103 protein-coding genes, 4 tRNA genes and 1 pseudogene (1 of these 108 cut by a window edge) are annotated in these 114641 nt (G+C 58.7%); 55 read left to right on the top strand and 53 right to left on the bottom strand.

Annotated elements, in window-relative coordinates; translation table 11 throughout:
- Both glyA and K5K95_RS04530 read right to left on the bottom strand, forming a co-directional pair.
- Positions 1–111, bottom strand: partial view of a serine hydroxymethyltransferase gene (gene glyA, locus K5K95_RS04535; protein ID WP_222588531.1) — the 5' portion only. It extends 1143 nt beyond the left edge of the window; the window shows 111 of its 1254 coding nt (coding positions 1–111); it begins with the start codon at positions 109–111; its stop codon lies beyond the left edge, outside the window.
- A gap of 217 nt (positions 112–328) precedes the next feature.
- Entirely contained in the window at positions 329–4177 is a 3849-nt protein-coding gene (locus K5K95_RS04530) for a bifunctional diguanylate cyclase/phosphodiesterase (RefSeq protein WP_222588530.1), read from the bottom strand.
- Between the two features lie 282 nt (positions 4178–4459).
- Here K5K95_RS04530 and ettA point away from each other — a divergent pair, with 282 nt between their 5' ends.
- The gene (ettA, locus tag K5K95_RS04525) at positions 4460–6124 is read left to right on the top strand and encodes an energy-dependent translational throttle protein EttA (RefSeq protein WP_222588529.1); all 1665 of its coding nucleotides are present in this window, start codon (positions 4460–4462) and stop codon (positions 6122–6124) included.
- Between the two features lie 188 nt (positions 6125–6312).
- Here ettA and K5K95_RS04520 read toward each other — a convergent pair whose 3' ends face one another.
- The 4 genes from K5K95_RS04520 to K5K95_RS04505 form a co-directional block, all read right to left on the bottom strand.
- Positions 6313–6807, bottom strand: a complete 495-nt coding sequence (locus K5K95_RS04520) for a GreA/GreB family elongation factor (RefSeq protein WP_222588528.1) — start codon at positions 6805–6807, stop codon at positions 6313–6315.
- A 70-nt stretch (positions 6808–6877) separates the two neighbouring features.
- A complete protein-coding gene (locus tag K5K95_RS04515; protein WP_222588527.1) occupies positions 6878–7234 on the bottom strand; it encodes a hypothetical protein in 357 nt (118 codons plus the stop codon).
- A gap of 219 nt (positions 7235–7453) precedes the next feature.
- The gene (locus K5K95_RS04510; protein WP_222588526.1) at positions 7454–9307 is read right to left on the bottom strand and encodes a DUF4105 domain-containing protein; all 1854 of its coding nucleotides are present in this window, start codon (positions 9305–9307) and stop codon (positions 7454–7456) included.
- Positions 9308–9401: 94 nt separating this feature from the next.
- A complete protein-coding gene (locus tag K5K95_RS04505) occupies positions 9402–9890 on the bottom strand; it encodes a DUF3015 domain-containing protein (protein ID WP_222588525.1) in 489 nt (162 codons plus the stop codon).
- A 277-nt stretch (positions 9891–10167) separates the two neighbouring features.
- Here K5K95_RS04505 and K5K95_RS04500 point away from each other — a divergent pair, with 277 nt between their 5' ends.
- On the top strand, positions 10168–12606 hold the full coding sequence (locus tag K5K95_RS04500) for a Lon protease family protein (RefSeq protein WP_222588524.1): 2439 nt from the start codon (positions 10168–10170) through the stop codon (positions 12604–12606).
- Positions 12607–12860: 254 nt separating this feature from the next.
- The gene (locus K5K95_RS04495; RefSeq protein ID WP_090179723.1) at positions 12861–13202 is read left to right on the top strand and encodes a hypothetical protein; all 342 of its coding nucleotides are present in this window, start codon (positions 12861–12863) and stop codon (positions 13200–13202) included.
- Positions 13203–13207: 5 nt separating this feature from the next.
- Here K5K95_RS04495 and K5K95_RS04490 read toward each other — a convergent pair whose 3' ends face one another.
- Positions 13208–15037, bottom strand: a complete 1830-nt coding sequence (locus K5K95_RS04490) for a hypothetical protein (protein ID WP_222588523.1) — start codon at positions 15035–15037, stop codon at positions 13208–13210.
- 170 nt (positions 15038–15207) lie between these two features.
- Here K5K95_RS04490 and K5K95_RS04485 point away from each other — a divergent pair, with 170 nt between their 5' ends.
- From K5K95_RS04485 to K5K95_RS04475, 3 genes are all read left to right on the top strand, one after another.
- Positions 15208–15696 (top strand): TIGR00645 family protein, encoded by a 489-nt coding sequence (locus K5K95_RS04485; RefSeq protein ID WP_149418392.1) that lies wholly within the window; start codon positions 15208–15210, stop codon positions 15694–15696.
- Between the two features lie 134 nt (positions 15697–15830).
- The gene (locus K5K95_RS04480) at positions 15831–16142 is read left to right on the top strand and encodes a DUF6482 family protein (RefSeq protein ID WP_222588522.1); all 312 of its coding nucleotides are present in this window, start codon (positions 15831–15833) and stop codon (positions 16140–16142) included.
- Between the two features lie 120 nt (positions 16143–16262).
- Positions 16263–16880 carry an FKBP-type peptidyl-prolyl cis-trans isomerase gene (locus tag K5K95_RS04475; protein ID WP_222588521.1) on the top strand — a complete coding sequence of 206 codons (618 nt, stop codon included), beginning with the start codon at positions 16263–16265 and terminating at the stop codon, positions 16878–16880.
- 72 nt (positions 16881–16952) lie between these two features.
- Here the strand turns inward: K5K95_RS04475 and K5K95_RS04470 are convergent, their stop codons facing one another.
- The 3 genes from K5K95_RS04470 to K5K95_RS04460 all read right to left on the bottom strand — a co-directional run bounded on the left by K5K95_RS04470 (position 16953) and on the right by K5K95_RS04460 (position 18915).
- The gene (locus tag K5K95_RS04470) at positions 16953–17210 is read right to left on the bottom strand and encodes a hypothetical protein (RefSeq protein WP_222588520.1); all 258 of its coding nucleotides are present in this window, start codon (positions 17208–17210) and stop codon (positions 16953–16955) included.
- 206 nt (positions 17211–17416) lie between these two features.
- Positions 17417–17758 (bottom strand): zinc ribbon domain-containing protein YjdM, encoded by a 342-nt coding sequence (locus tag K5K95_RS04465; RefSeq protein WP_222588519.1) that lies wholly within the window; start codon positions 17756–17758, stop codon positions 17417–17419.
- A gap of 188 nt (positions 17759–17946) precedes the next feature.
- Complete coding sequence (locus tag K5K95_RS04460) at positions 17947–18915, bottom strand: polyprenyl synthetase family protein (RefSeq protein WP_208671383.1); 969 nt, start codon at positions 18913–18915, stop codon at positions 17947–17949.
- Between the two features lie 240 nt (positions 18916–19155).
- Here K5K95_RS04460 and rplU point away from each other — a divergent pair, with 240 nt between their 5' ends.
- The 5 genes from rplU to K5K95_RS04435 all read left to right on the top strand — a co-directional run bounded on the left by rplU (position 19156) and on the right by K5K95_RS04435 (position 22930).
- The gene (rplU, locus tag K5K95_RS04455; protein ID WP_003176051.1) at positions 19156–19470 is read left to right on the top strand and encodes a 50S ribosomal protein L21; all 315 of its coding nucleotides are present in this window, start codon (positions 19156–19158) and stop codon (positions 19468–19470) included.
- A 34-nt stretch (positions 19471–19504) separates the two neighbouring features.
- A complete protein-coding gene (rpmA, locus tag K5K95_RS04450) occupies positions 19505–19780 on the top strand; it encodes a 50S ribosomal protein L27 (RefSeq protein ID WP_017340859.1) in 276 nt (91 codons plus the stop codon).
- Between the two features lie 193 nt (positions 19781–19973).
- Positions 19974–21197 (top strand): Obg family GTPase CgtA, encoded by a 1224-nt coding sequence (gene cgtA / locus K5K95_RS04445; RefSeq protein ID WP_008037904.1) that lies wholly within the window; start codon positions 19974–19976, stop codon positions 21195–21197.
- Between the two features lie 137 nt (positions 21198–21334).
- Positions 21335–22453: a glutamate 5-kinase gene (gene proB / locus K5K95_RS04440; RefSeq protein WP_169374291.1), complete on the top strand. Its 1119-nt coding sequence runs from the start codon at positions 21335–21337 to the stop codon at positions 22451–22453.
- 12 nt (positions 22454–22465) lie between these two features.
- Positions 22466–22930 (top strand): CreA family protein, encoded by a 465-nt coding sequence (locus K5K95_RS04435; protein WP_090179747.1) that lies wholly within the window; start codon positions 22466–22468, stop codon positions 22928–22930.
- A gap of 185 nt (positions 22931–23115) precedes the next feature.
- On the opposite strand, the gene rpsT is transcribed toward K5K95_RS04435, so the two are convergent.
- On the bottom strand, positions 23116–23394 hold the full coding sequence (gene rpsT / locus K5K95_RS04430) for a 30S ribosomal protein S20 (RefSeq protein WP_008154937.1): 279 nt from the start codon (positions 23392–23394) through the stop codon (positions 23116–23118).
- A gap of 252 nt (positions 23395–23646) precedes the next feature.
- Here rpsT and murJ point away from each other — a divergent pair, with 252 nt between their 5' ends.
- From murJ to ispH, 6 genes are all read left to right on the top strand, one after another.
- Positions 23647–25185: a murein biosynthesis integral membrane protein MurJ gene (gene murJ / locus K5K95_RS04425; RefSeq protein WP_222588518.1), complete on the top strand. Its 1539-nt coding sequence runs from the start codon at positions 23647–23649 to the stop codon at positions 25183–25185.
- Positions 25186–25314: 129 nt separating this feature from the next.
- The gene (gene ribF, locus K5K95_RS04420; RefSeq protein WP_222588517.1) at positions 25315–26265 is read left to right on the top strand and encodes a bifunctional riboflavin kinase/FAD synthetase; all 951 of its coding nucleotides are present in this window, start codon (positions 25315–25317) and stop codon (positions 26263–26265) included.
- Entirely contained in the window at positions 26266–29097 is a 2832-nt protein-coding gene (ileS, locus tag K5K95_RS04415; protein WP_222588516.1) for an isoleucine--tRNA ligase, read from the top strand.
- Positions 29090–29602, top strand: a complete 513-nt coding sequence (lspA, locus tag K5K95_RS04410) for a signal peptidase II (protein WP_090179761.1) — start codon at positions 29090–29092, stop codon at positions 29600–29602. Before ileS ends, lspA begins: the two co-directional genes overlap by 8 nt.
- Before the next feature lie 7 nt (positions 29603–29609).
- Complete coding sequence (fkpB, locus tag K5K95_RS04405; protein WP_193393009.1) at positions 29610–30047, top strand: FKBP-type peptidyl-prolyl cis-trans isomerase; 438 nt, start codon at positions 29610–29612, stop codon at positions 30045–30047.
- A gap of 193 nt (positions 30048–30240) precedes the next feature.
- Positions 30241–31188, top strand: a complete 948-nt coding sequence (gene ispH / locus K5K95_RS04400; protein ID WP_222588515.1) for a 4-hydroxy-3-methylbut-2-enyl diphosphate reductase — start codon at positions 30241–30243, stop codon at positions 31186–31188.
- 3 nt (positions 31189–31191) lie between these two features.
- On the opposite strand, the gene K5K95_RS04395 is transcribed toward ispH, so the two are convergent.
- The gene (locus K5K95_RS04395) at positions 31192–31707 is read right to left on the bottom strand and encodes a GspH/FimT family pseudopilin (protein ID WP_222590290.1); all 516 of its coding nucleotides are present in this window, start codon (positions 31705–31707) and stop codon (positions 31192–31194) included.
- Between the two features lie 131 nt (positions 31708–31838).
- Between K5K95_RS04395 and K5K95_RS04390 the strand changes: the two genes are divergently transcribed.
- From K5K95_RS04390 to thiO, 7 genes are read left to right on the top strand one after another with little or no spacing between them, the layout of a single operon-like run.
- Positions 31839–32312, top strand: coding sequence for a GspH/FimT family pseudopilin (locus tag K5K95_RS04390; protein ID WP_222588514.1), 474 nt, complete (start codon positions 31839–31841; stop codon positions 32310–32312).
- Positions 32309–32758, top strand: a complete 450-nt coding sequence (gene pilV, locus K5K95_RS04385) for a type IV pilus modification protein PilV (RefSeq protein WP_222588513.1) — start codon at positions 32309–32311, stop codon at positions 32756–32758. The genes K5K95_RS04390 and pilV overlap by 4 nt, the downstream gene beginning before the upstream one ends.
- Positions 32755–33468 (top strand): PilW family protein, encoded by a 714-nt coding sequence (locus K5K95_RS04380; RefSeq protein WP_222588512.1) that lies wholly within the window; start codon positions 32755–32757, stop codon positions 33466–33468. Before pilV ends, K5K95_RS04380 begins: the two co-directional genes overlap by 4 nt.
- 14 nt (positions 33469–33482) lie before the next feature.
- Complete coding sequence (locus K5K95_RS04375; RefSeq protein ID WP_259155866.1) at positions 33483–33947, top strand: PilX N-terminal domain-containing pilus assembly protein; 465 nt, start codon at positions 33483–33485, stop codon at positions 33945–33947.
- A complete protein-coding gene (locus tag K5K95_RS04370; RefSeq protein ID WP_222588510.1) occupies positions 33934–37026 on the top strand; it encodes a pilus assembly protein in 3093 nt (1030 codons plus the stop codon). Before K5K95_RS04375 ends, K5K95_RS04370 begins: the two co-directional genes overlap by 14 nt.
- Positions 37027–37040: 14 nt before the next feature.
- The gene (locus K5K95_RS04365) at positions 37041–37442 is read left to right on the top strand and encodes a type IV pilin protein (protein WP_222588509.1); all 402 of its coding nucleotides are present in this window, start codon (positions 37041–37043) and stop codon (positions 37440–37442) included.
- 53 nt (positions 37443–37495) lie between these two features.
- The gene (gene thiO, locus K5K95_RS04360; RefSeq protein WP_222588508.1) at positions 37496–38596 is read left to right on the top strand and encodes a glycine oxidase ThiO; all 1101 of its coding nucleotides are present in this window, start codon (positions 37496–37498) and stop codon (positions 38594–38596) included.
- A 58-nt stretch (positions 38597–38654) separates the two neighbouring features.
- On the opposite strand, the gene K5K95_RS04355 is transcribed toward thiO, so the two are convergent.
- From K5K95_RS04355 to K5K95_RS04340, 4 genes are all read right to left on the bottom strand, one after another.
- Positions 38655–40001: a sigma-54-dependent transcriptional regulator gene (locus tag K5K95_RS04355; RefSeq protein ID WP_222588507.1), complete on the bottom strand. Its 1347-nt coding sequence runs from the start codon at positions 39999–40001 to the stop codon at positions 38655–38657.
- Positions 39998–41587, bottom strand: coding sequence for a sensor histidine kinase (locus tag K5K95_RS04350; protein ID WP_222588506.1), 1590 nt, complete (start codon positions 41585–41587; stop codon positions 39998–40000). The genes K5K95_RS04355 and K5K95_RS04350 overlap by 4 nt, the downstream gene beginning before the upstream one ends.
- On the bottom strand, positions 41577–41810 hold the full coding sequence (locus K5K95_RS04345; protein WP_208671394.1) for a PP0621 family protein: 234 nt from the start codon (positions 41808–41810) through the stop codon (positions 41577–41579). The genes K5K95_RS04350 and K5K95_RS04345 overlap by 11 nt, the downstream gene beginning before the upstream one ends.
- A gap of 112 nt (positions 41811–41922) precedes the next feature.
- Positions 41923–42945 (bottom strand): outer membrane protein assembly factor BamD, encoded by a 1023-nt coding sequence (locus K5K95_RS04340; RefSeq protein WP_222588505.1) that lies wholly within the window; start codon positions 42943–42945, stop codon positions 41923–41925.
- Positions 42946–43096: 151 nt separating this feature from the next.
- On the opposite strand from K5K95_RS04340, the gene rluD reads away from it, so the two are divergent.
- The 9 genes and pseudogenes from rluD to K5K95_RS33510 all read left to right on the top strand — a co-directional run bounded on the left by rluD (position 43097) and on the right by K5K95_RS33510 (position 49968).
- Complete coding sequence (gene rluD, locus K5K95_RS04335; RefSeq protein ID WP_007942311.1) at positions 43097–44059, top strand: 23S rRNA pseudouridine(1911/1915/1917) synthase RluD; 963 nt, start codon at positions 43097–43099, stop codon at positions 44057–44059.
- The gene (gene pgeF / locus K5K95_RS04330) at positions 44056–44781 is read left to right on the top strand and encodes a peptidoglycan editing factor PgeF (RefSeq protein WP_222588504.1); all 726 of its coding nucleotides are present in this window, start codon (positions 44056–44058) and stop codon (positions 44779–44781) included. Before rluD ends, pgeF begins: the two co-directional genes overlap by 4 nt.
- Before the next feature lie 131 nt (positions 44782–44912).
- The gene (gene clpB, locus K5K95_RS04325; protein WP_222588503.1) at positions 44913–47477 is read left to right on the top strand and encodes an ATP-dependent chaperone ClpB; all 2565 of its coding nucleotides are present in this window, start codon (positions 44913–44915) and stop codon (positions 47475–47477) included.
- 298 nt (positions 47478–47775) lie between these two features.
- Positions 47776–47851: transfer RNA gene (locus K5K95_RS04320), tRNA-Asn, on the top strand.
- A 9-nt stretch (positions 47852–47860) separates the two neighbouring features.
- Positions 47861–47937, top strand: a tRNA-Pro gene (locus tag K5K95_RS04315).
- 5 nt (positions 47938–47942) lie between these two features.
- Positions 47943–48018: transfer RNA gene (locus K5K95_RS04310), tRNA-Lys, on the top strand.
- Between the two features lie 94 nt (positions 48019–48112).
- A tRNA-Pro gene (locus K5K95_RS04305) sits at positions 48113–48189 on the top strand.
- Positions 48190–48342: 153 nt separating this feature from the next.
- Positions 48343–49065, top strand: a pseudogene (locus tag K5K95_RS33515) (MCP four helix bundle domain-containing protein); the annotation flags it as partial.
- Between the two features lie 39 nt (positions 49066–49104).
- Positions 49105–49968 carry a methyl-accepting chemotaxis protein gene (locus K5K95_RS33510; protein ID WP_409999721.1) on the top strand — a complete coding sequence of 288 codons (864 nt, stop codon included), beginning with the start codon at positions 49105–49107 and terminating at the stop codon, positions 49966–49968.
- Between the two features lie 61 nt (positions 49969–50029).
- On the opposite strand, the gene K5K95_RS04295 is transcribed toward K5K95_RS33510, so the two are convergent.
- The 5 genes from K5K95_RS04295 to K5K95_RS04275 form a co-directional block, all read right to left on the bottom strand.
- Positions 50030–50428, bottom strand: a complete 399-nt coding sequence (locus K5K95_RS04295) for an EF-hand domain-containing protein (protein WP_222588501.1) — start codon at positions 50426–50428, stop codon at positions 50030–50032.
- Between the two features lie 319 nt (positions 50429–50747).
- Positions 50748–52046 (bottom strand): NAD(P)/FAD-dependent oxidoreductase, encoded by a 1299-nt coding sequence (locus tag K5K95_RS04290; RefSeq protein ID WP_222588500.1) that lies wholly within the window; start codon positions 52044–52046, stop codon positions 50748–50750.
- Between the two features lie 60 nt (positions 52047–52106).
- Positions 52107–52280, bottom strand: a complete 174-nt coding sequence (locus tag K5K95_RS04285) for a DUF3094 family protein (RefSeq protein WP_090179818.1) — start codon at positions 52278–52280, stop codon at positions 52107–52109.
- 51 nt (positions 52281–52331) lie between these two features.
- Positions 52332–52859: an MOSC domain-containing protein gene (locus K5K95_RS04280; protein WP_222588499.1), complete on the bottom strand. Its 528-nt coding sequence runs from the start codon at positions 52857–52859 to the stop codon at positions 52332–52334.
- Entirely contained in the window at positions 52856–53482 is a 627-nt protein-coding gene (locus K5K95_RS04275; RefSeq protein ID WP_003228301.1) for a DUF1780 domain-containing protein, read from the bottom strand. The genes K5K95_RS04280 and K5K95_RS04275 overlap by 4 nt, the downstream gene beginning before the upstream one ends.
- Before the next feature lie 708 nt (positions 53483–54190).
- Between K5K95_RS04275 and potE the strand changes: the two genes are divergently transcribed.
- Together potE and K5K95_RS04265 are read left to right on the top strand one after the other, a co-directional pair.
- Positions 54191–55531, top strand: coding sequence for a putrescine-ornithine antiporter (potE, locus tag K5K95_RS04270; RefSeq protein ID WP_222588498.1), 1341 nt, complete (start codon positions 54191–54193; stop codon positions 55529–55531).
- 48 nt (positions 55532–55579) lie between these two features.
- Positions 55580–56485 (top strand): amino acid ABC transporter substrate-binding protein, encoded by a 906-nt coding sequence (locus K5K95_RS04265; RefSeq protein WP_222588497.1) that lies wholly within the window; start codon positions 55580–55582, stop codon positions 56483–56485.
- Positions 56486–56523: 38 nt separating this feature from the next.
- Here the strand turns inward: K5K95_RS04265 and K5K95_RS04260 are convergent, their stop codons facing one another.
- From K5K95_RS04260 to K5K95_RS04245, 4 genes are all read right to left on the bottom strand, one after another.
- Complete coding sequence (locus K5K95_RS04260; RefSeq protein WP_315903124.1) at positions 56524–57696, bottom strand: DUF2252 domain-containing protein; 1173 nt, start codon at positions 57694–57696, stop codon at positions 56524–56526.
- 333 nt (positions 57697–58029) lie between these two features.
- The gene (locus K5K95_RS04255; RefSeq protein WP_222588495.1) at positions 58030–59463 is read right to left on the bottom strand and encodes an efflux transporter outer membrane subunit; all 1434 of its coding nucleotides are present in this window, start codon (positions 59461–59463) and stop codon (positions 58030–58032) included.
- 1 nt (position 59464) lies between these two features.
- Positions 59465–62674 carry an efflux RND transporter permease subunit gene (locus K5K95_RS04250; RefSeq protein WP_222588494.1) on the bottom strand — a complete coding sequence of 1070 codons (3210 nt, stop codon included), beginning with the start codon at positions 62672–62674 and terminating at the stop codon, positions 59465–59467.
- Positions 62671–63747: an efflux RND transporter periplasmic adaptor subunit gene (locus K5K95_RS04245; protein WP_222590289.1), complete on the bottom strand. Its 1077-nt coding sequence runs from the start codon at positions 63745–63747 to the stop codon at positions 62671–62673. The genes K5K95_RS04250 and K5K95_RS04245 overlap by 4 nt, the downstream gene beginning before the upstream one ends.
- Positions 63748–64394: 647 nt before the next feature.
- On the opposite strand from K5K95_RS04245, the gene K5K95_RS04240 reads away from it, so the two are divergent.
- The 4 genes from K5K95_RS04240 to K5K95_RS04225 all read left to right on the top strand — a co-directional run bounded on the left by K5K95_RS04240 (position 64395) and on the right by K5K95_RS04225 (position 67914).
- The gene (locus K5K95_RS04240; RefSeq protein WP_409999720.1) at positions 64395–66029 is read left to right on the top strand and encodes a SulP family inorganic anion transporter; all 1635 of its coding nucleotides are present in this window, start codon (positions 64395–64397) and stop codon (positions 66027–66029) included.
- A gap of 65 nt (positions 66030–66094) precedes the next feature.
- Entirely contained in the window at positions 66095–66757 is a 663-nt protein-coding gene (locus tag K5K95_RS04235) for a VIT1/CCC1 transporter family protein (RefSeq protein ID WP_222588492.1), read from the top strand.
- A 188-nt stretch (positions 66758–66945) separates the two neighbouring features.
- Positions 66946–67635 carry an energy-coupling factor ABC transporter permease gene (locus K5K95_RS04230; RefSeq protein WP_222588491.1) on the top strand — a complete coding sequence of 230 codons (690 nt, stop codon included), beginning with the start codon at positions 66946–66948 and terminating at the stop codon, positions 67633–67635.
- 63 nt (positions 67636–67698) lie between these two features.
- Positions 67699–67914, top strand: coding sequence for a hypothetical protein (locus K5K95_RS04225; protein WP_222588490.1), 216 nt, complete (start codon positions 67699–67701; stop codon positions 67912–67914).
- Between the two features lie 4 nt (positions 67915–67918).
- Here K5K95_RS04225 and yacG read toward each other — a convergent pair whose 3' ends face one another.
- Genes yacG through pilB form a run of 5 tightly spaced genes read right to left on the bottom strand, consistent with a single transcriptional unit; the run spans position 67919 to position 72530 of the window.
- Positions 67919–68119, bottom strand: a complete 201-nt coding sequence (yacG, locus tag K5K95_RS04220; RefSeq protein ID WP_222588489.1) for a DNA gyrase inhibitor YacG — start codon at positions 68117–68119, stop codon at positions 67919–67921.
- Entirely contained in the window at positions 68116–68739 is a 624-nt protein-coding gene (coaE, locus tag K5K95_RS04215) for a dephospho-CoA kinase (protein ID WP_222588488.1), read from the bottom strand. Before coaE ends, yacG begins: the two co-directional genes overlap by 4 nt.
- Positions 68736–69608 (bottom strand): prepilin peptidase, encoded by an 873-nt coding sequence (locus K5K95_RS04210; protein WP_222588487.1) that lies wholly within the window; start codon positions 69606–69608, stop codon positions 68736–68738. Before K5K95_RS04210 ends, coaE begins: the two co-directional genes overlap by 4 nt.
- A 1-nt stretch (position 69609) precedes the next feature.
- The gene (locus tag K5K95_RS04205) at positions 69610–70827 is read right to left on the bottom strand and encodes a type II secretion system F family protein (protein WP_222588486.1); all 1218 of its coding nucleotides are present in this window, start codon (positions 70825–70827) and stop codon (positions 69610–69612) included.
- A 2-nt stretch (positions 70828–70829) separates the two neighbouring features.
- Positions 70830–72530 (bottom strand): type IV-A pilus assembly ATPase PilB, encoded by a 1701-nt coding sequence (gene pilB / locus K5K95_RS04200; RefSeq protein ID WP_222588485.1) that lies wholly within the window; start codon positions 72528–72530, stop codon positions 70830–70832.
- A 224-nt stretch (positions 72531–72754) separates the two neighbouring features.
- On the opposite strand from pilB, the gene K5K95_RS04195 reads away from it, so the two are divergent.
- Positions 72755–73171: a pilin gene (locus K5K95_RS04195; RefSeq protein ID WP_090179862.1), complete on the top strand. Its 417-nt coding sequence runs from the start codon at positions 72755–72757 to the stop codon at positions 73169–73171.
- Positions 73172–73330: 159 nt separating this feature from the next.
- Here the strand turns inward: K5K95_RS04195 and K5K95_RS04190 are convergent, their stop codons facing one another.
- Together K5K95_RS04190 and K5K95_RS04185 are read right to left on the bottom strand one after the other, a co-directional pair.
- Positions 73331–73477 carry a hypothetical protein gene (locus tag K5K95_RS04190; protein ID WP_222588484.1) on the bottom strand — a complete coding sequence of 49 codons (147 nt, stop codon included), beginning with the start codon at positions 73475–73477 and terminating at the stop codon, positions 73331–73333.
- Between the two features lie 81 nt (positions 73478–73558).
- Positions 73559–73711 (bottom strand): hypothetical protein, encoded by a 153-nt coding sequence (locus K5K95_RS04185; protein WP_222588483.1) that lies wholly within the window; start codon positions 73709–73711, stop codon positions 73559–73561.
- Between the two features lie 655 nt (positions 73712–74366).
- Here K5K95_RS04185 and K5K95_RS04180 point away from each other — a divergent pair.
- Positions 74367–74720 carry a BON domain-containing protein gene (locus K5K95_RS04180; RefSeq protein WP_090179867.1) on the top strand — a complete coding sequence of 118 codons (354 nt, stop codon included), beginning with the start codon at positions 74367–74369 and terminating at the stop codon, positions 74718–74720.
- 267 nt (positions 74721–74987) lie between these two features.
- Here the strand turns inward: K5K95_RS04180 and K5K95_RS04175 are convergent, their stop codons facing one another.
- The 16 genes from K5K95_RS04175 to dksA all read right to left on the bottom strand — a co-directional run bounded on the left by K5K95_RS04175 (position 74988) and on the right by dksA (position 95889).
- Positions 74988–75290, bottom strand: a complete 303-nt coding sequence (locus tag K5K95_RS04175) for a DUF2845 domain-containing protein (protein WP_409999719.1) — start codon at positions 75288–75290, stop codon at positions 74988–74990.
- The gene (locus tag K5K95_RS04170) at positions 75290–78241 is read right to left on the bottom strand and encodes a DUF748 domain-containing protein (RefSeq protein WP_222588482.1); all 2952 of its coding nucleotides are present in this window, start codon (positions 78239–78241) and stop codon (positions 75290–75292) included. Before K5K95_RS04170 ends, K5K95_RS04175 begins: the two co-directional genes overlap by 1 nt.
- A gap of 104 nt (positions 78242–78345) precedes the next feature.
- Positions 78346–79362 carry a class I SAM-dependent rRNA methyltransferase gene (locus tag K5K95_RS04165; protein ID WP_222588481.1) on the bottom strand — a complete coding sequence of 339 codons (1017 nt, stop codon included), beginning with the start codon at positions 79360–79362 and terminating at the stop codon, positions 78346–78348.
- Between the two features lie 138 nt (positions 79363–79500).
- Entirely contained in the window at positions 79501–80373 is an 873-nt protein-coding gene (locus K5K95_RS04160) for an oxygenase MpaB family protein (RefSeq protein ID WP_222588480.1), read from the bottom strand.
- A gap of 50 nt (positions 80374–80423) precedes the next feature.
- The gene (acs, locus tag K5K95_RS04155) at positions 80424–82361 is read right to left on the bottom strand and encodes an acetate--CoA ligase (protein WP_222588479.1); all 1938 of its coding nucleotides are present in this window, start codon (positions 82359–82361) and stop codon (positions 80424–80426) included.
- A gap of 246 nt (positions 82362–82607) precedes the next feature.
- The gene (pgi, locus tag K5K95_RS04150; RefSeq protein ID WP_222588478.1) at positions 82608–84272 is read right to left on the bottom strand and encodes a glucose-6-phosphate isomerase; all 1665 of its coding nucleotides are present in this window, start codon (positions 84270–84272) and stop codon (positions 82608–82610) included.
- Positions 84273–84503: 231 nt separating this feature from the next.
- Positions 84504–84884 carry an aspartate 1-decarboxylase gene (gene panD / locus K5K95_RS04145; protein ID WP_222588477.1) on the bottom strand — a complete coding sequence of 127 codons (381 nt, stop codon included), beginning with the start codon at positions 84882–84884 and terminating at the stop codon, positions 84504–84506.
- Positions 84885–85078: 194 nt separating this feature from the next.
- Positions 85079–85939, bottom strand: a complete 861-nt coding sequence (panC, locus tag K5K95_RS04140) for a pantoate--beta-alanine ligase (RefSeq protein WP_222588476.1) — start codon at positions 85937–85939, stop codon at positions 85079–85081.
- Positions 85936–86736 carry a 3-methyl-2-oxobutanoate hydroxymethyltransferase gene (gene panB / locus K5K95_RS04135; protein ID WP_208671416.1) on the bottom strand — a complete coding sequence of 267 codons (801 nt, stop codon included), beginning with the start codon at positions 86734–86736 and terminating at the stop codon, positions 85936–85938. The genes panC and panB overlap by 4 nt, the downstream gene beginning before the upstream one ends.
- 366 nt (positions 86737–87102) lie before the next feature.
- On the bottom strand, positions 87103–87588 hold the full coding sequence (folK, locus tag K5K95_RS04130) for a 2-amino-4-hydroxy-6-hydroxymethyldihydropteridine diphosphokinase (RefSeq protein ID WP_222588475.1): 486 nt from the start codon (positions 87586–87588) through the stop codon (positions 87103–87105).
- Positions 87589–87591: 3 nt separating this feature from the next.
- Entirely contained in the window at positions 87592–88992 is a 1401-nt protein-coding gene (locus tag K5K95_RS04125; protein ID WP_222588474.1) for a polynucleotide adenylyltransferase PcnB, read from the bottom strand.
- Between the two features lie 709 nt (positions 88993–89701).
- Entirely contained in the window at positions 89702–91138 is a 1437-nt protein-coding gene (locus K5K95_RS04120; protein ID WP_222588473.1) for a sigma-54-dependent transcriptional regulator, read from the bottom strand.
- A 22-nt stretch (positions 91139–91160) separates the two neighbouring features.
- Positions 91161–94115, bottom strand: coding sequence for a sensor histidine kinase (locus K5K95_RS04115; RefSeq protein WP_167360475.1), 2955 nt, complete (start codon positions 94113–94115; stop codon positions 91161–91163).
- Positions 94099–94275: a hypothetical protein gene (locus tag K5K95_RS04110; RefSeq protein ID WP_003176118.1), complete on the bottom strand. Its 177-nt coding sequence runs from the start codon at positions 94273–94275 to the stop codon at positions 94099–94101. The genes K5K95_RS04115 and K5K95_RS04110 overlap by 17 nt, the downstream gene beginning before the upstream one ends.
- 77 nt (positions 94276–94352) lie before the next feature.
- Positions 94353–95246, bottom strand: a complete 894-nt coding sequence (gluQRS, locus tag K5K95_RS04105) for a tRNA glutamyl-Q(34) synthetase GluQRS (protein WP_222588472.1) — start codon at positions 95244–95246, stop codon at positions 94353–94355.
- Positions 95247–95448: 202 nt separating this feature from the next.
- Positions 95449–95889: an RNA polymerase-binding protein DksA gene (gene dksA, locus K5K95_RS04100; protein WP_090179905.1), complete on the bottom strand. Its 441-nt coding sequence runs from the start codon at positions 95887–95889 to the stop codon at positions 95449–95451.
- Between the two features lie 332 nt (positions 95890–96221).
- On the opposite strand from dksA, the gene K5K95_RS04095 reads away from it, so the two are divergent.
- Both K5K95_RS04095 and sfsA read left to right on the top strand, forming a co-directional pair.
- Complete coding sequence (locus K5K95_RS04095; RefSeq protein ID WP_222588471.1) at positions 96222–97394, top strand: pyridoxal phosphate-dependent aminotransferase; 1173 nt, start codon at positions 96222–96224, stop codon at positions 97392–97394.
- Positions 97394–98107, top strand: coding sequence for a DNA/RNA nuclease SfsA (gene sfsA / locus K5K95_RS04090; protein WP_222588470.1), 714 nt, complete (start codon positions 97394–97396; stop codon positions 98105–98107). Before K5K95_RS04095 ends, sfsA begins: the two co-directional genes overlap by 1 nt.
- Here sfsA and K5K95_RS04085 read toward each other — a convergent pair.
- Positions 98104–98421 carry a Rieske (2Fe-2S) protein gene (locus K5K95_RS04085; protein WP_222588469.1) on the bottom strand — a complete coding sequence of 106 codons (318 nt, stop codon included), beginning with the start codon at positions 98419–98421 and terminating at the stop codon, positions 98104–98106. The genes sfsA and K5K95_RS04085 overlap by 4 nt on opposite strands.
- A 304-nt stretch (positions 98422–98725) precedes the next feature.
- On the opposite strand from K5K95_RS04085, the gene K5K95_RS04080 reads away from it, so the two are divergent.
- From K5K95_RS04080 to K5K95_RS04070, 3 genes are read left to right on the top strand one after another with little or no spacing between them, the layout of a single operon-like run.
- Complete coding sequence (locus K5K95_RS04080; RefSeq protein WP_222590287.1) at positions 98726–99709, top strand: FecCD family ABC transporter permease; 984 nt, start codon at positions 98726–98728, stop codon at positions 99707–99709.
- Positions 99709–100476, top strand: coding sequence for a heme ABC transporter ATP-binding protein (locus K5K95_RS04075; protein WP_222588468.1), 768 nt, complete (start codon positions 99709–99711; stop codon positions 100474–100476). Before K5K95_RS04080 ends, K5K95_RS04075 begins: the two co-directional genes overlap by 1 nt.
- Before the next feature lie 21 nt (positions 100477–100497).
- On the top strand, positions 100498–101352 hold the full coding sequence (locus K5K95_RS04070; protein ID WP_222588467.1) for a ChaN family lipoprotein: 855 nt from the start codon (positions 100498–100500) through the stop codon (positions 101350–101352).
- Positions 101353–101611: 259 nt separating this feature from the next.
- Here the strand turns inward: K5K95_RS04070 and K5K95_RS04065 are convergent, their stop codons facing one another.
- The 3 genes from K5K95_RS04065 to K5K95_RS04055 all read right to left on the bottom strand — a co-directional run bounded on the left by K5K95_RS04065 (position 101612) and on the right by K5K95_RS04055 (position 104118).
- Positions 101612–101884 carry a TfoX/Sxy family protein gene (locus tag K5K95_RS04065; RefSeq protein WP_003228231.1) on the bottom strand — a complete coding sequence of 91 codons (273 nt, stop codon included), beginning with the start codon at positions 101882–101884 and terminating at the stop codon, positions 101612–101614.
- A 242-nt stretch (positions 101885–102126) separates the two neighbouring features.
- Positions 102127–102471 (bottom strand): pentapeptide repeat-containing protein, encoded by a 345-nt coding sequence (locus tag K5K95_RS04060; RefSeq protein ID WP_222588466.1) that lies wholly within the window; start codon positions 102469–102471, stop codon positions 102127–102129.
- 90 nt (positions 102472–102561) lie between these two features.
- Positions 102562–104118, bottom strand: coding sequence for an AAA family ATPase (locus K5K95_RS04055; protein WP_222588465.1), 1557 nt, complete (start codon positions 104116–104118; stop codon positions 102562–102564).
- A gap of 118 nt (positions 104119–104236) precedes the next feature.
- Between K5K95_RS04055 and mrcB the strand changes: the two genes are divergently transcribed.
- Genes mrcB through K5K95_RS04040 form a run of 3 tightly spaced genes read left to right on the top strand, consistent with a single transcriptional unit; the run spans position 104237 to position 107635 of the window.
- Positions 104237–106561, top strand: coding sequence for a penicillin-binding protein 1B (mrcB, locus tag K5K95_RS04050; protein WP_222588464.1), 2325 nt, complete (start codon positions 104237–104239; stop codon positions 106559–106561).
- A 16-nt stretch (positions 106562–106577) separates the two neighbouring features.
- Positions 106578–107300, top strand: a complete 723-nt coding sequence (locus tag K5K95_RS04045; RefSeq protein ID WP_222588463.1) for a tetratricopeptide repeat protein — start codon at positions 106578–106580, stop codon at positions 107298–107300.
- A complete protein-coding gene (locus K5K95_RS04040; protein ID WP_149418325.1) occupies positions 107300–107635 on the top strand; it encodes a YqcC family protein in 336 nt (111 codons plus the stop codon). The genes K5K95_RS04045 and K5K95_RS04040 overlap by 1 nt, the downstream gene beginning before the upstream one ends.
- 119 nt (positions 107636–107754) lie before the next feature.
- On the opposite strand, the gene K5K95_RS04035 is transcribed toward K5K95_RS04040, so the two are convergent.
- Positions 107755–108168, bottom strand: coding sequence for a DUF4124 domain-containing protein (locus tag K5K95_RS04035; protein ID WP_222588462.1), 414 nt, complete (start codon positions 108166–108168; stop codon positions 107755–107757).
- Positions 108169–108566: 398 nt separating this feature from the next.
- Between K5K95_RS04035 and K5K95_RS04030 the strand changes: the two genes are divergently transcribed.
- The 6 genes from K5K95_RS04030 (at position 108567) to msrQ (ending at position 114550) form a co-directional block, all read left to right on the top strand.
- On the top strand, positions 108567–110291 hold the full coding sequence (locus K5K95_RS04030; protein ID WP_222588461.1) for an acetolactate synthase 3 large subunit: 1725 nt from the start codon (positions 108567–108569) through the stop codon (positions 110289–110291).
- Between the two features lie 2 nt (positions 110292–110293).
- Complete coding sequence (gene ilvN, locus K5K95_RS04025) at positions 110294–110785, top strand: acetolactate synthase small subunit (protein WP_003176102.1); 492 nt, start codon at positions 110294–110296, stop codon at positions 110783–110785.
- A gap of 48 nt (positions 110786–110833) precedes the next feature.
- Entirely contained in the window at positions 110834–111850 is a 1017-nt protein-coding gene (gene ilvC, locus K5K95_RS04020) for a ketol-acid reductoisomerase (RefSeq protein WP_003212125.1), read from the top strand.
- 145 nt (positions 111851–111995) lie between these two features.
- Positions 111996–112853 (top strand): CDP-diacylglycerol--serine O-phosphatidyltransferase, encoded by an 858-nt coding sequence (gene pssA, locus K5K95_RS04015; protein ID WP_222588460.1) that lies wholly within the window; start codon positions 111996–111998, stop codon positions 112851–112853.
- Between the two features lie 63 nt (positions 112854–112916).
- Positions 112917–113930, top strand: coding sequence for a protein-methionine-sulfoxide reductase catalytic subunit MsrP (gene msrP / locus K5K95_RS04010; protein ID WP_222588459.1), 1014 nt, complete (start codon positions 112917–112919; stop codon positions 113928–113930).
- Positions 113930–114550 carry a protein-methionine-sulfoxide reductase heme-binding subunit MsrQ gene (msrQ, locus tag K5K95_RS04005; protein WP_222588458.1) on the top strand — a complete coding sequence of 207 codons (621 nt, stop codon included), beginning with the start codon at positions 113930–113932 and terminating at the stop codon, positions 114548–114550. The genes msrP and msrQ overlap by 1 nt, the downstream gene beginning before the upstream one ends.
- Positions 114551–114641: the final 91 nt, after the last annotated feature.

Raw genomic sequence — 114641 nt, 5'->3', positions numbered from 1 at the left:
GTTTTCCGAAGCGATCAGCTCGATGTGTTCTTCCTGGCGCTGAGCTTCTTGCTCCATGGCGGCAAAAAGATCGGCGTCGTACTTGGCAATAGTCAAATCACGGCTGAACATGGCGGTCCTCAAGGATCGGGGCAGAAAAGGGGGGCATTCTAACCCAACCGCTTTTAGATGGCATATGAAAGGACATCATGTCGCAGACGAAAGGAATTCAGCTTCTAGCTGCAAGCCTCAAACGGCAAGTCAAAAGCGGACTGGCCGTTGCTTGAAGCTTGCCACTTGAAGCTTCCAACTTTCTTCATGTTTGATTGATTGGAGCTGTTGGCTCCAATCAATCAAACATGAAGAGCGCATCATTGCTGAACTGCGCCTCGAACCGGTTGGCCGGCATCGGTCGTCCGAACAGATACCCCTGAACCTCATCGCACCCATGCTCGCGCAGGAAGTCGAGTTGCTCATGGGTTTCCACGCCTTCGGCGATCACCGCCAGGTTCAGGCTGTGGGCCATGGCGATGATCGCCCGGGCAATCTGTGCATCCTGTTCGCCCGACGGCAGCCCATCGACGAAGGTGCGGTCGATTTTCAGCACATCGATCGGGAATTGCTTGAGGTAGTTGAGCGATGAGTAACCGGTACCGAAGTCGTCGACTGCAATGCTCAGGCCGAGGTTTTTCAGCCCGGCGAGTATCTGCATCGCTTCGCTGACTTCGCGCATCAGGATACTTTCGGTCAGTTCCAGCTCCAGGCACGCCGGCGGCAGGCCGGTTTCCCTGAGAATCGTGGCGATCCGTGTGCCGAGCTGGCCGTCGGAGAACTGCCGGGCCGAAATGTTCACCGAGACCTTCGGCACCCGCACCTTGGCCTGATGCCAGGTCTTGAGTTGGCGGCAGGCTTCGCTGATCACCCAGTCGCCGACATCCACCACCAGCCCGAGCTCTTCGAGCACCGGAATGAAATCCCCCGGCGGCACCAGGCCACGGCGCGGATGACGCCAGCGCAACAACGCTTCGGCGCCGGTCAGGCGTTTGCCGTCGCCACTGAACTGCGGCTGGTAGTACAGAACGAATTCGTCCTGTTCCAAGGCATGACGCAAGTCGCTTTCCAGTTCCAGACGCTCCAGGGCGCTGGCGTTCATGTCCGCCTGATAGAACTGGAAGTTGTTCTTGCCGCGCTCCTTGGCGTGATACATCGCGGTGTCGGCGTTCTTCATCAGCTGACTGAGTTCGTTGCCATCCTGCGGGCTCAGCGCGATACCGATACTGGCGGTGACGAAAAACTCGCGGCCTTCGAGCACGAACGGCTTCACCAGGCTGGCGAGGATCTGTTCGGCAACATGAATCGCCCGGTTCAACGCCACTTCCCGGTTGGCCCGCGGTTGCAGCAGCAGGGTGAACTCGTCACCGCCCATGCGCGCCACGGTGTCGTCATCATCGACGCAACCGAGCAGGCGCGTGGCCATTTCCTTGAGCATGCGATCGCCGGCGGCGTGGCCGAGGGAGTCGTTGATCGGCTTGAAGCGGTCGAGGTCGAGGAACATCAGCACCACCCACGACTTCTGCCGCTCGGCCGATTGCAGCGCCGTGTGCAGACGGTCCTGGAACAACGTGCGGTTGGGCAGGTGGGTCAAGGCGTCGTAATAGGCGAGGCGGTGGATCCGCTGTTCGCTGGCCTTGCGCTCGCTGATGTCGCTGAAGAAGCACACGTAGCTGGCCAGATCGCCTTCATCGTCGAGCACGGCGGTGATGCCGACCCAGGCCGGATAGTGTTCGCCATTGCGCCGCTTGAGCCAGACTTCACCTTCCCAGGTGCTGTTCTGATGCAGCTGCTTGAGCACGTAGCGCAGGTGGGCTTCCTGCTGTTCGTCGACGGTCAGCATGTTCGGCAACTGGTCCAGCACCTGCTCCACGGCATAACCGCTGACGCGGCTGAACGCTTCGTTGGCCTGGACAATGTAGCCAGCCGGGTCGGTGATCAGGATCGCCGACGTGGAGTGTTCAAATACAGTGGCCGCCATGCGCAGGTCTTTCTCCGCGCGGCGCTGCTGGCTAATGTCGCGACCGACGCCCAGCACGCCTTCGAAGGCGCCGTGTTCGTCCCAGACCAGCACCAGCCGCAGTTCGATCGGGATCTTGCGGCCGTCAGCCCGCAGGCAATCGAACAGGAACAGTTGGGTCTGCACCTGACTGCGCAGCAGCGCCAGTTGGTCGGGTTTGTTCAGCGCTTTGCTGACCCGGTCCATCAGACTGTAGATGCCGGTCAATTGTTGCGGGTTGGCGATGGTCGACTGCCAGCCGTTCTGGAAGATCCAGTCGGCGTCGAAACCCAGCACCGCCTGCACCGAAGGACTGACGTAGTTGAGCGCCAGCTTGCTGTCGGTGGAGAAAATCACGTCGCTGATGCTTTCGGCGAGCATCCGGTAACGCTGTTCGCTGTCACGCAGGGATTCACTGGCTTCAATCTGATCGGTGATGTCCTTGGCCACGCCGATGATTCGTGTGACTTGATCGTGTTTATCCCGCGCCAGCGCCTGTTCGCGAATATCGAACCGTCGCCATTTGCCGTCGCGATGACGGAAACGCAGCTGGCATTGCAGCAGCTGGGTGTATCCCCCTTGGCGCTGGGTCTGGCGCGAGCGGTGGTACTCATCGGCGTCTTCGGGATGCAGGAGGATTTCCCAGAAATACTCGCCCATCTGGTGCAGCTCGGTGCGGTTGTAGCCGAGCGTCTGCCCCAGGTGATGGTTACTGAAGATCATCCGTTGGCTGATCACGTCCTGCACATACAGGTGATCCGGTACGGTGCGCACCACGTCGGACCAAAAGCCTTCGCGCTCCAGCAGCGACAGCTCGATGAGTTTGCGGCTGGTGATGTCGGTGATGCTCAGGATGACCGCTTTATAGTCCTCCTGGTTTTCCGGCAGGCGCAGCACCAGCCACAGATGCTGGTCGCGGCCGCTGGCATCCTGAAGCTTGATTTCCAGCTCAAGCTGTTTCTGCTGGTTGAGGACCGTTTCAAGCACTTGATGGCCGATGGCGGTGCCATCCAGCGCAGAGCCGTCAATCAGCAGTTTCCAGGCTTGGGCGCAGGAATTGACGTTAAGCAGTTGCAGGGCGACCTGATTGACCTCGGTAACGCGCAGCTCCGACAGCAGTTGCTGGCGTTGCTCCGGGTTCTTGAGCCATGCAGCGAGTTGTTCGCTGCTGTGCAGTTGGGCCTTGTCAAAGAAGCTCTTTAGCCCTGAGACGTCCAGCACACAAAGGGCCACGCCGGTGCCTTCGAAAATATCGTGATAGCGTCGGCGGCCTTCATGCAGTTGGCGTTGTCGGCGGCGCATGTTCAGCAGCGCGATGAACGGCAGCAGGGAAAACGCCAGGCCCAACAGGCATTTGCCAATGAATGCCGGCAACAATTGCTCGAGCACTTGCTGACGGTCGAACAGCCCGCGCAATTGCCAGTCGCTGTTGCTCAGCGGCACTGTCAGGACACTGTTGGTCAGGTCGTCCGGGGACAACACGCCCTGACGGGTTGAAGGCGACGCTTCATCACGGCTGATGATTTGGTGATTGACGCGGTTCTCCACCAGCCACAACGGGCGGATACCGGCCTCATTCTGTTGGGTCAGTGACGAAAAAAAGCCCGGTGTCAGGCGTAGGGCCCAATAGCCACGGGTGCTGCCGCTGGCTTGATGCAGCAGCAGATGCACGACTGAACCGTCGTCGGCATTGCTGAAATAATGGGCCTGGGCGCGGCTGCGCCGGACCAGGTCGCTCAGGTAGTCGGCGTCATCGCTGTCGGCGGCGCTGTCGCTGAGTATTTTTCCGGAAGGGCTGAGCAACGCCAGGCTGCGCAGTCCAGGCAGCGACTGTTGCAGCTTGCGCAGCAACGCCTGCTGTTCGTCGTCACTTTGCGGTTGTTCGACGATCGGTAGCAGATTCAGGGCGATCTGCGCGTTCAGCGCCATGTTCAGGCTGACTTGCGAGGCCAGGTCGGCGGTGTAATCGATGGTGTATTGGCGCTGGCTTTTCTGGGTTTCGCGAAGCTGATCCAGCAGCTGCCAGAACAGCAGCGCGAGCAGCAACAGCACGAGTGTCGCCAACGCGCCCTTCAAGGATCCGCGCAGGGGCGAGCCGGGCGCAGGCTGCGGTGCGCTCACGGACGATGGCGGAGAGACGTTAGACAAACTGTAATCCTGCGGTTTGGCTGGACTGGCGCGACGTGCACTATAAGCCGGACGCCCGAAGGGCGGCTAGCATGCCTTGTGTTGTGGCGAAGTGCCAGCCCCTACTGGCTGGACTGCCATCTGTCATTCAGGTAGCTTTGCCGGTTACGCGGGAGCGTTCCAGCTCCTAAACTCAGACTTTTTCAGCGCGCACGCATTGATACCCGTCAAGCGGACGACGCGCACGGTCTGGCCGGGCAACGCCTGCGCTCCAAATCATCTGTCACTGACCCAAGGTTCTCCATGGCTCAATATGTATTCACCATGCATCGGCTGGGCAAAGTTGTTCCGCCGAAGCGGGAAATCCTGAAAAACATTTCGCTGTCATTTTTCCCCGGCGCCAAGATCGGCGTACTCGGCCTCAACGGTTCGGGTAAGTCCACGCTGCTGAAAATCATGGCCGGCGTCGACACCGAGTTCGAAGGCGAAGCCCGCCCGATGCCGGAGCTGAACATCGGTTACCTGCCGCAAGAACCGATCCTGGACCCGACCAAGACCGTGCGTGAAGTGGTCGAGGAAGCCGTCAGCGTGATCAAGAACGCCCAGGCTCGCCTGGACGAGGTCTACGCCGCTTACGCGGATGAAGACGCCGACTTCGACAAACTGGCCGCTGAACAGGCCAAACTCGAAGCCATCCTGCAAGCGAGCGACGGTCACAACCTGGATCGCCAACTGGAAGTCGCCGCCGATGCGCTGCGTCTGCCGGCGTGGGATGCCAAGATCGAATTCCTGTCCGGTGGTGAAAAGCGTCGTGTGGCCCTGTGCCGTCTGCTGCTGTCCGCCCCTGACATGCTGCTGCTCGACGAACCGACCAACCACCTGGACGCCGATTCCGTCGCGTGGCTGGAGCATTTCCTGCACGATTTCCCGGGCACCGTGGTTGCGATCACGCACGACCGTTACTTCCTGGACAACGTTGCCGGCTGGATCCTCGAGCTCGACCGTGGCGCCGGTATCCCTTACGAGGGCAACTATTCGGGTTGGCTCGAAGCCAAGTCCGATCGTCTGGCCGCCGAATCCAAGCAACAGTCGGCCCACGAAAAAGCCATGAAGGAAGAACTGGAGTGGGTGCGCAAAGGCGCCAAGGCCCGCCAGTCCAAATCCAAGGCTCGTCTGCAACGCTTCGAAGAAATGCAATCGCAGGAATTCCAGAAGCGCAGCGAAACCAACGAGATCTACATCCCGGCCGGTCCGCGCCTGGGCGACAAGGTCATCGAGTTCAAGAACGTTTCCAAGGGTTATGGCGATCGCGTGTTGATCGACAACCTTTCGTTCTCCATGCCTAAAGGCGCCATCGTTGGCGTGATCGGCGGTAACGGTGCCGGTAAATCGACCCTGTTCCGCATGCTGATGGGCAAGGAACAACCGGATTCGGGCACCATCGAAGTCGGCGAAACCGTGCAGCTTGCTTGTGTGGATCAGAGCCGCGAAGACCTGGACGGCAGCAAGACTGTGTTCCAGCAAATCTCCGACGGTTCGGACCAGATCCGCATCGGCAACTACGAGATTCCGTCGCGTACCTACGTCGGTCGCTTCAACTTCAAGGGTGGCGATCAACAGAAGTTCGTCAAGGACCTGTCCGGTGGTGAGCGTGGTCGCTTGCACCTGGCCCTGACCCTGAAAGAGGGCGGCAACGTCCTGCTGCTCGACGAACCGTCCAACGACCTCGACGTTGAAACCCTGCGTTCCCTGGAAGAAGCCCTGTTGGACTTCCCGGGCGCTGCGATTGTGATCTCTCACGATCGGTGGTTCCTTGACCGCGTCGCGACACACATCCTGGCGTACGAAGACGATTCGCAAGCGGTGTTCTTCGAAGGTAACTACACCGAGTACGAAGCCGATCGCAAGAAACGCCTCGGCGAAGCGGCTTCCCAGCCGCATCGTGTACGGCACAAGAAACTGGCCTGATATCGGGTCGGTTGCATGAAAAAACGGAGCCTTCTAGGCTCCGTTTTTTTGTGGGTGTCATTCAGGTAAATCGCGGCGCGACTATCGCGAGCAGGCTCGCTCCCACAGGGATTCGGGTTGGCTTCAAATCTGAAGCCCACTGCTAATCCACTGTGGGAGCGAGCTTGCTCGCGATGGCGGCCTTAAGGTCACCCAACCTCTATGCCCAGAACCTCAATCACCAAATCCCCCACCGGCCGCTTCCACACCACCTCATCCCCAACCTGCGCACCCAACAGCGCCCGTCCCAGTGGCGAACCCCAATTGATCAATCCGCTGGCGGCATCCGCCTGATCCTCGCCGACCAACTGCACACGCTGTTCGTTGCCCTGTTCATCGGCAAACGTCACCCAGGCGCCCATCTGCACCTTCTCGGTCGAGGAGGCCGGTACGACTAACTGGGCGCTTTGCAGGCGTTGGTTGAAATATCGCCAGTCACGCTCGAGGTCGGCCTGGCGCTGTTTGTCGGCCAGGTCTCCTTTCGCGCTCTGTTCATTGAGCAGGTTTTGCACCTCGGCAACTTTCGCCTGAAGCTGCGCAAGCCCGGCGGGCGTGACGTAATTGGGCTGCGCGCTGACTTGCCGTTCGACTGGCTGATCGGCTTGCGCGGCGGCGTTATCTTCATTGACGAAGGCGCGACTCATGGTTTTCTCCCGTTATAGGGTTTGGGCCATGGTTGCAGTCTTTTAGTTTCGATGGATGTCTGTCAGCGACTCATGGCGAGCGATAGGCCCGGGCAGCGCCCTGGTCTTTCTGTTGCTGCCAGGCTTTGTCCCGATCGTCCCAATGGCGGCTGTGATAGTCCGCGCGATCTTCACTTTCGCGCATGGCCTGGCACTGCCGGAAACCGTCGCTCCAGCCTTCGGCGTATTGCTTGTCCTTGAGGTAGCGCGGGACGTTCTTGCGAAACTCGCCGGTGATGGCCCCGGCGGCCTGCCGGCCACTGCTGCAACCATCATCGAAACCATCGGCGAAGGCCGGTGGATAGCCTTTGGCAATCAGATCCTCGTGGGTCGTCTGGCAACCCGCAATTAACATCAACAACCCCAGCACCGCTGCGCAACGCCACATCCCTGACTCCCGGACCGTTTCAACGGCCTACAAGTGAAGTCTAGGAGTGAATGCGTCAGGCGTATGTGAAAGGCCTGTGATTAATCCGTTTGACCACGCAAATCCCTTGTGGGAGCGGGCTTGCTCGCGAAGGCGGAGTGTCAGCCAACATTGATGGCGACTGACACTCCGCCTTCGCGAGCAAGCCCGCTCCCACAGGGAAATCGCGGCATTTCTGGGTCAATAGTGATACCACTTCACCTCAAGCATCACTTCGTTCTCGGGACTGGAGAGGTGGCTGAATTCGCGCTGGGCGCTCAGGCGCAGCCCAAGGTTGCGCGACAATTCCCACTGCTGGTTCAGGCTCATGCTGCGGCGCACTTCGCCATTGGTGAAGAAATCGCCCTTGGCTTCCAGGCTGAAGTTGCCGAGCGGGTTTTTCCACAGCAAGCCGCTGTTGAAGCCGGCCGCGGGGGCAACGAACCCGGCGAAGTCGCTGTTGTGTTCGATGCGCACCGTGCCTAGCGCAAAGCCGAGCATGTCTTCGCTCAGTTGCCAGGTACCGCCGGCACCGCCGTTGACGTGGCTGACCAATGTTTCGTCGTCATGCTTGCCCGGCACTCGCTCCAGGCCGCCAGTGACTTGCCACGACAACGGCTGCAACAGCTCATTGCGCGGCGTCAGGGAGCGGATGGTCGCCAGGTCGAGTTGCTGCAACTGCCAGTGATTGCCTTCGTATTGGCGCAGTTTCATCTGCAGGATTTCGATCTGTGCGCCGAGCGGGAAGCTCTCGGCGTTATCGTTGAGGTCGTGATAAGCCATGCGCAGGCCATATTCGCCAAAGGCCTTGTCGCCCCGGGTGCCGATGCCGGCCTGCCAGGTGCGCGATTCATGACCGTTCTCGGGCAGGCCGGGGCGCGGGATGTCCAGCTCTGGCGGCGGGTTCTGGTTGATCGCCCGCAGCAGTTCGAAACTGCGTTGCGCCCGTTCCGGATCGCGTTCCTGACCATTGGCGCGATAACGTTCAAGTCGGTAAGCCGCATCGATGATCAGCGCCTGACGCTCGCGTGGTTGCGCCTTGAACGCCGGTGCCTGCAGCTGCTTCTGGTCGGCGCTGACTTTCAGCACCCACTGCTGTTCTTCATCGTTCAACGGCTGCGCGCGGCTCAACAGCTCCCGCTCGCGTGATGGACGATATTGGATGGACTGCACCAACCCGGCTTCTTTCACGGCCTTGACGGTGTCGGTCGGAATCGCCGTGAGCGGGAATTGCTCGGTCAGGCGCAGACTCGGCCGCGCCACTTGCAGCAACTCCAGCAGGCGATAAGAGCAGTTTTCGTCGAAGAAGAAATAGTCGAACTGGATCTGCTTCAACTCCCAGACGTGCTCGACCATGCGCTCGGTTTCGGCCTGCGTCAGGTTCAGCCGGTACTCCCACAGATCACGATTTTCGAGGCTGCGGTATTCCGAGAGTTTTTCCTGATAGGGCACCAGTGCGAACAGCCCCGGATAACCGCCCATCAAGCCTTTCCAGGCGTAAAGGATGCTGTTGTCCGAACCTTCGATATAGGCGCCGAAGTTAATCGCGTAACTGAGCAGTGAGGTCTTGTCGCTCTCTACATCGGCCTGGTCGATGCGCAGCAAGGTATGGCCGAACATTGATGAAGGGCTGTTCAGATAAGCCGCCGGGAAAATCATCACCGCGCTGTGGGGCGAGACATCCTTGAACCACTGCTTGAATTCAGCACAATCGAGTGCCGGAAGATCCGTCAGGTTGAGCTGTGCCTTCAGCCAGCGGGTACGGGCCGGGTAGACGCATTGGGCATGCCGTTCGCCAGCGCTGGCCGGTGCGTACAGCGCCTGCACGGTGGCGGCCAGTTCGCGGTCGGGATGTTCATTGCCGTCGGGCGCCAGAAAGAACTTCTTGTCGCTGACATAGCTGCGCCAGCCGCCGAGCTTGCCGGTTTCGTAATGGCCCAGGGAAATCCAGAAAGGGTCATTGGCCAGTTGCTGCAAACGTTGATCATCAATGTGTGGCGCGGCGGACAGCGGGGCGCAGACACAGAGCGCCAGCCAGGCAAGGCGTTTGAGCATAGTGGGCAACTTAAGTCGAAAAAAACGAAGACCCAAAGAGGGACGGGTCCAAAAAATAAAACCCGCGCCTCGAGAGGAGCGGGCAGAGCCGAGCTTAAGCTTGAGTAGCGTACTTGGCCAGACGTGGATCGGACTTCAGGATAGCGAGGGTGTTGGTATGCACGTCTTCAGCGGTCACGTCAGCCTTGCTGAAGATCTGCTGGAAGTGCTCGTGAGTCACAGTGGCGAAGTGCGCACGGTCTTCCGGCGCCACGCCCAGTACCACGGCATAGGTCGTCAGCGCTTCGCCATTGCCTTTAGCCATGTCTTCGGACAACTCGTTCATCATGCCATTCATGGCAAGCCAGGATTTGCCGCCATAGGTCAGCGACGCGTTAGTCGAGCAACCGTTGGTACCGGAAGTCATACCAAATGTTGCGTTGCCGGACGTGCCGTTAGTGGTGGATGCCAGGAAGTGAGCCGGAGTGCCACGCTGACCTTCGAACAGCATGTTGCCCCAACCGCAATCCGGGCCGCCTGGCGCCTGTGCCATGGCGTTGAGGGATACAACGGTGAAGAGAGTACCGAGAAGAATCCGTTTCATAGCTATGTTCTCTTTGTGTGCATACCAATAGACAAGGGGTCTGGCCCGATCTGGCGCCAGTGGGCCGGTTATTAGTTCCAGCCGCGCAGTTTGGAGTTTAGGCACGTTCCAAGGGTTCCGTCTTTTTTTACGAAACATTCGCACTAAACATTGATTTGGCCCCGCCGCACCCGGGGATGACGGCTTGTCTATGCTTTGGCAAGAGGCGCGCCTTGCAAGTGAGGTAGGGGCAGCGCCAGAATGCCGCTATCTGCCCCGCCTGATGTAAGGAAGCCCGATGCCTGATCCTGTTGCTGCCAGCTTGCGTCTAGCGCCTGAAGCGCTGACCCGTCCGTTTTCCGCTGAACAGTTCAGCTTCTCTACCACCAATGATCTGGAGCCCTTCCGCGGTGTGCTTGGCCAGGAACGTGCGGTCGAAGCCTTGCAGTTTGGCGTGGCCATGCCACGCCCCGGTTACAACGTATTCGTCATGGGTGAGCCCGGCACCGGCCGGTTTTCGTTCGTCAAACGCTACCTGAAAGCCGAAGGCAAACGCCTGCAGACCCCGGCGGACTGGGTCTACGTCAACAATTTCGACGAGCCTCGCGAGCCTCGCGCGCTGGAGCTGCCCTCTGGCACGGCCGGTGCCTTCATTGCAGACATCAACGGCCTGATCGACAACCTGCTGGCAACCTTTCCGGCGGTCTTCGAACACCCGTCCTACCAGCAGAAAAAAAGTGCCATCGACCGTGCCTTCAACCAGCGCTACGACAAGGCTCTGGATGTGATCGAGCGCCTGGCGCTGGAAAAAGAGGTCGCGCTGTATCGCGATGCCAGCAACATCGCGTTCACTCCGATGGCCGAGGGAAAGGCGCTGGACGAGGCCGAATTTTCGCAGTTGCCGGAAGCCGATCGCGACCGTTTCCACGACGATATCTCGTGGCTGGAAGAACGCCTCAACGAAGAACTCGCGAGCCTGCCGCAATGGAAGCGCGAGTCGAGCAATCAACTGCGCCACCTCAACGAAGAAACCATCACCCTGGCCTTGCAGCCGCTGTTGTCCCCGCTCTCGGAGAAGTACGCCGAAAACGCTGCGGTGTGCGGTTATCTGCAAGCGGTGCAGGTTTACCTGCTCAAGACCGTGGTCGAGCAATTGGTCGACGACAGTAAAGTCGATGCGGTAGCCCGCAAGATGCTGGAAGAACAATACGCGCCGAGCCTGGTGGTCGGTCATTCCGCCAGTGGCGGTGCGCCGGTGGTGTTCGAGCCGCACCCGACTTACGAAAACCTGTTTGGCCGCATCGAATACAGCACCGACCAAGGGGCGATGTACACGACCTATCGGCAGCTGCGCCCGGGTGCATTGCACCGCGCCAACGGCGGATTCCTGATCCTTGAAGCGGAAAAAATGCTCAGCGAGCCGTTCGTGTGGGACGCGCTGAAACGCGCCCTGCAATCGCGCAAACTGAAAATGGAGTCGCCGCTCGGTGAGCTGGGCCGTCTGGCCACCGTGACGCTGACCCCACAAAACATCCCATTGCAGGTCAAGGTCGTCATTATTGGCGCGCGGCAGCTGTATTACACGCTGCAAGACCTCGATCCGGACTTCCAGGAAATGTTCCGCGTCCTGGTGGACTTCGATGAAGACATCCCGATGGTCGACGAAAGCCTGGAGCAGTTCGCCCAGTTGCTCAAGACCCGTACTTCGGAAGAAGGCATGGCACCGCTGACCGCCGACGCGGTGGCGCGCCTGGCGACCTACAGTGCGCGCCTGGCCGAGCATCAGGGACGCTTGTCGGCGCGCATCGGTGATCTGTTCCAGCTGGTCAGCGAGGCGGATTTCATTCGCAACCTGGCGAGCGATGAAATGACCGATGCAGGGCACATCGAACGAGCTCTGAAGGCCAAGGCGACCCGTACCGGGCGCGTCTCGGCACGGATTCTCGATGACATGCTCGCCGGGATCATCCTGATCGATACCGATGGCGCGGCGGTTGGCAAATGCAATGGTCTGACGGTGCTGGAAGTCGGCGACTCGGCCTTCGGCGTGCCGGCGCGGATTTCCGCCACGGTGTATCCGGGTGGCAGCGGCATTGTCGACATCGAGCGCGAGGTCAACCTTGGCCAGCCGATTCACTCCAAAGGGGTGATGATCCTCACCGGGTATCTGGGCAGCCGTTACGCCCAGGAATTCCCGCTGGCGATCTCGGCGAGTATCGCGCTGGAGCAGTCCTACGGTTACGTCGACGGCGACAGTGCGTCGCTGGGCGAGGCATGCACGCTGATCTCGGCCTTGTCGAAAACACCGCTCAAGCAATGCTTTGCAATCACGGGCTCAATCAACCAGTTTGGTGAAGTGCAGGCCGTGGGCGGGGTCAACGAGAAAATCGAAGGCTTCTTCCGGCTCTGCGAAGCCCGCGGTTTGACCGGTGAGCAGGGGGCGATCATTCCACACGCCAACGTTGCCACGTTGATGCTCGATGAGAAGGTGTTGTCGGCGGTGCGTGCGGGCCTATTCCACGTCTATGCGGTGCGCCAGGCCGATGAGGCGCTGAGCCTGCTGGTGGGCGAGCCGGCCGGTGCGCCGGACGAGAATGGCGCGTTTCCCGAGGGCAGCGTGAATGCGCGGGTGGTGGAGCGCTTGCGGGTGATCGCCGAAATGATCAGCGAAGACGACCTCAAGGAAGCCGAGAAAGAGGCGGCGCTGGAGGCGTTGGTCGAAGCCAAGCCGGCCTGACCCATCCGAGATCACAACGATCCACTGTGGGAGCGAGCCTGCTCGCTCCCACATTTGTATTGGGTAAACACCGAAAAAGTGCCATCACTCTGGCGCCAATATTCACGCAATGACCATTCGGCGCCTTCTGGTTTCGCTTGACGTACTGGTCAGACTTTTCTTCTATTCTCAGCTCAAGGATATCGACAGTAATCACTGGATCGAGACAGCCTTCCCGTGGGGGCTGAATACCGGATCTATCGAGGGTCGCCGCCATGTCGCGCAACCTCTGCCTTACCCGTCAATGTTTGGGCCTTGTGACCCGTATCGAATGTGCCATCCGCCCATTGGCGGGGGATACGGGCATGTGGACCTTGCTCTTTGCCGCCGGAATGGCCGGCGAACAACCTTCAGCCATCAAGGCACAGGGCCCGTTCCACGGCCCTTTCGTGGCTGAATCAATTCTCGACACGATTGTTGAGAGCTTGACCTTGCATGGCTACGAGCTGGCCGATGACCCGCAGATCTGGTGCCTGCACCTGCAAGCCCAGCTTCGGGAAATCAACGGTGGCCGGTGCCGCAATCTCGGTGGCTTCGAGTTCCGACCCGATCACTGAGCCGGCTATTGCTCAAGGTGCGTCAAGTCCGCTTGGGCCAGTTTGACTTCGAAGCCGTATTGCACGGTGGTGAGGTCGGTTCGCTGGTAAGTTTCCAGACGTGTTGGCTGGCCGTAGAAGTAATGCACGGCAAATAACGCCGGGCCTTCCGTGCTCGCGTCGTGGGTCACCGAAAGAATCTCTTTGAGGTAGTTTCCAGTGTCGTCCTGGGCAAAAAAACGCCAGTCCTGAGCTGGAAACAGCTTCAGATCAACCACCAACGCATTGCCTTTGAGTTCCAGGCCTTTGGGCAACGGGTGGGCGTTGAGCGTCTGTTTGTCGACTATCGCCAAGAACAGCGGCATCGAGCCCACTGCATAGGCCGGCGTCTCCGGAAACAGGTTCAGGTCATAGGAGATGGTGCCGTGAAGCGGGTCGACCTGGTAAGCCTCCGATGGCAGTTCGATGGGGCCATCGCGTTTGCCATTTCTGTCTGCCGTAAAAAAAGTGACCGGGCTATCGCCGGGACTGAACGAGGTGCCGAGCAGTTCATCGTTGAAGCTTCGGGGGTGATCGAATTCAATGCGTGCGGCACTCGGGTCGTCCACCGATTGGGTGACGGTGACGCTCTTCTTCAATTGTTCCTCGCCGAGTGTCGCGCCCTTGAGCCAGCGCGGGGCCTGATCGTCATATACCACGACGGGCAGGCTCAGTGGCTGGATGGTTTTTGCCGTGGTGTGTGAATCGAAGCGGCGCACCGGCAGGTTGAGGTCTTTGCGTGTCACCGTGACGGCTGAAAAGTCCAATACGCTGACGTCGAGGGTGTCGATCGAGCCGTTGAAATACACCTTGGTGTAATGATGACTCTGCTGCTTCTCGAAGTTGCGCTGTTCTTCATCGATCTGCTTTTCGAACGCCTCGCTCCAGGCCTTTTGTTCTTGCATCTTCGCCAGCTGTTTTTGATAGAAGGCAATTTGCGCGGCGGTTTCATTGATTGAACCCGAGCGCGACAGGAATTGCCCGGTGGTGTCCCTGGCCTGGACGATCAAAGGGTTCAATGGCGTATCGCCGACTTCGGCGGCCGGTGGTGCGCTGTTGTTGAATTCGATTTCAGCGTAGTTGTTGGCAAGGCGCAGCAAGGTGACGCTGAGATTGTCATCGGTGCGGGTCTGGCCCACGTCTTTTTTCGTCAGTTCAAAAGTGTAGAGGCGGCGTGGCGCAATCACTTCCACCTTGCCCTGCAGGCTTACCGGTTGAGGCTGGTGCTTGATGTCCACGTCCAGGCCTTCGATGAATGGATAGGTCACCGTCAAATCATCGGGGTTGTTCAGGTTGGAACTCGAAGGGCTCAGCTGAATGCCAGGATCGGTTTCCGACCATTCCGGCTGAAACGCGATGACGCGCTTGTTGCTCAGGGTCACCGATTGCCATTCCAAGCCATGGGGAAAGAGGAATGATGCCGGGATGCTGAAATTGAAGGGGAACACCGGTTGCAAGTCGGTCAGGTAATCGGAGCTGGAATCCTTGTGCAGCACGAACAGACCGTTGATGTAGGTATCGACCAGTGCCTGTGGCGTGGGGTAATGCTTGAGCGCGGCGAGGACGTCTTCGCCGTACTCGGTTTCGACCGGCTTGCTGTCGAGTTTCAGCTGCGCACGTTCGAGCAGCAACAGTGAGCCGCCCAGTTCGGCCACGGCATCCTTGAGCTTGGGATCCTGAATGGCATCCAGAGACTTTTCGAACTGCGCGGTCTTTTCCTCGAGGCTGACCTGGCGTTTCTCGTCACTTGGCGAGCAGGCACTCAACAGCAAAGCCAGGCAAATGCCGGCACTCTTTAGAGGCAATCGCACATCCATTTCCAGTTTCCTGTCCGATGTCGCTAAGCTTTCGATAGTCTGGACACTAGCAGAAAAACTTTGTAACACACGCGCAGGTAAAGGATTTCCCAACGGTTTCCGGTTGCTTCTGGGGACAGACAGGCGGCTGGTATACTCGCGGCCATTTTCAACCCTACGTGCGAGATTCAATGGAACGCTTTATCGAAAATGCGATGTACGCATCCCGCTGGCTGCTGGCGCCGATCTACTTCGGTCTGTCCCTGGGGCTGCTGGCACTGGCGCTGAAATTCTTCCAGGAAGTCTTCCACGTCATCCCCAATGTGTTCTCGATGGCCGAGTCGGATCTGATCCTGGTGCTGCTGTCGTTGATCGACATGGCTCTGGTGGGCGGTCTGCTGGTGATGGTGATGATTTCCGGTTACGAGAACTTCGTCTCCCAACTGGACATCGACGACGACAAGGAAAAGCTCAACTGGTTGGGCACCATGGATTCGTCTTCGTTGAAGATGAAAGTGGCGGCTTCCATCGTGGCGATTTCCTCCATCCACTTGCTGCGGATTTTCATGGACGCCAAGAACGTCGATCCCGAGCATTTGAAGTGGTATGTGATCATCCACATGACGTTTGTGGTATCGGCGTTTGCCATGGGGTATCTGGACAAGCTGACCAAGCACTGATTGCTGTCTTTTTGCAGGCTCAAGCCGCCCGTCTGTTGCGAAACAGACGGGCGGTGCCGTTTTTGACTTGTGCTTTGAGGTGCCGAGGCCTATCCATGTATTGATATTGACTCGCCACTGCGTGAGGTGCCTCCATGAATGTTGAAGAGTTGCGTGCGTATGCCATCGCCGGAAAAATCGATGAGCTGAACCTGATTTCCATGGAGGGCGGGATCTATCTGCTGGAGGCCCGGATGCACGGTGCGGCGTATCCATTGAGCGATACTCGCGGGCGTATGTTTAATTTACGCTCGGTTGAGCATGCACGTAGTTTGATCAAGTCCTTCCCGGCCTTGCCATTCAATCTTGTGCACACCTCTGTTCATGACGAAATGTGCGGATTGAGTGCAGCTTCCGAAGAAAGTCTGAAGGTCCCGATCGCCTTCCGTTCGTTCTGGGCACACTGACTGCGCTCATCAGCACCGCGACATCTGTGCTAGTCTGCTGGCCCTTTTGATTCCGGGCGCTCCGGGATGCGCTGTGCAAGCACGGCAAGTTCCGGGCCGTCCGCACAGCGGAGCAGTGTCATGTCCGAAGTAAATCTGTCCACCGACGAAACCCGCGTCAGCTACGGTATTGGCCGTCAGCTGGGCGATCAACTGCGCGACAACCCGCCACCGGGCGTTAACCTGGACGCGATCCTGGCTGGCCTGACTGACGCATTCGCCGGCAAGCCTAGCCGTGTGGGCCAGGAAGAAATGTCTGCAAGCTTTAAGGTGATCCGCGAAATCATGCAGGCAGAAGCAGCGGCAAAAGCTGAAGCAGCTGCCGGCGAAGGTCTGGCGTTCCTGGCTGAAAATGCCAAGCGCGAAGGCATCACCACCCTGGCTTCCGGCCTGCAATTTGAAGTGCTGACTCAAGGTGAAGGCGCCAAGCCAACCCGTGAAGATCAAGTGCGCACCCATTACCACGGCACCCTGATCGACGGCACTGTGTTTGACAGCTCCTACGATCGTGGTCAGCCAGCGGAATTCCCGGTTGGCGGCGTGATCCCTGGCTGGACCGAAGCCCTGCAACTGATGAACGCCGGTAGCAAATGGCGTCTGTACGTGCCGAGCGAACTGGCTTACGGCGCTCAAGGCGTTGGCGGCATTCCACCGCACAGCGTTCTGGTATTCGACGTCGAGCTGCTCGACGTTCTGTAAGACCTGGCCCGATCTAACGTCGGGCTGATGTGGGAGCGACACACTGTCGCTCCCACAGTGTTTTACGGCTTCTCATAGTTCGATCTTATGGTTCACATCGCTGGCCGGACGCAACGCCCGGGCATAGCAGAACAAAAACAGATTACGCACCAGTTCCTTGAGCACCACCGGCTCGCTGGAGCTCAAGCTGTTGACGTCCAGGTCTCCCTGGTCCTGCAATTCGTTCAAGGCTTCCTCTTCAAGCACCGCACAGACTTCTCCGGTTTCCCGATGCAGGATCCTGAGGTAAGGGTGTGGGCGGTCCAGCCAGGCATCGATCAAATAAGTCATGGGTCTCATCTCCTTTAATGGGTTTCAATGAGAATAATTCTTATTAGTCGAATAGCAAGGGGCTATTGGCGATTTGTGATTTTTTACGGATGAAGATTGCGTAAGGTCAAAGCAGCTGGCGTTTGGCTACTGCGAGGAATGGCTGGGCGAGGCGGGGGAGGGTGAAGCGCCATCCCACGCAGGGCGCGGGATGGAAGACAGCAATATCAGACTTTTCTGACGAACTCGGATTTGAGCTTCATCGGGCCAATGCCGTCGATCTTGCAGTCGATGTCGTGATCGCCGTCGCACAGGCGGATGTTCTTGACCTTGGTGCCGACCTTGACCACCAGCGATGTGCCCTTGACCTTGAGGTCCTTGATCACGGTGATGGTATCGCCGTCTTGCAGAACATTACCGACCGAATCTTTTTTAACCGAGTCATCGGACGCCGCTTCGGCTTCTCCGTTGGCGGACCATTCGTGGGCGCACTCCGGGCAGATCAACTGCGCACCGTCTTCATAGGTGTATTCGGAATTGCATTTCGGGCAGGGTGGCAACGTGCTCACTAAAGCTCCTTGGATTGAGGATCGCTAAAAGTCGCACATTATATAGGGTTTTAGGCAGGAGCGGGCTGGGCCCTGATAAACCTGTGGGAGCGAGCCTGCTCGCGATTGCGGTGTGTCCGCCGGCAAACATGTCGACTGGCGGATTGCAATCGCGAGCAGGCTCGCTCCCACAGGGTATTGCGGTGCAGTTAGTGCGTACGGGCGACCGCAAACTCACTCAACTCAACCAGCGCATCGCGGTATTCGCTGGCAGGCAGGGCGTCGAGGCACTTGATCGCACGGGCCACGTAATCACGGGCCAGTGTTGCGGTGTATTCCAGCGAGCCGGAAGCTTCAACGGCCTCGCGGATGCTTTCCAGGTCTTCGATCCCGCCTTTCTGGATCGCCTTGCGCACCAGTGCAGCCTGCTCCGGCGTGCCTTCGCGCATGGTGTAGATCAGCGGTAAAGTCGGTTTCCCTTCGGCCAGATCGTCACCGACGTTCTTGCCCAGGGTTTCTGCGTCGCCTTTGTAGTCCAGCAAGTCGTCGACCAGTTGGAAAGCCACGCCCAGATGATCGCCGAACGTACGCAGGGCTTCGGCCTGTTCCGCCGTGGCTTCGCACAGGGCTGCGGCGCTGTGGGTCGACGCCTCGAAGAGCATCGCGGTCTTGCCGCGGATGACTTCCATGTAGGTTTCTTCCGTGGTGCTGGCGTCACGAACCTTCGACAGCTGCAACACTTCGCCTTCAGCGATGATGCGCGTGGCTTGCGAAAGAATCTTCATCACTGGCATGGAGCCCAGCTCGACCATCATTTCGAAGGAGCGCGAGTACAGGAAGTCGCCGACCAGTACGCTGGGAGCGTTGCCCCACATGGCGTTGGCGGTCGAACGGCCACGGCGCATGCCCGACATGTCGACCACGTCGTCATGCAGCAGCGTGGCGGTGTGCAGAAATTCGATGGTCGCGGCCAGCAGGCGCAAGTCATCGCCTTCGCGACCCAGGGCCTTGCCACACAACAACACTAATAATGGGCGCAGGCGTTTACCGCCGGCCGAGGTAATGTAATCGCCGATTTTCGATACCAGCGGCACGCGTGAAGTCAGCTGCTTCTTGATGATGCCGTCGACGGCGCTAAAATCGTCCGCCACCGCGCGGTAGAAAGCTTGGGGTTGCATCAGCGACAGTCGCTCCAGAAGGGTTGCGCGGCATGCTAGGACCCACGTCGGCGGGTGTCAAGGCGCGATGGACGGCCTCTTGCATCGTCTTGGCAGCTTGCGTACAATCGCGCACCCTGAACTTCCTGGGCAGCACCTGCCTTACGCAATTGCAAACAGGCCTTCCAGCCTTATGCAGCCATGCCAGCCAATACCTCTTCTTATAAAGAGCTGGGTGAGCAGGATTATCGGAGAAATACCATGTCGTACGCAGTAATTGTTACTGGTGGCAAGCAATACAAGGTCGCCCCAGGTGAATACCTGAAGATCGAAAAACTGGAAATCGCTACCGGCGAATCCGTTACTTTTGATCGCGTTCTGTTGGTCGCCAATGGCGATGACGTGAACATCGGCGCTCCAGTTGTTGCCGGCGCTACCGTTGTGGCTGAAGTGATCTCCCAAGGTCGTCACGATAAAGTCCGCATCATCAAGTTCCGTCGTCGTAAGCACCACATGAAGCGTATGGGCCACCGCCAGTGGTACACCGAGATCAAAATCACCGGTATTCAGGCTTAATTTCAGCCTAATTCCTCACTAGGAGAATTGACTCATGGCACACAAAAAAGCTGGTGGTAGTACCCGTAACGGTCGCGACTCAGAAGCCAAACGCCTTGGCGTGAAGATGTATGGCGGCCAGGTTATTATTCCGGGCAACATCATCGTGCGTCAGCGCGGCACCCAATTCCACGCCGGTTACGGTGTTGGCATGGGTAAAGATCACACTCTGTTCGCTAAAATCGACGGCGTGATCAAGTTCGAAGTAAAAGGCGCCTTCGGTCGTCGTTACGTAAGCATTGTCCCGAAGACTGAAGTCGTCGCGGCATAATTACGTGGTTGCTGGAAAAGCCCTGTCTTGCGACGGGGCTTTTTCGTTTGTGGGGTGAGTCTCTTGCAAAGCTGTTTGTAATGGGCTCCAGCGCTGGATTTGCGGTCGTTGATTGAGGTCGCTGCGCTCATTTTTGCAAGAGTCTTATGTCTAGATTTTTTCGGCTCGTCCGTATGGCGAGAGGCGTTTTGTTATGAAGTTTGTTGATGAAGTATCGATTCGAGTAAAGGCCGGTGACGGCGGCAACGGTTGCATGAGCTTCCGTCGCGAAAAGTTTATCGAAAACGGCGGCCCGAACGGCGGTGATGGTGGTGATGGCGGCTCGGTCTACATGATCGCCGACGAAAACCTCAACACCCTGGTGGACTACCGTTACACCCGGCACTTCGATGCCGAGCGCGGTTCCAACGGCGGCAGCACTGACTGCACCGGCAAGAAAGGTGAGGAGTTGGTGCTGCGCGTGCCGGTCGGCACCACGGTTATCGATGCTGCCACCCAGGAAGTCATTGGCGACCTGACCAAGGCCGGCCAGAAATTGTTGGTAGCTCACGGTGGCTGGCACGGCCTGGGCAACACGCGTTTCAAATCCAGTACCAACCGGGCTCCGCGTCAGACCACTCCGGGCAAGCCGGGTGAGGCGCGTGATCTCAAGCTGGAAATGAAAGTGTTGGCTGACGTTGGTCTGTTGGGCTTGCCCAATGCTGGCAAAAGTACCTTCATTCGTTCGGTATCGGCCGCCAAGCCGAAAGTCGCCGACTACCCGTTCACCACGCTGGTGCCAAACCTGGGTGTGGTCAGTGTCGATCGCTGGAAAAGCTTCGTGGTCGCGGACATTCCGGGGCTGATCGAAGGGGCTTCCGACGGCGCAGGCCTGGGGATTCGTTTCCTCAAGCACTTGTCGCGTACCCGTTTGCTGCTGCACCTCGTGGACATGGCGCCGCTGGATGACACCAGTGCTCCGGACGCTGCTGAAGTGATCGTCAGTGAGCTGACCAAGTTCAGCCCGTCCCTGGCGGAGCGTGATCGCTGGCTGGTGCTGAACAAATGCGATCAGATCCTTGAAGAAGAGCACGACGCTCGCGTCAAGGAAATCGTCGATCGTCTGGAATGGACCGGTCCTGTTTACGTGATTTCGGCCATCTCCAAGCTTGGTACCGAGCGTCTGTGTCACGACATCATGCGTTACATGGAAGACCGTGCCGATCGTCTGGCTAACGACCCGGCCTACAAGGAAGAGCTGGCCGAGCTCGATCAGCGCATCGAAGACGAAGCCCGTGCTCAGCTGCAGGCGCTGGATGACCAGCGTGCCCTGCGTCGCAGCGGCGTGAAGTCGGTCCACGACATCGGCGACGATGATTGGGACGAAGAAGATGTGGATGATGAAGACGGTCCGGAAATCATTTACGTGCGTGACTGATTCGTTGCGATAAACTTAAACGCCGCTTACTAGAGCGGCGTTTTAGTATCTGGAAATCGATTGTTGGTCACAAATAACCACGAATAACGTTACGGGCAGTGCTACGTCGCGCTGTCCTCAAGCTAAGGTTGAAGATGATGCGGAGCAAGGTGACAGGTGCGCAGCGTTGGGTCGTGAAAATCGGCAGCGCTTTGCTGACGGCGGACGGCAAGGGCCTGGATCGCGCGGCAATGGGTGTCTGGGTCGAGCAGATGGTGGCTCTGCATGAAGCTGGTGTCGAGCTGGTGCTGGTGTCCTCCGGGGCCGTGGCGGCGGGGATGAGCCGCTTGGGCTGGACGGTACGACCCAGTGCGATGCACGAGCTGCAGGCCGCTGCTGCCATCGGTCAGATGGGGTTGGTGCAGGCCTGGGAGTCGAGCTTCGCCGAGCATGGCCGGCACACCGCGCAGATTCTCCTGACGCACGATGACTTGTCCGACCGCAAGCGCTACCTGAATGCGCGCAGTACGCTGCGAGCGTTGGTCGAGCTGAAAGTGATCCCGGTCATCAACGAAAACGACACTGTGGTCACCGACGAGATCCGTTTCGGCGACAACGACACCTTGGCGGCGCTGGTGGCGAACCTGGTTGAGGCTGATCTGCTGGTCATTCTCACCGATCGCGATGGCATGTTCGACGCTGACCCTCGCAACAACCCCGACGCAAACCTGATTTACGAAGCGCGCGCCGATGATCCGGCGCTGGATGCTGTCGCGGGCGGCACCGGTGGTGCATTGGGTCGTGGCGGCATGCAGACCAAATTGCGTGCTGCGCGTCTGGCGGCGCGTTCCGGTGCGCATACCATCATTGTGGGTGGGCGCATTGATCGCGTGCTGGATCGCCTGAAGGCGGGCGAGCGCATTGGCACCTTGTTGTCGCCGGAGCGCGGCATGCTGGCGGCACGCAAGCAATGGCTGGCAGGGCATCTACAGACTCGTGGCACCCTGGTGCTGGATGCGGGTGCGGTGACGGCGTTGTCCAAGGGCAACAAAAGTCTGCTGCCGGTAGGCGTCAAGCTGGTCCAGGGCAGTTTTCGGCGTGGCGAAATGGTCGTTTGCGTGGCTCCCGATGGTCGTGAGATTGCTCGCGGCCTGGCCAACTACAGTGCGCTTGAAGCACAAAAAATCATCGGTCAGTCGTCTGAGGCGATTGTCGGTCTGTTGGGTTACATGGCTGAACCGGAGCTGGTTCACCGCGATAACCTGATTCTGGTCTGAAGGAATACCTGAATGCGCATGGCAAAAGGATTATTGGGTCTGCTGTTGGCGATGCCGCTGCTGGCCTCGGCCGAGGAAATTGGCCAGGTGTCGACGGTGTTCAAATTCGTCGGCCCGAACGACCGTATCGTCGTCGAGGCCTTTGATGACCCCAAGGTAGAGGGTGTGACCTGCTACCTGTCGCGAGCCAAGACGGGCGGCGTGAAGGGTGGTCTGGGGTTGGCGGAAGATCGTGCAGAGGCGTCTATCGCGTGTCGTCAGGTCGGTCCGATCAGCTTCAAGGGCGAGCTCAAGGACGGGGATGAAGTGTTCAAGGAGCGCACATCACTGGTGTTCAAGACCATGCAGGTGGTGCGGTTCCTCGACAAGAAGCGCAATACGCTGGTGTACCTGGTTTATAGCGATCGCCTGATCGAAGGCAGCCCGCAGAATGCGGTGACGGCCATCCCGATCCTGCCGTGGACACACGCTCAGTAATCAGGCGAAGATCCAAATTGTGGGAGCGAGCTTGCTCGCGATGGCTGCTTAACATTCAACATCCATGTCGACTGTTATGCCGTCATCGCGAGCAAGTTCACTCCCACATTTTTTTGTGGTGCTTTTGCTAAATCGCAGGCAATAAAAAACCGACCCTGAGGTCGGTTTTTTAACAAGCTTATCGCTTATGCGGCAACAGCAAGGTTCAGAGCCTTGACGTGACCGTTCAGGCGGCTCTTATGACGAGCTGCCTTGTTCTTGTGGATGATGCCTTTATCGGCCATACGGTCGATAACTGGCACAGCCAGAACGTAAGCTGCTTGAGCTTTTTCAGCGTCTTTTGCGTCGATGGCTTTAACTACATTCTTGATGTAGGTACGAACCATGGAACGCAGGCTGGCGTTGTGGCTGCGACGCTTCTCAGCCTGTTTTGCACGTTTTTTGGCGGAAGGTGTGTTGGCCACCGTCGAGCTCCTCGAAAGACTTTTTAGGAAATAGCAAACAAAATAGGCCGCGAATCATGCCGATGAGTTGATGTCTTGTCAAGGGCGGTTGAGACGTTCCGCTAAGTGGTAGGTATAAAGAGGCGGGATATTTATTTCCGGCGCTTGACCTGTAAACTCGCGAGCTTTGGCTCTGTGCTGCTGCGGCGCGGAGTATCGCATAAGTAGGCGCTTTGTTCGCCTGCTGTTTATCGACAGGCACAAACTCTTTCAATGAATCTGCTCAAATCGTTGGCCGCCGTCAGCTCTATCACGATGCTTTCCCGGGTTCTGGGGTTCGTTCGTGACACTCTCATCGCGCGCACATTTGGCGCCGGAATGGCGACTGACGCCTTCTTCATCGCCTTCAAACTGCCCAATTTGCTGCGGCGAATCTTTGCCGAAGGGGCATTTTCCCAGGCGTTTGTGCCGATTCTTGCCGAATACAAAAGCCAGAAGGGCGAAGAGGCGACGCGAACCTTCATTGCTTACGTCAGCGGCCTGCTGACTTTGGTGCTGGCCCTGGTCACCGCGCTGGGCATGCTCGCCGCGCCGTGGGTTATCTGGGTCACGGCGCCGGGTTTCACCGATACCCCGGAAAAATTCGAGCTGACCTCCAGCCTGTTGCGGGTGACCTTCCCTTATATATTGCTGATTTCCCTGTCCTCATTGGCGGGCGCGATCCTCAATACCTACAACCGCTTTTCCGTGCCGGCCTTCGTGCCGACTTTGCTCAACGTCAGCATGATTGTCTTTTCGGTGTTCCTGACGCCGTATTTCAATCCGCCGGTGATGGCGCTGGGCTGGGCGGTGCTGGTGGGTGGGCTGGCGCAATTGCTCTATCAGCTGCCACACCTGAAAAAGATCGGCATGCTCGTGCTTCCGCGCCTGAACCTGCGTGATACTGGTGTCTGGCGCGTCATGAAGCAGATGTTGCCGGCGATTCTCGGCGTCTCCGTGAGCCAGATTTCGCTGATCATCAACACGATTTTCGCCTCGTTCCTGGTGGCCGGCTCCGTGTCGTGGATGTATTACGCCGACCGTTTGATGGAATTGCCCTCCGGTGTACTGGGGGTCGCGCTCGGAACGATTCTGCTGCCGACCCTGGCCAAGACCTACGCCAGCAAGGATCGCCATGAGTACTCACGCATTCTCGATTGGGGTCTGCGCCTGTGCTTCGTGCTGGTGTTGCCATGTTCGCTGGCGCTGGGGATTCTGGCCGAGCCGCTGACGGTTTCGTTGTTCCAGTACGGCCAGTTCAGTGCATTTGACGCGTCCATGACCCAGCGGGCGTTGATTGCCTATTCTGTCGGTCTGCTCGGGATTATTGTGATCAAAGTGTTGGCGCCGGGCTTTTATGCGCAACAAAACATCCGGACTCCGGTAAAAATCGCGATTTTCACCCTGGTCGTTACCCAGTTGTTCAACCTGGTGCTGATCGGCCCGCTGGCTCACGCCGGTCTGGCCCTGGCGATCAGCGCCGGTGCCTGCATCAATGCCGGGCTATTGTTCTATCAATTGCGTAAGCAGCAGATGTATCAGCCGCAACCGGGCTGGGCGAAGTTTGGTCTTAAACTGGTGATTGCCGTATTAGTCATGTCCGCGGTGCTACTGGTCGGGATGCACTTTATGCCCGCCTGGGATCAGGGGCAGATGCTGCAGCGGTTCCTGCGCCTGGGCGCATTGGTCGCGGCCGGTGTCGTCAGTTATTTTAGCATGTTGCTGTTGATGGGCTTCCGTTTGCGCGACTTCAATCGCAAGGCGCTGAGCTGAGGCTTTTGCCTCGATAGACATGGGCGAACCGGCAGTTTTGTCGGCTCGATTACTTTGGGTTACGGTGTTGCCTGTCGTCGGCCGCCGGGTGTGGTTATAATCGACCACTTTATGAGCAAGAAGCGCGTTATGCAGCTGGTTCGAGGCCTCCACAATCTGCGCCCCCAGCATCGGGGCTGTGTCGCCACTATTGGCAACTTTGACGGTGTTCACCGTGGCCACCAGGCTATCCTGGCGCGCCTGCGTGAACGCGCCATCGAGTTGGGCGTGCCCAGCTGCGTGGTGATTTTCGAGCCGCAGCCACGGGAATTCTTTGCCCCGGACACGGCTCCGGCCCGTCTGGCCCGGCTGCGGGACAAACTGCAGCTGCTGGCCGAGGAAGGCGTCGACCGCGTCCTGTGCCTGGCCTTCAATCAGCGCCTGAGCAAGCTCAGCGCCAATGAATTCGTCGATACGATTCTGGTCGACGGCCTGGGCGTGCAGCACCTGGAGGTCGGTGACGACTTCCGGTTCGGTTGTGATCGGGTCGGGGATTTCGATTTCCTGCAGCACGCCGGTGTTCTTCAGGGCTTTACCGTCGAAGCGGCGCAAACAGTCGAGCTGGACGGTATTCGCGTCAGCAGCACCCAGGTCCGCAATGCCCTGGCCGCTGCCGATTTTGCCTTGGCCGAGCGGCTGCTCGGGCGTCCGTTCCGGATTGCCGGGCGCGTGTTGCATGGCCAGAAGCTGGCGCGTCAGTTGGGTACGCCGACTGCCAACATTCAACTCAAGCGTCGTCGCGTGCCGTTGACCGGGGTTTACCTGGTCAATGTCGACATCGACGGCAAGACCTGGCCAGGCGTTGCCAATATTGGCGTGCGGCCAACTGTTCAAGGTGATGGCAAAGCCCACCTTGAAGTGCATCTTTTAGATTTTGCCGGCGATCTGTATGACCGGCGTTTGACGGTGGTTTTCCACCACAAGCTGCGTGAAGAGCAGCGTTTCGCCTCTCTGGAGGCGCTTAAGACGGCGATCAATGCGGATGTTGCCGCCGCCCGTGCCCTGTCGCACCTAGCGCCAATCGCTAATGAAGAGCCTTAAATGACCGACTATAAAGCCACGCTAAACCTTCCGGACACCGCCTTCCCAATGAAGGCCGGCCTGCCTCAGCGCGAACCGCAGATTCTGCAGCGCTGGGACAGCATTGGCCTGTACGGTAAGTTGCGCGAGATTGGCAAGGATCGTCCGAAGTTCGTACTGCACGACGGTCCTCCGTACGCCAACGGCACGATTCACATCGGTCATGCGCTGAACAAGATTCTCAAGGACATGATCATCCGCTCGAAAACCCTGTCGGGTTTCGACGCGCCTTATGTTCCGGGCTGGGACTGCCACGGCCTGCCGATCGAACACAAAGTCGAAGTGACCCACGGTAAAAACCTGGGCGCGGACAAGACCCGCGAACTGTGCCGTGCCTACGCCACCGAGCAGATCGAAGGCCAGAAATCCGAATTCATCCGTCTGGGCGTGTTGGGCGACTTTGCCAACCCGTACAAGACCATGGACTTCAAAAACGAGGCCGGCGAAATCCGTGCCCTGGCTGAAATCGTCAAGGGCGGTTTCGTGTTCAAGGGCCTCAAGCCTGTGAACTGGTGCTTCGACTGCGGTTCGGCCCTGGCGGAAGCAGAAGTCGAGTACGAAAACAAAAAGTCCTCGACCATCGACGTAGCGTTCCCGATTGCTGATGAAGCCGAACTGGCTGCCGCTTTCGGTCTGGCGTCGTTGGCCAAACCGGCTTCGATCGTGATCTGGACCACCACCCCGTGGACCATTCCGGCCAACCAGGCACTGAACGTTCACCCTGAATTCAACTACGCCCTGGTCGATGTCGGCGACAAGCTGCTGATACTGGCTGAAGAGCTGGTCGAGTCGTGCCTGGCGCGTTACAGCCTGGAAGGCTCGGTCATCGCGACCACCACCGGTAAAGCGCTGGAGCTGATCAACTTCCGCCACCCGTTCTACGATCGCCTGTCGCCGGTTTACCTGGCCGAGTACGTTGAACTGGGCGCCGGTACTGGCGTGGTTCACTCCTCGCCAGCCTACGGCGTGGACGACTTCGTGACCTGCAAGAAGTACGGCATGGTCAACGACGACATCATCAATCCGGTGCAAAGCAACGGCGTTTACGTGCCATCGCTGGAGTTCTTCGGCGGCCAGTTCATCTGGAAAGCCAACCCGGCCATCGTCGACAAACTGACCGAAGTCGGTGCGTTGCTGCACACCAGCATCATCGAACACAGCTACATGCACTGCTGGCGTCACAAGACTCCGCTGATCTACCGCGCCACCGCGCAGTGGTTCATCGGCATGGACAAAGAGCCGGTGACCGGCGACACCCTGCGCAAGCGGGCGATCAAAGCGATCGAAGAGACCAAGTTCGTTCCGGCCTGGGGCCAGGCGCGCCTGCACTCGATGATCGCCAATCGTCCCGACTGGTGCATCTCCCGTCAGCGCAACTGGGGCGTGCCGATCCCGTTCTTCCTGAACAAGGAAAGCGGCGAACTGCACCCGCGTACCGCTGAACTGATGGAAGAAGTGGCCAAGCGCGTCGAAGTCGAAGGCATCGAAGCCTGGTTCAAGATGGACGCCGCCGAGTTGCTCGGTGATGAAGCGCCGCAATACGACAAGATCAGCGACACCCTCGACGTCTGGTTCGATTCGGGCACCACGCATTGGCACGTCCTGCGCGGTTCGCACCCGATGGGCCACGAGAGCGGTCCACGTGCCGACCTGTACCTGGAAGGCTCGGATCAGCACCGCGGCTGGTTCCATTCGTCGCTGCTGACCGGTTGCGCCATCGATAACCACGCGCCGTACCGCGAGCTGCTGACCCACGGCTTCACCGTCGACGAGTCCGGCCGCAAAATGTCCAAGTCCCTGGGCAACGTGATCGCGCCGCAAAAGGTCAACGACACCCTGGGCGCCGACATCATGCGTCTGTGGGTGGCATCGACCGATTACTCGGGCGAAATGGCAGTTTCCGAGCAAATCCTGCAGCGCAGCGCGGACGCCTACCGGCGGATCCGTAACACCGCACGCTTCCTGCTTTCGAACCTGACCGGTTTCAACCCGGCCACCGACATCCTGCCCGCCGAGGAAATGCTGGCGCTGGACCGTTGGGCCGTGGACCGTACCCTGCTGCTGCAACGCGAGTTGCAAGAGCACTACGGCGAGTACCGCTTCTGGAACGTCTACTCCAAGATCCACAACTTCTGCGTGCAGGAGCTGGGTGGTTTCTACCTCGACATCATCAAGGACCGTCAGTACACCACTGGCGCCAACAGCAAGGCTCGCCGTTCGGCGCAAACCGCGCTGTACCACATCTCTGAAGCGTTGGTGCGCTGGATCGCTCCGATCCTTGCGTTCACCGCCGACGAACTGTGGGAATACCTGCCGGGCGAGCGTAACGAATCGGTGATGCTCAACACCTGGTACGAAGGCCTGACCGAACTGCCCGCAGACGTCGAACTGGGCCGCGCCTATTGGGAGCGGATCATGGAAGTCAAGGTCGCGGTCAACAAGGAAATGGAAATCCAGCGCGCGGCCAAGGCCGTCGGTGGCAACCTGCAAGCCGAAGTGACGCTGTTCGCCGAAGAGGCGCTGAGCGCCGACCTGGCCAAGCTGAGCAACGAACTGCGCTTCGTGCTGATCACCTCGACCGCCACTGTTGCACCGTTCGTGCAGGCGCCGGCCGATGCCGTGGTCACTGAAGTCAGCGGTTTGAAACTGCAAGTGGTCAAGTCGAGCCACGCCAAGTGCGCCCGTTGCTGGCACTGCCGTGAAGACGTCGGCGTGAACCCGGAACATCCGGAAATCTGCGGTCGTTGCGTCGACAACATCAGCGGCGCTGGCGAGGTTCGTCACTATGCCTAATGCGGCTGGCCGTTTCGGACGGCTGAGCTGGCTCTGGTTGAGTTTGCTGGTCCTGGTCATCGACCAGGCCAGCAAGTTCTACTTCGAAGGCAAGCTCGAGATGTACCAGCAAATCGTGGTGATCCCCGATTTGTTCAGCTGGACCCTTGCCTACAACACCGGCGCGGCGTTCAGCTTCCTGGCTGACAGCTCCGGATGGCAGCGCTGGTTGTTCGCCCTGATTGCCGTCGTGGTCAGTGCGGTGCTGGTGGTGTGGCTCAAGCGCCTGGGGCGCAACGAAACCTGGCTGGCGATTGCGCTGGCCCTGGTACTCGGTGGCGCGCTGGGCAATCTGTACGACCGCATTGCCCTGGGCCATGTGATCGACTTCATTCTGGTGCATTGGCAGAACCGCTGGTATTTCCCGGCGTTCAACTTTGCCGACAGTGCAATTACTGTCGGTGCCGTGATGCTGGCACTGGATATGTTCAAAAGTAAGAAAACCGGAGAAGCCGTTCATGACTGAACAGGTATTGGCTGAGCAACGCATCCGCCAGAACACGGAAGTCACCTTGCACTTTGCACTGCGCCTGGAGAACGGCGACACGGTCGACAGCACCTTCGACAAAGCACCGGCGACCTTCAAGGTCGGTGACGGCAACCTGTTGCCAGGTTTCGAAGCAGCGCTGTTCGGCTTCAAGGCAGGCGACAAGCGTACTCTGACGATTCAGCCGGAAAACGCTTTCGGTCAGCCCAACCCGCAGAACGTGCAGATCATTCCCCGTTCGCAGTTCAAGGACATGGAACTGTCGCCCGGTTTGCTGGTGATCTTCAACGATGCAGCGAATACCGAACTGCCCGGTGTGGTGAAGGAATTCGATGACGAGCAAGTGACCATCGACTTCAACCATCCGCTGGCCGGTAAAACCTTGACCTTTGACGTCGAGATCATCAGCGTAAAATCGCTGTAACTGACCGAATGCGGTCTCATTGTGGGAGCGGGCTTGCTCGCGAAAGCGGTGTATCAGTCAACATTTTTGTTGAATGTGAAGCAACCTTCGCGAGCAAGCCCGCTCCCACATTAAGATTTTCACTGTTTTCGAACCTGGTGTTCGTATGACAGGTGGCACTACTATTTCTTGCGCGCAAGACACGAGGCACAGCATGCAAATCAAACTCGCCAACCCCCGTGGCTTCTGCGCCGGTGTGGACCGCGCGATCGAAATCGTCAATCGCGCCCTGGAAGTCTTCGGGCCGCCGATCTATGTGCGCCATGAAGTGGTTCACAACAAATTCGTCGTCGAAGACCTGCGTGCGCGCGGGGCGATCTTCGTCGAAGAGCTGGATCAGGTGCCGGACGATGTCATCGTTATCTTCAGTGCCCACGGCGTTTCCCAGGCCGTACGTACCGAAGCTGCCGGCCGTGGCTTGAAAGTATTCGACGCGACCTGTCCATTGGTGACCAAGGTGCACATCGAAGTTGCGCGCTACAGCCGCGACGGTCGTGAATGCATTCTCATCGGTCATGCCGGGCATCCGGAAGTCGAAGGCACCATGGGCCAGTACGATGGCAGCAATGGTGGTGCGATCTATCTGGTCGAAGACGAGAAAGACGTCGCCTCATTGCAAGTCAACAACCCTGAAAAACTGGCGTTCGTGACTCAGACCACCCTGTCCATGGACGACACCAGTCGCGTGATCGACGCGCTGCGTACACGTTTCCCTGCGATCGGTGGCCCGCGCAAGGACGACATCTGCTATGCCACGCAAAACCGTCAGGATGCGGTCAAGCAATTGGCCGAAGAGTGCGACGTGGTACTGGTGGTCGGCAGCCCGAACAGCTCCAACTCCAACCGCTTGCGTGAACTCGCCGAGCGCATGGCCACCCCGGCCTATCTGATCGACGGTGCCGAAGACTTGCAAAAGAGCTGGTTCGAAGGTGTCGAACGCATCGGCATTACCGCTGGCGCCTCTGCGCCAGAAGTTCTGGTGCGTGGTGTGATCCAGCAGCTGCAGGCCTGGGGTGCAACCGGTGCCGATGAGCTGGCGGGTCGCGAGGAGAACATCACGTTCTCCATGCCTAAAGAGCTACGGGTCCGCTCGCTTCTCTGAGTTTTATCCTCGTTCGCATAATGCCTGTGCAGTCTGTTTGCTGCGCAGGCTGACGCGACCACTCGAGGCCAGCACTACCTGGTACTGACTCACCGGTTCGCGGGCTGCACAAACGTGCAGCGTTCCCGATTGAAATCCACCGTACAGCGGTTCTCCCAGATGACTGAAGCGTACGGAAGTCTGGACATGCTGATTGCCGAAAATCGATACCTGAGTGCTGCCCTGGTGCTCAACCAACAGCGGATTGCTGCTGTCCTCCTGGCCTCTGCCGCTTATATCCACAATGATCCGCCAACCCTGACCCCAGTCGTCGTTTATTCCGTGGATGATGACGGTCTGATTACGCGTGATCGCCGCGCTCCTGGCGTTGCGAATACCACTGGCGAGAGACTTCGCCGCCTCCTCGCGTTGGTTCGCTTGCGTAAGCGCTGCAAACGCCGGACTGACCAATAACAGAACAATCCCGACAATCGTCAGTCCCATAAGCAGTTCGATCAGGCTGAAGCCTCGCTGATGCATGTCATCTCCCTCCATGGAGTGCGGCGGCCCGTGCATTCCCTGCACGAGTAATGGCAAATCAACCGTACGCCTGCCGGTCGAATGTTCTAGCGTGTAGAAGCAGGTATAGCCGACGGCAACGGAGGGCACTGATGGATCTTCGTACAAAAGGTTTCACGCTGATCGAGCTGCTGGTCTCGCTCGCGGTTTTTCTGATCCTGATCACCCTGGCTGTGCCAATGTTTACCCGGTCGGTGCAAAACAGCAGGGCCGATACGGAAGTCGGTGATCTGCAACGCGGACTCAATTTCGCGCGGCTTGAAGCTATCGACCGGGGCATCACCACCCGTTTGCGCCCCACGGCCGGTGGCAGCATCTGGACCGGCGAGTTGACGGTCTACGACGGTACTGGCACGCCGGCCAATGTATTGCGGGTTGTTCCAGCGATGAGCAGCGGCGCGACTCTGACGCTAACCTCAGGAGTGACCGCTATCGATTTCAACAATCTGGGCGGTTTATCAGCGCCATCCACACCCGTGGTGATCAGCTATGTGCTGGGGGCGCAAAGCAGGACGCTGAATGTGTGTTTGAACGGACGAATTCTATTGGGTGGAAGTTGCGGATGAGGGAGCGGAGCCAGCATGCACAGGGAGGCATGACGCTGATCGAAGTCTTGGTCGCGTTGGTGATTCTGACCGTGGGGTTGTTAGGTGCGGCGGCGATTCAGCTCAACGCGCTGAAGTACACCGACAGCTCACGGATGACCAGCCAGGCGAGCTTTATCGCCTACGACATCATGGATCGTATCCGTGCCAACTCCGGCGCCGATTACACCGTGACGCCACCGACGTCGGGCAACCTGAGCGTCGCCCGGGACCAGGACCTTTACGATTTCACCACCAACATCGTTAGCTTCGGCGGCGCCACTGCTACTGGCACCATTGCGTTGAACCAGCGCGTGTACACCATCACCATCACGTGGGATGACTCGCGTGCGGATAATATCGCCAACTCGCGTCGCAGCTTTGTCCTGACCAGTCGTGCCACCGTCGATCCGGTGGCGACTCCATGAGCCGCTCCAGCCGAGGTTTTGGACTGATCGAGTTGTTGATCGCCCTCGCATTGAGCCTGATCGTGGTGTTGGGCGTGGCACAGATTTTCATCGCGGCGAAGAACACCTACGTCAGCCAGAACACCGCCGCCGCCATGCAGGAAGACGCGCGGTTCGTGCTGAGCAAGCTGACCCAGGAAATCCGCATGGTGGGCATGTTTGGCTGCCTGGGGGGGATCACAGACTCAAGTACCGCCGGTGACTTCAATGCCAGTCAGCTCGCGCCGATTAGTTGGGACAACGCCAACCTCAAGCTGACCCTGGTAACAGCCGATGTCGGCGCTAACGGCGGGATACCAACCTGGACGGTGATCTCCGACTGTCGAAACACGGCAACGGCCTACACCGGGCTGCGCGTGCCGGCGTCGGGTTTTCTGGCGTTTCCGGTTCGGCGTCTGATCTACAGCTTCAGCAACAACAAAATAATGCTGGGCTCCGGCGCGGGCACGCCGACGCAGTTCGTGTTGGTAGACAATGTCAGTGCCTTCAGCGTGAGCTTCGGCCTCGCCAGTTCAGCCACGGATGTGGCCGCCTCCAGTTACAGCAGCAACCCGGCCGATCCCGCACGAATTCGCAGCGTACGCCTGAGCCTGACCCTCACCGACCCCAACAACCGGGTGCACGACCAGACATTCAACGTGGTTGCCGCCTTGCGCAACAGGTTGCCATGAGGGTGACCACCGGCATGACTTCTCACACACAACGCGGCATGGCGCTGCTGGTCAGCCTGGTGTTTCTGCTGTTGCTGACATTGATAGGGCTTTCGTCGATGCAAAACGCGACGCTGCAGGAAAAAATGGCCGGCAGCGTGAGTCTGCGCAACCAGTCATTCCAGGGAGCTGAAGCAGCCTTGCGGGTCGGGGAGAGCGCGGTGCAACTGGACACGTACTCTTTGCCGATTTGCAGTGGCACCACCCAATGCGCACCCCCGGCCGAGTCGACTACGGTTTCCGCGGCAGGGCTCAATTCCACTTCCGGGGTGACATGGATTGCTTACGGCCAGGGCTTTTATGGCGTGCAGAACATTGGCACCACTCTCACCGCCGTCAATGTGCCGAGCAATACCTCGGCGACGCTTTACCGGGTGACCGCTGTCGGCATCGCGGGCAGCTCACGCAGCGTCGTGGAGAGTATTTATGCGAAGTATTAAAAGGCGCGGAGGGCTGTGGCAGCTGTTTTGCGGCGCGGTGCTGGGGCTGTACCTGTCGGCTCCGGCGTACGCGTTCACGCCTTCTGATTCACCGCTGTTAAGTGCGGCGGCGGTGGTACCCAACGTGATGTTGCTGATCGACGATTCGGGCAGCATGAACAGCATCATTTATGCCGCCGGGTTCGATCCGACGGTCACCGGGCGAACGCCCGCCAGACAATGCAATTACTTCTTTGGACTGTGTTATGGCGGAAGCGACATCGTCGGGGACACGATCTTCCTTTCCAGCCTGCCGCAGTCCGGGTGTTCCGGGGGCGCCTACGCGTTTTACAACAACGGCCCTGCGCCTTTGTGCCTGAAGCTCCCGGACCCGGTCGGCAATGAAAATACCCGCTATACCGACGATTATCTGTCGTACTTGGTGGGCCTTGCCAACGGCAGCAATCGGGATTTCACCAATGGCTCGATCCCCAACGACTACCGCATGAACGTGGCGCGAAACGTGTCCACGACATTGGTCAGCAGTAATCGCGCACTGCGCATAGGCCTTGCAACCTTCAATCCGGCCACCAGCAATAACCCCGGCAATGGCGGCTTCATCGCCCGATCAATCAGTGACCTGTCGCCGGTGAGCGGCAGCGTTACCCAGTCGCAGGCCGATACCAACTACAACAACCTGCTCTCCTCCATTAACGGATTGAGTGCGGTGGCCAACACGCCACTGGCGGAAACCTACTACGAAATCACCCGGTATTTTCGTGGGATGGCGCCTTACTACAACTCGACACCGACGACTTACACCAGCCCGATTCAATACCGTTGCCAGAAGAACTACGGGGTGGTCATCACTGATGGCCTGCCGACGTACGACCGGACTTTTCCCAGCAATGATCCGTTGGGGCTCACCCGCCTTCCGAACTGGGACGGTGTGAACAATGACGGCAACAACCTCAACGGTGACGGTGAAGGCGATACGTTGTATCTGGACGATATCGCCAAGTTCGCCTTCGACATCGACATGCGCTCCACCGGCACTGACGCGGCGGGTAAAAGCTGGAATGCGGTGGATTTCCCGAAACAGAACATGAACACCTACACCGTCGGCTTTACCGCTGCGAACCAGATGTTGTCGGACGCGGCCAACTATGGGCAGGGCAAGTATTACCAGGCGACCGACAGCGCGGGGCTCAACAGCGCATTGTCCTCGGCGCTGAGCGACATTACGTCCAAGGCCGGCTCCGGAGGCGGTGGCGTCGCCAGCGGCGCCACCCTGGCCAGCAATTCGAGTTACTTCCAGACCAGTTACGACCCCAAGGACTGGCGCGGAACGATCAAATCCTTCGGTTTCACATCGGCCGGTACGGTAAATACCGCCGCAACGCAATGGACCACTGATACCACGATCGTTCCCGGTGCCACCGCGCCCACCTACCAGTCCTGGAACACCTTGACCAACGCGCCTGTCACGCTGGCCTACACGAGCTTTTCTGCGGCGCAGCAGACCTCTCTCAGCCAGAGTCTGCCGACGGGCATCAACGGCAACGATCTGGTGGAATGGAGCAAGGGCACCAATAAAACCGGGCTCAAGGTACGCAGCGTGCTGCTTGGCGACATCGTCAATTCCCCCCTTGTGCTGGCTTCACCCACGGACAAAACAGCGTCTGACCTGGTGGGCGACAGCACCTACAGCACTTACCTGTCCACCAAATCCACCAACATGAGCGCCAGTCTGGTGGTGAACGCCAACGACGGCTTTGTGAATGTCATCAACTCGACTAATGGTGTCCGGCGTTATGCCTATATGCCATCCAGCGTGTTGTCATCGTTGCGTTATATCGCCGACCCGACCTACATCAATGGTGTGAGCCACAAGTTTTTGGTCGATGGTCAGGTCGGTGTGTTCGATGCTCAATTCAGCAGCGCCTGGAAAACCCTGGCCATTGGCGGAACCGGGGCGGGCGGCAGGACCTTCTATGCGTTGCAGCTGTTCGACGCCTCAGTAGGGAACGTGTTCAAGGCGCTGTGGGAGATCAGTGCGCCTGCTACTGCCACTCCCGCGAACGTATTCAATGACCTGGGTTATGCCTACGCACGACCGGAAGTGGCACGCTTGGCCGACGGTCGATGGGCGGCATTCATCTCCAACGGTTATGGCAGCAACACCGGGGTGGCTGCTTTGTATGTGGTGGACGTTCGTGACGGCTCATTGATCAAGAAAATCGTGGTCGACAGCGCGGATACAAACGATGGCCTGTCGTCGGTGAAGCTCAGGGTCAATTCGCAGAATGTGGTGCAGGCGGCCTATGGCGGCGACTTGAAAGGGCGGTTATGGAAATTCGACCTGAGCGCGACGGCTCCTGACACCTGGGGCGTGGCATTTTCCGGCAAGCCGCTATTCACCACCGCTGGCGGCGCGACCCAGCCGATTACCGTACAACCTTTGCTGGCGGACAATTCATTGGGCGGCAAGGAAGTGTTTTTCGGCACCGGTAAATTCAATGAGACAGCCGACAAGACCAACAAGGATCTACAGGCGTTCTACGCCGTGTGGGACGCGGAAGGCGGGTCTGGTCAAATCACCGTGTCCAGTTTGCAGGCTCAAGCCGTGACGGGCGTTTTCTCGGGCAGCTCAGGGCAGTTCATCACCACCAGCCAGAACGACGTGACCTATCCGGCCGAAAAGGGCTGGTACTTGCCACTGGTGTACAACAACGTGCTGACGGGGGAGCGGGTGATCAATCAGGCCAATCTGGTGTTGGGGCGGATCGTCTTTACCACGGCCAGTGTCGACACCACCGATCCGTGTGCCAGCTTCGGCACCGGCAAACTGATCGAACTGGATGCGTTCAGCGGTAAGATGCTCAACTACGCGGTGCTCGACACCAATAACGATTTGACGGTCGACAGCAACGACATAGTATCCAGCGGGGTGATTATCAACAGTGGTAATCCGACCCTGAACGCCGTCGTCAATGGCGGGACCCGCAAGGTCGTGAGCAATTCCGGTGGCGGTGTTGACACGCTGGTGGAAAAATCCGGCGGCGGCAGCCGTCGCATCATGTGGCGACAAATACAGTAAGTGAGAGTTGAGGAATGCGCAGATCCAACCGAGGTTTTACCTTGATCGAAATCATGATCGTGATTGCGATCATCGGTATCGTCATGACCATTGCCGCCCCGAGCCTCACCGAGTACGTGAAAAAAGGCCGCCGCACCGAAGTGGCCGGTTTGCTTTCCGAACAGGCGCAGATCCTTGAGCGTTTCTACTCGAAGAACAATGTCTACACCGGTATCAGCGGGCTGAGTACCGGCAATGACTTCTACACCGTCACCCCGACGCTGACCGATCAGACCTTCCTGCTGACGGCTGCGCGCAAGACGGGCACTGCAATGGCGACCGACAAGTGTGGGGATTTCACTCTCACCAACACCGGCGTCAGAAGCATGGTCAATGCAACTGCAGGGCTGACCACCAAGGATTGCTGGGGCCGCTGAGTTTTTCAGGGCGTCTTTTGCGCCCTCTGTCTTTTTAATGGTTGGATCAGAACATGAGCAGGCAACAGCAAGTGGTGATTGTCGGCGGCGGCGTGATCGGGCTGCTGACGGCGTTCAATCTCGCGTCCGAAGTGCAACATGTCGTGCTGCTGGATCGTTCGAACGTGGGGCAAGAGTCTTCATGGGCCGGTGGCGGAATTGTTTCGCCACTCTATCCATGGCGCTACAGCCCGGCAGTCACCGCGCTGGCGCATTGGTCGCAGGATTTTTATCCACAGCTCGGTGAGCGGTTGTTTGCAGCGACCGGGGTTGATCCTGAAGTCCATACCACCGGCCTGTACTGGCTGGATCTGGATGACGAGGCCGAGGCGTTGGCGTGGGCCCAGCGGGAAAACCGTCCGCTGCGGGCTGTGGATATCTCGGCAGCCCATGATGCCGTGCCGGTATTGGGCCCCGGTTTTTCTCGGGCGATCTACATGGCCGACGTGGCCAACGTGCGCAATCCCCGGTTGGTGAAGTCGCTGAAGGCCGCCTTGCTGGCGCTGCCGAACGTGACCATTCATGAGCAGTGCGAAGTCAGCGGGTTCATTCGTGAAGGCGATAAAGTCGTTGGCGTGCAGACCTCGGCGGGGGCTGTTCATGGCGACGAGGTGGTTCTGACCGCCGGCGCCTGGAGCGGTGACCTTCTCAAGAAACTGGGCCTGGAGCTTCCGGTTGAACCGGTAAAAGGGCAGATGATTCTGTACAAATGCGCGGTGGATTTCCTGCCAAGTATGGTCCTGGCCAAGGGCCGTTATGCGATTCCGCGTCGCGATGGGCACATTTTGATTGGCAGTACGCTGGAACATGAAGGCTTCGACAAAACCCCGACCGACGTTGCGCTGGAAAGCTTGAAGGCGTCGGCGGTGGAGTTGATTCCCGCGCTGGCGCAGGCCGAAGTGGTGGGGCACTGGGCCGGGTTGCGGCCGGGTTCGCCGGAGGGCATTCCGTACATTGGCCGAGTGCCAGGGTTCGACGGGCTGTGGCTCAATTGCGGGCATTACCGTAACGGGTTGGTGCTGGCACCGGCATCGTGTCAGTTGTTTGCCGATGTGATGCTGGGCAGGGCGCCGATCATTGATCCGGCGCCGTATGCTCCCGCGGGTCGGATCTAATCGCTGAATCTTCGCCTGTCAGATAGCGTTTGTCGGATCGCCGCCCGGAGCAGGGCCCTTAATCCAGGCCCAGTTTTTTCAGTCGGTAACGCATCGACCGGAATGACAAATTCAACCGCTGAGCCGCCGCCGTGCGGTTCCAGCGGGTTTCCTCCAGCGCCTGGAGGATGAGTTTACGTTCGACATTTTCCAGATAGTCTTCCAGGTTATCGATCTGGGTCAGGTCCGGCACACCGCTCTCTGCGGTGCAATTACCGTCGGCCAGGCGCAGGTCGCTGGCTTCGATCTGCTGGTTCTCGCACAGGGTGTGAGCCCGCTCCAGCACGTTCTCCAGCTCTCGCACGTTGCCCGGAAAACGGTAGCCTTTCAGCGCGTCGAGGGCGAGCGAGTGGAGTTTTACGGCAGGTTGACCGCTGCCGGCGGCCAGACGCTTGAGCACATGGCTGGCCAACAGTTCGATATCGTCACGGCGTTCACGCAAAGGCGGTACGCGTAGCTCGATCACGTTCAACCGGTAGTACAAGTCCTGGCGAAAGCGTTCAGCGGCGACTTCGGCATCGAGGTCTTTGTGGGTGGCGCACAGGATGCGCACATCGACGACGGTTTCCTGTTGCCCGCCGACGCTGCGAACGGCTTTTTCCTGTATGGCTCGAAGCAGTTTGACCTGCATGGCCAACGGCAAATCAGCCACTTCATCAAGGAACAGAGTGCCGCTATTGGCGGCCTGAAATAACCCGGGTTTGTCCTCGATAGCGCCGCTGAAGCTGCCTTTGCGATGGCCGAAGAATTCGCTTTCCATCAGCTCCGAAGGAATGGCCCCGCAGTTCACCGCAATGAACGGCTGATTGGCTCGCGGGCCTTGTTCATGAATCAGCCGTGCGACCAGTTCCTTGCCGCTGCCGGATTCACCGCTGATGTACACGGGGGCCTGGCTGCGAGCGAGTTTGTCGATTTGTTTGCGCAGGTTGCGCATGGGCAATGAATCACCCAGGAGTCGGCGATCGATGGCTGTGCTGACGCCGCCCGCCGCTGACAATCGCAAGGCACTGCTGACCAGTTCGCGCAGGCGAGTGAGGTCGACCGGCTTGGTCAGAAAGTCGAACGCACCGGCCTTGAGCGCGTTGATCGCCGTTTCCAGGCTGCCATAGGCGGTGATCATCGCCACCGGTACGTGCGGATAACGCTGCTGGATGAAATGCACCAGCTCAAGGCCGGTGCCATCGGGCAGGCGCATGTCGGTCAGGCACAGATCGAATGCTTCCCGGCCCAGCAAGGCTTGGGCTTCGCCAAGGTTACGGGCACTGAAGGTGTCGAGTTTCATCCGTCCCAGGGTGATTTCCAGGAGTTCGCGGATATCCGGTTCGTCGTCGACGATCAGGACTTTCGGCCGTGGGCTGATATTCAACTTTGTTTCCGTCCGTGAGCAAAAGTGATGCGAAAGCAGCCGCCGCCTTGGCGTGGTTTGAAGTCTAGGCGGGCCTGGTTGCTTTCGCACAGCTCACGGGACAGATAAAGCCCCAGGCCAGTACCCTGGCTACTGGTGGTGAAGAACGGTTCGAACAAATGCGTCTGTTGATCCGGCGCCACGCCGGGGCCGTCGTCCACGACTTCGAGCACGGGTAGCTGGCTCTCGGCGTCGACGAACAACTCAAGCCAGACCTGCGCCTGGTCATGATTCATGGCGCTGTGGCGCCAGGCATTGCGCAACAGATTGTCGAGAATCTGGGTCAGTTGATTGGGGTCCATCAAGGTATTGAAGTCGCCCGCGCCGATGTGCAGATGGATGTGCTGGCGCTCGTTGGCTCTTTCGCGGGTTTCGGCGACGAAATGCTCCAGCCACGGCTTCAGATCGAGCCTTTGTGGCACGGCTTGCTGGCGGCGGGACAATTGCAGGACGTTTTCGATAACCCGATTCATTCGCTGAGAGTGGTCTTGGATGATTTGCGTCAGACGCCGGTCCGCGCTGTTCAGTTCCTCAGACTCGCGCAGCAATTGCGCGGCATGACTAATGGCACCGAGCGGGTTACGGATTTCATGGGCGATACCGGCGGTCAGACGGCCTAGGGCCGCGAGCTTCAGTTGCTGTGCCTGTTGCGAGATCTGGGCGAGGTCTTCGAGAAACACCAGGGTTCGATGGTTCGGGCTTTGGTCCAGGGCAATGAAACTGGGTTGCAGCTCAAGGCCGCTGTCGGCAATCTTCAGGCTTTGCGGTCGCAACGTCGGATTGTTGAGCCATAGCTGAAGGCGCTCGACCAATGCTGGCGAGTAGTCGTCGATCAGTTGTCCGTCGAGGTTTTTCTGCCCCAGCAAGGTCAAGGCGCTGTGATTGGCCAGCTGTACCCGCCGTTGGTCGTCCAGCACCAGAATGCCGGTACGCATGCGTTGCAGGATCAATGCGTTGAGCGCTTCGAGGCCAACCACTTCACTGGCTCGCTGCTGGGCGAGGTTTTCGCTGACTTCCAGGCGCCGCGTCAGGCCTTGCACCAACAGCGCCGCGGCAAAACACAACGCACCGAGCGTGCCCACTTGCAAGTAATCGCCAGGGCTGGTCGGTTGACTGAAGCTCAGGAGAAAACTGAAACCGACGATGCCAAGGGCCGCGACGGCGGCAATCAACAGCCCGATACGCCCGCGCAGCAGCGTATTGCTGATGGCCACCGACACAATCAGCAGGTTGCCGATGGCGCTGCCGACACCGCCGGCGGCATAGAACAATCCGCACAGCAGCAGGACATCGACCCATGCCAGGGTGAAAAGCTGTGCCGGCCGCCGGGTGTTCTCCCAGAACACCACCAGCAAGATATTCAGCACCAGGTACAACCAGCTGCCGCTGCGCAGCAAGTCGTCCTTGGCGAAGGCCAGCAACTGGTTGTCCATGTTGCTGGAAATCAGCAACACCAAGGTGATGCCGACGCTTAATCGGTAGAGATGGTAAAGGCGCAGCAGTCGCTGGGCCTGTTTGCTGCCGGGACTGGACGTCTCAGCGAGCACTGGGGCCCGGGCCTTGCTCAAGGTGAGCCTGGCTGCAATACCACTGTTGTTGAAGGCTCAATGCCCGATCACGGGGCAGGTGCACGCCGCAATGCGCACAGCGGACCATGGGTGCGGCTTCCAGCTCGGCGGAGGACCTGGGGGCGGACGTCGTTCCCTTGAACTTGCGCCAGAACCATACCGCGGCGGCAATCAGGGCGATCCAGAACAATAAACGAAGCATGGCGAGCTGCTTTATGGCGAGTGATTAGCCAGTTTAGCCAAGGACATCGCAGCCGCACAGCGTAATAAAAAAGGGAGACTCAAGAGTCTCCCTTTTTGCACAACCCGATGTGTCAGTCGAACACGCCGAAGGTCATGTAGCTGAACCACGAGCGGTCGCTGTTGTTGGCTTCGGAGTCGTGTTCCTCTTCTTCGATCACGTCGCCTTTTTCATTTTTAGGCTTGAGCTCGCTCGGAATCGCGTCCTTGGCATCCTGGAATTGCTTCTGCACGTCCTGGTTGGCGCGGGTTTCGCCCGGCGGCAGCGGCGGACGGGAGTCGATCAGGCCCAAAGTGGCCTTGCTCAGCCAGGACCGGTTGTCGGCTTCTGCGACCGACGGCTTGAACTCACCGTCCACCAGGCTTGGGTGGTTCGGGTAGTTGAGCTTCAGGGTTTGCAGGCTGGTGGCTGCCAGGTCGTCCAGGTGCAGACGCTGGTAGGCTTCAGTCATGACCGCCAGGCCGTCACCGACCGAAGGGGTTTCCTGAAAGTTTTCCACCACGTAACGACCACGGTTCGCGGCGGCGACGTAGGCCTGACGGGTCAGGTAGTAGTCGGCAACGTGAATTTCGTAGGAGGCCAGCAGGTTGCGCAGGTAGATCATGCGCTGCTTGGCATCCGGCGAGTAGCGGCTGTTCGGGAAGCGGCTGGTGAGCTGGGCGAACTCGTTGTAGGAGTCGCGAGCGGCACCCGGGTCACGCTTGGTCATGTCCAGTGGCAGGAAGCGCGCCAGCAGGCCGACGTCCTGATCAAAGGAAGTCAGGCCCTTGAGGTAGTAGGCGTAATCCACGTTCGGATGCTGTGGGTGCAGACGAATGAATCGCTCGGCAGCAGACTTCGCCGCTTCAGGCTCGGTGTTCTTGTAGTTGGCGTAAATGAGCTCGAGTTGAGCCTGATCGGCGTAGCGACCAAATGGATAACGCGACTCCAGCGCCTTCAGCTTGGCTGTGGCGGCGGTGTAGCTGTTGTTGTCCAGATCGTGCTGAGCCTGCTGGTACAGCTCGACCTCGCTCAGGTTTTCGTCTACGACTTCCTTCGATGAGCAAGCAGCGGTCAATGCGAGGATGGCGATCAGCAGCAGGTGTTTCACTTGCATGGCGGCTTGCGTCCCTATGACGGCCGCTGTCTTGGGCGGGGCCGTCCTGTTATGATGAGCGCCCCGTTGAATAGCCTCGGGGCAAAAGACGCCGTATTTAACCACAAGCGCGCAGCCGAAACCAAAGGCTGTGCCGACGCCTAGTCTGAGCATGTCCGATAAAATTGAACTTCGCGCAGAGGTGCCGTCCGAATTGGGCGGCCAACGCCTCGATCAAGTCGCCGCACAATTATTCGCTGAGCACTCGCGCTCGCGCCTTTCCGCCTGGATCAAAGACGGCCGCCTGACTGTGGATGGGGCGGTAATCCGCCCGCGAGACATCGTTCACGGTGGCGCCATTCTTGAACTGACTGCCGAGCAGGAAGCTCAGGGCGAATGGATCGCTCAGGACATCGAGCTGGACATCGTCTATGAAGACGACGACATCCTGGTGATCAACAAGCCTGCGGGCCTGGTGGTGCATCCGGCTGCCGGTCACGCTGATGGCACTTTGCTCAACGCTTTGCTGCACCACGTGCCGGACATTATCAATGTGCCCCGCGCCGGTATCGTGCATCGCCTGGACAAGGACACCACTGGTCTGATGGTGGTAGCCAAGACCATTCAGGCGCAGACACAGCTTGTCACGCAATTGCAGAGCCGCAGCGTAAGCCGGATCTACGAATGCATCGTGATCGGTGTGGTGACCGCAGGTGGCAAGATCAACGCGCCGATCGGTCGTCACGGCCAGCAACGCCAACGCATGGCGGTGATGGAAGGCGGCAAGCAAGCCGTCAGCCACTACCGCGTGCTCGAGCGTTTCCGCTCCCACACGCATGTGCGGGTGAAGCTGGAAACCGGTCGTACGCACCAGATTCGCGTGCACATGGCACACATCAACTATCCGTTGGTCGGAGACCCTGCCTACGGCGGTCGCTTCCGCATTCCGCCGGCAGCCAGTGTGACCATGGTCGAATCGTTGAAGGCGTTCCCGCGTCAGGCACTGCATGCGCGGTTCCTGGAGCTGGATCATCCGACCACCGGTAAACGCATGAGCTGGGAATCGCCGTTGCCGGACGATTTCGTCTGGTTGCTGACACTGCTCAAGCAAGACCGCGAGGCGTTCATCGGATGAGTGACTGGCTGATTCCCGACTGGCCTGCGCCTGCCGGGGTGAAAGCCTGTGTGACCACCCGTGCGGGCGGCGTCAGTCTGGCGCCGTTCGACAGCCTCAACCTCGGCGATCACGTCGACGACAATCCCGAAGCTGTCGCCGAAAACCGCCGTCGCCTCACCGATCATTTCTCTATTCAACCGGCCTGGTTGCAACAGGTTCACGGCGTTGTCGTGGCACCTGCTGACCCAGGCCGGGTGGTGACCGCTGACGCCAGCTGGACAGCAACGCCCGGCATTGCCTGCACGGCAATGACCGCCGATTGCCTTCCGGCACTGTTTTGCGACCGAGCCGGGACTCGCGTGGCAGCAGCCCACGCCGGTTGGCGCGGGTTGGCGGCGGGTATTCTGGAAGCGACCCTCGACAGTCTGGCGGTACCGTCAGATGAAGTGCTGGTCTGGCTGGGCCCGGCCATCGGCCCGCAAGCCTTTGAGGTCGGTCCGGAAGTTCGCGAAACCTTCATCGAGCAACTGCCCGAAGCCGCCAAGGCTTTCGTGCCGAGCCAGAATGCTGGCAAATTCATGGCTGACATCTATGAGCTGGCGCGTCTTCGCCTGGCCGCTCGCGGCGTTACCGCTGTCTATGGTGGCGGTTTCTGTACCGTGACCGACCCACGCTTCTTTTCTTACCGCCGCAGTCCTCGCACTGGTCGGTTTGCCTCCCTTATCTGGCTTGACCGCTAGACTTAGCTGACCTGCATCAACATCACCCCGCTTGAATCTCCCAGAATCGACCACATCTAGTGAGGTATCTGGCAGGTTTCTTCATTCAGGATGGTTTCTTAGGTCCGGCCTGCTCAAAAGGAAGGTGACCCATGCGTATCGACCGTTTAACCAGCAAGTTGCAATTAGCCCTATCCGACGCCCAATCGCTGGCTGTCGGCCTCGACCATCCCGGCATCGAGCCGGCGCACTTGATGCAAGCCATGCTTGAACAGCAGGGCGGTTCGATCAAACCTCTGCTGATGCAGGTTGGTTTCGACGTCAACAGCTTGCGTAAAGAGCTGACCAAAGAGCTCGACCAACTACCGAAAATCCAGAATCCGACCGGTGACGTAAACATGTCGCAGGATCTGGCGCGCCTGCTCAATCAGGCCGATCGGTTGGCCCAGCAGAAAGGCGATCAGTTCATTTCCAGCGAGCTGGTGCTGCTCGCCGCAATGGACGAGAACAGCAAGCTCGGCAAATTGCTCCTCGGTCAGGGCGTCAGTAAAAAAGCCCTCGAAAACGCGATTACCAATCTGCGTGGTGGCGAGGCGGTCAATGACGCCAACCACGAAGAATCGCGCCAGGCGCTGGATAAATACACCGTCGACCTGACCAAACGTGCCGAAGAAGGCAAGCTTGATCCGGTGATCGGCCGCGACGACGAAATTCGCCGGACCATTCAGGTTCTGCAACGTCGCACCAAGAATAACCCAGTGCTGATCGGTGAGCCTGGCGTGGGTAAAACTGCCATCGCCGAAGGTCTGGCCCAGCGCATCATCAATGGTGAAGTGCCGGACGGTCTTAAAGGCAAGCGCCTGCTGTCCCTGGACATGGGGTCGCTGATCGCGGGCGCCAAGTATCGCGGCGAGTTCGAAGAACGCCTGAAATCGTTGCTCAATGAGCTGTCGAAGCAGGAAGGGCAGATCATTCTGTTCATCGACGAACTGCACACCATGGTCGGCGCCGGTAAAGGCGAAGGCTCGATGGACGCCGGCAACATGCTCAAGCCGGCACTGGCTCGCGGTGAGTTGCACTGCGTCGGCGCGACCACGCTCAACGAGTACCGCCAATATATAGAGAAGGATGCGGCCCTTGAGCGGCGCTTCCAGAAAGTGTTGGTGGACGAGCCGAGCGAAGAAGACACCATCGCCATTCTGCGTGGCCTGAAAGAGCGTTATGAGGTTCACCACAAAGTGGCGATTACCGACGGCGCGATCATCGCCGCGGCCAAGCTCAGCCACCGTTACATCACCGACCGTCAGTTGCCGGACAAGGCCATTGACCTGATCGACGAGGCTGCCAGCCGCATTCGCATGGAGATCGACTCCAAGCCGGAAGTGCTGGATCGTCTTGAGCGTCGCCTGATTCAGCTGAAGGTCGAATCCCAGGCGCTGAAGAAAGAAAGCGACGACGCGGCGAAGAAACGCCTGGAGAAACTGCAGGAAGAAATCGTTCGTCATGAACGTGAGTATTCGGACCTCGAAGAAATCTGGAACGCGGAAAAAGCCGAAGTCCAGGGCTCTGCGCAGATCCAGCAGAAAATCGAACAGTCCCGTCAGGAACTGGAAACTGCCCGCCGCAAAGGCGACCTTAACCGCATGGCCGAGCTGCAATACGGGGTGATCCCGGACCTGGAGCGCAGCCTGCAAATGGTCGACCAGCATGGCAAAAGCGAAAACCAGTTGCTGCGCAGCAAGGTGACCGAGGAAGAAATCGCCGAAGTCGTGTCGAAGTGGACCGGTATTCCAGTGTCGAAAATGCTCGAAGGCGAGCGCGACAAGTTGATGAAGATGGAAAGCCTGTTGCACCAGCGAGTGATAGGCCAGGACGAAGCGGTGATCGCGGTTTCCAACGCGGTGCGGCGTTCGCGGGCCGGGTTGTCCGACCCGAATCGTCCGAGCGGTTCGTTCATGTTCCTCGGCCCGACCGGTGTCGGTAAAACCGAGCTGTGCAAGGCGTTGGCCGAATTCCTCTTCGATACTGAAGAGGCAATGGTGCGGATCGACATGTCCGAGTTCATGGAGAAACATTCCGTGGCTCGACTGATCGGTGCGCCACCAGGCTACGTGGGCTATGAAGAGGGCGGTTACCTGACCGAGGCGGTGCGTCGCAAGCCTTATTCGGTGATCCTGCTGGACGAGGTCGAGAAGGCCCATCCGGACGTCTTCAACATCCTGCTGCAAGTGCTTGAAGATGGCCGTCTGACCGACAGTCATGGTCGCACGGTGGATTTCAAGAACACCGTGATCGTCATGACCTCCAACCTGGGCTCGGTGCAGATCCAGGAACTGGTGGGGGATCGCGAGGCGCAGCGTGCGGCGGTGATGGATGCCATCTCCACACACTTCCGGCCGGAGTTCATCAACCGGGTCGACGAAGTGGTGATCTTCGAGCCATTGGCACGGGATCAGATTGCGGGCATCACCGAGATCCAGCTGGGTCGTCTGCGCAGTCGTCTGACTGAGCGCGAGCTGAAACTGGAACTCAGCCCAGAAGCGATGGATAAGCTGATCGCGGTGGGTTACGACCCGGTGTATGGCGCACGGCCGCTCAAACGTGCGATTCAGCGCTGGATCGAGAACCCGTTGGCACAGCTGATTCTGTCCGGTCGGTACATGCCTGGCGACACCGCCAAAGGTGTAGTGGAAAACGACGAAATCGTCTTTGCCTGATCCTTGTGGGCAGCAAAAGTGAAGAGGCCTCGCATTGCGAGGCCTTTTTTTCGTCAGGTTGTTGAACTCAAAGGAAAAGGCTTGTAAAGTGCGCCCCGCAGTAAGTCACCCGGAAGGGTTTCTGCTCCCCAAGCAGGAATCTGAAATAAGTTGCAAATCATTAACTTGAATGCAATTTAAGGGGTTGACAGAGGTGCTTAAGATTGTAGAATAGCGCGCCTCAGACACACGAACGCAGCGATGCGAACGAGTCGAAGAGATGCAATTAGCTTCACCGTTGTAAATTGAAATATGTAGTTCCGTGATAGCTCAGTCGGTAGAGCAAATGACTGTTAATCATTGGGTCCCAGGTTCGAGTCCTGGTCACGGAGCCAATTTCAAACCGGGGTATAGCGCAGTCCGGTAGCGCGCCTGCTTTGGGAGCAGGATGTCAGGAGTTCGAATCCCCTTACCCCGACCATTTTTGGGTCGTTAGCTCAGTTGGTAGAGCAGTTGGCTTTTAACCAATTGGTCGTAGGTTCGAATCCCACACGACCCACCATTTTTGAAACCAGTTAACGCTGGGATCAGATCTTAAGATCAGACGCCAAAAGCTCTGTTCGCAGAAGGCGCCTTTAAAAGGTGCCTTTTTTTACCGGGGTATAGCGCAGTCCGGTAGCGCGCCTGCTTTGGGAGCAGGATGTCAGGAGTTCGAATCCCCTTACCCCGACCATATTAAAAATCCTCGTATCGAAAGATACGGGGATTTTTTTTGTCTTCGAAAAAACAACACTTCAGTCGTCGTACAACCTGCCGATAACGAGGCTGCGGGGTACTGCCAAATGACGCCCCCAATCCTGACCACTACAAGAAAAGGGCGTTCGTCATGTTGCTTCGTCAGTTGAATATTGCTCCTCGGGCAGCCTTGGGGTTTGCCTTGATCGCCGTGCTGGTGGCCTTGCTCGGCGTTTTCGCCCTGGGGCAGATGTCGAGCATCCGCAGCAGCGAGGTGGCGGTGGAGAAGCAATGGCTGCCGAGTATTCGCGGTGGCGACGAGATTCGCGAAATCATGCTGCGCATCCGCACGATCTCCCTGCGAATGGCGCTGGATCAGGACCCGAAGAACATTGCTCAATACCGCAGCCAGATGGATACCCGGGACAAGGAGCTGAGCGAAAAAATCGCCGCCTATGATCAGTTGGTCAACACTGCCGAAGGCAAGGCTCTGTATGACCAGTTCAAAACCACGTTCGCGGCCTACCGTGCCGGTATCGCCCAATCATTCTCCCTGGCCGAACAAGGGCGCCGTGACGAACTGACCAAATTGTTGCTGGTGGACATGAAAACCGTGGTCGATGGCTCCGGCAAACAGCTCAATGACCTGGCAGACCTGTTTGCCAAACAGGTCGCCGCCGAAAGTCAGAACTCCGCAGCGCACTATGAAACATCGCGAATGATCGTCATCCTGTTCATCGCCCTCGCAGCCCTGGCCACCGTCGGCCTGGCGATGCTACTGACGCGCAGTATCGTCAAGCCTTTGGGCGACGCGTTGAATGCCGCGGAGAACGTCGCCCGAGGCGATCTGACTCGCCCCATCGAAACCCACGGCAATGACGAAGTGAGCCGCTTGCTCAAGGCTCTGGCGACCATGCAACAGAATCTGCGTGAAACCTTGCAAAGTATCAGCGGCTCGGCGGCGCAATTGGCCACGGCGGCCGACGAGTTGAACGCGGTCACCCTCGACAGCACGCAAAACCTGCAGCAGCAGAACAACGAGATCGAACAAGCCGCCACCGCCGTCAATGAAATGACCACGGCGGTGGAGGAGGTCGCGCGCAATGCCGTGTCGACTTCCGATGCCACGCGCCAGTCAAGCGAGTCTGCGCATGCGGGCCAGGAGCGCGTCAGCGAAACGGTGACGGCCATCGGCGCCCTCGCCAGTGATGTGCAAGTTACCGGCGGGTTGGTTCAGTCCCTTGCCAATCAATCCCAGGACATTGGCAAGGTACTGGATGTGATTCGGGCGATTGCCGAGCAAACCAATTTGCTGGCGCTCAACGCTGCCATCGAAGCGGCGCGGGCCGGAGAAAGCGGTCGGGGTTTTGCGGTGGTCGCCGACGAAGTTCGCGCCCTGGCTTATCGCACACAGCAGTCGACCCAGGAAATCGAGCAAATGGTCCAGGGTATGCGCAGCGGTTCAACCCAGGCGCTGGATTCGATGCAGGCCAGTTCCTCGCGCGCAGCCGCCACGCTGGCTTTGGCCGAGCGAGCAGGGGAGGCGTTGCAGACGATCACTGCATCGGTGCACCAGATTCATGAACGCAACCTGGTGATCGCCAGTGCCGCAGAAGAACAGGCGCAAGTGGCGCGTGAAGTCGATCGCAATCTGGTGAACATCCGTGACCTGTCGGTGCGATCCGCCGCCGGGGCAGACCAGACCAACGCTTCAAGCCATGAACTTTCACAGTTGGCCAACTCGTTGCGCACGATGGTGCAACGCTTCCAGGTGTAAATCCGCCAGACAAAAAAAGCCGCGCTTCTCGGTGGAGAAGCGCGGCCTGGTTTTCGGGCGTTTAGGCGCCGTCTTGGTCTTTCAGGTGCTCGAACAGACCTTTTGGCATTTTTTTGCCGTTGGCTTCGAAGTTGGCTTTCACGTTGTTGTAAGCCTCTTGCTCGTCGATGAAACCGTCATGATTGGTGTCGATCTTGTCGAAGTTGGACTTCGGCGCGACAGCCTGGAATTCGGCGCGGGAGACTTTGCCGTCGCCATCGGTGTCGGTCTTGGCCATCGATGCATCGCCACACTTGCCTTCACCACATTTGCCTTCAGGGGTTTTCACCACCTGTTCGGCCGAGGCCAGCAGGTAGCCCTGGGTCAGAGGCTGCGAAGCGAATACGGAACCGGACAACATCATGCCGCCGGCCAAGACAGCGCCGAGCAGACCAATAGTGTTTGTAGTGGTACGGGACATTTCAACTCTCCTGGGTTGCACGACACAACCGTTCGATAAAGGACGCCACGTCAGGCGGCGATAACCGTAGCTGGCTGGGTTGCCTTGCTCGGATGGGGTCATTTAACGGGTGAGGTGTATCGCTACTGTGTCGCGCTAGGGGGGAGTTTGTAAGCGAAGGGGCGAAATCGCGGGGGGAGATACAGTGAGACACAGATCAACAGGCGGGTGAGTAAGAAATGTGGGAGCGGGCTTGCTCGCGAAAGCGGCGTCACAGTCAACAGAGATGTTGAATGTCATGACGCTTTCGCGAGCAAGCCCGCTCCCACACTGGACCGAGTTAGTGCAGTTTCAATCGCGGCTCTGTCCCACGCCCGATCTTGCTGCCCAGCATCAGCATCGCCGTACGAAACGCGCCATACAGCGCCATCTGGTGCATGCGGTACAGCGACACGTAGAACATCCGCGCCAGCCAGCCTTCCAGCATCACGCTGCCGGTCAGGTTACCCATCAAGTTACCCACAGCCGAAAAACGCGACAGCGAGATCAGCGAGCCGTAGTCGGTGTATTTGTATTCCGGCAATGCCTTGCCTTCGATCCGCAGTTTCAGCGATTTGGCCAGCAACGACGCCTGCTGATGCGCTGCCTGGGCACGGGGCGGCACGTTGCGATCACTGCCTGGTTGCGGGCAGGCCGCGCAGTCACCGAAGGCGAAGATGTTCTCGTCCCGGGTGGTTTGCAGGGTCAGCAGCACTTGCAGCTGATTGATGCGGTTGGTTTCCAGGCCATCGATATCCTTGAGGAAACCTGGTGCGCGAATCCCGGCAGCCCACACCTTCAGGCTGGCGTTGATCACTTTGCCATCGGCGGTGATCAGGCTGTCGGCCGTGACTTCGCTGACCGCGGCATTGGTCATGACGTTGACCCCGAGTTTCTCCAGGGTTTTATGCACAGGCCCACCGATGCGTTCCGGCAGGGCTGGCAATACCCGAGGTCCGGCTTCGATCAGGGTGATGTGCATGTTTTCCGGTTTGATCCGGTCGAGCCCGTAAGCGGCCAATTCATGTGCGGCGTTGTGCAGCTCGGCGGCCAGTTCGACGCCGGTGGCACCTGCGCCGACGATGGCGACGCTGATCTGCTCGACCTTGTCGGTTTGCCCGGCATGGGCACGCAGATAGTGGTTGAGCAATTGCTGGTGGAAGCGCTCGGCCTGCTTGCGGGTATCGAGGAACAGGCAATGTTGCGCCGCGCCCTGAGTCCCGAAATCATTGGTGGTGCTGCCGACGGCGATCACCAGCGAGTCGTAGCCCAATTCACGGGCCGGGACCAGCTCCACGCCGGCTTCGTCGTAGGTGGCGGCCAACTGGATTTTCTTCTGTTCGCGATCAAGCCCGCTCATGCGCCCCAGCTGAAACTCGAAGTGGTTCCATTTGGCTTGGGCAACATAGTTGAGTTCGTCTTCGGAAGAGTTCAGCGACCCGGCCGCCACTTCGTGCAACAGCGGCTTCCAGATGTGCGTCAGGTTCGCGTCGACCAGCATCACACTGGCCGTGCCACGCTTGCCCAGAGTCTTACCCAGACGGGTAGCCAACTCCAGACCGCCGGCGCCGCCGCCAACGATGACAATACGATGAGTCATGGGGATATCTCGCAAGGCTAAAGGAAATCGGTGCGGTTACCCTCGCGAGCGCAATGCGGCTCATAGCGCCAGGTAACCTATAAGTCGGCTCAACAGGCCCAAACCAATGGTCACTGCGAGCACCAGCACCAGGAGCATCCACGGCCGGAAAGGCCGGCGCTCGACTCGGTGCTGGGACAGGTGCAGGTACTCTTCGACATGCTTCTGGTCGTCGGGGTTCAGGCGGCTGGTCATAAAGGCCTCGTCAGGTAGACGTTGCTGAATGTGTGGAAGCTACAGGCTGATTTAACGAACGTTGAACGGAGCATAGCCGCTGTCCGGAACCGGCTCGACGCTCACCGTGTCGTCCAGGCGGATGATTCCACTTTGTAACACCCGGGCGGTGATTCCGCCATGTCCGCGAACCGCCTGAAACGTCCCCGGCCCGAGGTTGTTTTGCAGGCGTGCGCAAGGCTGGCACCAACCGGTGGTTTCGAAAATCGCCTGGCCGATCTTGAAGCGACGGCCCTTGAGGCTGAACAGGTTGATACCGCTGATAACCAGGTTGCGCCGCAAATCACTCGGTAACACCGGTTGATCGTCCGGGCGGCCCATCAGCGAACTGATCACCGCCAGATGCTCCCACTGAATCAACGTCACCTGCCGTGCATTGCGTACGCCGGGCCGTGCGCGATCACCGGTCAGGCCGGCTTCAAGTCGCGCTTCCACGGCGTCCAGTTCGATCATCGGCACGTGAGGTTCCGGGCGCACGCCGATCCAGCGTACGCGGCCGACTTGCGGGACTTGCGCGATCAGTTCCTGCAATGGGCTCACAGGCTGATTCCGACATCGAAAACAATGCTGCGCCCGAGGTTGCTGCGCAGGAAATCCGGAGCGTCCGGATGGGCGAAGAGCACCCGGGCGAACGTCGGGCCGACCAGCGACAACGAACGCCAGCCTTGGCGCAGGTATTCGGTGGGCGGCGGGAAATGGCTGTTCAGGTCCAGCACTTCGCGTTTGAGGCTGGCGAACGCGATGATGTCCAGTTCCCCAAGGTCCATGCCGCGCTCTTTGTAGTTGTGCGCTTTTTTACGCAAGGTCGGCGCCAGTCTTAGCAAGAATTCATTGGCTGGAATGCGCCGGGGCTTGGCCTCGCGGCGGACCAACTGACTGAGGGAAAACGCGCTGCGTCGACGTTGCAGCTCGTCGCGCCATTCATCGTTGAGGCGCCGGCCTTCATCGAGTACGAAGAACACCTCGAAATTGGCGTCGCGAAACAGCACGTCCGGCGGTTCCCCGGCGGGGGCGAATTCGTCGGCGCGATAGGGAATGTTCAAGCCTTGCAACAGGCGCTGGCAGACCCAACGCTCACGCTCCCATTTGCGGGCATTGGACAGAAATGCGTTGGCTTGCTCGGCCGCGATGGTCAGCAGGCGTAAATAATCTGAGTCATCCATAGGCCCAAGCTTAGCGTTCAAATGTGACCCTAAGGAATAAAGTCTGTCGCGAAAGAAAAAAGTCTGCCGGGATTTCACGTGCCTCTGCGCGAACGCTTGCCATTCGCTATGCGGTGCGCTGTGAGTCGCTACGCTGGAATTGTTGATTTTTATCAATGGATTTGCGCATGACTGAGGACACGATTCCCACTAAGCAATGATGCAATTTAATAGTTTGCTCACCCGCAGCTAATTCAAAAGCCAAGGATGACCCGGCTCATCATTTTTGTATTTTCGGAGCATCTTCAATGAATATTTTTATTGAAAAGGACCCCGCACTGAATCGCTGGTGGGTTCACATGGATGTGTGGGTCGTAAGTTTTCGCAGTCTTGATGGCGCTGAATCTTTTGTCGAACGATTGAACTCGCGAATCAATGCGCCGCATGCCCTCTATATGATTGGAGGTTCCTCTCTGTTACCACAGAAAGATCTGAAACAGTCCAGCGCTGAATCAACACGATGTACTCCGCCCCTTAAGCAATGCTCTCACGCGTGATACTTAATTCTTCTCGAGGGAGTGAAGAAAAGAAACGCGCTGCCCTAGTTATGTCTATAGCTAATGTTGTCAGTTAATCGATTCAGGGTTTTGAGACGGCCAGCTTGTTAACTTTCCTTAGCGTACCGCCGGACGCGAGGGTCAACCCGTTGAGCAGATCAAGGAGTTTCCGATGGCCGACTCAAGCAAAAAAATGAGCCTCATGGGGCTTACCACGCTGGTGACGGTGAACATGATGGGCTCGGGCATCATCATGTTGCCAACGAGCATGGCCCAGCTCGGGGCCGTTTCGCTTCTGTCGTGGATCGTTACCGCCATCGGTTCCATGGCCATCGCCTACTGTTTTTCCCAGTGCGGAATCTACTGTCCGCGCTCCGGGGGGTTGTCAGCCTACACCGAAGAAGCCCATGCCAAATCGGGGTTCTTCCTTTGCTCGTACCTGTACTTTCTCTCGCTGGCCATCGCCAACGTCGCAGTCGCTATCTCCGCGGTCGGGTACATGACATCGTTCGTGCCCTGGTTGGGTAGCGGTGCCATCCCGTTGTTCATCGGTACGGTCGGCCTGCTTTGGCTGACCACCGTGGCGAATTTTGGCGGCCCTGGCATCACCGGCAAGATTGGTGCGATTACCGTGTGGGGTGTGATCATCCCGGTGGCCGGGTTGAGCATCATCGGCTGGTTCTGGTTCAAGCCCGAACTGCTGATTGCCGCCTGGAACCCGAACAACCTGCCCATCTCCGAAGCCATCGGCAAGGCAATTCCCCTGACCCTGTGGGCATTCCTTGGCATGGAGTCGGCGGCGCAAGCGTCTGATGCAGTGGAAGATCCCAAACGCACCGTGCCGCTGGCCTGTCTGTTCGGCACGCTGGGTGCGGCAGTCATCTATGTGCTGTCGACGACGGTTATTCAGGGTGTCATTCCAAACGCCGAGTTGGCCAACTCGACGGCACCGTTTGCGCTTGTCTATGCACACATGTTCAATCCGGCGGTCGGTCACATCATCATGGCGCTGGCGGTGATGGCCTGTGTGGGGTCGTTGCTGGGGTGGCAGTTCACCTTGGCACAAACAGCCAAAATGACGTCTGACCAGGGCATGTTCCCCAAACTCTTCAGCAAAGTGAGCTCACTCGATGCACCCATCGTCGGCATGCTCGTCTGCGGTGTGCTTCAAACACTGATGGCGTTGTCGACCATTTCGCCCAACGCCAGTGCCCAGTTCGGAAAACTCGTCAGCCTGGCAGCGGTGACCAACCTGATCCCCTACGTGACGGCGGCTACCGGCTTGCTGGTGATGATGTACAAGGCCCGCGTCAGCGCGGGGGTCTTCATGCGCAACACCACGCTCTTGCTGATCGCCGTGGCCTATTCTTTGTACGCCCTGTTTTCCTGCGGTAGAGACGCGGTATTCGGCGGTGCCCTGGTCCTTGTGTTCGGGTATCTGCTCTATGGCTTCCTCGCCAAGCGCTCTGTCGAGGCGCCTTCAACCGTTCAAGCCAGAATCGACAATCCTTAGTCGTTGTGTTCAGTCATGCACAGTCATCTGAATTCGGGTAACCGGGACATGAACGTAAAACTGATCAAAGCCATCCTTCTCATCCTCGTTGGTTTGCTCGGGGTGATGCCGTTGCTGGCTGCTGCCAATACCCTGGACCGGGTGCGGGCGAGCAATACCTTCACCCTCGGTTACTTGCCGGACTTCGCACCTTTCAGCGTCCAGGCAGGCGATAAAGCTACGGGTTATGCCATCGATCTTTGTTTGAAAATCGCCGATAAGGTCATGTCCGATCTGGGTTTGCAGGGGATGCAAGTGCGTTATCAGGCTGTCACTGACTCAGAGAAGATGAGTGCCGTCAGTTCAGGCAAAGTTGACATCCTTTGCACACCGACGCCGCCCACCCTGCAAGAGCGCAAAATCGTGAGTTTCTCGGTGCCGGTCTACACCGCCGGTCTCTCTGCCGTGGTTCGCGAGGATGCATCGGAGCCGTTAATGAATGCGCTCAACGGCAAAGTCGCTCATACCGGGCCGACCTGGCGCGCAACGGTCAATCGTGGGCTGTCCAACCAAACCTACGCGACGATAGCTGGAGGAGTCACTGAAGCGTGGATTCGTCAGCAAATGCAATTGCTCGGTGTGGTGGCAACGCTCGTCACGGTTCCGAACGTTGATGCAGGAATCAAGTTGGTCGCCGAGGGTAAAGCCGATGCGTTCTTTGCTGAACGCATGATGATCAAAAATCTTCTCTCCACGCATTACGCAGCCGCGAATCTGATCTTGCTGGATCGCATTTTCGAATACGCGCCGACGGCAATGGCGGTGGATCGCAACGATGAGAACTTCCGCTTGCTGGTCGACACTGCGCTGAGTGAAATGTACCGCTCGGGTGAAATCGAACAGGCCTATGACAAATACTTGGGTGGCATCAGCAATCTGGGCAAGAAGCTGTTCAAGGTTTATGCGCTTCCGTAGTCGTTTAATTAGCGGGCGCGGTGATTGGATCGGCGTCATTAGTCTTCTTCTCTAAGCGCTTTGATGCGCCCCGATTTTTCGGCGGCTATCAGTGACGCATGATCTTTCGCATTTTGATCCGCATAGCTCATGGCAAACTTGCCAATGGCCAGATCGAAGGTGTCCGATTTTCCCAAATAGCCGCTAATGAGTGCCGAATCACCGGATTTGGCATGGGCACGGGCCAGGGTGAGGCCGCACAACTCGGCGTATAACTTCATTTGTTCAACCGATGCGCCCTCGATAGGGGCCGACATTTTCATGTCCCTCAACTGGCGCACGAAAAAATGCCGGCCACTTTTTCCCTGCGCCCAGCCCAGGAAAATATCGCTGGCGGACTGCATTAGCCGTTGCCCGGTAACAACACGCTGACCTTGATTCTCGAATTCGCTCTTGCCGGCAAAGGGTGCCAGTACCGAAGGACTGGCTTCCTTGAACTGCAGAAGCAGCGGGTGGTTTTCCGCGGAAAAAAACAGGCCCACGAAACAATGGGTGCCGACGCTGCCGATCCCGACGGCCTTGACGACAAAGTCTTCGAGTCGGTAACGATCCAGCAGCACGCGCCGTTCGAGGGGGAGCGATAATCGATAGTCCTGCAGCGTCAGCCGCACACGCTGTTCGAAGTCATGTTCATACACATGAAACAGTATCGGTGGCTGATCGACCAACCGCCGACGCCCTGCCACTTCGTTGCTGATGGTCGGATAAAGGTAATCGCCGATGCGTACTTTTGCTTTGGCGATCACCTGTTCTCTATTTTTTTTGATTTTGGCGTTGGGGGCCATGTCGATGATCATTTGAGCATCGAGGCGGTCATACCAGACCTCCAGCGGACTCATCTTCGACAGTTTGCGCAGGCGCCTGCGGTAAGCACTGACACACTCGACCGCGATCGCCTGGGCATCTTCGTCACTGATCTGGAGATCGCGGGCAGCCACGGCAAAACTGATCGCCAAGCGTTTGATATCCCACTCCCAAGGCGCAGGAAGCGTTTCGTCGAAATCGTTGATATCAAAAATCAGATTACGTTCGGGAGTTGCGAACAGTCCAAAGTTCAAGAGATGGCAATCTCCGCAGGCTTGTACCCGAACGCCTGTGGTCGGAGTCGTCGCCAGGTCATACGCCATGACCCCCGCAGAGCCGCGCAGAAAGGTGAAGGGGTTGCGTAGCATGCGCCCGAAGCGCACAGGAATCAGGCTGGGCAATCGATATCGGTTCGACGTTTCCAGAATATCAATGGGGTCGCGGTGTTTGCGTGTCGGCTTCCAGACGGCGTGAAGCGCATGTGGACAGGTCCTGGATAAACGCTCACCCGCTTCAAGGCGCTCCTTGCGCGAGCGAAAAAACACCTCGTCGTCCCACATTCCCTTGACGTTCTCCACCGCACCTTTGGCAGAACCCATTTGGTTGTGAGACATATCCGCTCCTTTACTCAACGAAGTCGAATGCGTTTGGGGCAGGCCATGGTTTCAATAAGCTCGTTGAGCAGTTGGCCTGTTGCCTGATCACGGTTTCTGTTGCGCGGCGGTTGCCGTCAGACTGTCCGCCTGACTCACCCAGCCTCCGCCGGTTGCCTTGTACAGATCAATCATGTTGGTGAACACCGAGCCCCGGGTGCGGGTGTAATTCAACTCGGCGTCAAACAGGCTGCGCTCGGCGTCCAGCACTTCGATGTAGCTGGTGTAGCCGTTTTCGTAACGCTGCCGTGCGAAATGGGCGTATGTGCGCAGTGCGTCGACTTGCCTTGCCTGGTAATTCATCTGCTCTTTGGATTTGCTCGACGCCACCAAGGCATTTTCAACGTCCCTGAACGCCGATTGAATTGCCTGTTGGTACGTCAACAGCGCTTGTTTCTGGAAGGCTTCAGCTTGTTGCACCTGCCCGGCGATGCCGCCGCCAGTGAAGATTGGCATGCTCGCCGCAACCCCGTACGACCAAGTGGAGGCGGGCCCGGTGAACAGGTTCGACAGTTGGTTGCTGGCAGACCCTAACAGCCCGGTCAGGGAAATAGTCGGGAAATACTGGGCCTTGGCCGCGCCGATCTGCGCATTTGCCGAGATAAGATTCAGCTCTGCCTGACGCAAGTCAGGTCGCCGCTCAAGCAAGTCAGACGGTAAGCCGGCGGGCACCGTTGGCAGATTCAGTTGGGTCAGGTCGCGTCCGCGAATGATCGGCCCCGGGTTGCGCCCCAGTAGCACGGCCAGGGCGTTTTCCTGTTGCGCGACCAAGGGTTCGAATTGCGCAACCGAGGCCCGGGTTCGCTCGTACTCGGATTGGTTTTGTGCCAATTCCATTTCAGAAATGGTGCCGGCACCAAAGCGTAGTTTGAATATTTCATAAGAGTCGCCGCGCACCTTGGCGGTCGTGCGGGCGATCTCCAGCTCCCGGTCGAGATCGCGCAGCGTCACGTAACTCGATGCTACCGACGCCACCAGGCTCAATATGACGCTTCGACGACCTTCTTCCGAAGCGAGCAGATCGGCACGGGCGGATTCGTCGAGGCGGCGCAAACGGCCCCAGATATCCAGTTCCCAGTTCACGCTGAGAATGGCCTGGTAGTTGTTGAACACCGGATCCACCGTTGGGTCCAGCGGCACCGGGCCGTTGTCCCGCTGCGAACGGTTTCGTTGCGCCTGGGTACCCAGCCCGACTTGCGGGAACAACAGGGAACGGGTTTGACCGTAACGGCCCTGGAATTCTTCGACCCGCGCGGCGGCAATCTTGATGTCTTTGTTTTCTTGCAACGCGATGCGGATCAGGTCATTCAGGACAGGGTCCTGGAACTGCTCCCACCACAAGGTGTTCGACAAATTCTTTGCTTCCTTGTCCGCGTAACGGTACGCCGCGGGGGTGTCGATTTTCGGCGGCTGATAGTCAGGCCCCACCATGCAACCCGCGAGGCACAAATACAGCAGCAGAGGGACGGTGGGCTTGCGCATCTCAATCCCCCTCATGTCTGTTTTGCGCCGCACCATCGGGAATCTGCGCAGCCTGCGGCGGTGCAGCCGGCCTGACAGTCTTTTGCTCGGCGTCCTTTTCCCCGAACATTCTTTCAATCAGGTAATAGAAGAGAGGGATGAAGAAGATCGCAATCACCGTCGCCGCCAGCATGCCGCCAATCACCCCGGTCCCGATGGAGTGACGACTGTTCTCCGAAGCACCCACAGCAATGGCCAGCGGAACGCAGCCGAGGATGAACGCCAGGGACGTCATCACGATAGGGCGCAGCCGTTCCCTTGCGGCGGTCATGGCGGCATCGTAGGCCGACATGCCGGTTTCCCGGTTGAGCACCGCAAACTCGAAAATCAAAATGGCGTTCTTCGCCGCCAGCGCCACCAGCATGGTCAAGCCGATCTGGAAGTAGACGTCGTTGCTCAAGCCTCGAATCAGGACGGCGAGCAGCGCGCCGAACAATGCAAATGGCACCGCCAGCAGCACCCCCACCGGCAGCGACCATTTTTCGTATTGCGCCGCGAGAATCAGGAACACCATCACCAGGCCAAAAATGAACACCTGGGAGGAGGCACCGCCGCTCTTTTTCTCTTCGAACGCCTCGCCGCTCAAGGCCAGCGCGTAGTCGTTGGTCATGATTTGCGCGCTGATTTCTTCCAGGGCATTGAGCGCCTGGCCGGAGCTGTAGCCGGGCGCCGGGTTCGCCGTGAGTTTGACCGCCGGGAAGTTATTGAAACGGGTCAGCAGGTCGGGGCCGGTAACGTAACGGGTGGTCAGCAAGGCTTTGAGCGGCACCATGTCATGGTTTTTGCTGCGCACGTAGATCTCGCGCAGGTCCTCGGCCTTCAAGCGATATGCCGGTTCGGCCTGCAAAATCACCTGCCACAGCCGACTGAACTTGTTGAATTGCGAAACGTACAGCGAGCCGAACATGGTCTGCATGGCGCTGTAGACATCTTCGACCGGCACCCCCAGGGTTTCCGCTTTTTCCCGGTCGACGTCGACCATCAGTTGGCGGGAAAACACGTTGAAGGTGGAGGTGATAGCGCCCAGTTCCGGCCGCTCCTTGGCCTTCGCCACCAGATTAGCGACCATTTCCGCCAGTTGATCGATGCTGGCGTCACCCTTGCTCTGAACCCAGACCTCCATCCCGCCGGTCGTACCGAGGCCAGGAATCGACGGTGGGTTGACCGGCAGAATGATCCCGCCCTGAACCGTGGAAAACGCCCGCGCGGCTTTCTGAATCACCGCCGGGGCGCTTTGTGCCTTGATGGTATCGGAGTCTTTGTAGCGTCCTTCGAAATCCTTGAAACCGACGAAAAACGCACCGGCGTTGTTCTTGTTCTGGCCGTCGAGCAGGCTGTAGCCGTTAACGATCGCGACGCCTTCGACGGCTTCGTCGTTCATGAAGAAGTCACTGGCTACTTTGCCCACCTCACCGGTGCGATCGAGGCTGGCGGCGTCGGGCATGATCACCGCGCCAAGCAAGTAGCCCTGATCTTCCGGTGGCAGGAACGCACTGGGAATGCGCTGCCCAATCAACAGGATCAGCACGATCATCCCGGCGAAGAGCAGCAACGCCAGCACGAAGCGCTTGATCATGAAGGCCACCGAGCGTGAGTAGCCCTCGGTCATGCGCTCGAAGTTGCGTTCGAACCAGCGGAAAAATGCGTTCTTGTCGCCGTGCTGAGGTTTGAGTAGCAAGGCGGCCAGGGCGGGGGAGAGGGTCAAGGCGACCAGGCCGGAAATCACCACGGAAATGGCGATGGTGATCGCGAACTGTTTGTACAGCTGACCGGTGATACCGCCCATGAAGGCCACCGGAATGAACACCGCGCACAGCACCAGCACGATGGCCACCACGGGACCTGCCACTTCATCCATCGCCCGTTTCGCCGCGTCCTTGGGCGTCATCTTGTGCACATGCATGTTGCGTTCGACGTTTTCGATCACCACGATCGCATCGTCCACCACGATACCGATCGCCAGCACCATGCCGAACAGCGTCAGCATATTCACCGAAAATCCGAGGGCGGACATGCCGATGAATGTGCCGACAATCGATACCGGCACCGCCAGCACCGGAATGAGCGTGGCACGCAGGCTTTGCAGGAAGATGTAAACCACGATGACCACCAGCACCAACGCTTCGAAGAAGGTGTGGATCACCTCGGAAATCGAAGCGCGGGTAAAGGCCGTGGTGTCCATCACGATCTTGTATTCGATGCCCTCGGGAAACGTGGCCTTCATATCGGACAAGGTCTTGGTCACCGCAGCAGAAACGTCGAGGGCGTTGGCGCCGGGTTGCTGATACACGGCAATCAATGTCGCGGGCCGGCCCTGATAGGTGCTGCGCAGGGAATAGTCTTTTTGCCCCAGCTCGGCGCGTCCAACGTCCTTGAGTCGAACGATGGCGGCGCCGTCGTTGCTGGCGCGCAAGATAATGTTCTCGAATTCCGAAGGTTCGGTCAGACGTCCCTTGGTCGTCACCGCAAAAGACTGCTCGACAGGTTGCCCCGTTGGCGACTGACCGACCCGGCCCACGGCGAACTGCTGGTTCTGATTGGCTACGGATCTCTGTACGTCGGCGGCGGTGATGCCCAGTTGGGCCATGCGGTCAGGCTTGAGCCAGATCCGCATGGCATAGTCGGGCGTGCCGAAGATGCTGGCCTGGTTCGCCCCCGGAATCCGTTTGATCGCATCGAGGATATACAGGTTGGCGTAGTTGGCGACGTAGGTGCTGTCGTAGCGTTCGCCAGCGGAATACACGGCAAGCACCATCATGAACGCCGAGGATTTCTTCTGCACCTGGATGCCCTGGCTCTGCACGGCGGAGGGCAATTGCGGCAAGGCCAGATTGACCCGGTTCTGAACGTCGACCTGGGCCAGCGACGGATCGGTGCCGGTCTCGAAGAAAACGTTGAGGGTCATGTTGCCCGTCGCCGAACTCGACGAGTTCATGTAGATCATGTTGTCGGCGCCGTTGACCTGCTGCTCGATGGGCGCGGCGACGTTATTGGCCACGACCTGTGCATCGGCGCCGGGGTACGTCGCGGCCACCGTAATCTGCGGCGGGGTGATGTCCGGGTATTGCGCAACGGGGAGTTTGAGCATGGCCACTGCACCGGCCAGGGTGATGATGATGGAGATCACCGAGGCGAAAATCGGCCGGTCGATGCAATAGTGGGAAATGCTCATTGGCGTTCCCCGCCATTGGCTTTTACCGGTTGCTCATTGGCTGCGCCCGTGGCTGCGGCGCCAGGGGTATCGACGATATTCAATGGTCCGCCCGGCGTGACCCGGATCGCGCCATCGACGACGATGCGCTCGCCGGCCCGCAGGCCTTTGTTGATGAACCAGTTGTCACCTTGCCAGTCACCCACTTCGACCACCCGTTGCTCGGGTTTGCCTTCGGCATTGAGGACCCAGACGAAGTGGCTCTTGGCGCCTTCCAGTACTGCCTTTTGCGGCACAAGAATGGCGTTGGGCCGGGAGGCGCCTTTGGCCAGGGCCCTTACAAACTGACCGGGACGGAGCTGGCCACTCGGGTTGGCGAGCACTGCCCGAACCAGGAAGGTGCCGGTGCCCTGGCTGTAGGAAGGCGCGAGGAAATTCACCTTGCCGGTGTTGGGCACCACGGTGCCGTCGGCCAGGACCACTTCAACGACAAACTCACTGCGTGGCGGGAAAACAAGATGACCGGCAGCGATCTCGTCGCGGTACTTCAGGGTTTCGTTTTCCGAGAGGCTGAAGTTGACGTACATCGGGTCCATCTGTGACACGGACGTCAGCAGCCCCGACTCACCCGGCGTCACATAACTGCCTTCCTGTTTTTTGGCATAGCTTGAAAGCCCGGTGAGGGGAGAAGTGATGGTGGTGTAACTGAGGTTCAACTGCTCGGTGCGTACATTACCCTCTGCGGCCAATACCGCGGCACGGGTCTCACGCTCGTTGCCGACGGCATTGTCCAGGTCCATCTTGCTGACCGCATTCTGCGCCGCCAGTGGGCGGACTCGAGCCAGCGTCGACTTGGCCACTTCCCAACGGGCCTGTTGCTGCGCCAGTTGCCCCTGAGCCGACACCAACGCGGCCTCAAAGGGTTTACGGTCCATCTGGAACAGCGTCTGCCCGGCCTTCACCAGATCGCCTTCGGTGTACAGCCGCTTATCCAGGAATCCGGCCACGCGAGCACGGATTTCCACCTCGCGGGAGCTCTGGGTCTGGGCGACGAATTCGAAGGTCACTGGCGTGTTGCTGGTGGTCACCGTCATGACCGTTACTTCAGGCGGCTTGCGTGCCGGTGAAACCGGTTCCTTGCCGCAGCCGTAAAGCAAGCTCAAAGCCCCAAAGACAAGGGCAAATGAAAAGCCGGCAGGCTGTCTGGCATTCTTGATATTCACGCCTGCGCCCCTCCCATGCCCGTTTAGGTTATATGAATGGATACGTAGGCATTTCTTATAAAGTAGCCATTTCTTATTAAAAAGCTAACACCCGTAGAAGGTGGCATTTCTGACAAATATCAACTGTACGCAACGGGACAGCCGGGCAACCCGTTACAGCGAAAAACATTACTTGCCACAGCGCGGACAAGACGAATCGATGAGCAGGTGGGTTTCGAAAACGAAGTGAAATCATCTGGCTGATACACAGGCGATATTTCGAATCGGATTCAAATTGATCAATGCTTATAGCCAGATACTTGATGTAAAGCGGCTCGGGAACTACCCGCGCGAAGAGTAGTTGATTTAACGCAAATCACGACGTCCGCCGCATTTCCATACTGTCTTTGCAGGGATGAGTTGCTGAATGCAATTTCGCTCGGGAGTATTCAATGAGCCAGCGCCCCTCTGGACCGAATGAACCCCAACGGATTGAGCCGTCTCAAGTTGCGCTTGCGCATTCGGACAGCCGCTCGCGTATGCCAGTACCGGAATGGGTGAGCAACTATCGGCAGGCCTGGCTCAAAGGCGATACGGTTGCAGGTCTGACCGCTGCGGCGGTGGTCATACCCAAAGCGTTGGCGTACGCCACCATTGCGGGTCTGCCGGTGCAGGTCGGGCTGTATACGGTCATGGTGCCGACGCTGATTTATGCCCTGCTCGGATCGTCGCGGCCGCTCAGTTTCAGTACGACTACGACACTCGCCATCCTTGCTGGCTCGGCACTCGCGCAGGTTGGGGCCTCCGGCGCAGACTTGATGACGGCATCAGCCACATTGACCCTGCTGGTAGGGGGATTCCTCATCCTGGCGGGGATCTTGCGCATGGGCTTTGTCGCCAGTTTTATCTCCGAGCCCGTACTGGTTGGATTCAAGGCAGGAATCGGCGTCGTCATAGTGCTCGATCAGATTCCCAAACTCATCGGCATTCATATCGAGAAGGGCGGCTTCTTCCATAACGTGTTGGTCACGTTGCAGGGCATCCCTGATGCGTCGTTACCGACTGTCGCCGTCGGAGCGCTCATGGTGCTTATCCTGATCAGCATGAAGCGCTTTACTCCTGCCATACCTGCGCCATTGGCAGCGGTAGCCATCGGGATTGCCGGGGTGAGCTTGTTGGGTCTGGATCACTATGGTGTTTCGGTTGTCGGTCATGTTCCAACAGGTTTACCCGCCGTGACATTGCCCGCGTGGGGGCTGATGACGCAACTCTGGCCTTCTGCGGCGGGCATCGCGCTGATGAGTTTTACCGAAACCATTGCTGCGGGGCGTGCTTTCAGTCGCAATGATGAACCTTCGCCTCAAGCAAACCGGGAATTGATCGTGAGCGGCATGGCCAACATCGGGGGAGCTTTCCTCGGCGCCATGACCGCCGGAGGGGGAACGACGCAGACGGCGATCAATCGGCTGGCCGGGGCTAACACTCAGTTGGCGGGATTGATAACAGCCATTTTGGCATTCGGTACCTGCCTGTTGTTGGCCCCCTATATCGGCTTGATGCCCAATGCCACGTTGGCTGCCGTGGTCATCGTCTATTCAGTCGGGCTTATTCAGCCTTCCGAGTTTCAAGAGATTCTCAAGGTCCGCCGTACAGAGTTTATTTGGGCAGTTGTCGCAACGTTAGGAGTCATGATCCTTGGAACATTGCAAGGCATCGTCGTCGCAATAATCGTGTCACTTCTGGCCTTGGCTCATCAGGGTTCCGACCCGCCGGTCTATGTCATGGTTCGCAAGCCAGGAACCAACATCTTTCGCCCCAGGAGCGACGCTAATCCCCTCGATGAGCAATTCTGCGATTTGCTTTTACTGCGCCCCGAAGGCCGGATTTTCTTCGCTAATGCCGAGAGAGTCGGACAAAAGTTGCAGGCATTGATCGTCGAGGCGAAACCACGCGTCGTGGCTATCGATTTCACGGGTGTATTCGATCTGGAATACACCGCGCTCAAAATGCTCATAGAAGCTGAGCGCCGAATGTACGATCAAGGCGTGACACTGTTGCTGGTCGGCATGAACCCCACTGTATCGGCCATGATGATGCATTCGCCCTTGGCAGAGCTGAGTCAGACACGAATGTTTTTAAACCTTGAGCAAGTGGTTGCGAGTTACCAGGCTTAACCGGTCCTGGGATTCGTGATTTAGGCAACAGGCATCCCTGACGCAGCCAGGGGGAGGGTGAGTGCATGCAAAGCACTGGAAAGCCAAAGCGGGCTCGTGTACTTGATCCGGTCGATCGAGTCACGGAAGTCATCTTCGGCCTGCTCATGGCAATGACCTTCACTGGAACAATCAGCGTGGCGACGGCTGGCGAGGAGGCGGAACGTACGATGATGATCGCCGCGCTGGGTTGTAATCTCGCCTGGGGACTCGCGGACGCCGTGATGTATTTATTGCGAACGCTGATCGAGCGCACACGCAACCTTACGTTACTCACACGTCTATATGGCGCGGCCGACGCCGCCGCCGGGCAAGCGCTGATTGCTGAGGCATTGCCACCGCGTTTCGCGTCGGTGGTCGGCACCGATGAGCTGGAGTCACTGCGCTGCAGTATGGTCAACCATTCAGCCATGCCCTTGCCGCCGCGCCTCGGCCTGGATGATTTCAAGGGCGCTGTCGGCGTTTTCCTGTTGGTAGTGCTCGCGACATTTCCGCTGGTGGTGCCGTTTCTCCTGCTTGAGGAGACTGCGCTCGCCGTGCGCGTGTCTAATCTCGTCGGCCTTGCGGTGCTGTTCATCGCCGGCTGGATACTCGCCAAGTACGCCGGCGCAACACCGTGGCAAGGTGGTGTGGCAATGGCGGTCACCGGGGCCATTTTAATCACCGCGATCATTGCGCTCGGCGGATGAGCGCAATGATCCTGCGAAAAGCACAAAGCGTTTACCGGTAAAGGGCGTGACTGGGCAGCCAGAGAGGGCGGTGTAGACTGAGGGCCATAAAGCACACGATTCAACAAGGGGATGAACGTGAAATATTGGCCTGTGTTGCTGATCAGTCGTCTGCCTTTGTGGGCCCAGGCGCTGGAGAAGGCGCGGCCATGATCGGTGCCGAGCTGCTGTCACCGCAAAGCCTGACGGTGGGCTGGTTGATATATGTGCCCGTGCTGCTCTGGGCCATCTGCCGTGCGCCCTGGGTTGAGCTGTTCAGTGACAGCCGCCGTCAGCATTTGCTGTTCGGTACGGTGTTCGCCCTGTTTATGCTGTGGCTGGTACGCCGTGATTTCGACACGGGCGTGTCTTACCACTTCATCGGCATGACAGCGGTGACCTTGCTGCTGGATTGGCCGCTGGCGATCATCGGTGGTTTGGTTGCGCAAACCGGGCTGGTGATGCTCGGGCGTCAGGACCTCGCGGCTTTAGGGGTCAATGGCGCTCTGTTCATATTGCTGCCGGTTCTGGTCACTGAGTGCTGTGCGATTCTCGTGGAGCGAGCGCAGCCGCGAAATCCCTTTGTGTATATCTTCGTTTCCGGTTTCTTTGCGGCAGCGTTATCGGCGCTGCTGTGTCTTCTGCTGGCGCTCACGTTGCTATGGTTTGACGAACGTTTTGCCATGCCTTACTGGCTCGAAGATTTTGTCGGCTATCTGTGGCTGCTGATTTTTCCGGAAGCGTTTATCAACGGAATGATCGTCAGCGCGCTGGTGGTGTTCAGTCCGGAATGGCTGGAGACGTTCAATCGCACCCGCTATCTCTCGGCGCCCTGGAAAGACGACGATCCCAAGTCTTGACCCACATCAAATCCATAAGACGCTGCTGCTTTCATGCTCTGCGAAACCTTCAGGAGCATTGAAATGAGTGTCTACGAATGGGCAAGGCAAGAGGTGCGTCAAAGTCTGGATGCGGCGCAGGAAGTGGGGTTCGATCCGGGGCTGAGCCTGCGCGCCTTGCTCAGTGCGGTGGTGCAGCAGAGCAAGGCAGTGCGCAGTCTAGAAGACCTGGCCGATGAGTTGAGTTTTCTGGCGGAAAACCTCGATGACAGCCAGGAGTACGGATTTATGCGACCTTGAGTCATCAGTGACGCGGGTCGAAATCCCCGGAAAACATTTCATCCTCGGCATCCGGGGCGACCGGAATCTTGTGTTCTTCCGACGCCCAGGCGCCGAGGTCGATCAGCTTGCAGCGATCCGAGCAGAACGGCCGATTGACGTTGCTGGCGACCCATTCAACAGGTGCGCCACAGGTTGGGCAATTGACGGTTGGGGTCTGGCTCATGACTGGCCTCCACGCAAAGTAAGGTAAAAGTGATGCAGGCGTTCGACCTCGCTGTGCAGCCAGGCGAGGTCGCGGTCGTTGACCACCACATCGTCGGCATGGCTCACGCGGTCCTGGCGGCTGGACTGGGCCTTGAGGATCGCCTGGACCTGTTGCTCGTTCGTATGGTCGCGCTGCAGGGTGCGTTCGATCTGTAGCTGTTCCGGTGCATCGATCACCAGGACCCTTTGGGTCATGGCGGACTGCCCGGACTCGATCAGCAACGGCGAGACCAGAATCGCGTAAGGCGATTGTGCCTTGGCCAGATGATCGGCGATTTCCTTGGCGATCAGCGGATGCAGCAACGCTTCAAGCCAACGGCGTTCCTCGGGCACCTCGAAGATCAGTTTGCGCAGCGCCGCGCGATCCAGTTGTCCGTCGGCTTGCAACACGCCGGGGCCGAAATGTTCAGCGATGCTGGCCAACGCCGGGCGACCCGGTTCCACCACCCAGCGTGCCGCGTGGTCGGCGTCGACAACGTGCACGCCCAGGTCGATGAAGTGCTGGGCCGCCGCGCTTTTGCCGCTGCCGATGCCGCCGGTCAAGCCAAGAATCCAGGGTTTTTCCACAGGGGTATTCATTTCAAACCGACAAACTGCCAATAGAAGTCGGTTATTTGACCACCCCAGAGCAAGGCAATCCAGCCGGCAATCGCCAGAAAGGGGCCGAAGGGTATCGGTGTCGAGGTTTTCGCCTGGCGCAAACGCAGCAGAATCACCCCGATAACGGCCCCGACCAGTGATGACAGCAGGAGCGTCAACGGCAACATCTGCCAGCCGCCCCAGGCCCCGAGCATCGCCAGTAACTTGAAATCGCCTTGGCCGATGCCGTCCTTGCCGGTGATCAGTTTGAACAGCCAGAACACCAACCACAACGTCAGATAACCGGCCACCGCGCCCCACAAGGCTTCATGCAAGGACACGAACAGCCCGAAGCTGTTGACGATCAATCCCAGCCACAGCAGCGGCAGCACCAGCACATCCGGCAGCAGTTGGTGCTCGGCATCGATCAGGCTCATCGCCAGCAAGCCCCAGGTCAGCACCATCAGCAGGCAGGCTTGCCAGCCGAAACCGAAATGCCAGGCGATAAACGCCGAAAGCAGGCCGCAGGCCAGTTCGGTCAGCGGATAGCGCTTGCTGATCGGAGCGGCACAGCTTGAGCATCGCCCCCGCAAAAAAACATAACTGAGCAGCGGAATGTTTTCCCACGCGCGAATGCGGTGGTTGCAATGCGGGCATTGGGAATGCGGCAGCATAAGGTTGTAGGTCGGGCCGGGGGCTTCCTGCGGCACGCCCAGCACATCACGGGCTTGCAACCGCCATTCGCGGTCGAGCATTTTCGGCAGGCGCCAGACCAGCACATTGAGGAAGCTGCCCACCAGCAGGCCAACTGCCAATGCGATCACCACGAACACCAGCGGGTAGAAGGTCAGAATGTCGTTCAAGGGCATGTCAGATCGCCGCGCCGAGTTGGAAGATGGGCAGGTACATCGCGACGACCAGGCCACCGACGACCACACCCAGCACCACCATGATGAACGGTTCCATCAGGCTGGTCAGGTTGTCGACCATGTTGTCCACTTCGTCCTCATAGAAGCTCGCGACCTTGTCCAGCATGTCGTCGAGTGCACCGGATTCTTCGCCAATCGCTGTCAGCTGAATGGCCATGCTGGGAAAAATACCGGAGGTGCGCATGGAAAAATTCAACTGCATGCCGGTCGACACGTCCTGTTTGATCCGCAGGACCGCTCGCTTGAACACGATGTTGCCGGTGGCGCCAGCCACTGATTCCAGAGCCTCGACCAGCGGCACGCCAGCGGCGAAGGTGGTCGACAGCGTGCGGGCGTAGCGGGCCACGGCAGACTTGTACATGAGCGTGCCAATCAATGGCAGCTTCAGCAACCAGGTGTCCATTTTGTCCCGAAAGGCCTCGGACGTCTTGAAGGCGCGGCGCACACCGAATGCGGTCGCGACCAGCACGCCGAGCATCGCCCACCACCACGCTTGCATGAACTCCGACAGCCTGATGACCATGACCGTGAAGGCCGGCAGCTCGGCGCCAAAACCTTTGAACACGGATTCGAACTGCGGCACCACCTTGACCAGCAGAATGCCGGTGACGATGATCGCCACAAACACCACCGCCAGCGGATAGGTCATGGCTTTCTTGATCTTGGCCTTGAGGCTTTCGCTCTTTTCCTTATAGGTCGCCACCCGCTCCAGCAGGGTGTCCAGGGCGCCCGCCTGCTCTCCGGCGTCGACCAGGTTGCAGTAGAGTTCGTCGAAATACTGCGGCTTTTTACGCAAGGATGCCGCGAAGCTATTACCGGCTGCGACTTCCTGTTTCACCTCGTCCACCAGTTTGCGCATGGCCGGGTTATCGAAACCTTCACCAATGATGTCGAACGACTGCAACAGCGGCACACCGGCTTTCATCATGGTCGCCATCTGCCGGGTAAACAGGGCGATTTCCTGAGCCTTGATACGGTTGCCAAAACTGAAGATCGAGGCTGATTTCTTGCGCACCTTTCCCGGATTGATGCCCTGCTTGCGCAACTGTGCCTTGATCAATGCGGGGTTCTGACCGCTTAACTCGCCGGTCATCCGGGTGCCTTTCCTGTCCGTGCCCTCCCAGGCGTAGACGCTGATTTTTGCTGCTTTGACCGCCATGTTCAGTCCTTGGTGACCCGATTGATTTCTTCAAGACTGGTGACGCCTTGCATGGCCTTGATCAGGCCGGAAGTGCGCAGGTCGTTGAATCCGTCCTTGCGCATCTGGATGTCGATTTCCAGCGAGTTGCCTTCGGCCATGATCAGGCGTTGCAGATCCGGGGTGTTCTTCACCACTTCGTAAATCCCCACCCGACCTTTGTAGCCGCCGTTGCACTGGTCGCAACCGACCGGCTCATAGATCGTGAACGAGCCGATGCGTTCCTCGGGGAAACCTTCCTTGAGTAACGCCTCACGGGGAATCTCGATGGGTTTCTTGCAATGGCTGCACAGTTTGCGCGCCAGTCGCTGAGCAATGATCAGGGTGACCGAGGTGGCGATGTTGAAACCCTGAATGCCCATGTTGTGCAAGCGGGTCAGGGTTTCGGCGGCGCTGTTGGTGTGCAGGGTGGAAAGCACCATGTGCCCGGTCTGGGCGGCCTTGATGGCGATTTCAGCCGTTTCGAGGTCGCGGATCTCGCCGACCATGATGACGTCCGGGTCCTGACGCAGAAACGAACGCAGGGCCTGAGCGAAATCCAGCCCTTGCTTGGGATTGACGTTGACCTGGTTGATGCCCTCCATGTTGATCTCTACCGGGTCTTCAGCGGTGGAAATGTTGATGTCCACGGTGTTGAGGATATTCAAGCCGGTGTAGAGCGATACCGTTTTGCCCGAACCGGTGGGGCCGGTGACCAGGATCATCCCTTGTGGCTGTTTCAGCGCGGCCATGTACAGGTCTTTCTGCTCGGGTTCATAGCCGAGGGCGTCGATGCCCATTTGTGCGCTGGACGGGTCGAGGATCCGGATCACCACCTTTTCGCCCCACAGGGTCGGCAGGGTATTGACCCGGAAGTCGATGGACTTGGTCTTGGACAAGCGCATCTTGATCCGCCCGTCCTGAGGTTTGCGCCGCTCGGAGATGTCGAGGCTGGCCATGACTTTCAACCGCGCCGCAATACGATTGGCCAATTGGATCGGCGGCTTGGCGACTTCACGCAGCATGCCGTCGGTGCGCATCCGCACACGGTAGGATTTTTCGTAGGGCTCGAAATGCAAATCGGAAGAGCCGCTTTTGATCGCGTCGAGCAGCATCTTGTGAACGAAGCGCACCACCGGAGCGTCATCGGCATCCTGACCTGCGATGGCGTCCCTTCTGTTGTCATCGACTGACTCGGTGTCCACACCATCAAGGTCGACATCTGCCATGTCCTCAAGGCCGGTGGAATGGCTGTCGAAGAATTTTTCGATGGCGTCGACGAGCTTGTCGTCCTCCACCAGGATGGCTTCGGTGGTTAACCCGGTACTGAACTGGATGTCGTTGATGGCTTGATGGTTGGTCGGGTCGGAAACGCCGACAAACAATTTGTTGCCGCGTCGCCAAAGAGGCAGGACGTGGTGCTGACGAACCAGCTTTTCGCTCACCAGCCCTCGTGGCTGGGTTTCCTTGTCCAGGTAGTTGAGGTCGAGCAGCGCCATGCCAAAGTGCTCGCAGGCGATTTCGGCAATCTGCTGGCTCTTCACCAGTTTGTTCTGCACCAGGTAATTGACCAGTGAGATTTTGCTGCGTTGAGCTTGCTGATACGCCTGTTGCGCGCTTTGTTCAGTGAGCAGCTCGGCCAGGACCAATTGCTTGGCCAGACCGCTAAGGGCGATGTCATTCATGGGGATACCGGACGCAGACAGTTCATGACTTATAGCCTAGTCAACGAGCTGAGCCAAACGGCGGGCATCAGGTGACAAAAAGTGTCAGATAGTGCGGTTACTGGGGGTAGGGAAGGGCTGTTTATGGCGCGTGCGCCCTGCTGGCATGGGGCGTGGCGCTTGGCACGGGCTGTGCTGGGGCTAATTCAGGTCATGAGATTTCGACTCATGCGTGGAGCTTGTCTATGAACACTCAAAAAGGTTTTACCCTGATCGAGCTGCTGATCGTGGTGGCGATCATCGGGATTCTGGCGACGTTTGCGTTGCCGCAGTATTCCAAATACCAGGCTAGGGCCAAGGTAACAGCAGGTATCGCCGAAATCTCGGCATTGAAGGTCCCTTTCGAGGATGTGATTAACGGTGGTGCCGCAAATCCTGACATTACCAGTGTTAACGGTGGCATAGCTGCAACTCAAAACTGCACGCTGACCGCAGCGGGTACGGTGGCCGATGGCAAAGGCACAATTACGTGCAAGTTGCTCAACGCGCCTGCGCCAGTGTTAGGCCAGACCATCACACTGACCAGATCTGCGGCAGGTGCATGGACATGCGGGTTCACGGGTTCGAAAGACTACACAACGACCGGTTGCCCGGGAGTCTGATACTCGGCTGATTTAACCAGTACCCCGCCTATCTGGCGGGGTATTTTTTTTGCTTGGGTTTGAACATTTATTGCGATATCAAGAAAGCCCCCGACAATTCACGGCCTTTCATGATCGTTCCCATGCTCCGCGTGGGAATGCATCCCGTGACGCTCTGCGTCACTCTTGCGCAAGACTCGAGCCTGGTGTCGACAGCGGAACGCAGAGCGTCCCTGGCGGCATTCCCACGCGGAGCATGGGAACGATCAACGGCAACAGCAACAGCAACAGCAACAGCACCAGCACCAGGATCGCGAGCAGGCTCACTCACATAAAGCAGACCGGCGCACAGCTTATCTGTGATCGTTCCCATGCTCCGCGTGGGAATGCATCCCGTGACGCTCCGCGTCACCCTTGCGCAAGACTCAAGCCTGGTGTCGACAGCGGAACGCAGAGCGTCCCCGGCGGCATTCCCACGCAGAGCGTGGGAACGATCAACAGCAACAGCAACAGCATCGCGAGCAGGCTCACTCCCACATAAAGCAGAGCAGGCCGGCGCAATGCTTTTGCTCCTCACCACTCATCAGGTCGAGCGTTAGCTCGCCTTCCGCTTTTGATCTTGATCTAGATCTGCCGCGTCGGAAGGCCGAACGCAGGTTCTGCGTAGTGGGCAACCCGGCATGGATGCCGGGTTAGCCGCCCCCGGCCATGGATGGCCGATGGCGGCGGGCCCACGGAGCAGGACCGGAGTGAGGGAATGCCGAGCCACAGCGAGGCACCGTACGTCAGGGGCGCTGGCGCTTGGTTACTTGGCGCTTTTCCAAGTAACCCGCCGTCAGGGCGGAACCAATAGCCGCCGTCACCAAAAAAACGGATATGTCCCCAACCCCAACCCCAACCCCATAACTTTCTTAAGTGAACCGCATTAGCCCTGAAAAGCGGGGCTTTCTGCTGGAACAGCGCCCGCGAATTCCTAAAACAAAAAAATCCCCGACAATTCATGGCCTTAGGCCCAAGGCAAAAACCCGCAACTTGCATGTAGAGAATTACCAAGTCATGCATTTTGCATGAATCCGAAAATCAAGTGATTTCCTAAGTTACTGATTTATATAGACTTATTGGCTGTCTCAAAGTTGGCACACCGTTCGCAACATACACAGCAACCCTGCTGAATAAGACACACAGCAGACTTTATAGAAAAACAGGAGTTACTCGTATGAAGAAGTTCGCTATCGCTGCCGCTGCTGCAACCGCGCTGACCCTGACCATGGCCAACGCAGCATTTGCACAAACCACTACCACCCAAGCCCCGATGACTCTGGCGGCGGGTGAAGTGACCAAGGCCAAGGAAGCTACTTCCGATACCTGGATCACCACCAAAGTCAAAAGCGACCTGGTAACCGAAAAAGGCATTCCTGGCACCGACATCAAAGTTGAAACCAACAAAGGTGTTGTATCGCTGTCCTCCACCGTTGCAGTGACTGACGCTCAAAAAGCTACCGCTGTAGCGATCACCAAGAAAATCAAAGGCGTCAAAGCGGTCTCCGCTGACGGCCTGAAAGCCGAGTAAGGCACGACTTCTCGCCTGAACCGGGAGAAGGCGCAGCAGGTGGGCTGAGTAATACGCCTGTTGCATCTGAAGAGTTCATGCGAAGGCCACAAGGATGTGGTCATTACAGGCCTCCGACATTCGTGTCGGGGGCCTGTTCTATTGTGGGCGCCGCAAAACAGTGTGGGAGCGGGCTTGCTCGCGATGGCGGTATGGCATTCAGTATTTATGTTGGCTGACACACCGCTTTCGCGAGCAAGCCCGCTCCCACATAGGGTTGTGGTGTCTTCAGTTTCCGCGTTTGCTGGTGATCTGTTTCAGCCGGTTGCCTTCAAACCGCAGGTATTGATACATCCCGCTGTTAGGGCCGTAGGTCCATTCCTCGACCTGAAACTCTTCGCGCCGGTTGGCGCTGCGCTTGTAGCCCAGCAAGTCGCGGGCAATGGGCTCACCGCACTTTTGCAGCACTTCGCTGGACCTGTCCCCCACGCTGACCAACTGACTGCCGCAGCGCAACGTGTCAGTCGCCCAGGCCTGGCTGGCCGCCAGTGCCAAGGTTACGCTCAGGCCCATCAGCAATCGTCTGATCATCATTCGGCATCCAGGTGCATAGGCGTCACTACACGACCATCACTTTGCGCCTCGCCAAGGTTGGCGTCGACGAAGTAGACACGGTCATCGGCCATCTGCGTCTTGTCGACCAGGAAGTCCTTGATGCTGCTGGCGCGTTCCTGACCGAGTTGTCGCAGCAGCACATCGTTGGTACTCCAGAACTTGATCACCTCGGCGCGCATTTTGGCGGTGCGTTCTTCCTTGCCCAGGTCCTTCCATTCGGCGGGCGGCTGGGTCTTCAGGCGTATGCGGTAGATCCCTTCCAGCAACGGGCCTTTCTCGCTGTCCGGCACTTCGACCAACGACGCCTGGGCCGGAACCTTGTCGCCGCGACGCTGGAGCATTTTGTAGTAGTTGTATTGGTATTCGCGCTCAAGCCGTTGCTCGGCAATCAGCGGACCGTCGCTGCTGGCAGCGGCAGTGCCTTCAATTTCCAGACGCAGGGCCGGACGTTCCTTCAAGGCTTGCGACAGTTTGACCAGTGCCGCTTCGGCCTCCTTGCTCAGATCGCTTGAACCTGGAGCGAACGACACACTGCCCAGATCTTCGGAACTGCCGCCACTGACAAGCCCGCCGATCATTTTGAACGGTGCGGCGGCGGCCTTGACGATCAGGTTGCGCAAGGTCTGCCAGACAATCGGCATGATGCTGAACTGCGGGTTGTTCAGGTCGCCGGTCACCGGCAGCTCAATGGAAATCTTGCCGTCGACATCCTTGAGCAAGGCAATTGCCAGTTTCAACGGCAGGCTGACGGCGTCCGGACTGTCGACTTTTTCACCCAGTTGCAGCTGCTCGACCACCACTTTGTTTTCGGCTTTGAGCTGGCCTTTGGTAATCATGTAATGCAGGTCGAGATTGAGCCGGCCCTTGCGGATGCGGTAACCGGCGAACTTGCCGGAGTAGGGCGTCAACGTGGTCAGTTCCACGCGTTTGAAACTGGTGGCGATGTCGAGGCTGGCCATCGGGTCGAACGGGTTGACCGAGCCCTTGATGGTCACGGGGGCATAGCGGTCGACCTTGCCATTGATATCGACACTGGCCGGTTTGGCCTGGCGGCTGTCGATGGTGCCGATCTGCCCGTTGAGTTGTTGCACGGCAGTGGCGAAGTTGGGGGTCAGGCTGAAGTCGGCGAAGTTTGCCGAACCGTCATTGATGGCCACGCCGCCGATATGGATACCCAGGGGTTTTTCCTGGCTAACGGGTTTGGCCACCGCCGCCTTGGCAACGCCTGAATCAGCCGGTTGCGGGATCAGCAGGTCATCGATGTTCGTCGTGCGGTCATCGTTGATCATGAAGCGCGCATACGGCTGGTACAGGTTGACCTTGTCGATCGACAGGCTATCGCCGTGCTGATAGTTCAGGCCTTCGAGCACCAGTTGCTGCCACTTGAGGAAATCGCGGGTTTTCAGGGTGTCGAGGGTATGCAGTTGATCGACCTGAGCGCGGCCGGTGACGTTGAACGCCAGCGGCTCGGTGCTCTTGAGGTCGACAGCCAGGTCACTGCCGAGCATGCCGCTGCGCAGTTCGAGGCGGATGAACGGGTTGATGTAGGACTGCGCGACCCGCAGATCGATGTCTTTGGTCTGCACCTTCAGCTTGGCGCTGACCGGCGCCAGATTGACCACGCCGTCGGCCGTGAGTTTGCCTTGCTTGCCCACGCCGGTGTCGAGCTTGAGGTTGAAAGGCGAGCCGTTAAGGCTGTCGAAATTTTGCAGGTCCAGGTTCAGCGGACCGACGTCCAATGCCACGGCAGGTTGTGCCTTGCGGTCGGCCAGATGCACCTGGTAATTGCGCAGTTGCACGTCTTTGAGCAGCACTTGCCACGGTTTGCCTGGCGCGGCGGGTGCCGCGGGTTCGGCTTTTGGCGAATCGGCTGCCGCCGGCGTTTTCTTCGGTTCTGCGTTGGCTTTCACCGCCGCTTTGGACGGTTGGCTGGCGAACAGTTTTTGCCAGTCAAGTTGGCCATCGGCATCGAGCGCGGCCCAGGTTTCCAGTTTATTGCTGCGGATCTTGCCGACCACCACTTGTTGCTTGGCCAGGTCGACGGTGGTGTCACTGATGTCCAGGCGCTCCAGTCTCGCCAGCGGCCGACCGTCCGGGGCCTTGATGGCGAAGGGCGCGACGCTGACGGCAACGTTGCTCAGTAGCAGTTGGGTTTCTTTGGACAGGTTGAGTTTGTAGTCGGTACTCAGGTTGAGGACGCCGTTTTCCAGCACCAGCGGCAAAGCGTCACGGACATAGGGCCAAAAGGATTTCATCTTGCCGTCGGTGATTTTCAGCTTACCTTCGGAGGTAATCGGGATCAGGCTGAAATTGCCGGTCCAGTCGAGCTGCCCACCTCCCGGGCCGTTGGCCACCAACGTCATGTTGGCACTGTCTTCGGGCAGGGTGCTGAGGTTCTTCAGTTCGAAGTCGAGCTTGTCGTAAAGAAATTCAATGGGTTCACTGGGGCGTGAATCCTGAAAATGCACATTGCCGCCTGCCAGTTTGATGCGCTCGATGCGCAGCGGAAACGGCTTGGCGTTCGGGTCTGCCGGGGTCGGTTCGCTGGCGGGTATTTTGAACAGGCCCAGCAGATTGAGTTTGCCATCCTTGCCAAAGAGGATTTCGGTCTTGGGCTTGTCTATTTCGATATCGGACAGGTGCAGCGCCTTGGTCCACAGGCTGTCGATCTGCAGATTGGCGTACAGGCGTTCGAAGCCGACCTGTTCCTTGCCCGGCTCACCGATGACCAGGCCCCAAAGGGTGACTTCCAGGCTGAAGGGGTTGAGTTCGATCCGCGAAATCGTGGCGGGCGTCGTGGCGTAGTGAGCCAGTTGCTGATTGGCAATGCGCAGCGCGATGCCCGGTAAAATCAGAAACCCCAGCAGGCTATAAAGGGCCAGAGCAGTCAACAAAGCGCCGATAGCGCGAATCAATCCTTTGGGCATGTGTGGCTTCGTCTGTCTGAATCGGAGTGCGTTGGAGTATGGCACGCGTTTCCGGTTCCGAAGCCATCCTGCTTTCCAGGATTAAGCTGATTTTTTGCTGATTCTCAGAATTGCAGGATCAGGGTTTTCAGCGGCGGTTGTTGATCCATCGACGGGAAATCGCCGCCGGGCTTCATCACTGTCCACTCACGTACGGGCCGGCCAGCCTTTTCCGCGCAGCGCAAAACCTGTTCGCGCCAATCGTCCATGCTGACCTTTGCCAGGTTGTTGCAGCAGATCAGCACGCCATTGTCGGCGGTCGTCAGCAGGGCGGGTTTGAGCAGGCTCTGATAGTCACGCAACAGGTCGACGGTGCCAAATGCACTCTTGGCCCAGGCAGGCGGGTCGAGCAGTACGAGGTCGTATTGACGCTGCTCAAGACGCAGGTAACTCGGCAGTTTCTGCCCGCGCCGTTGGCTGATGGGCAGCCCGGCCAGTTGGCGGATCGCCGGGAAGTAATCGGACTGGATGAATTCCATTGTCGGCAATTGCGGATTGAGCAGGCCGTTTTCACGACCGACCGCCAGGTTGCCCTCGGCGAAATCCAGATTGCACACTTCGCGAGCGCCACCGGCGGCAGCGCTCAAACCCACGCCGCAGGTATAGGCGAACAGGTTGAGCACGCTTTTGTTCTGGCTGTTTTGCTTGACCCAGCCGCGGGTGTTGCGCAGATCTAGGAACAGCAACGGATCCTGGCCGGCATGACGTCCGCGAACCCGGTAATTGAGCCCCCATTCGTGGCCGACCAGATCCTGCAGCGCGGCATCGTCGGCGCGGTAGACGGTGTCTTCGCGGTCGATGCGCGAGTTGCCCCGGGAGCGGTCGTTGTAGACCAACAGCGTTTCCAGGCCCAGGTGTTGATTAATCGCTTCGTGCAGCTGCAGCAGCGCGTCACGTTCCAGCGCCTGGTGAAAGCTTTGCACCAACAATTGCGGGCCGTAGCGATCAATGGTCAGGCCACCGGCACCTTCCTGGCTGCCGTGGAACAGGCGATAACAATCGGTGCCTTGCTGATGCAGCTCGGCAAGCAGGTCCTGGCGATGATCGAGGGCGGCGCGCAGCGCCTGATTCAAGGAAGACATGCTGGGCGCCTTGCAGGAGGGAATTTGGCGCGGGAGTTTAACAGTTACTGAACTGCAAGCCGCAAGCTTGAAGCTTGAAGCTTGAAGCTTGAAGCTTGAAGCTTGAAGCTTGAAGCTTGAAGCTTGAAGCTTGAAGCTTTAGCTGAGTAGCCCCATGCGCCGTTTGGCCCGCTGCACCGAACCATTTCGCATCGCCCAACGCAGCATCGGTGCACTGCGCTTGACGCTGGCCCGGATCAGTTGGCGTTGCAGCGGGTTCTGGCGCACGTCGAGCATGTCACTGGCCCAGTCTGGCAACAGGTCGATCCCGGCCTGCATCATCAAGCCGCCGAACGGTTTGGCCAAGCGACTGGGGGCGGGAGCGTTCAGCAGTAGTCGCAACACTTCGCGACTGCGTTCGTCGCACAGCAGTTGCGGGCGGATCCGTTCAAGGTAATCCGCGATTTCCTTGCGGTTGCGCGGCACATCGCGGGCGCCCAGGCGTTCGGCAATCATCGCGATTTCGCCGTAGTAACGATCTTGATCAAGCGGGGACAGGTGCGGATTGCGATACCGCAGATGCGCGGCCAGGAAGTTGCTGACCTCCGCCACGTGCACCCACGTCAGCAGGTCGGGATCGCTGGCAGCGTAGGGCCGGCCATCCGGCGCGGTGCCGACCACCTGCAAGTGAATGGTGCGGACCTTCTCGATCAGCCAGTCGGCGTCCTTGCGCGAACCGAACGTCGTTCCGGAGATGAACTGACTGGTGCGGCGCAGGCGACCGATCATGTCTTCGCGAAAATTCGAATGATCCCAAACCCCAGCCAATGCCAAGGGATGCAAGGCCTGGAGCATCAATGCACTGATGCCACCGATCAGCATGCTGCTGAAGTCGCCATGCACTTGCCAGCTCACCGAATCGGGACCGAACAGCCCGGGATCACCCTTGGGATTTTCCAGGTCGAGCTTGCCCAGGGACAGACCGGTCAGGCTCATGAGCTGGGTTTCGATGCGGCTGCGGATAAATTCCATGGCGACTCAGTTGTAGAAAGAAAACGCGGCCATTGCTGGCCGCGCGAGGCTTACTGGTTCAGACGCTTGTCGATCAGGCCTTGCACCACGCTTGGGTCAGCCAGCGTCGAGGTATCACCGAGGCTGTCCAGTTCGTTGCAGGCGATCTTGCGCAGAATGCGCCGCATGATCTTGCCTGAGCGGGTTTTCGGCAAGGCCGGCGCCCACTGGATCAAGTCCGGCTTGGCGAAGCTGCCGATTTCCTTGCTGACGTGAGCCAGCAGTTCTTTCTTCAGTTCGTCAGTAGGTTCGGTGCCGTTCATGGGGGTGACGAAGGCGTAGATGCCCTGGCCCTTGATGTCATGGGGGTAACCGACCACGGCGGCCTCGGCGATGCTGTCGTGAAGCACCAGCGCGCTTTCCACTTCCGCGGTGCCGATACGGTGCCCGGACACGTTGATCACGTCATCGATGCGCCCGGTGATCCAGTAATCGCCGTCCTCGTCGCGCCGAGCGCCGTCGCCGGTGAAGTAATAGCCGGGGTAGGGCTTGAAGTAAGTGTCGACCATCCGTTGTGGATCGCCGTAGACACTGCGGATCTGTGCCGGCCAACTGGACTTGATTGCCAACACGCCGCTGCCGGCGCCTTTGATTTCCTTGCCCGTCTCATCCAGCAACACCGGTTGCACGCCGAACATCGGTTGTGTGGCGCAGCCGGGTTTGATCCTTTGTGCGCTGACCAGCGGGCTGAGCATGATGCCGCCGGTTTCGGTCTGCCACCAGGTGTCGACGATCGGGCAACGTTGTTCGCCGACGGCATTGAAGTACCAATCCCAGGCTTCCGGGTTGATTGGCTCACCGACGCTGCCGAGTAATCTCAGGCTTGCGCGCGACGTTTCCTTCAACGGTTCCGGGCCTTCACGCATCAGCGAGCGCAGCGCAGTCGGGGCGGTGTAGAAGATGTTGACGTGATGTTTATCGATGACCTGCCAGAAGCGCGAACTGCTCGGGTAGCTTGGTACCCCTTCGAAGATCAGCGTGGTCGCGCCGTTGGCCAGCGGGCCGTAGACGATATAGCTGTGGCCGGTGACCCAGCCGACGTCGGCGGTGCACCAGAAGACTTCGTCGTCGCGGTAGTCGAGCACGTATTTGAAGGTCATCGCCGCTTGCAGCAGGTAGCCGCCGGTGGTGTGCAGCACGCCTTTGGGTTTGCCGGTGCTGCCGGAGGTGTAGAGGATGAACAGCGGGTCTTCGGCGTCCATCGGTTCCGGCGGGCAATCGTCGCTGACGTCGCGCAGCGCCTGGTGATACCAGAGGTCACGGCCCTCGACCCAGTCCACCTCGCCTTGGGTGCGCTCAACGACAATGACCGTGCTGACGTTCGGGCAGCTTTTCAGCGCCTCGTCGACCTTTTGCTTGAGCGGCACGAATTTACCGCCACGCACGCCTTCATCGGCGGTGATCACTGTGCAGCAATCGGCATCGAGAATGCGGTCGCGTACAGAGTCAGAAGAGAAGCCACCGAATATTACCGAATGCACCGCGCCAATCCGCGTGCAGGCGAGCATGGCGTAGGCGGCTTCGGGAATCATCGGCATGTAGATGCACACGCGGTCGCCTTTTTTCACGCCACGGCTTTTGAGCACGTTGGCCAGGCGGCAGACGTTGTGATGGAGTTTTGTGTAGGTGATCTGCGCCGATTCAGCGGGGTCGTCGCCTTCCCAGAGAATGGCGGTCTGGTCGCCGCGTTTTTCCAGATGGCGGTCGATGCAGTTGTAACTGACATTCAACTTGCCCCCGGCAAACCAGCTGGCCTCGCCGGTTTTCAGGTTGTAACGCTGGACGGTGTCCCAGGGTTTGCTCCAGTCGAGAAACCTTGTGGCCTGTTCAGCCCAGAACTCGGTGGGGTGTTCGATGGATTGGCGGTAGAGGCGCTTATAGTCGTCTTGACTCAAGTGCGCAGCCTTGCGGACGGCATCGGCTTTGGGGAACGTGCTGATATCGAACATGACGGTTCCTTATTCTTGTTGCGACAAGTAATAAAGATGCGCCGAGTAGCGGAAGGGTTCAAGCCGAACGCCTTGGGAATGGGTAAACCAAAACAACTGTGGGAGTGAGCCTGCTCGCGATAGCGGTGGATCAGTCAACATCGATGTTGAATGACAAACCGTTATCGCGAGCAGGCTCACTCCCACAGTATTGGTGTTGCCCACAGAATGTATGCCTGGCACAAACCCTGTGGGCGGGGCGTCAGATCAACCGCGGTGACGACCGCGGAAGTAGTTGATCAGGCCTTGGGTGGATGCATCGTCAGCCGGGGTTTCTTCGCTGCCGACCAGGCGGTTGTAGACGCCTTTGCCCAGTTCCTTGCCCAGCTCCACGCCCCACTGGTCGAAGGCGTTGATGCCCCACACCACGCTTTGCACGAAGACTTTGTGTTCGTACATCGCCACCAGTGCGCCGAGACGACGCGGGCTGATGCGCTCGACCACCAGGGTATTGCTCGGACGGTTGCCCGGAATCACCTTGTGTGGTGCAAGTTTATGCACGTCTTCTTCACTCATGCCTTTGTCGCGCAGCTCGTTTTCAGCTTCGGCAAGGGTCTTGCCGAGCATCAATGCCTGGCTTTGCGACAGGCAGTTGGCGTACAGCCATTGGTGGTGGTCGGACACCGGGTTGAAGCTGACGATCGGCACAATGAAGTCAGCCGGGATCAGTTGGGTGCCCTGGTGCAGCAACTGGTGGTAAGCGTGTTGACCGTTGCAACCCACGCCGCCCCAGATGACCGGGCCGGTGTCGGTGGACACTGGTGTGCCATCCTGACGGACGCTCTTGCCGTTGGATTCCATGTCCAGCTGTTGCAAGTGCTTGGTGATGTTACGCAGGTAGTGGTCGTACGGCAGGATCGCGTGGCTTTGCGCGCCCCAGAAGTTGCCGTACCAGACGCCGAGCAACGCCAGCAGCACCGGCATGTTCTGTTCGAATGGCGCGCTCTGGAAATGCTGGTCCATGGTGTAGGCACCGGACAGCAGTTCCTTGAAGTTCGACATGCCGATGGCCAGGGCGATCGGCAAACCGATGGCCGACCACAGCGAATAACGACCGCCGACCCAGTCCCACATCGGGAAGATGTTTTCTTCGCGGATGCCGAAGGCCACAGCGGCGGCATTGTTGCTCGACACGGCGATGAAGTGGCGATATAGCTCGGCTTCCGAACCGCCCTGGGCCAGGTACCATGCGCGTGCAGCCTGGGCATTCTTCAGGGTTTCGAGGGTGTTGAAGGATTTCGACGAGACGATGAACAGCGTGGTCTCGGCGCGCAGCTTCATGGTCAGTTCGTGGAATTCACTGCCGTCGATGTTCGCCAGGTAATGGCAACGCACGCCTTTCTGGGCGTAGGACAACAACGCTTCGGACACCAGCTCTGGACCGAGGAACGAGCCACCGATACCGATGTTCACCACGTCGGTGATCGGCTTCTCGGTGTAACCGCGCCACAGACCATCATGGATACGGCCCACAAGATCGGTGATCTGGTTGAGTACTTTGTGCACTTCAGGCATCACGTTGACGCCGTTCACCGACAACTTGTCGCCAACCGGGCGGCGCAGAGCGGTGTGCAGGGCCGGGCGGCCTTCGGATGAGTTGACGATTTCGCCGTCGAACAGCGACTTGATCGCGCCCTTGAGGTCGACTTCGTTGGCCAGGCCCACCAGCAGATTGCGGGTCTCGGCGTTGATCAGGTTCTTGGAGTAATCGAGAAACAGGCCGCAGCTGCTGAGGGTGAATTGAGTAAAGCGCTGCGGGTCGGCATTAAAGGCTTCGCGCATGCTGAAATCCTGCATGGCTTGGCGGTGGTCTTTCAACGCTTGCCAGGCGGGCAGAGCGGTCACGTCATGAGGAGTGCGGTAGTACGCCATCGCTGCGGGTTTCCTTTTTACTTGAACGGCTTTTTGAACACGAAAAATCCCGGAACGCTGCGGGCGGGCGCTCCAGTCAACTGCGTCGAGACGATTTCATGGCGCAGGGCGAATACAGTAAACCCCGCGCAGTGATCTGTCTTGCCTTTGTCTGACCCGTTTTCGGTACTTTTTTAACACCGAGGTCATGCACCAGCCGACAAACGGGCAAGAGAGAGGGCGTCGGTTCGATCAGGCGACCTGAACCGGGATAGCGTTGCTGGTGTGGCTCAGTTCGTTGCCCGGCGCCATGTAGAGCATCCGCGGCTTGAAGTTGAGCAGTTCGGCGTCGCTGTAATGAGCGTAGGCGCAGATGATCACACGATCACCGACCTTGGCCTTGTGCGCGGCAGCACCGTTGACGGAAATCATGCGCGAGCCTGCTTCGCCACGAATCGCGTAAGTGGTGAAGCGTTCGCCATTGTCGACGTTATAAATCTGGATCTGTTCGTATTCACGGATACCTGACAAGTCCAACCACTCACCGTCGATGGCGCAGGAGCCTTCGTAATCGAGGACAGCGTGGGTGACTTCGGCGCGATGCAGCTTGGCTTTGAGCATGATGGCGTGCATGAGTGTTTCCCCAGGTCGGAATCGAACGGCGGGCAGTTTGCCCGAAGGCTTGAGGGGCGGCAATACGGTGTGTGGCCACTGCTTAACCCTTGTGGGAGCGAGCTTGCTCGCGATTGCGGTGGATCAGCCAACATCGATGTTGAATGACGATCCGCTATCGCGAGCAAGCTCGCTCCCACAGGGTTTGGTGGTGTTTATGCGAGCGCGTCGAGGTTCAGGTGCAGGTTGTCGATCAACCGCGTGGTCCCCAGGAACGCTGCGACCAGAATCACCAGGTCGCGATCCTGAGCGGTGGCCGGACGCAGGGTCAGGGCATGGCGAATTTCCAGGTAATCAGGACGCAATCCTGCCGCTTCAAGCTGCTTGATCTGCGCGTCGATCAATGCCGGGAAATCGCGCTCACCCTGTTTGATCGACTCTGCGATCTGACACAAACCGCGATACACCACCGGTGCCACAGCGCGCTGTTCTTCGCTGAGGAAACCATTGCGCGACGACAGCGCCAGGCCATCGGCCGCACGCACGGTCGGTTCGCCAATGATCTGGATCGGCATGTTCAAGTCGTGCACCAGCGCGCGAATGACCGCCAGTTGCTGGAAGTCTTTCTGGCCGAAAATCGCCAGATCCGGCTGGACCATGTTGAACAGCTTGCTGACCACCGTCGCCACACCTTCGAAATGCCCGGGACGGCTGGCGCCACACAGGCCTTCGGAGAGTTGCGGCACGCTGACGCGGGTCTGGCCGGTCATGCCATCCGGGTACATTTCTTCAACGGATGGCGCGAACAGCAAATGGCAACCGGCCTGGAGCAGTTTTTCCTGGTCGGCGGCAAGGGTCCGCGGGTACTTGTCGAGGTCTTCGCCAGCGCCGAATTGCAGCGGGTTGACGAAAATGCTCGCGACCACGAAATCCGCCCGTTGGGAGGCTTTGGTGATGAGCGCCACATGGCCGCTGTGCAGGTTGCCCATGGTTGGCACGAAGCCGATGCGCTTGCCTTCATTGCGGGCGCGGGCCACGGCGGCCCGCAGTTCGCGTACGGTTTTGACGGTGTTCATGCAGAGAATCCGTGTTCGATCCCAGGGAAAGTCGCTTCTTTGACTTCAGTGACGTAGGCGCTCAGTGCCGCGTGGATACTGGCTTGGCCATTCATGAAGTTCTTGACGAATTTTGGCACACGACCAGTGATGGACAGGCCCAGCATGTCGTGCAGCACCAATACCTGGCCGTCGGTGCCACTGCCGGCGCCGATGCCGATCACCGGGATCTTCACGGCCTGGGTGATTTCTTCGGCCAATTCGCTCGGCACACATTCGAGCAGCAACATCGCCGCGCCAGCCTGCTCAAGGGAAATCGCATCGGCGCGCATCTGCCGCGCCTGGTTCTCGTTGCGGCCCTGGACTTTGTAGCCGCCCAGAATGTTCACCGATTGCGGTGTCAGGCCCATGTGTGCGCAAACCGGGATGCCGCGTTCGGCGAGCAGGCGGATCGAATCGGCGAGCCACAAGGCCCCTTCAACCTTGACCATGTGCGCACCGGCCTGCATCAACAGCGCGCTGTTGGTCATGGCTTGTTCGGTGGTGGCGTAAGCCATGAAGGGCAGGTCGGCGAGAATCAGCGCATCAGTGTTGCCGCGTTTGACGGCCGCCACGTGGTAAGCCATTTCAGCGGTGGTCACGGGCAGGGTGCTGTCATGACCTTGCAAAACCATGCCGAGGGAGTCGCCCACCAGCAGCACTTCGACGCCAGCCTCATTACAGGCGTGGGCGAAGGTTGCGTCATAGCAGGTCAGCATGGTGATTTTTTCACCTTTTTGCTTGAGACCTTGCAGCGTGGTCAGGGTGATGGCTGGCATGAAAAGTTCCTCATTCAGGCGCTGTGGAAACTACTGCGAGTAACGCGCGTGATTCTTCGTTAAATACAGGCGCACGGTCTGTTGTCGTGCTTTTAAGGCCTGGATTGCGCCCTTTAACGCCGTGTTGGCGGCAGCGGGACGCCTATAGTCGTGAGGAGAACTCTGGAAGTCAATTGGATGTGTTACCGCGTTGTTACGAGGCGGGTGTTACCGCTGTAACTGATGCGTTTCAGCAACTGCAATCTCGCGTTCGACACAAAAACCAGTGTGGGAGCGGGCTTGCTCGCGAATGCGGTGTGTCATTCAGCATCAATGTTTACTGTCACACCGCATTCGCGAGCAAGCCCGCTCCCACAGGGATTTTTGTCAATTTTGAGGGAGGCGTTCCAGACCGACGAACGGGCAGGCAGCGAGCAAGTCGCTCAGCGTGCGGCCATCGGCGAGGCGCAAATCTGCGGGCGCAAGCTCGGCCAGCGGATACAGCACGAACGCTCGTTCCTGCAAATGGTAGTGCGGCACCTTGAGGCGCGGTTCATCGATCAGCCGATCGCCAAACAGCACGATGTCGAGATCCAGCGTGCGCGGCCCCCAGCGTTCAAGGCGCTCGCGGCCCTGTTCGTTCTCGATGGCTTGCAGTGCATCGAGCAGGTCCAGCGGCGCGAGGGTGCTGTGCAGCGCCGCAACCGCGTTGGTGTAACGCGGTTGGCCGGGCAGCAGCGAGTCGCTTTGATAAAACGCGGATACCCCGACCAGTTCGGTCTGGGGCAAATGCGCGAGCGCGTTGACGGCGCTGCGCAACTGTTCAGCGGGGTCAGCCAGATTGCTGCCCATGCCGATGTAGATGCGTTCCATGGATTACTCGCCCGTGGCACTCGGTGCGCCGGCTGTGCGTTTGCGCTTGGCGCCACCGCTGCGACGACGTTTGCGTGGAGCGCCGGTGCCTTCATCCTTGCCGCTGAGGTCGCGAATCATTTCGCGACGTTCGCTGTCGTTGGCGTCCTGATAGTCCGTCCACCATTCGCCCAGGCCATCGGTTTGCTCGCCAGCGCTTTCGCGCAGCAGCAGGAAGTCGTAGCCGGCACGGAACCGCGGGTTGTCCAGCAGCAGGTCGGCACGTTTGCCGCTGCGCCGTGGCAGGCGCTCCTGCATGTCCCAGATCTCGCGGATCGGCATGGTGAAGCGTTTTGGAATCGCGATTCGCTGACACTGTTCGGCAATCAGCTCGTGCGCCGCTTCCTGCATCGCCGGAATCGGCGGCATGCCGCGTTCTTGCAGGCGCAATACGCGTGCCGGCAGGGCAGGCCACAGCAGGGCCGCAAACAGGAACGCCGGGGTGACCGGTTTGTTCTGCTTGATCCGCAGGTCCGTGTTGATCAGCGCTTCGCTGATCAGGGTATGGGTGTAGGTCGGGTTGTATTCGAGCGCTTCGGCACTGGCCGGGAACAGCGGATCGAACAGCTGCAAGTCGACGAGCATCTCGAAGGTGTCTGCGGCATGGCCGGAGAGGAACAGCTTGAGCACTTCTTCGAACAGGCGGGCCGAGGGAATCTCGCGCAGCATCGGCGCCAGCTCACGAATCGGCAGGGCGCTGTGTTTTTCGATACCGAAATTCAGCTTGGCGGCGAACCGTACGGCCCGCAGCATCCGCACCGGGTCTTCCTGATAGCGCTGCTTGGGGTCGCCGATCAAACGGATCAGGTGATTGCGGATGTCGTGTACGCCGTTGGCGTAGTCGAGAATGCGCTCACTGACCGGATCGTAGTACAGGGCGTTGATGGTGAAGTCGCGGCGTTGCGCGTCTTCTTCCAGCGTGCCGTAGACGTTATCGCGCAAGATGCGCCCGCTTTCGTTACGGGAAGACTGGTTGCTGTCTTCTTCCTCGTCATTTTGCGGGTGATTGGCGCGGAAGGTCGCGACTTCAATGATTTCGCGACCAAAGTGAATATGCACGAGTTTGAAACGGCGACCGATGATCCGCGCGTTGCGGAATTCGGCACGCACCTGTTCAGGCGTGGCGCTGGTGGCGACGTCAAAATCTTTAGGCGTGATGCCGAGCAGCATGTCACGCACACAGCCGCCGACCAGGTAGGCTTGGTAACCGGCGTTCTGCAGGCGTTCGACGATATTCACCGCATAACGGCTGAATTGGGCCTTTTGCAGCGAGTGTTGGCCGCTGTTGAGGACTTCAGGCGTGGTGCGAATGTGTTGCGTATGACGCTTGGGAGAACGGAATGACTGGAACAACTTCTTCAGCATGGGATGCACTGTTTGAAGGAATGTTCGGCCATAACGAAGAATGACCGCATGATGGGCGGGGATTCTAGCATTTAGTCGGGGGATGGTGTAGGAAGCTGCGCAAGCGTGTGCAGGGGATGTCGCGTACGGGGCCAAACGCCAGAAACCACAAGGGGAGCCGAAGCTCCCCAAGAAGTAGTTGCATGCTCTATTTTTATTATTGGTTTCGGGCTTTTTGTTTTTGTTAAGTGCCCTCGCCATGAAGTTTTCCTTCATGACCCTCCCAATCGGGAGCCAAGAGCAAACGGATTGCTTTGGTCGCTGTGCTGCAGTGATCTCGCGATCCAACCAGTTCAGGCACTGTCTTAGGACAGTTTTTTATTATTCTCGGCCTGGTCGTGGGGCAAGCCCCAAATACAACGCCTCTCCAAAAGAATCAGTTAGCTGCGCCTCTCGCCGTCTTGTTTTTATTGTGCGTGAGTCGATTCGTCTTATTTTTATTGTCTTGTGCATTGCTTGTTATTGTTCTTGTACCAAACATATAGCAGGGGGCGTGCCAACTTTTGCGAGGGCCAGTAAAACAAGGGGTTAGGCCGGCTGGCGGGCTTTTTCAAGGCCCAAAAAAACCGGGGCTTCGTTACCGTAAGCCCCGGCTTCTGTTACGCGCAATTGGTGGGGTAACAGTTTCTTCGCAAAGTCACGTGTTACCCGCACATCAGACAGCTGTGGTTCAGCTCTCGCTGGCGACCCCTGTCTTGCGCCGCGGGATACCCAGGCGCTGACGGCGTTCCCACAGACACTTGCGACTGACCCCGAGTTTGCGGGCCAGCTCGGTTTCGGTCATGTGGTCCTGATGCTCGAGGACGAAGTGCTGGAAGTAGTCTTCCAGTGACAGGTCTTCGGTCGGCTCATGGCTGTTGTTGCTGGCATTGTTGCCCTGTTGCGGCGCCAGGCCCATGAAGTCGTCGTCTTCCAGATCGCTCAGCTCGATATCGATGCCCAGCAGCTCGGCGGAAATTTCCGGGCTTTCACACAGGATGACGGCACGCTCGACCGCATTTTCCAGCTCGCGAACGTTGCCCGGCCAGGTGTAATGACGAATCGCTTGTTCAGCATCCGGGGCAAACTTCAGATCGGTGCGGTTGACCCGTGCGCTCTGTCTGGCCAGGAAGGCGTTGGCGATTTCGTTGACGTCGGCACCGCGCTCGCGCAGGGCCGGCAATTTCAGGGCGATCACGTGGAGGCGGTAGTACAAGTCCTCACGGAACTGGCCGATTTTCGCCAGGCTCTTGAGGTCCCGGTGAGTTGCCGCGATCAGGCGCACATCGACCTTCTGCGACTGGACCGAGCCGACCCGGCGAATCTCGCCTTCCTGCAACACGCGCAACAGGCGGGCCTGGGCTTCCAGCGGCAGTTCGCCGATTTCATCGAGGAACAGGGTGCCGCCATCCGCAGCTTCGACCAAGCCGGCACGCCCGGCGCTGGCACCGGTGAATGCACCTTTTTCGTGGCCGAACAGTTCGGACTCGATCAGGCTTTCCGGGATGGCTGCGCAGTTCACCGAAATCATCGGTGCCTTGGCGCGCTTGGACAGGTTGTGCAGCGCGCGCGCCACCAGTTCTTTACCGGTGCCGGATTCGCCCTGGATCAGGACATTGGAATCGGTCGGCGCGACTTTGCGAATTTTGCTGTACAGGTCTTGCATCGGCGGGCATGAGCCGATGATGCCGATTTCGCCGTTGCTGTTATCGACACCCGGTTTCGCCGCGCCATTTCCGGCTTTGCCGGTGGCAGGTTCAACGCTGGCTTGCACCGATTGACGGTCGCGCAGGATCCGGGCGACGGCCTGGAGCATTTCGTCGTGATCGAAAGGCTTGGCGATGTAATCCACCGCGCCCATCTTCATCGAGTCAACAGCCGAACGCAGACTGGCGTAACTGGTCATGATCAGCACCGGAGTGCCCTGGCCAAGTTTGATCAACTCGGTGCCCGGGGCGCCAGGCAGGCGCAGGTCACTGACGATCAGGTCGAACGTGGGAATGGTGAAGCGTTCTTGTGCTTCCTGCACTGAACCGGCTTCGCTGACCTGGTACTGGTTACGTTCCAGCAGGCGGCGCAAGGCGGAGCGGATAATTGTTTCGTCTTCGACGATCAAAATGTGCGGCATTGATTCGATTCTCTCGACGGTCTCAGTTCACAGCGGACGTCGCTTCGACATGACGCGGCAAGGTCACCCGGATACGGGTGCCGCGTTGGCTTTGAACATCAGCCGGGCTGTCGATGGTGATTTGTCCATAATGCTCTTCAACGATGGAATAGACCAGTGCAAGGCCCAGACCGGTGCCTTCGCCAGGATCCTTGGTGGTGAAGAAAGGTTCGAACAATCGGTCCATGATGTTCTTCGGAATACCGCTGCCTTCGTCTTCCACGATCAAGTCGACCGTGTGTTCGCCGGCTTCACTCTTGACCCGCACCGCACTGCCGGGAGGCGAGGCGTCACGGGCGTTTGAGAGCAGATTGATCAGGACCTGGGCAAGTCGCTGCGGATCACCCTCGACCCAATGATCCGGGTCGCAGAGATTATAGAACTGCACTTCGAAATTGCGCCGGTTCAGGGCCAGCAAACCTATGGCGTCCTGAGCCACTTCGGCCAGACAGACGGGCTCGTCGCTGTGTTGATGACTGCCTGCGTGAGCGAAGCTCATCAATGACTGGACGATGCGCGAGACACGTTTGGTCTGCTCGAGAATCTGCCCGCTGATTTCCTTCAGCTCGCTATCGTCTTCGCGTTCTTCGCGCAGGTTCTGCGCCAGGCACGCAATGCCGGTGATCGGGTTACCGATTTCGTGGGCTACGCCGGCGGCGAGTCGGCCGATGCTGGCCAGACGCTCGGAATGCACCAGTTTGTCTTCGAGCATCTGGGTTTCGGTCAGGTCTTCCACCAGCAGCACCAGGCCACTGTTGCCCGGAGCGAGTGGTTCATCGATCGCCGCTTTGTGCAGGTTCAGCCAGCGCGTCTGGCCATCGAGCGCCAGGTGCTGTTTGTGCAAGTGCTCGTCCGGCAGATTGATGAAACCTTGCAACAGCTCCTTCCACGGATCGGCGATGGTGCTCAGGCGCGAACCGACCACTCGCTGCGCGGCAATTCCGGTCAGCTCCTCCATGGCTTTGTTCCACATGAGGATTTCCTGATCCTTGGCCAGCGAGCAGACGCCCATCGGCAATTCCTGCAAGGTCTGGCGGTGATAGCGGCGCAGGGCGTCGAGTTCGGCGGCAAGTCCCGTCAGGCGCGAGTGGTAATCCTCGAGGCGGCTTTCGATGAAGTGAATGTCTTCAGTGACGTAGTTTTCGCCACCGGCCTTATAAGGCAGGAAGGTTTCGACCATGTCTTGCGCCACGCTCGGGCCCATCAGGCCAGAAAGGTTGGCCTCGATACGGTCACGCAAACGGCGCAAGGCGTACGGCCGACGCTCGTCGAACGGCAGATAAAGATCGCGCAGCGCCTGTTCGACTTCTTTCTGTGCGGCTTTCGCGCCCAGTGGTTTGGCCAGTTGCGTCGCGAATTCCTGGGGCGAGGCGGCGTGCAGTTCGCGGCGTTGCGGGCGACGTACGTTGTCCACGGCGCAGGCTTCGGCGGCACTGGCTTCTTCGGGACTGGCATTGGTGAACAGCGAGATCAGGGTGAACATCAGCACGTTGGCAGCCAGCGATGCGATCGCCGCCATGTGCCAACTGGTATCGTCCAGCACGTAGATCATGTTCAGCAGCGGAATGTAGAAGCCCTGCAGGTTGCCGACCAGCGGCAACAGCATGGTCACTACCCACACCAGAATCCCCGCCAGCAAACCGGCAATGAAGCCGCGGCGATTGGCGGTTGGCCAATAGAGGACGGACAGCACGCCAGGCAAGAACTGCAGCGTCGCCACAAACGCGACGATGCCCAGGTTCGCCAGATCCTGTTCGGCGCCCAGCAGCAGGTAGAACCCGTAACCGGCCATGATGATCGCGACGATCAGCGCCCGGCGGGTCCACTTCAGCCAGCGATAGATGTTGCCTTCCGCCGGTGGCTGATAGAGCGGCAGCACCAGGTGGTTCAGTGCCATCCCGGACAGCGCCAGGGTGGTGACGATGATCAAACCACTGGCCGCCGACAATCCGCCGACATAAGCCAATAGCGCCAGCGCTTTGCTGTTGGCGGCGATGCCGATGCCGAGCGTGAAGTATTCGGGATTGGTGGTGGCGCCGAGTTTCAGGCCGGCCCATAGAATCAGCGGCACCGCCAGGCTCATCAACAGCAGGAACAGCGGCAAGCCCCAGCTCGCACTGACCAGCGAGCGCGGATTGAGGTTTTCAGTAAACGTCATGTGGTACATGTGCGGCATTACGATCGCCGAAGCGAAGAACACCAGCAGCAGCGTGCGCCACGGACCTTCTTGCAAAGGCGTGTGCAACGCAGCGAGGGCGGTCTGGTTTTGCAGCAGCCACAATTCCAGCTGTTGCGGGCCATCGAACACGCCATACAGGGCATACAGACCGACACCACCAATGGCGATCAGCTTGATCACCGACTCGAACGCAATCGCGAACACCAGGCCTTCATGCTTCTCGCGCGTGGCAATGTGGCGGGAGCCGAAGAAAATCGTGAACAGCGTAATCAGTGCGCAAAAGCTCAGGGCCACGCGATGCTGCACCGGTTCCCGAGTCAGGATGCCAATGGAGTCGGCCACTGCCTGAATCTGCAGCGCCAGCAACGGCAGCACCCCAATCAGCATGAAGATCGTGGTCAGCGCCCCGGCCCACGTGCTGCGAAAGCGGAACGCGAACAGGTCGGCCAGCGACGACAGTTGATAGGTGCGGGTGATTTTCAGAATCGGGTACAGCAACACTGGCGCCAGCAAAAATGCACCGGAGACACCCAGGTAGCTGGACAGAAAGCCGTAGCCGTACTGATAGGCCAGGCCCACCGTGCCATAAAATGCCCAGGCGCTTGCGTAAACGCCCAGCGACAAGGTGTACGTCAGCGGGTGGCGAATGATCGCCCGGGGGATCATGCCCCGTTCGCTGATCCAGGCAACGCCGAACAGCACCGCAAGGTACGCGGCGCTGATCAGGATCATCTGGGTCAGGCTAAAGCTCATCGGCATCTTTTTGGCTCTGCAGGATGAAGGTCACGACGATCAGAATCAGCCAGAGCAGATAGGGGCGATACCAGGCGCCAGTGGCGTCTATCCACCAATCCATGATGGCCGGGGAGAACAGATAAATCCCCACTACCAGGAGCAGGACCAAGCGATAGATGTACATCCCGGCCTCTCTTTTTTAGGCGCGTGCCCGAAAACGTGCGGCGATGGTAACGGATGGGTGCGCCACTGCAAGCGCGATCACTGCAATTGCGCCTCGGGCAGCGCCAGTGTGCGCGGGATTGACCGCGCATCCCAGTGGGCGATGCCCCAATTCAGCACTTCCCGTGGCGTGGCATATTCCAGTTCAGTGCCCGGCTTCTGGCCCAGCGCCCGCAGTGCCCGCAGGAGCAGCGGCGTGGCCTGATCCTCGGTCAATGGCGGCGAGCGGTAGGACTTGCCGAGTTTGTTGCCGTCGGGTTGAGTGATCAACGGGATATGCAGATAACGCGGTTGCGGCAGGCCGAGCAGTTCTTGCAGGTAAAGCTGGCGCGGGGTCGAGTCGAGCAAGTCGGCACCACGCACGATGTCGGTAATGCCTTGCCAGGCGTCGTCGAGCACCACCGCCAGTTGATAGGCGTAGAGGCCGTCGCGGCGACGGATCACGAAATCGCCGACGTCCCGGCCCAGGTGCTGGCGGAATTCGCCTTGCACCCGATCGATGAAGTGGTATTCCAGTTCAGGCACGCGCAAGCGAATCGCTGCGTCTTCGGTGCCATGCCCGGCATTGCGGCAAAACCCCGGATAAATGCCGTGATACGGCTCCAATTGTTTGCGCGAGCACGTGCAGGCGTACGCCAGGCCTTGATTGAACAGGCGATTGAGGACTTCGGCGTAGGCATCGTGCCGGTCACTCTGGCGAACCATCTCGCCGTCCCACTCGAACCCGTAGCTTTCCAGGGCTTTGAGGATAGCGGCCTGAGCACCGGGTTCTTCCCTTGGTGGATCGAGATCTTCCATGCGCATCAGCCAGCGACCTCCGACCGAGCGGGCGTCGAGGTACGAAGCCAGCGCTGCGACCAGCGAACCGAAATGCAGATGTCCACTGGGCGTGGGGGCGAAGCGGCCGATGTAAGTAGAGTCGGTGGCAGTCATGGGAAGATGCTACTTGTTGGGGCTAGCACGAACCCCCTGTGGGAGCGGGCTTGCTCGCGAAAGCGGGGTGTCCGTCAACAACCATGTTGAATGTCAGATCGCATTCGCGAGCAAGCCCGCTCCCACAGGGGGGAGCTGTCAGGGCAAATATCAGAAACAAAAACGGAGCGTTCGCACGCTCCGTTTTTCGTTCAAGTCGATGTTACTTGCCGACTTGCTTTTCCTTGATTTCCGCCAGGGTCTTGCAGTCAACGCACATGTCGGCGGTAGGGCGGGCTTCCAGTCGCTTGACGCCGATTTCGACGCCACAGGACTCGCACCAGCCATATTCTTCGTCTTCGATCAACTGAAGCGTCTTGTCGATCTTCTTGATCAGCTTACGCTCACGGTCGCGGGCGCGCAGCTCAAGGCTGAACTCTTCTTCCTGGCTGGCACGGTCTGCCGGGTCCGGGAAGTTGGCCGCTTCGTCTTTCATGTGATCAACCGTGCGGTCGACTTCCTGCATCAAGTCCTGTTTCCACTTGTTCAGGATCTTGGTGAAGTGAGCGCGCATGGGCTTGCCCATATACTCCTCGCCCTTCACTTCTTTGTAGGGTTCGAAGCCGCTGATCGACTGATTTTGTTGCTTTGCTTGGGTGGACATGAAATAGACCGCCTCTACTCTTGTAATCCATTGCGCAGGATTGCTCCATCACCGACACCTGCCGGCCCTGCGGCTGCAAGCGGGCGAACTTACCAGATCAAATCGGGGCGCGCTACTCCCGGATGTCGAGGTAATGGCCCCAGGGGCTTGCAAATGATTGCAAAGCCTTGTCTGGCGGCGTTGGAGACCTGATCAATTATTGATTTTAGTCAAACCTGGGGTACACGCTTGAGTCGTTTACGGCCAGGGGTATAAGCGCTCAGACCGCTTTAGGTTCTCGCTCGTTCCTGCGCTTGGGTAGAATCGATTCTTTTCCCCGTTGAGGAAGGCTAATGGCTCAGTCCTACAGTGCCCGCAGTCGCGCAATCGAACCTTTCCATGTCATGGCGCTGCTGGCGCGGGCCAATGAACTGCAAGCTGCTGGTCGCGATGTTATCCACCTGGAAATCGGCGAGCCGGACTTCACCACCGCCGAGCCGATCATCCAGGCCGGCCAGGCCGCGTTGACGGCGGGTAAGACCCGTTACACCGCCGCGCGCGGCATCCCCGAGTTGCGTGAAGCCATTTCGGGCTTCTATCAGCAGCGTTACGGGCTGAACATCGATCCGCAGCGAATCCTCATTACTCCGGGCGGTTCCGGCGCGTTGCTGCTGGCCAGCGCTTTGTTGGTGGATCCGGGCAAACACTGGTTGCTGGCGGATCCGGGTTATCCCTGCAACCGGCACTTCCTGCGGTTGGTCGAAGGCGCTGCGCAACTGGTGCCGGTCGGACCGGACGTGCGCTATCAGTTGACGCCGGACCTGGTGGCCCGCCACTGGGACCAGGACAGCGTCGGCGCCCTGGTGGCATCGCCGGCCAACCCGACGGGGACGATCCTGACCCGCGATGAGTTGGCGCGATTGTCAACGGCGATCAAGGAGCGTCACGGCCATCTGGTGGTGGACGAGATTTACCACGGCCTGACTTATGGCACTGATGCGGCCAGTGTGCTGGAAGTCGATGACAGCGCCTTCGTTCTGAATAGTTTTTCCAAATACTTCGGCATGACCGGATGGCGCCTGGGGTGGCTGGTTGCGCCGGAAGCGGCTGTCGGAGAGCTGGAAAAACTGGCACAGAATCTCTACATCAGTGCCCCGAGCATGGCCCAGCACGCGGCGCTGGCCTGCTTTGAGCCGGCGACCATCGCCATTCTGGAAGAGCGTCGCGCCGAATTCGGTCGTCGTCGCGATTTCCTGCTGCCCGCCCTGCGAGAACTGGGTTTTGGCATCGCCGTGGAACCGGAAGGTGCGTTCTACTTGTACGCCGATATCAGCAAATTCGGCGGCGATGCCTTCGCGTTTTGCCGGCATTTCCTCGAAACCGAGCACGTGGCATTTACCCCGGGCCTCGATTTCGGACGTTACCAGGCCGGGCATCATGTGCGTTTCGCCTATACCCAAAGCTTGCCACGCCTGCAGGAAGCGGTTGAACGGATCGCGCGCGGCTTGAAGAGCTGGCAAGGCTGATGCGTTTTCATCCTCCCCTTGAAGAAGGTCGCCTGATCCGCCGTTACAAGCGCTTCCTCGCCGATATCGAAACCATTGAAGGCGAGTTGTTGACCATTCATTGCCCAAATACCGGCTCGATGCTCAATTGCCAGGTCGAAGGCGGGCAGGTCTGGTTCAGTCGTTCCAATGACCCGAAGCGCAAACTGCCCGGTACCTGGGAAGTCGGCGAAACTCCGCAAGGCCGGCTGTTTTGTGTGAACACCGGGCGCGCCAACGGTTTGATCGAAGAGGCGTTGCGCGCGGGCGTCATTACCGAGCTGAACGGTTTTACCGGGCTCAAGCGCGAAGTGGCCTACGGACAGGAAAGCAGCCGCATTGATTTCCGCCTCGATTACCCGAGCGGGCCGGCGTACGTGGAAGTCAAAAGTGTCACGCTGGGCTTCGACGGTTCATTGGTGGCGGCGTTTCCCGATGCGGTTACACAGCGTGGTGCGAAACATTTGCGCGAACTGGCGCATCTGGCTCGGGACGGGATTCGTGCGGTGCAGTTGTATTGTGTGAACCTGACGGGAGTCGACGCTGTGCGTCCGGCAGAGGAGATCGACTCGGCCTACGCGGTGGCATTGCGCGAGGCGGTGGCCTGCGGTGTCGAGGTGCTCGCTTACGGCGTGCGTTTGACCCACGAAGAGATGGTGGTCGATCGGCGGCTGGACGTATTGCTCGGCGATTAAAGGTTGATCCAGATCCCTTGCGCGTCTTCGCGACAGGCAATGGCGGTCAGGGATTGTCCGGCGCACGGGCCGGCGACGCATTCGCCGTCTTCAATCAGAAACAGTGCGCCGTGGGTCGCGCACTGGATCAGGCTGTTGCTGGGGTCCAGGAACTGGTCGGCTTTCCATTCCAGCCCGACGCCCCGGTGTGGACAGCGATTGATGTAGACATACACTTGGCCGCCCCGGCGCACGGCAAACAGCTTCTGGCTATCGATGTCGAAACCGCGACTGCTGTTGTCGGGTAATTGCGCGCCGGTACAAAGAAACTTCATGTCTATCCTCAAATCCGCCGGCCCGTGACCGGAAATGTCTGGGCTGATGTTCAACTGCAATCAGTTATCAAAATTGCGCTTCGCCCGTTGGGTGCACGCGCCGGATGTCGAGGATACTTGGCCTGTCATCCCGGTGCCTGGGAAAACTTTAAAGGAAGCTGTCTATGCACCTGAACCCGGTCCTGTCTGCGACCTGCACGGTGAACGCCGGGAACGTCCTTGAGCTTGATCCGACGTGTGTGGCGGCCCAATGACCCTTCTGGTTAAGCCCCGTGCCTTGTTCGTTGGTTTGAGCCTGCTGTGTTTGCTGGCGATCTGGTTGTCGCTGGCGCTGGGCCCGCTGAGCCTGCCGTTGTTCGACACCTTGCGCGCGGCGTTGCGCATGATCGGCCTGCCGATAGCGCCTGACGGCCTGGAACAGGCGGAACTGATTGTTGGGCAAATTCGCCTGCCGCGGACCTTGCTGGGGCTGGCGGTGGGTGGCGTGCTGGCGCTGTCCGGCGTGGCGATGCAGGGATTGTTTCGAAACCCTTTGGCCGATCCGGGGTTGGTCGGTGTGTCCAGTGGCGCAGCATTGGGCGCGGCCATTGCGATTGTTGGTGGTTCGATGTTCGGCGGCCTGCCGGAGTCCTTCGGTCCTTATGTGTTGTCGGTGTGTGCGTTTCTCGGCGGGTTGGGTGTGACGGCGCTGGTGTATCGACTGGGTCGACGCAATGGCCAGACGAATGTCGCCACCATGCTGTTGGCGGGTATCGCGTTGACTGCCCTGGCCGGCTCGGCGGTCGGACTGTTTACCTATCTGGCCGACGACGCGACCTTGCGTACGTTGACGTTCTGGAATCTGGGCAGCCTCAACGGCGCCAGTTATTCGCGGCTTTGGCCATTGCTGTTGGTGACTGTCGGGGTGGCACTTTGGCTGCCGCGGCGGGCCAGCGCATTAAATGCTTTGCTGTTGGGCGAGTCGGAGGCTGGTCACCTGGGCATCGACGTCGAAGGGCTCAAGCGCGAGTTGGTGTTCTGTACTGCGTTAGGCGTCGGTGCGGCGGTGGCGGCTGCGGGGATGGTCGGATTTGTCGGCCTGGTGGTTCCGCATCTGGTGCGACTGCTGGCCGGTCCTGATCATCGGGTGTTGTTGCCGGCCTCAGTACTGGCGGGTGCCAGTCTTCTTCTGTTTGCCGATCTGGTCGCACGGCTTGCGCTGGCGCCGGCGGAACTGCCGATCGGGATTGTCACGGCCTTTATCGGTGCGCCGTTCTTTCTGTATTTATTGTTGAGGGGCCGCGCCTGATGTTGCGAACGCAGAGTCTGCAAATCCGTCGAGGCGGCAAAATCGTTCTGACAGGCATTACGCTTGAGCTCAAGCCGGGCGAAGTCCTTGGCGTGCTCGGGCCGAACGGTGCCGGCAAAAGCACCTTGCTCGGTGCCTTGTGTGGCGAGTTGAAGGCCGACCTCGGCAGCGTCTGGCTCGATGAACGGGAGTTGAGTCACTGGGGCGGGACGCAGCGTGCCCGGCGATTGGCCGTGTTGCCGCAGGTGTCGACCCTGGACTTTGCCTTTCGTGTCGAAGAAGTGGTCGGTATGGGGCGGTTGCCTCATCAAAGCGGGCAAGTCCGGGATGACGAAATCGTCGCCGCCGCGCTGCAGGCTGCCGATGCGGCGCACCTGAGGGGTCGAAATTATCTGGCCTTGTCCGGCGGCGAGCGTCAGCGGGTGCATCTGGCTCGGGTGCTGGCGCAGTTGTGGCCAGGTGAAGCCGGGCAGACGCTGCTGCTCGATGAGCCGACCTCGATGCTCGACCCGCTGCATCAGCACACCACGTTGCAAGCGGTACGTGAGTTTGCCGATCACGGCGCTGCGGTGCTGGTGATCCTGCATGATCTGAACCTGGCGGCGCGTTATTGTGATCGCTTGTTACTGCTCGAAGGCGGGCGGCCGGTGGCGCTCGATACGCCGCAGCAGGTGTTGCGACCCGAACCGCTCAAAGCCGTATTCGGTCTGGAGGTCTTGGTGCAGCAACACCCGGAGCGTGGGCATCCGCTGATCATCGCCCGCTGAACATTTGATCAAGGTGAGCACATGCGTGTGATTTTGCTACTGGCGTTGCTGGCCTTGAGTGGGTGTCAGCATCTCCCGAACCCGCCACCGGTCGCCGGTGAGATTCTCGACCTGAACAGCGGCCAGGTCCTGACGGCCCCTGAACTGATTACGCGGTTGGCCGGGGCCTCGCGGCTGATCGTCGGTGAGCAGCATGACAATCGTGATCATCATCAACTGCAGTTGTGGTTATTGCAGGCCTTGGGCGAGCGGCGTGCGCAAGGCAGTTTGCTGCTGGAAATGCTCACGCCGGATCAACAGTTGCGCGTCGATGATGTGCACCACGCCTCGACGTTGCCGGCGGATCTGCCCGGTGCATTAGCCTGGCAGCCGGGATGGGACTGGAGTCTCTATGGGCCCATCGTGCGTTTTGCGCTGACTCAGCCCTACCCATTGTTGGCGGCGAATCTGGACAATCTCGACGTCCGCGCCGTCTACGCCAATCCGCCGATTCTCAAAGGTGCGCGCTCCAATGCAGCGTCGGTCAAGACTGAGTTGCTGGCACAGATCAGCGATTCCCATTGCGGACTGCTGCCTGCCTCGCAAATGCCGGCGATGCTGGCGGTCCAGCAACAACGTGACCGGCGAATGGCCGAGCGCTTGCTCGCGGCTGCGACGCCTTCAATGCTGTTGGCCGGCGCCTATCACGCGCGCAAGGATGTTGGCGTGCCGATTCATGTGCTGGATCTGGGCGAGGCGCAAATGCCGACCGTTTTGTTGCTGGCAGAGCAGGGCGCCGAGGTGACATCGACCATGGCCGATTACGTGTGGTACACGCCTGTGGTCGCGCCAGCCCAGGATTACTGTGCGCAAATGCGTAAGCAGTTCAGCCAGTAATCCGACGACTTTTCCACAGGCAAAAAAAGACCCGGCAAGAGCCGGGTCAAATAACCGTGATTAGCCTGATGAGGAGATATCTGAGAGTCCGAACCAAGGGCTTTTCAAATATCGACCAGTCTCGCGACCAGTTGTGATAATCATAGCGATTCTCATTTGCGTGTCAATCGCTGTTTTTTGATTTCTATCAGTCTGTCGTTTTTCTCACTACTAAAGGCCTGTAATGACGAGGGTTTTCCCTCGTCAGAAATTTACCGGTTCAATTCTTGTGACGTGACGAGATGGCTTCCAGTTGTTTGTTCAAGGCGTCTTTGCGTTCGGCTGGAATGTCGTTCCAGTGCACGTCCATCAATGCGCCTTCGATCGCATACAACAACACCTTGGACGCTCGAAACCCGCGCGTGCGCACGGCCCGATAAGCATCCACCGCCCCCAGGCGACGCAAGTCCGATGCACTGTGGATGCCCACGGCATGCAGCCACTGCGCCGACGTCTTGCCAAGATTCTTCAGGTGTTGCAGTTCATCATTCATCAAGCCTCCTTGCGACGGCCGAACGGTGCGTGGGCGAGCTTCTCAGGAGTGTAGCCATCAGTAGGAAAAGCGTGATTGTTTGGTCGGTTTCGACGCAAAAGCTTCTAAGAGAAAGGCGCGATGCGTTGGGGGAAGTCTGCGGTTGCAGTAGGAGGAGGGGCGCGGGAGTTGTCTATTGCGGCAAAATACACAGCGTCCAGCGCAAAGCGGGGGCGCTGGACTTTCGGGCTGGAACGTCGTTTTTAGCGGGTACGGTAACGCAGGCGTGTACCGAAATTCATCGACATCAGGATCTCGTCAGCACTCAGTTCTGCCGGGAAATAAGCCCCAGAGATCTGTGCGTGGGCCAGGCTGGCGCCTTCCAGGCAAGAGTTGCGAAAGTCGATGCCGCGCAGATCGGCGGAGCGGAAATAGGCATCGGTAAAATCGACGCCGTCGGCATTCAGTTCGCGCAGGTCCAGACCGCGAAAGTCACCGCCGACCATGTCGACAGAGGCGTGGCTGGCACGTTCGGCATTGAAGCCGGTGATGTCGTCTTTGTGCAGCAAGGCATAAAGCGGGGTGTCGAGAAGTTTTGGCTGGCTCATGTCGCATCACCTGATGGTTTTATGACGCCAGTATAGTGCCACTATTTGACAGCCGTGAAGCCGGCAAAGGCTTCACGGCTGAAATAGTTTTTACAGCCCTGGCATGCGCTGACGGATTTGCGCCACGACGGTATCCAGGGTCCCGCTTTCGTTGGTCTGGATGCGTTTGCTGCACAGAATTTCTGCTGGCGTCAGTGGCTCACGATTCGCCTGCTGGGCTTCGATGACGGCCAGGTTGGCGTCGGACGGGTCCTTGTTGTCCGCCTGACGCAACGCCAGCCAGCCCTCGATGACCGCCTGTGGCGCATTGCAGTCGAGGATCAGGAACGGAGCACCGGTAGCCTCGGCAATTTTCGCCGCGCCGTCGCGCTGGTCGCGCTTGAGGTACGTTGCATCGATAACGACCGGAAAGCCGGCACGCAGGATAACGGCGGCAATCTCATGCAAACGGTTGTAAGTCGCGACGCTGGCGTCGGCACTATAAATGCCGGCCTGTGGATCGTTCGGTACGGTTTGCTCGCCGAACAGACGTTTGCGCTCGACATCCGAACGCAGGCGAATGGCGCCAAGCGCTTCTACCAGTCGCATGGCTACGCGGCTTTTGCCAACGGCCGACACACCGTGAGTAATGGCCAGGAAGCGCGAAGGAATGGTGCTGTAGCTTTCTGCCAGGTTGGCGTAGTTGCGGTATTGGCGCAGGGTGGTGGCGCGCTGCACCGGGTCGGCCTCGGCCGGCATGCTGAACAGGCTGACCTTGGCGCGAACCAGCGCGCGATAGGCTTTATAGAAGTTCAGCAGCTCAAGGCCCTGATAGTCGCCGGTCAATTCCAGGTACTGACTGATGAAACGACGCGCCAGGCTCTTGAGGCCACGGTCTTCCAGGTCCATTGCCAGGAAACCGGTGTCGGCATAAACATCGGTGAAGCGGAACGGTTCGTTGAACTCGATGCAGTCGAAGATCACGACCTTGCCATCGATCACGGTGGCATTACCCAAATGGATGTCGCCATGGCATTCGCGGATGAATCCGCCGGCCTTGCGCTGAGCGAACAGCGGCTTGAGGCGTTCGAAGCTGCTTTCGGCCCAGGCTTGCAGCGCATCGAGTTGCTGCAGGTCGGCCTTGTCGCTGAGGAACGGGCGGATCTGGTCGAAGTTCTGACGCACCGGCGCCATGACGCTGTCCGGGGTGCCTGCTTCGTGTTCGGCCGGGACTTTCGGTGCGCTGAGGTGAAACTGGGCAATCTGCTCAGCCATCTCGTCAATGTGCGCAGTGGTCAGTTCGCCGTTGGCTTGCAGGGTGCTGAGCAACTGGCTTTGTGGGAACTGGCGCATTTTCAGCGCGTAATCGACAACCGGCCCCTCACCGCCCAGTTGCGGTGCTTCGGCGCTGCCGGTGATCGGCAACACTTCCAGATACAAATCCTTGGTCAGGCGCTGGTTAAGGCGCAGCTCTTCACCGCAGAAATGCTTGCGGGCATCGAGGCTGGTGAAGTCAAGGAAACCGAAATTCACCGGCTTCTTCACTTTATAAGCAAAAGGGCCTGTCAAAATGACCCAGGAGATATGGGTCTCGATGACCTGGAACCCGTCTACCGGATGCGGGTAGAGGGCCGGGTTTTGCAGGGCGGCGATCAGGGACTGGCTCACAGGCGATCCTTCAGAGTCTGGGGAAAATTCACGGCCGCCATTATGGCCGCAAGTCCGCCTGACGCAAACCTCGGCGGGCTCCTGTTGAGTATCAATAAAGTGCGTATAATCCGCCGCCATGACTCGTACTCGATCCCCCCGCACTCCAAAAAAACCACCTTCCAAGGGCTTGAGCCCCTGGCTGGGCTGGGCCCTTAAACTCAGCCTGGTCGGCCTCGTTGTGCTCGCCGGGTTCGCGGTTTACCTCGATGCCGTGGTCCAGGAGAAGTTCTCCGGCAAACGGTGGACCATTCCGGCCAAGGTGTACGCGCGCCCGCTTGAACTGTTCACAGGCCAGAAGCTGAGCAAGGATGACTTCCTCACCGAGCTCGATGCATTGGGCTATCGACGTGAAAGCGTCAGCAATGGCCCCGGCGCTGCGGCGGTCAACGGCAACACCGTCGACTTGAATACCCGTGGTTTCCAGTTTTATGAAGGCCTGGAGAAACCTCAGCCGGTGCGTGTGCGGTTTTCCGGCGATTATGTAGCCGAACTTTCGGCGACCAACGGTTCGAAGCTGTCCGTGGTGCGCCTGGAGCCGCTGCTGATCGGTGGGATTTACCCAAAAAACCTCGAAGATCGCATTCTGATCAAAATCGATCAGGTCCCGCCGTATCTGCTGGAAACCCTGGTGGCCGTGGAAGACCGGGATTTCTATAGCCACTGGGGCGTGTCGCCGAAGTCGATTGCCCGGGCAGTCTGGGTCAATACCTCTGGCGGCAAGATGACCCAGGGCGGCAGTACCCTGACGCAACAGTTGGTGAAGAACTTCTACCTCACCAGCGAGCGCAGCCTGACCCGTAAACTCACCGAAGCCATGATGGCGATGCTGCTTGAGTTGCATTACGACAAAAAGGAAATTCTCGAGGCGTACCTCAACGAAGTGTTCGTCGGTCAAGACGGTCAGCGTGCGGTGCACGGTTTTGGTTTGGCCAGCCAGTTCTTCTTCGGCCAGCCATTGTCCGAGCTGAAACTGCATCAAGTCGCATTGCTGGTGGGGATGGTCAAGGGGCCGTCCTATTACAACCCGCGTCGCAATCCGGAGCGGGCGCTGGAGCGGCGCAATCTGGTGCTTGATGTCCTGGAGCAACAAGGCGTCGCCACTGCCGAGCAAGTCGCCGCTGCGAAGAACATGCCACTGGGCGTGACGACTCGCGGCAAACTGGCGGACAGCTCTTTCCCGGGTTTCCTCGATCTGGTCAAGCGTCAGCTGCGCGAAGACTATCGCGACGAAGACTTGACCGGAGAAGGCATGCGGATTTTCACCAGTTTCGATCCGATCCTGCAGATGAAAGCCGAAGCCTCGGTCAATGACACTTTTAAACGCCTGGCTGGGCGCAAAGGCTCGGATGACGTCGAAGCGGCGATGGTCGTGACCAACCCGGAAACCGGTGAAGTCCAGGCCATGATCGGCAGTCGTCAGGCCAGTTTTGCCGGTTTCAACCGCGCGCTGGATGCGGTGCGGCCAATCGGTTCCTTGATCAAGCCTGCGGTTTATCTGACTGCCCTGGAAAAGCCGAGCCAGTACACGTTGACCAGTTGGCTGTCGGACGACTCCTTCTCGGTCAAAGGCGCGGACGGCCAGGTCTGGAAACCCCAGAACTACGATCGCCGCTCCCACGGGACTGTGTTCCTCTATCAAGGTCTGGCGCATTCCTACAACCTGTCGACCGCGCGTCTCGGGTTGGCGATGGGCGTACCGAATGTCCTCAAGACCCTGGCGCGTCTTGGGGTGAGTCGCGAGTTCCCGGCGTTCCCTTCGATGTTGCTGGGGGCTGGCGGTCTGACGCCGATGGAAGTGGCAACCATGTACCAGACGCTGGCCAACGGTGGCTTCAATACACCGATGCGCGGGATTCGTAGCGTTCTGACTGCCGAAGGCGAACCGCTCAAGCGCTATCCGTTCCAGATTGAACAGCGTTTCGATCCGGGCTCCATCTTCCTGATTCAGAACGCCATGCAACGGGTCATGCGTGAAGGCACCGGCAGCTCGGTTTATAACGTCTTGCCGAAAACCCTGACCCTGGCCGGCAAGACCGGTACCAGTAATGACTCGCGAGACAGCTGGTTTGCAGGTTTCAGTCAGGACTTGCTGGCGGTGGTCTGGCTGGGTCGCGATGACAATGGCAAGACGCCGTTCACCGGTGCCACCGGTGCTTTGCAGGTCTGGACCAGTTTCATGCGCAAGGCCGATCCATTGCCGCTGGACATGCCGCAACCGGACAACGTTGTTCAGGCCTGGGTCGATTCGCGTACAGGGCAAGGCTCCGATGCCAACTGCCCAGGCGCGGTGCAGATGCCGTATATTCGCGGCAGTGAACCGCCACCCGGCGCCGCTTGCGGTGGCGAAAGCCCTGCTTCCGGCGAGACGGTGATGGATTGGGTCAAGGGCTGGATGAACTAAGCAAAGAGGATTTCAAGTGAACAAGTGGTTGATTCCAGCGGTAACCGCCGTGGCTTTGCTCAGCGGTTGCTCCACCGTACAGCGCGGTTCGATTCCGGTTGTGGATTCCGGCAGCGCTGTTTCGAATAGCGAGCGGATTCAGGCGAATGGCGGCTTCCGCCAAACGACAGTGAAGCGTCCTGTGCAAGCCCAGCCTCAGGCAATTCCGCAAGGCGATACCGGTGTGGTGGTGATGGTTCCTGGAGGTGGAGCGGTGACGTCCGCACCGATCAGCACTGCGCCGATCACGCCGGGTCCGATTGATACCTCGCCGGTGCAGTCGGCGCCAATCAATCAGGGCAGCTACAGCATGCCGTCGACGCCGAGCGGAATTCCTTCGGCCAGTACCGGCGGTGGCTTGTCTGCCGATGAACAACTGGACGGTCCAGTACTGGCATTGTTGACCACCGCTCAACAGCAACAGGCCAGCGGTGACCTCAATGGTGCTTCGTCCAGTCTTGAGCGCGCCCAGCGTGTCGCGCCGCGCGAGCCGCAAGTGCTTTATCGCCTGGCTCAGGTGCGCATGGCTCAAGGCGATGCGCCGCAGGCTGAACAATTCGCCCGTCGTGGTCTGACGTTCGCCAATGGTCGTCCTGCGCTTCAGGCTAGCCTGTGGGAATTGATCGCCCAGGCGCGTGAGAAGCAGGGTGATTCCGCAGGTGCGGCACAGGCCCGTCAGAAGGCCAAGGTTACGTCGTGATGGATGCACGCTTCCCGAAGATTGCCGAGCAGCTATTGCTGATCGAGCGTGAACTGCGAATTCAGGGATGGTGGGACGAGGTTTCGCCCTCCGCTGAAGCGTTGTCCAGTGTCGAGCCGTTTTCGGTCGATACGCTGGATTTCGAGCAGTGGCTGCAATGGATCTTCCTGCCGCGCATGAAGGCCATCCTTGAGCAGGATCTGCCGTTGCCCAACGCATCGGGGATTCAGGAGATGGCTGAAATGGTCTTCGCCGCACGCAATGTCCAAGGCAAGGATCGGCAGTTGCAGGTCTTGCTCAAAGAGTTCGATCTGCTGATTACCGCCTCCCGCTGATGCCCGATCCTTTGTAGGAACTGGCGAGAGAAACGAGGCTGCGATCTTTTGACTTTGTTTTTTAAAAGACGAGATCAAAAGATCGCAGCCTCGTTTCACTCGACAGCTCCTACAGGGATTTACTGGCAGTTTTTCTCGATCTGTTTTTGTGCCTCGGAAATTCGTTCCTGACGCTGCTCGTCATTGAGGCGACGCATCTCGCCGTCAACTTCTTCACGCACCCGCGGATTGTTCTGCAATTGAGCCAGGTTCGTTCGCGCCTGATTGCAGAATACCTTTAGCTGGGCTTGCTGCTCGGCGACTTGTTTTTTTACTGTCTTGTCGATGGCCTGTTGATCGCCGATTGCGGTGCTGCGCGACGGCGTGACCGATTTGCCGGCAGGCGAGGAGGGCGTCACCACGGTGGTGGCCTCCTGTCCTTGGGGCGGTTGTGCGTCAAAGTGAGTAACGCCCTGGGCGTCGACCCATTTGTAGATCTGTCCTGCCATACACAAAGGGCTGATCAGCAGACTGACCATAATGAACGTTCGCATGCCATTTCCTTGCCAGAGTTGCGCAATTGAAGCTAACACAGTTGCTGTTTAGCGGTTTTTTCTTGCTTTCTCATGTGCTTACTTCAATAAAGCACATAGACGACTTGACTTGCAGGGGACGAAACAGAAGAATCCAAAGTCCGCTGTAGAGGGACTGCCAGAAGCAGACCCACTCAGCAGATCATGAGGCGCACATCCGCGCCGACCTGTTACACCCGCAACGCGTTACCTCGCGCTGGGTGGGAAAGGCCCGCAACACTTGGGACGATCCCAATACTTGCTCAGTCAGTGCTGACGTAGTCGGCGACCACCGTCGCTCATGCTCTGCTGAGAAGTAAACCTATTAGACCCGTCCCTTCTTATGTGGGCGGTATTCTGGCGTTTTAGAGGTGGACAACGTGGAGCTTTTATCTGGCGGTGAGATGATCGTCCGCTTTTTGCGTGACGAAGGCGTCAAGTATATCTATGGGTACCCGGGTGGTGCCGCATTGCATATCTATGACGCGCTGTTCAAAGAACCAGCTGTTCAACATATTCTCGTTCGTCATGAGCAGGCTGCCACTCACATGGCCGACGGCTATGCGCGTGCTACCGGCAAGGCTGGCGTCGTTCTGGTGACTTCGGGTCCTGGCGCGACTAACGTCATTACCGGTATTGCCACGGCGTACATGGACTCCATCCCGATGGTGATCCTGACCGCCCAGGTACCTAGCATGATGGTCGGTACCGATGCGTTCCAGGAAACCGACATGATCGGTATCTCCCGGCCAATCGTGAAACACAGTTTCATGATCAAGCATGCTTCGGAAATCCCTGAAGTCATGAAGAAGGCCTTCTACCTGGCGCAATCCGGTCGTCCTGGTCCTGTCGTTGTCGACATTCCGAAAGACATGACCAACCCGGCCGAGAAGTTCGAATACATTTTCCCGAAAAAAGCCAAGCTGCGTTCCTACAGCCCGGCGGTTCGTGGCCATTCGGGCCAGATCCGCAAAGCCGTGGAAATGCTGTTGGCGGCCAAGCGGCCGATCATCTATGCCGGCGGCGGCGTCATCCTGGGTAACGGCTCCGCGCCGTTGACCGAGTTGGCGCAACTGCTGAACGCACCGGTTACCAATACCTTGATGGGCCTGGGCGCCTATCCGGGCAGCGACCGTCAGTTCCTCGGCATGCTCGGTATGCACGGCAGCTATACCGCCAACCTGGCGATGCACCATGCGGACGTGATCCTGGCTGTCGGTGCGCGTTTCGATGACCGTGTTATCAACGGTGCGTCGAAGTTCTGCCCGAGCGCCAAGATCATCCACATCGACATCGACCCGGCTTCGATCTCCAAGACCATCAAGGCCGACGTTCCGATCGTAGGCCCGGTGGAAAGCGTGCTGACTGAAATGGTCGCTACCTTCAAGGAAATCGGCGAGACACCTAACAAGGAGTCGGTTGCTGCGTGGTGGAAGCAAGTTGAAGAGTGGCGCGGTGATCGCGACATGTTCCCTTACAATAAGGGTGACGGCAGCATCATCAAGCCGCAGACCGTGATTGAAACCCTCCACGAAGTGACCAAGGGCGATGCCTATATCACTTCGGACGTGGGTCAACATCAAATGTTCGCGGCGCAGTACTACCGCTTTAACAAGCCAAACCGCTGGATCAACTCGGGTGGCCTGGGCACGATGGGCTTCGGTTTTCCGGCCGCGATGGGCGTGAAACTGAACTTCCCGGACGCTGATGTGGCGTGTGTGACCGGTGAAGGCAGTATCCAGATGAACATCCAGGAGCTGTCGACCTGCTTGCAGCATGACCTGCCGGTGAAGATCGTTCTGCTTAACAACGGTGTACTCGGCATGGTTCGTCAGTGGCAGGACATGAGCTACGGCGCGCGTCACTCGCACTCCTACATGGAATCGTTGCCCGACTTCGTCAAGCTGGCTGAAGCCTACGGTCACGTCGGCATGCGCATCACGGATTTGAAAGATCTGAAGCCGATGATGGAGCAAGCGTTCGCCATGAAGGATCGCCTGGTGTTCATCGACATCAAGGTCGACGCTGGCGAGCACGTCTACCCGATGCAGATCAAAGACGGCTCCATGCGCGATATGTGGCTGAGCAAGACGGAGCGTACTTAATCATGCGGCACATTATTTCCTTGCTTCTGGAAAACGAACCTGGCGCTCTGTCTCGTGTAGTCGGCCTGTTCTCGCAGCGCAACTACAACATCGAAAGCCTGACCGTGGCACCCACCGAAGACCCGACCCTGTCGCGTCTGACGTTAACCACGGTGGGTCACGATGAAGTCATCGAGCAGATCACCAAGAACCTGAACAAGTTGATCGAAGTGGTCAAACTGGTCGACCTGTCGGAGAGTGCTCACATCGAGCGCGAACTGATGCTGGTCAAGGTCAAGGCCACCGGCGCCCAGCGCGCCGAGATCAAGCGCACCACCGATATTTATCGTGGGCAGATCGTTGATGTCAGCGCTAGCGTGTATACCGTTCAATTGACCGGTACTAGCGACAAGCTCGACAGCTTCATTCAGTCCATTGGCACCGCCTCGATTCTGGAAACCGTCCGCAGCGGTGTAACCGGTATTGCCCGCGGCGACAAAGTACTCAGCATCTAAACCAAATTAGCGAATGGCCTGAACGGCCTGGATATATAGGGGAATTTCATGAAAGTTTATTACGACAAAGACTGTGACCTGTCGATCATCCAGGGCAAGAAAGTTGCCATCATCGGTTACGGTTCCCAGGGCCACGCTCAAGCGTGCAACCTGAAAGATTCCGGCGTTGACGTTACTGTTGGTCTGCGTAAAGGTTCGGCCACTGTTGCCAAGGCCGAAGCTCACGGCCTGAAAGTGACCGACGTTGCTTCCGCCGTTGCTGCTGCCGACCTGGTCATGATCCTGACCCCGGACGAATTCCAGTCGGCCCTGTACAAGAACGAAATCGAGCCGAACATCAAGAAAGGCGCCACCCTGGCCTTCTCCCACGGCTTCGCGATCCACTACAACCAGGTTGTTCCGCGCGCCGACCTCGACGTGATCATGATCGCGCCGAAAGCCCCGGGTCACACCGTGCGTTCCGAGTTCGTCAAAGGCGGCGGTATTCCTGACCTGATCGCTATCTACCAGGATGCTTCCGGCAACGCCAAAAACGTTGCACTGTCCTACGCCGCTGGCGTCGGTGGCGGTCGTACCGGCATCATCGAAACCACCTTCAAGGACGAGACTGAAACCGACCTGTTCGGCGAACAAGCCGTTCTGTGCGGCGGTACCGTTGAACTGGTCAAGGCCGGTTTCGAAACCCTGGTTGAAGCTGGCTACGCGCCGGAAATGGCCTACTTCGAATGCCTGCACGAACTGAAGTTGATCGTTGACCTCATGTACGAAGGCGGTATCGCCAACATGAACTACTCGATCTCCAACAACGCTGAATACGGCGAGTACGTGACCGGTCCGGAAGTGATCAACGCCGAGTCCCGTCAGGCCATGCGCAACGCCCTGAAACGTATTCAGGACGGCGAATACGCCAAGATGTTCATCAGCGAAGGCGCAACCGGCTATCCTTCGATGACCGCCAAGCGTCGTAACAACGCCGCTCACGGTATCGAGATCATCGGCGAGCAACTGCGCTCCATGATGCCGTGGATCGGTGCCAACAAGATCGTCGACAAAGCTAAAAACTAAGTCGCGCACTTGTACAAAAAAACGCGGCTTAGGCCGCGTTTTTTCGTTTGGGCGGTCGGTTCTGGTATAAAGCTGCATCGTTTGCGGCCGAACCGTCGTCCCAGACACCTGTCGAAACTTTCCACCCCGTTGCAAGGTAATGTCCATGAGCGAACGTCCCGAAGAGCCAAACCAGGCTTCTGACGCCGAAAGCCTGCTGCCCATCGATGAGCACATCGAGGAAGGGCATGACGCTGAAGGTCGTAAAGTCCGGCATCGTGGTATCTATCTTCTGCCGAATCTGTTCACCACTGCGAACCTGTTCGCAGGGTTTTATTCCATCATCAACTCAATGAGCGCCCAGAGCGCCCTGAGTGCAGGTGATTCAATAGGCGCAAGCAAGTATTTCGCTTTTGCCGCGATCGCGATTTTTGTCGCCATGGTGCTCGACGGCCTGGACGGTCGAGTCGCCCGCATGACCAACACCCAAAGTGCATTCGGCGCCGAGTACGATTCGCTGTCGGATATGGTCGCCTTTGGTGTCGCGCCGGCGTTGCTGGCATTTGGCTGGGCCCTGGGTGACATGGGCAAGGTCGGCTGGATGGTTGCCTTCATCTATGTTGCTGGCGCCGCGCTACGACTGGCGCGGTTCAACACGCAAGTTGGCACGGCTGATAAACGCTACTTCATCGGTCTGGCCAGTCCGGCTGCTGCAGGTGTCGTTGCCGGGATTGTCTGGGCATTCAGCGATTACGGGATCCAGGGCTCCAAGATGTCATTCCTGGTTGCGTTGATGGTCGCGGCTGCGGGCATGTTGATGGTCAGCAACATCAAGTACAACAGCTTCAAGGAGCTGGACTTGAAGGGGCGTGTTCCCTTTGTCGCGATCCTGGCGGTGGTTCTGGTGTTTGCCGTGGTGTTCAGTGATCCTCCGCGTATTTTGCTGCTGGTTTTCCTTGCTTACGCGGCTTCTGGCCCGGTGCAGTACCTGTTGCATCTTCGTCGCCACAAAAACGCCGAGTGATGTAATTTCGCTCATACTCCGCAGTCTATTGGTGCATCTGTCCTCCAATGCTGCGGAGTTGCCATGCTGATCAAAGTCCCCAAAGCGTCTGACTGCCATGAGTCGGACGTCACGCCTGAATCGTTCTATCTCTCCCGACGTAGCCTGCTGGGCGCAACCGTTGCCGGTTTGGCTGTGAGCAGTCTGCCGCGTTGGGCCAGTGCCGACGATGCTGCTCGTTATGCCGATGTCGAACCTGGCAAGGCGCCTTCCTGGTTTGCCGAAAAGCTTCCTTCTACCAAGTGGGGGGCGGTCAACGTCAAGGATGAGGCGATCACGCCCTTCAAGGACGCAACCCACTACAACAACTTCTATGAGTTCGGTACCGATAAAGGTGATCCGGCGGCCAATGCGGGCGCGCTGAAGACCGAGCCGTGGAGTGTGGTGGTGGACGGGGAGGTGGGTAAGCCGGGCCGGTATGCGCTGGAAGACTTTATGAAGCCTTATCAATTGGAGGAACGGATCTATCGTCTGCGTTGTGTTGAAGCCTGGTCGATGGTCATTCCCTGGATTGGTTTCCCCATCTCTGCATTGCTCAAGGAAGTTGAGCCAACGTCGAAGGCGAAATTCGTCCGATTCGAAACGCTGCAGGATCCGAAAAGCATGCCTGGACAGCGTTCTGGCTTTGCCTTGATCGACTGGCCCTATATAGAAGGGCTGCGACTGGATGAGGCAATGAACCCGCTGGCGATTCTGGCGGTAGGTATGTATGGGCGTGAACTGCCGAATCAGAACGGAGCGCCGCTGCGTTTGGTCGTGCCCTGGAAGTACGGCTTCAAGAGCATCAAGTCCATTGTGCGGATCAGTCTGGTCAGCGAGCAGCCAAAAACTACCTGGCAGAGCATTGCCGCCGATGAATATGGTTTCTACGCGAACGTGAATCCCACGGTCGATCACCCACGCTGGACGCAAGCTCGCGAGCGTCGTTTGCCGAGCGGCTTGTTCAAGCCAAATGTGCGGGATACCCAGATGTTCAATGGCTACTCCGATGAAGTCGCTTCTCTCTACGCAGGGCTCGATCTGCGGAAGAATTACTGATGCGTTTTCCCTTTTGGCGAATTGGCGTCTTTATAGCTGCCGCGGTATGGCCGCTGCTTTGGTTGTATCAGGCCTGGGAAGACGTATTGGGGCCTGATCCTGGCAAAGTGCTGGTGGATCGGCTGGGGCTGGGGACGCTTATCCTGCTTCTTATTACTTTAAGCATGACGCCATTACAGAAGCTCACCGGATGGTCGGGCTGGATTGCCGTCCGCAGGCAGCTCGGGTTGTGGTGCTTCGCCTATGTGGTTCTGCATCTGAGCGGCTATACGGCGTTCATTCTTGGATTTGACTGGTCGCAGCTGGGCGTCGAGTTGCGCAAGCGACCGTATATTATTGTCGGGACGCTGGGCTTTTTGTGTTTATTGGCGTTGGCGGTGACTTCCAATCGCTATAGTCAGCGGCGACTGGGTATTCGCTGGAAGAAACTGCATCGGCTTGTTTATGTCGTTCTCGGGCTTGGACTGCTGCATATGTTGTGGATCGTGCGTGCCGATCTAAAGGAATGGTCCATCTATGCAGCGATAGGGGCGTTGCTATTAGCATTGCGAATCCCTGCTGTGATGCGTCGAATTCCGCGTTTGGTAGCTAAAAAGACCTCTTCTGCAAGAAAAGCATAAATAGGTGTTGACGGCAGATTCCAGAAGTCTATAATTCGCCCCACTTCCGGCGCGGTCGAAACGGAAAACTCCTTGGTAAACAAAGAGTTAC

The sequence above is a fragment of the Pseudomonas sp. DR48 genome (genome assembly GCF_019823085.1).
Taxonomy (GTDB): domain Bacteria; phylum Pseudomonadota; class Gammaproteobacteria; order Pseudomonadales; family Pseudomonadaceae; genus Aquipseudomonas.
Note: the sequence above shows the minus strand (reverse complement) of the source record. Positions and strands in the feature narration are given on the sequence as shown.

Excerpts from the sequence above, each read along its gene's own strand:
- K5K95_RS04285 (WP_090179818.1), bottom strand. The coding sequence starts at position 52,280 with ATGACCAGCCGCCTGAACCCCGACGACCAGAAGCATGTCGAAGAGTAC.
- ilvC (WP_003212125.1), top strand. The coding sequence starts at position 110,834 with ATGAAAGTTTATTACGACAAAGACTGTGACCTGTCGATCATCCAGGGC.
- pilV (WP_222588513.1), top strand. The coding sequence starts at position 32,309 with ATGAGGGAGCGGAGCCAGCATGCACAGGGAGGCATGACGCTGATCGAA.
- K5K95_RS04395 (WP_222590290.1), bottom strand. The coding sequence starts at position 31,707 with ATGCATCAGCGAGGCTTCAGCCTGATCGAACTGCTTATGGGACTGACG.
- pgi (WP_222588478.1), bottom strand. The coding sequence starts at position 84,272 with ATGGCGTACTACCGCACTCCTCATGACGTGACCGCTCTGCCCGCCTGG.
- ispH (WP_222588515.1), top strand. The coding sequence starts at position 30,241 with ATGCAAATCAAACTCGCCAACCCCCGTGGCTTCTGCGCCGGTGTGGAC.
- proB (WP_169374291.1), top strand. The coding sequence starts at position 21,335 with ATGCGGAGCAAGGTGACAGGTGCGCAGCGTTGGGTCGTGAAAATCGGC.
- rluD (WP_007942311.1), top strand. The coding sequence starts at position 43,097 with ATGTCCGATAAAATTGAACTTCGCGCAGAGGTGCCGTCCGAATTGGGC.
- K5K95_RS04520 (WP_222588528.1), bottom strand. The coding sequence starts at position 6,807 with ATGAGTCGCGCCTTCGTCAATGAAGATAACGCCGCCGCGCAAGCCGAT.
- K5K95_RS04435 (WP_090179747.1), top strand. The coding sequence starts at position 22,466 with ATGCGCATGGCAAAAGGATTATTGGGTCTGCTGTTGGCGATGCCGCTG.
- K5K95_RS04115 (WP_167360475.1), bottom strand. The coding sequence starts at position 94,115 with ATGCCGATGAGCTTTAGCCTGACCCAGATGATCCTGATCAGCGCCGCG.
- K5K95_RS04295 (WP_222588501.1), bottom strand. The coding sequence starts at position 50,428 with ATGTCCCGTACCACTACAAACACTATTGGTCTGCTCGGCGCTGTCTTG.
- K5K95_RS04230 (WP_222588491.1), top strand. The coding sequence starts at position 66,946 with ATGATCGGTGCCGAGCTGCTGTCACCGCAAAGCCTGACGGTGGGCTGG.
- K5K95_RS04470 (WP_222588520.1), bottom strand. The coding sequence starts at position 17,210 with ATGACTTATTTGATCGATGCCTGGCTGGACCGCCCACACCCTTACCTC.
- mrcB (WP_222588464.1), top strand. The coding sequence starts at position 104,237 with ATGACTCGTACTCGATCCCCCCGCACTCCAAAAAAACCACCTTCCAAG.
- K5K95_RS33510 (WP_409999721.1), top strand. The coding sequence starts at position 49,105 with ATGCAACAGAATCTGCGTGAAACCTTGCAAAGTATCAGCGGCTCGGCG.
- K5K95_RS04180 (WP_090179867.1), top strand. The coding sequence starts at position 74,367 with ATGAAGAAGTTCGCTATCGCTGCCGCTGCTGCAACCGCGCTGACCCTG.
- K5K95_RS04245 (WP_222590289.1), bottom strand. The coding sequence starts at position 63,747 with ATGACGGTGACCACCAGCAACACGCCAGTGACCTTCGAATTCGTCGCC.
- ettA (WP_222588529.1), top strand. The coding sequence starts at position 4,460 with ATGGCTCAATATGTATTCACCATGCATCGGCTGGGCAAAGTTGTTCCG.
- K5K95_RS04110 (WP_003176118.1), bottom strand. The coding sequence starts at position 94,275 with ATGTACATCTATCGCTTGGTCCTGCTCCTGGTAGTGGGGATTTATCTG.
- K5K95_RS04195 (WP_090179862.1), top strand. The coding sequence starts at position 72,755 with ATGAACACTCAAAAAGGTTTTACCCTGATCGAGCTGCTGATCGTGGTG.
- K5K95_RS04070 (WP_222588467.1), top strand. The coding sequence starts at position 100,498 with ATGCGTGTGATTTTGCTACTGGCGTTGCTGGCCTTGAGTGGGTGTCAG.
- panD (WP_222588477.1), bottom strand. The coding sequence starts at position 84,884 with ATGCACGCCATCATGCTCAAAGCCAAGCTGCATCGCGCCGAAGTCACC.
- K5K95_RS04340 (WP_222588505.1), bottom strand. The coding sequence starts at position 42,945 with ATGCAAGTGAAACACCTGCTGCTGATCGCCATCCTCGCATTGACCGCT.
- K5K95_RS04265 (WP_222588497.1), top strand. The coding sequence starts at position 55,580 with ATGAACGTAAAACTGATCAAAGCCATCCTTCTCATCCTCGTTGGTTTG.
- pssA (WP_222588460.1), top strand. The coding sequence starts at position 111,996 with ATGAGCGAACGTCCCGAAGAGCCAAACCAGGCTTCTGACGCCGAAAGC.
- K5K95_RS04475 (WP_222588521.1), top strand. The coding sequence starts at position 16,263 with ATGTCCGAAGTAAATCTGTCCACCGACGAAACCCGCGTCAGCTACGGT.
- coaE (WP_222588488.1), bottom strand. The coding sequence starts at position 68,739 with ATGAATACCCCTGTGGAAAAACCCTGGATTCTTGGCTTGACCGGCGGC.
- thiO (WP_222588508.1), top strand. The coding sequence starts at position 37,496 with ATGAGCAGGCAACAGCAAGTGGTGATTGTCGGCGGCGGCGTGATCGGG.
- K5K95_RS04040 (WP_149418325.1), top strand. The coding sequence starts at position 107,300 with ATGGATGCACGCTTCCCGAAGATTGCCGAGCAGCTATTGCTGATCGAG.
- K5K95_RS04260 (WP_315903124.1), bottom strand. The coding sequence starts at position 57,696 with ATGCTACGCAACCCCTTCACCTTTCTGCGCGGCTCTGCGGGGGTCATG.
- K5K95_RS04160 (WP_222588480.1), bottom strand. The coding sequence starts at position 80,373 with ATGGAATTTATCCGCAGCCGCATCGAAACCCAGCTCATGAGCCTGACC.
- panB (WP_208671416.1), bottom strand. The coding sequence starts at position 86,736 with ATGCCAGCCATCACCCTGACCACGCTGCAAGGTCTCAAGCAAAAAGGT.
- potE (WP_222588498.1), top strand. The coding sequence starts at position 54,191 with ATGGCCGACTCAAGCAAAAAAATGAGCCTCATGGGGCTTACCACGCTG.
- clpB (WP_222588503.1), top strand. The coding sequence starts at position 44,913 with ATGCGTATCGACCGTTTAACCAGCAAGTTGCAATTAGCCCTATCCGAC.
- K5K95_RS04170 (WP_222588482.1), bottom strand. The coding sequence starts at position 78,241 with ATGCCCAAAGGATTGATTCGCGCTATCGGCGCTTTGTTGACTGCTCTG.
- cgtA (WP_008037904.1), top strand. The coding sequence starts at position 19,974 with ATGAAGTTTGTTGATGAAGTATCGATTCGAGTAAAGGCCGGTGACGGC.
- pgeF (WP_222588504.1), top strand. The coding sequence starts at position 44,056 with ATGAGTGACTGGCTGATTCCCGACTGGCCTGCGCCTGCCGGGGTGAAA.
- K5K95_RS04275 (WP_003228301.1), bottom strand. The coding sequence starts at position 53,482 with ATGGATGACTCAGATTATTTACGCCTGCTGACCATCGCGGCCGAGCAA.
- msrQ (WP_222588458.1), top strand. The coding sequence starts at position 113,930 with ATGCGTTTTCCCTTTTGGCGAATTGGCGTCTTTATAGCTGCCGCGGTA.
- K5K95_RS04085 (WP_222588469.1), bottom strand. The coding sequence starts at position 98,421 with ATGAAGTTTCTTTGTACCGGCGCGCAATTACCCGACAACAGCAGTCGC.
- K5K95_RS04505 (WP_222588525.1), bottom strand. The coding sequence starts at position 9,890 with ATGAAACGGATTCTTCTCGGTACTCTCTTCACCGTTGTATCCCTCAAC.
- K5K95_RS04500 (WP_222588524.1), top strand. The coding sequence starts at position 10,168 with ATGCCTGATCCTGTTGCTGCCAGCTTGCGTCTAGCGCCTGAAGCGCTG.
- K5K95_RS04095 (WP_222588471.1), top strand. The coding sequence starts at position 96,222 with ATGGCTCAGTCCTACAGTGCCCGCAGTCGCGCAATCGAACCTTTCCAT.
- ilvN (WP_003176102.1), top strand. The coding sequence starts at position 110,294 with ATGCGGCACATTATTTCCTTGCTTCTGGAAAACGAACCTGGCGCTCTG.
- K5K95_RS04365 (WP_222588509.1), top strand. The coding sequence starts at position 37,041 with ATGCGCAGATCCAACCGAGGTTTTACCTTGATCGAAATCATGATCGTG.
- K5K95_RS04460 (WP_208671383.1), bottom strand. The coding sequence starts at position 18,915 with ATGCAACCCCAAGCTTTCTACCGCGCGGTGGCGGACGATTTTAGCGCC.
- K5K95_RS04225 (WP_222588490.1), top strand. The coding sequence starts at position 67,699 with ATGAGTGTCTACGAATGGGCAAGGCAAGAGGTGCGTCAAAGTCTGGAT.
- acs (WP_222588479.1), bottom strand. The coding sequence starts at position 82,361 with ATGTTCGATATCAGCACGTTCCCCAAAGCCGATGCCGTCCGCAAGGCT.
- K5K95_RS04235 (WP_222588492.1), top strand. The coding sequence starts at position 66,095 with ATGCAAAGCACTGGAAAGCCAAAGCGGGCTCGTGTACTTGATCCGGTC.
- K5K95_RS04250 (WP_222588494.1), bottom strand. The coding sequence starts at position 62,674 with ATGAGCATTTCCCACTATTGCATCGACCGGCCGATTTTCGCCTCGGTG.
- K5K95_RS04035 (WP_222588462.1), bottom strand. The coding sequence starts at position 108,168 with ATGCGAACGTTCATTATGGTCAGTCTGCTGATCAGCCCTTTGTGTATG.
- K5K95_RS04380 (WP_222588512.1), top strand. The coding sequence starts at position 32,755 with ATGAGCCGCTCCAGCCGAGGTTTTGGACTGATCGAGTTGTTGATCGCC.
- K5K95_RS04240 (WP_409999720.1), top strand. The coding sequence starts at position 64,395 with ATGCCAGTACCGGAATGGGTGAGCAACTATCGGCAGGCCTGGCTCAAA.
- panC (WP_222588476.1), bottom strand. The coding sequence starts at position 85,939 with ATGAACACCGTCAAAACCGTACGCGAACTGCGGGCCGCCGTGGCCCGC.
- K5K95_RS04125 (WP_222588474.1), bottom strand. The coding sequence starts at position 88,992 with ATGCTGAAGAAGTTGTTCCAGTCATTCCGTTCTCCCAAGCGTCATACG.
- K5K95_RS04490 (WP_222588523.1), bottom strand. The coding sequence starts at position 15,037 with ATGGATGTGCGATTGCCTCTAAAGAGTGCCGGCATTTGCCTGGCTTTG.
- lspA (WP_090179761.1), top strand. The coding sequence starts at position 29,090 with ATGCCTAATGCGGCTGGCCGTTTCGGACGGCTGAGCTGGCTCTGGTTG.
- dksA (WP_090179905.1), bottom strand. The coding sequence starts at position 95,889 with ATGTCCACCCAAGCAAAGCAACAAAATCAGTCGATCAGCGGCTTCGAA.
- K5K95_RS04165 (WP_222588481.1), bottom strand. The coding sequence starts at position 79,362 with ATGTCTTCCTTGAATCAGGCGCTGCGCGCCGCCCTCGATCATCGCCAG.
- K5K95_RS04345 (WP_208671394.1), bottom strand. The coding sequence starts at position 41,810 with ATGCTTCGTTTATTGTTCTGGATCGCCCTGATTGCCGCCGCGGTATGG.
- K5K95_RS04515 (WP_222588527.1), bottom strand. The coding sequence starts at position 7,234 with ATGTGGCGTTGCGCAGCGGTGCTGGGGTTGTTGATGTTAATTGCGGGT.
- K5K95_RS04075 (WP_222588468.1), top strand. The coding sequence starts at position 99,709 with ATGTTGCGAACGCAGAGTCTGCAAATCCGTCGAGGCGGCAAAATCGTT.
- yacG (WP_222588489.1), bottom strand. The coding sequence starts at position 68,119 with ATGAGCCAGACCCCAACCGTCAATTGCCCAACCTGTGGCGCACCTGTT.
- rpmA (WP_017340859.1), top strand. The coding sequence starts at position 19,505 with ATGGCACACAAAAAAGCTGGTGGTAGTACCCGTAACGGTCGCGACTCA.
- murJ (WP_222588518.1), top strand. The coding sequence starts at position 23,647 with ATGAATCTGCTCAAATCGTTGGCCGCCGTCAGCTCTATCACGATGCTT.
- K5K95_RS04485 (WP_149418392.1), top strand. The coding sequence starts at position 15,208 with ATGGAACGCTTTATCGAAAATGCGATGTACGCATCCCGCTGGCTGCTG.
- K5K95_RS04175 (WP_409999719.1), bottom strand. The coding sequence starts at position 75,290 with ATGATCAGACGATTGCTGATGGGCCTGAGCGTAACCTTGGCACTGGCG.
- gluQRS (WP_222588472.1), bottom strand. The coding sequence starts at position 95,246 with ATGACTGCCACCGACTCTACTTACATCGGCCGCTTCGCCCCCACGCCC.
- K5K95_RS04375 (WP_259155866.1), top strand. The coding sequence starts at position 33,483 with ATGACTTCTCACACACAACGCGGCATGGCGCTGCTGGTCAGCCTGGTG.
- sfsA (WP_222588470.1), top strand. The coding sequence starts at position 97,394 with ATGCGTTTTCATCCTCCCCTTGAAGAAGGTCGCCTGATCCGCCGTTAC.
- K5K95_RS04210 (WP_222588487.1), bottom strand. The coding sequence starts at position 69,608 with ATGCCCTTGAACGACATTCTGACCTTCTACCCGCTGGTGTTCGTGGTG.
- K5K95_RS04065 (WP_003228231.1), bottom strand. The coding sequence starts at position 101,884 with ATGAATGATGAACTGCAACACCTGAAGAATCTTGGCAAGACGTCGGCG.
- folK (WP_222588475.1), bottom strand. The coding sequence starts at position 87,588 with ATGGAACGCATCTACATCGGCATGGGCAGCAATCTGGCTGACCCCGCT.
- K5K95_RS04390 (WP_222588514.1), top strand. The coding sequence starts at position 31,839 with ATGGATCTTCGTACAAAAGGTTTCACGCTGATCGAGCTGCTGGTCTCG.
- K5K95_RS04370 (WP_222588510.1), top strand. The coding sequence starts at position 33,934 with ATGCGAAGTATTAAAAGGCGCGGAGGGCTGTGGCAGCTGTTTTGCGGC.
- K5K95_RS04120 (WP_222588473.1), bottom strand. The coding sequence starts at position 91,138 with ATGCCGCACATTTTGATCGTCGAAGACGAAACAATTATCCGCTCCGCC.
- K5K95_RS04205 (WP_222588486.1), bottom strand. The coding sequence starts at position 70,827 with ATGGCGGTCAAAGCAGCAAAAATCAGCGTCTACGCCTGGGAGGGCACG.
- rplU (WP_003176051.1), top strand. The coding sequence starts at position 19,156 with ATGTCGTACGCAGTAATTGTTACTGGTGGCAAGCAATACAAGGTCGCC.
- ribF (WP_222588517.1), top strand. The coding sequence starts at position 25,315 with ATGCAGCTGGTTCGAGGCCTCCACAATCTGCGCCCCCAGCATCGGGGC.
- msrP (WP_222588459.1), top strand. The coding sequence starts at position 112,917 with ATGCTGATCAAAGTCCCCAAAGCGTCTGACTGCCATGAGTCGGACGTC.
- K5K95_RS04060 (WP_222588466.1), bottom strand. The coding sequence starts at position 102,471 with ATGAGCCAGCCAAAACTTCTCGACACCCCGCTTTATGCCTTGCTGCAC.
- ileS (WP_222588516.1), top strand. The coding sequence starts at position 26,266 with ATGACCGACTATAAAGCCACGCTAAACCTTCCGGACACCGCCTTCCCA.
- K5K95_RS04510 (WP_222588526.1), bottom strand. The coding sequence starts at position 9,307 with ATGCTCAAACGCCTTGCCTGGCTGGCGCTCTGTGTCTGCGCCCCGCTG.
- pilB (WP_222588485.1), bottom strand. The coding sequence starts at position 72,530 with ATGAATGACATCGCCCTTAGCGGTCTGGCCAAGCAATTGGTCCTGGCC.
- K5K95_RS04290 (WP_222588500.1), bottom strand. The coding sequence starts at position 52,046 with ATGACTCATCGTATTGTCATCGTTGGCGGCGGCGCCGGCGGTCTGGAG.
- K5K95_RS04255 (WP_222588495.1), bottom strand. The coding sequence starts at position 59,463 with ATGCGCAAGCCCACCGTCCCTCTGCTGCTGTATTTGTGCCTCGCGGGT.
- K5K95_RS04480 (WP_222588522.1), top strand. The coding sequence starts at position 15,831 with ATGAATGTTGAAGAGTTGCGTGCGTATGCCATCGCCGGAAAAATCGAT.
- K5K95_RS04495 (WP_090179723.1), top strand. The coding sequence starts at position 12,861 with ATGTCGCGCAACCTCTGCCTTACCCGTCAATGTTTGGGCCTTGTGACC.